This is a genomic window from Candidatus Fokinia cryptica (assembly GCF_034359305.1).
GTDB lineage: Bacteria > Pseudomonadota > Alphaproteobacteria > Rickettsiales > Midichloriaceae > Fokinia > Fokinia crypta.
This window is the reverse complement of the sequence record NZ_CP110343.1, coordinates 425,522-540,864: the sequence shown is the minus strand read 5'-3', so window position 1 is coordinate 540,864 and position 115,343 is coordinate 425,522. Positions and strand designations below refer to the sequence as shown.

The 115,343-nt window shown below is 32.4% G+C and carries 100 protein-coding genes, 4 tRNA genes and 4 pseudogenes (2 of these 108 running past the window's edge); 56 read left to right on the top strand and 52 right to left on the bottom strand.

Features of this window, described 5'->3' with window-relative positions; translation table 11 throughout:
• The 9 genes from Fokcrypt_RS02505 to Fokcrypt_RS02465 all read right to left on the bottom strand — a co-directional run.
• A protein-coding gene (locus Fokcrypt_RS02505) for a dihydrolipoamide acetyltransferase family protein (protein WP_323721966.1) crosses the window boundary here: on the bottom strand, window positions 1-96 show its 5' portion. Its footprint begins 1,122 nt before the window's first position; only the first 96 of its 1,218 coding nucleotides appear in the window; it begins with the start codon at window positions 94-96; its stop codon lies beyond the left edge, outside the window.
• Window positions 97-146: 50 nt separating this feature from the next.
• Complete coding sequence (locus Fokcrypt_RS02500; RefSeq protein ID WP_323721965.1) at window positions 147-1,745, bottom strand: hypothetical protein; 1,599 nt, start codon at window positions 1,743-1,745, stop codon at window positions 147-149.
• A gap of 176 nt (window positions 1,746-1,921) precedes the next feature.
• Window positions 1,922-3,028 (bottom strand): hypothetical protein, encoded by a 1,107-nt coding sequence (locus Fokcrypt_RS02495; protein WP_323721964.1) that lies wholly within the window; start codon window positions 3,026-3,028, stop codon window positions 1,922-1,924.
• A 15-nt stretch (window positions 3,029-3,043) separates the two neighbouring features.
• Entirely contained in the window at window positions 3,044-3,763 is a 720-nt protein-coding gene (trmD, locus tag Fokcrypt_RS02490; RefSeq protein ID WP_323721963.1) for a tRNA (guanine(37)-N(1))-methyltransferase, read from the bottom strand.
• Window positions 3,735-4,628 (bottom strand): glycine--tRNA ligase subunit alpha, encoded by an 894-nt coding sequence (locus Fokcrypt_RS02485; protein ID WP_323721962.1) that lies wholly within the window; start codon window positions 4,626-4,628, stop codon window positions 3,735-3,737. The genes trmD and Fokcrypt_RS02485 overlap by 29 nt, the downstream gene beginning before the upstream one ends.
• 24 nt (window positions 4,629-4,652) lie before the next feature.
• On the bottom strand, window positions 4,653-7,208 hold the full coding sequence (infB, locus tag Fokcrypt_RS02480; protein ID WP_323721961.1) for a translation initiation factor IF-2: 2,556 nt from the start codon (window positions 7,206-7,208) through the stop codon (window positions 4,653-4,655).
• Window positions 7,209-7,574: 366 nt separating this feature from the next.
• Entirely contained in the window at window positions 7,575-8,489 is a 915-nt protein-coding gene (gene rpsB, locus Fokcrypt_RS02475) for a 30S ribosomal protein S2 (protein ID WP_323721960.1), read from the bottom strand.
• 153 nt (window positions 8,490-8,642) lie between these two features.
• On the bottom strand, window positions 8,643-9,056 hold the full coding sequence (locus tag Fokcrypt_RS02470) for a nucleoside triphosphate pyrophosphohydrolase (RefSeq protein WP_323721959.1): 414 nt from the start codon (window positions 9,054-9,056) through the stop codon (window positions 8,643-8,645).
• 71 nt (window positions 9,057-9,127) lie between these two features.
• Window positions 9,128-10,051 (bottom strand): P-loop NTPase fold protein, encoded by a 924-nt coding sequence (locus Fokcrypt_RS02465; RefSeq protein WP_323721958.1) that lies wholly within the window; start codon window positions 10,049-10,051, stop codon window positions 9,128-9,130.
• Between the two features lie 25 nt (window positions 10,052-10,076).
• On the opposite strand from Fokcrypt_RS02465, the gene Fokcrypt_RS02460 reads away from it, so the two are divergent.
• The 4 genes from Fokcrypt_RS02460 (at window position 10,077) to Fokcrypt_RS02445 (ending at window position 18,219) form a co-directional block, all read left to right on the top strand.
• Window positions 10,077-10,493: a dihydroneopterin aldolase gene (locus tag Fokcrypt_RS02460; RefSeq protein WP_323721957.1), complete on the top strand. Its 417-nt coding sequence runs from the start codon at window positions 10,077-10,079 to the stop codon at window positions 10,491-10,493.
• Window positions 10,494-10,509: 16 nt separating this feature from the next.
• Window positions 10,510-11,034 carry a DNA polymerase III subunit chi gene (locus Fokcrypt_RS02455; RefSeq protein ID WP_323721956.1) on the top strand — a complete coding sequence of 175 codons (525 nt, stop codon included), beginning with the start codon at window positions 10,510-10,512 and terminating at the stop codon, window positions 11,032-11,034.
• Between the two features lie 19 nt (window positions 11,035-11,053).
• Window positions 11,054-11,944 (top strand): inositol monophosphatase family protein, encoded by an 891-nt coding sequence (locus tag Fokcrypt_RS02450; protein ID WP_323721955.1) that lies wholly within the window; start codon window positions 11,054-11,056, stop codon window positions 11,942-11,944.
• 89 nt (window positions 11,945-12,033) lie between these two features.
• Entirely contained in the window at window positions 12,034-18,219 is a 6,186-nt protein-coding gene (locus tag Fokcrypt_RS02445) for a pentapeptide repeat-containing protein (protein ID WP_323721954.1), read from the top strand.
• Between the two features lie 26 nt (window positions 18,220-18,245).
• On the opposite strand, the gene Fokcrypt_RS02440 is transcribed toward Fokcrypt_RS02445, so the two are convergent.
• The 3 genes from Fokcrypt_RS02440 to yidC all read right to left on the bottom strand — a co-directional run bounded on the left by Fokcrypt_RS02440 (window position 18,246) and on the right by yidC (window position 21,550).
• A complete protein-coding gene (locus Fokcrypt_RS02440) occupies window positions 18,246-19,067 on the bottom strand; it encodes a DNA adenine methylase (protein WP_323721953.1) in 822 nt (273 codons plus the stop codon).
• Between the two features lie 218 nt (window positions 19,068-19,285).
• Window positions 19,286-19,918, bottom strand: coding sequence for an endonuclease III (gene nth, locus Fokcrypt_RS02435; RefSeq protein WP_323721952.1), 633 nt, complete (start codon window positions 19,916-19,918; stop codon window positions 19,286-19,288).
• A complete protein-coding gene (gene yidC / locus Fokcrypt_RS02430; RefSeq protein WP_323721951.1) occupies window positions 19,919-21,550 on the bottom strand; it encodes a membrane protein insertase YidC in 1,632 nt (543 codons plus the stop codon).
• Between the two features lie 119 nt (window positions 21,551-21,669).
• Here yidC and rplW point away from each other — a divergent pair, with 119 nt between their 5' ends.
• From rplW to infA, 3 genes are all read left to right on the top strand, one after another.
• On the top strand, window positions 21,670-21,993 hold the full coding sequence (gene rplW, locus Fokcrypt_RS02425) for a 50S ribosomal protein L23 (RefSeq protein WP_323721950.1): 324 nt from the start codon (window positions 21,670-21,672) through the stop codon (window positions 21,991-21,993).
• Between the two features lie 54 nt (window positions 21,994-22,047).
• Window positions 22,048-22,123 (top strand) — tRNA-Arg (locus Fokcrypt_RS02420).
• 41 nt (window positions 22,124-22,164) lie between these two features.
• Window positions 22,165-22,407, top strand: coding sequence for a translation initiation factor IF-1 (gene infA / locus Fokcrypt_RS02415; protein ID WP_323721949.1), 243 nt, complete (start codon window positions 22,165-22,167; stop codon window positions 22,405-22,407).
• 184 nt (window positions 22,408-22,591) lie between these two features.
• On the opposite strand, the gene Fokcrypt_RS02410 is transcribed toward infA, so the two are convergent.
• Window positions 22,592-23,419, bottom strand: coding sequence for a tRNA (adenosine(37)-N6)-dimethylallyltransferase (locus Fokcrypt_RS02410; RefSeq protein ID WP_323721948.1), 828 nt, complete (start codon window positions 23,417-23,419; stop codon window positions 22,592-22,594).
• A 190-nt stretch (window positions 23,420-23,609) separates the two neighbouring features.
• Here Fokcrypt_RS02410 and Fokcrypt_RS02405 point away from each other — a divergent pair, with 190 nt between their 5' ends.
• Both Fokcrypt_RS02405 and Fokcrypt_RS02400 read left to right on the top strand, forming a co-directional pair.
• Window positions 23,610-24,095, top strand: a complete 486-nt coding sequence (locus tag Fokcrypt_RS02405) for a hypothetical protein (protein WP_323721947.1) — start codon at window positions 23,610-23,612, stop codon at window positions 24,093-24,095.
• A 68-nt stretch (window positions 24,096-24,163) separates the two neighbouring features.
• Entirely contained in the window at window positions 24,164-25,153 is a 990-nt protein-coding gene (locus Fokcrypt_RS02400) for a beta-ketoacyl-ACP synthase III (RefSeq protein WP_323721946.1), read from the top strand.
• 23 nt (window positions 25,154-25,176) lie between these two features.
• Here the strand turns inward: Fokcrypt_RS02400 and Fokcrypt_RS02395 are convergent.
• A tRNA-Glu gene (locus Fokcrypt_RS02395) sits at window positions 25,177-25,251 on the bottom strand.
• Between the two features lie 272 nt (window positions 25,252-25,523).
• Here Fokcrypt_RS02395 and Fokcrypt_RS02390 point away from each other — a divergent pair.
• The 5 genes from Fokcrypt_RS02390 to rplL all read left to right on the top strand — a co-directional run bounded on the left by Fokcrypt_RS02390 (window position 25,524) and on the right by rplL (window position 29,564).
• Complete coding sequence (locus Fokcrypt_RS02390; protein ID WP_323721945.1) at window positions 25,524-25,898, top strand: MJ0042-type zinc finger domain-containing protein; 375 nt, start codon at window positions 25,524-25,526, stop codon at window positions 25,896-25,898.
• Window positions 25,895-27,346 carry a glutamate--tRNA ligase gene (gene gltX, locus Fokcrypt_RS02385; RefSeq protein WP_323721944.1) on the top strand — a complete coding sequence of 484 codons (1,452 nt, stop codon included), beginning with the start codon at window positions 25,895-25,897 and terminating at the stop codon, window positions 27,344-27,346. The genes Fokcrypt_RS02390 and gltX overlap by 4 nt, the downstream gene beginning before the upstream one ends.
• A gap of 86 nt (window positions 27,347-27,432) precedes the next feature.
• A complete protein-coding gene (locus Fokcrypt_RS02380; RefSeq protein WP_323721943.1) occupies window positions 27,433-28,620 on the top strand; it encodes a hypothetical protein in 1,188 nt (395 codons plus the stop codon).
• A 146-nt stretch (window positions 28,621-28,766) separates the two neighbouring features.
• Window positions 28,767-29,069, top strand: a complete 303-nt coding sequence (locus tag Fokcrypt_RS02375; RefSeq protein WP_323721942.1) for an HU family DNA-binding protein — start codon at window positions 28,767-28,769, stop codon at window positions 29,067-29,069.
• 111 nt (window positions 29,070-29,180) lie between these two features.
• Window positions 29,181-29,564, top strand: a complete 384-nt coding sequence (gene rplL / locus Fokcrypt_RS02370; protein ID WP_323721941.1) for a 50S ribosomal protein L7/L12 — start codon at window positions 29,181-29,183, stop codon at window positions 29,562-29,564.
• Between the two features lie 435 nt (window positions 29,565-29,999).
• Here the strand turns inward: rplL and Fokcrypt_RS02365 are convergent, their stop codons facing one another.
• The 7 genes from Fokcrypt_RS02365 to rpsO form a co-directional block, all read right to left on the bottom strand.
• Window positions 30,000-31,820 carry a sigma-70 family RNA polymerase sigma factor gene (locus Fokcrypt_RS02365; RefSeq protein WP_323721940.1) on the bottom strand — a complete coding sequence of 607 codons (1,821 nt, stop codon included), beginning with the start codon at window positions 31,818-31,820 and terminating at the stop codon, window positions 30,000-30,002.
• A gap of 26 nt (window positions 31,821-31,846) precedes the next feature.
• Complete coding sequence (dnaG, locus tag Fokcrypt_RS02360) at window positions 31,847-33,625, bottom strand: DNA primase (RefSeq protein WP_323721939.1); 1,779 nt, start codon at window positions 33,623-33,625, stop codon at window positions 31,847-31,849.
• A gap of 81 nt (window positions 33,626-33,706) precedes the next feature.
• Window positions 33,707-34,429, bottom strand: a complete 723-nt coding sequence (locus tag Fokcrypt_RS02355) for a glutathione S-transferase family protein (protein WP_323721938.1) — start codon at window positions 34,427-34,429, stop codon at window positions 33,707-33,709.
• On the bottom strand, window positions 34,419-34,565 hold the full coding sequence (locus Fokcrypt_RS02350) for a hypothetical protein (RefSeq protein WP_323721937.1): 147 nt from the start codon (window positions 34,563-34,565) through the stop codon (window positions 34,419-34,421). The genes Fokcrypt_RS02355 and Fokcrypt_RS02350 overlap by 11 nt, the downstream gene beginning before the upstream one ends.
• A gap of 35 nt (window positions 34,566-34,600) precedes the next feature.
• A complete protein-coding gene (locus Fokcrypt_RS02345; RefSeq protein WP_323721936.1) occupies window positions 34,601-36,781 on the bottom strand; it encodes a penicillin-binding protein 1A in 2,181 nt (726 codons plus the stop codon).
• Window positions 36,782-37,030: 249 nt separating this feature from the next.
• On the bottom strand, window positions 37,031-39,379 hold the full coding sequence (locus Fokcrypt_RS02340; protein ID WP_323721935.1) for a polyribonucleotide nucleotidyltransferase: 2,349 nt from the start codon (window positions 39,377-39,379) through the stop codon (window positions 37,031-37,033).
• A gap of 72 nt (window positions 39,380-39,451) precedes the next feature.
• On the bottom strand, window positions 39,452-39,715 hold the full coding sequence (gene rpsO, locus Fokcrypt_RS02335; RefSeq protein WP_323721934.1) for a 30S ribosomal protein S15: 264 nt from the start codon (window positions 39,713-39,715) through the stop codon (window positions 39,452-39,454).
• Window positions 39,716-39,902: 187 nt separating this feature from the next.
• Between rpsO and Fokcrypt_RS02330 the strand changes: the two genes are divergently transcribed.
• The 6 genes from Fokcrypt_RS02330 (at window position 39,903) to Fokcrypt_RS02305 (ending at window position 44,880) form a co-directional block, all read left to right on the top strand.
• Window positions 39,903-40,286, top strand: coding sequence for a hypothetical protein (locus Fokcrypt_RS02330; protein ID WP_323721933.1), 384 nt, complete (start codon window positions 39,903-39,905; stop codon window positions 40,284-40,286).
• Between the two features lie 131 nt (window positions 40,287-40,417).
• Complete coding sequence (locus Fokcrypt_RS02325; protein WP_323721932.1) at window positions 40,418-40,900, top strand: hypothetical protein; 483 nt, start codon at window positions 40,418-40,420, stop codon at window positions 40,898-40,900.
• 245 nt (window positions 40,901-41,145) lie between these two features.
• Window positions 41,146-41,655: a hypothetical protein gene (locus Fokcrypt_RS02320; RefSeq protein WP_323721931.1), complete on the top strand. Its 510-nt coding sequence runs from the start codon at window positions 41,146-41,148 to the stop codon at window positions 41,653-41,655.
• A 96-nt stretch (window positions 41,656-41,751) separates the two neighbouring features.
• Window positions 41,752-42,222, top strand: a complete 471-nt coding sequence (locus tag Fokcrypt_RS02315) for a hypothetical protein (protein WP_323721930.1) — start codon at window positions 41,752-41,754, stop codon at window positions 42,220-42,222.
• A gap of 136 nt (window positions 42,223-42,358) precedes the next feature.
• Window positions 42,359-42,835, top strand: coding sequence for a hypothetical protein (locus Fokcrypt_RS02310; protein WP_323721929.1), 477 nt, complete (start codon window positions 42,359-42,361; stop codon window positions 42,833-42,835).
• A 524-nt stretch (window positions 42,836-43,359) separates the two neighbouring features.
• A complete protein-coding gene (locus tag Fokcrypt_RS02305) occupies window positions 43,360-44,880 on the top strand; it encodes a UDP-N-acetylmuramoyl-tripeptide--D-alanyl-D-alanine ligase (protein WP_323721928.1) in 1,521 nt (506 codons plus the stop codon).
• Between the two features lie 24 nt (window positions 44,881-44,904).
• On the opposite strand, the gene secA is transcribed toward Fokcrypt_RS02305, so the two are convergent.
• The 7 genes from secA to proS all read right to left on the bottom strand — a co-directional run bounded on the left by secA (window position 44,905) and on the right by proS (window position 52,852).
• On the bottom strand, window positions 44,905-47,460 hold the full coding sequence (gene secA, locus Fokcrypt_RS02300; RefSeq protein WP_323721927.1) for a preprotein translocase subunit SecA: 2,556 nt from the start codon (window positions 47,458-47,460) through the stop codon (window positions 44,905-44,907).
• A 64-nt stretch (window positions 47,461-47,524) separates the two neighbouring features.
• Window positions 47,525-48,400, bottom strand: coding sequence for a CAF17-like 4Fe-4S cluster assembly/insertion protein YgfZ (gene ygfZ / locus Fokcrypt_RS02295; RefSeq protein WP_323721926.1), 876 nt, complete (start codon window positions 48,398-48,400; stop codon window positions 47,525-47,527).
• Window positions 48,400-49,029 (bottom strand): alpha/beta hydrolase, encoded by a 630-nt coding sequence (locus Fokcrypt_RS02290; RefSeq protein WP_323721925.1) that lies wholly within the window; start codon window positions 49,027-49,029, stop codon window positions 48,400-48,402. Before Fokcrypt_RS02290 ends, ygfZ begins: the two co-directional genes overlap by 1 nt.
• Before the next feature lie 33 nt (window positions 49,030-49,062).
• A tRNA-Ile gene (locus Fokcrypt_RS02285) sits at window positions 49,063-49,139 on the bottom strand.
• Window positions 49,140-49,208: 69 nt separating this feature from the next.
• Window positions 49,209-49,916 carry a YebC/PmpR family DNA-binding transcriptional regulator gene (locus tag Fokcrypt_RS02280; protein ID WP_323721924.1) on the bottom strand — a complete coding sequence of 236 codons (708 nt, stop codon included), beginning with the start codon at window positions 49,914-49,916 and terminating at the stop codon, window positions 49,209-49,211.
• 2 nt (window positions 49,917-49,918) lie between these two features.
• Window positions 49,919-51,184 (bottom strand): S41 family peptidase, encoded by a 1,266-nt coding sequence (locus Fokcrypt_RS02275; protein WP_323721923.1) that lies wholly within the window; start codon window positions 51,182-51,184, stop codon window positions 49,919-49,921.
• Between the two features lie 159 nt (window positions 51,185-51,343).
• Window positions 51,344-52,852 (bottom strand): proline--tRNA ligase, encoded by a 1,509-nt coding sequence (gene proS / locus Fokcrypt_RS02270; protein ID WP_323721922.1) that lies wholly within the window; start codon window positions 52,850-52,852, stop codon window positions 51,344-51,346.
• A gap of 211 nt (window positions 52,853-53,063) precedes the next feature.
• Here proS and rpsE point away from each other — a divergent pair, with 211 nt between their 5' ends.
• The 3 genes from rpsE (at window position 53,064) to Fokcrypt_RS02255 (ending at window position 56,913) form a co-directional block, all read left to right on the top strand.
• Window positions 53,064-53,651 (top strand): 30S ribosomal protein S5, encoded by a 588-nt coding sequence (gene rpsE / locus Fokcrypt_RS02265; protein WP_323721921.1) that lies wholly within the window; start codon window positions 53,064-53,066, stop codon window positions 53,649-53,651.
• A gap of 29 nt (window positions 53,652-53,680) precedes the next feature.
• On the top strand, window positions 53,681-54,109 hold the full coding sequence (locus Fokcrypt_RS02260) for a hypothetical protein (RefSeq protein WP_323721920.1): 429 nt from the start codon (window positions 53,681-53,683) through the stop codon (window positions 54,107-54,109).
• A 365-nt stretch (window positions 54,110-54,474) separates the two neighbouring features.
• Window positions 54,475-56,913, top strand: coding sequence for a pentapeptide repeat-containing protein (locus Fokcrypt_RS02255; RefSeq protein WP_323721919.1), 2,439 nt, complete (start codon window positions 54,475-54,477; stop codon window positions 56,911-56,913).
• Here the strand turns inward: Fokcrypt_RS02255 and greA are convergent.
• A complete protein-coding gene (gene greA / locus Fokcrypt_RS02250) occupies window positions 56,903-57,370 on the bottom strand; it encodes a transcription elongation factor GreA (RefSeq protein ID WP_323721918.1) in 468 nt (155 codons plus the stop codon). The two genes, Fokcrypt_RS02255 and greA, sit on opposite strands and share 11 nt — an antisense overlap.
• Before the next feature lie 618 nt (window positions 57,371-57,988).
• Between greA and Fokcrypt_RS02245 the strand changes: the two genes are divergently transcribed.
• Window positions 57,989-58,189, top strand: coding sequence for a hypothetical protein (locus Fokcrypt_RS02245; RefSeq protein ID WP_323721917.1), 201 nt, complete (start codon window positions 57,989-57,991; stop codon window positions 58,187-58,189).
• Window positions 58,190-58,259: 70 nt separating this feature from the next.
• On the opposite strand, the pseudogene Fokcrypt_RS03605 reads toward Fokcrypt_RS02245, so the two are convergent.
• From Fokcrypt_RS03605 to rpmE, 7 genes and pseudogenes are all read right to left on the bottom strand, one after another.
• Window positions 58,260-58,361 (bottom strand): annotated as a pseudogene (locus tag Fokcrypt_RS03605) (hypothetical protein); the annotation flags it as partial.
• 592 nt (window positions 58,362-58,953) lie between these two features.
• Entirely contained in the window at window positions 58,954-59,436 is a 483-nt protein-coding gene (locus Fokcrypt_RS02240; RefSeq protein WP_323721916.1) for a hypothetical protein, read from the bottom strand.
• 242 nt (window positions 59,437-59,678) lie between these two features.
• Entirely contained in the window at window positions 59,679-60,161 is a 483-nt protein-coding gene (locus Fokcrypt_RS02235) for a hypothetical protein (protein WP_323721915.1), read from the bottom strand.
• 168 nt (window positions 60,162-60,329) lie between these two features.
• Complete coding sequence (glmS, locus tag Fokcrypt_RS02230) at window positions 60,330-62,159, bottom strand: glutamine--fructose-6-phosphate transaminase (isomerizing) (RefSeq protein ID WP_323721914.1); 1,830 nt, start codon at window positions 62,157-62,159, stop codon at window positions 60,330-60,332.
• Between the two features lie 335 nt (window positions 62,160-62,494).
• A complete protein-coding gene (locus Fokcrypt_RS02225) occupies window positions 62,495-62,689 on the bottom strand; it encodes a hypothetical protein (protein WP_323721913.1) in 195 nt (64 codons plus the stop codon).
• 101 nt (window positions 62,690-62,790) lie between these two features.
• Complete coding sequence (gene dut, locus Fokcrypt_RS02220) at window positions 62,791-63,249, bottom strand: dUTP diphosphatase (protein WP_323721912.1); 459 nt, start codon at window positions 63,247-63,249, stop codon at window positions 62,791-62,793.
• A gap of 21 nt (window positions 63,250-63,270) precedes the next feature.
• Window positions 63,271-63,591: a 50S ribosomal protein L31 gene (gene rpmE / locus Fokcrypt_RS02215; protein WP_323721911.1), complete on the bottom strand. Its 321-nt coding sequence runs from the start codon at window positions 63,589-63,591 to the stop codon at window positions 63,271-63,273.
• A 77-nt stretch (window positions 63,592-63,668) separates the two neighbouring features.
• Between rpmE and Fokcrypt_RS02210 the strand changes: the two genes are divergently transcribed.
• The 3 genes from Fokcrypt_RS02210 to Fokcrypt_RS02200 are packed head-to-tail and all read left to right on the top strand — an operon-like array spanning window position 63,669 to window position 66,261.
• The gene (locus tag Fokcrypt_RS02210) at window positions 63,669-64,253 is read left to right on the top strand and encodes a BON domain-containing protein (protein ID WP_323721910.1); all 585 of its coding nucleotides are present in this window, start codon (window positions 63,669-63,671) and stop codon (window positions 64,251-64,253) included.
• 56 nt (window positions 64,254-64,309) lie between these two features.
• Window positions 64,310-64,990 (top strand): nucleotide exchange factor GrpE, encoded by a 681-nt coding sequence (grpE, locus tag Fokcrypt_RS02205; RefSeq protein ID WP_323721909.1) that lies wholly within the window; start codon window positions 64,310-64,312, stop codon window positions 64,988-64,990.
• Complete coding sequence (locus tag Fokcrypt_RS02200; RefSeq protein ID WP_323721908.1) at window positions 64,987-66,261, top strand: sigma-54-dependent transcriptional regulator; 1,275 nt, start codon at window positions 64,987-64,989, stop codon at window positions 66,259-66,261. The genes grpE and Fokcrypt_RS02200 overlap by 4 nt, the downstream gene beginning before the upstream one ends.
• A gap of 37 nt (window positions 66,262-66,298) precedes the next feature.
• Here the strand turns inward: Fokcrypt_RS02200 and Fokcrypt_RS02195 are convergent, their stop codons facing one another.
• Window positions 66,299-67,612, bottom strand: coding sequence for a M16 family metallopeptidase (locus Fokcrypt_RS02195; protein ID WP_323721907.1), 1,314 nt, complete (start codon window positions 67,610-67,612; stop codon window positions 66,299-66,301).
• Between the two features lie 258 nt (window positions 67,613-67,870).
• On the opposite strand from Fokcrypt_RS02195, the gene tmk reads away from it, so the two are divergent.
• Window positions 67,871-68,563, top strand: a complete 693-nt coding sequence (tmk, locus tag Fokcrypt_RS02190) for a dTMP kinase (protein WP_323721906.1) — start codon at window positions 67,871-67,873, stop codon at window positions 68,561-68,563.
• A gap of 203 nt (window positions 68,564-68,766) precedes the next feature.
• Here tmk and typA read toward each other — a convergent pair whose 3' ends face one another.
• Window positions 68,767-70,551 (bottom strand): translational GTPase TypA, encoded by a 1,785-nt coding sequence (gene typA, locus Fokcrypt_RS02185; protein ID WP_323721905.1) that lies wholly within the window; start codon window positions 70,549-70,551, stop codon window positions 68,767-68,769.
• A gap of 50 nt (window positions 70,552-70,601) precedes the next feature.
• Complete coding sequence (locus Fokcrypt_RS02180; RefSeq protein ID WP_323721904.1) at window positions 70,602-71,384, bottom strand: hypothetical protein; 783 nt, start codon at window positions 71,382-71,384, stop codon at window positions 70,602-70,604.
• Between the two features lie 84 nt (window positions 71,385-71,468).
• Here Fokcrypt_RS02180 and cysS point away from each other — a divergent pair, with 84 nt between their 5' ends.
• Window positions 71,469-72,947: a cysteine--tRNA ligase gene (gene cysS, locus Fokcrypt_RS02175; RefSeq protein ID WP_323721903.1), complete on the top strand. Its 1,479-nt coding sequence runs from the start codon at window positions 71,469-71,471 to the stop codon at window positions 72,945-72,947.
• 2 nt (window positions 72,948-72,949) lie between these two features.
• On the opposite strand, the gene Fokcrypt_RS02170 is transcribed toward cysS, so the two are convergent.
• Both Fokcrypt_RS02170 and Fokcrypt_RS02165 read right to left on the bottom strand, forming a co-directional pair.
• Complete coding sequence (locus Fokcrypt_RS02170; RefSeq protein ID WP_323721902.1) at window positions 72,950-73,438, bottom strand: thioredoxin family protein; 489 nt, start codon at window positions 73,436-73,438, stop codon at window positions 72,950-72,952.
• Between the two features lie 110 nt (window positions 73,439-73,548).
• Entirely contained in the window at window positions 73,549-77,073 is a 3,525-nt protein-coding gene (locus Fokcrypt_RS02165) for a type IV secretion system protein (RefSeq protein WP_323721901.1), read from the bottom strand.
• 149 nt (window positions 77,074-77,222) lie between these two features.
• Between Fokcrypt_RS02165 and Fokcrypt_RS02160 the strand changes: the two genes are divergently transcribed.
• The 7 genes from Fokcrypt_RS02160 to truA all read left to right on the top strand — a co-directional run bounded on the left by Fokcrypt_RS02160 (window position 77,223) and on the right by truA (window position 84,522).
• The gene (locus Fokcrypt_RS02160) at window positions 77,223-77,831 is read left to right on the top strand and encodes a 50S ribosomal protein L25 (protein WP_323721900.1); all 609 of its coding nucleotides are present in this window, start codon (window positions 77,223-77,225) and stop codon (window positions 77,829-77,831) included.
• A 2-nt stretch (window positions 77,832-77,833) separates the two neighbouring features.
• Window positions 77,834-78,838, top strand: a complete 1,005-nt coding sequence (gene truB / locus Fokcrypt_RS02155; RefSeq protein ID WP_323721899.1) for a tRNA pseudouridine(55) synthase TruB — start codon at window positions 77,834-77,836, stop codon at window positions 78,836-78,838.
• Window positions 78,839-78,929: 91 nt separating this feature from the next.
• Entirely contained in the window at window positions 78,930-80,813 is a 1,884-nt protein-coding gene (mutL, locus tag Fokcrypt_RS02150) for a DNA mismatch repair endonuclease MutL (RefSeq protein ID WP_323721898.1), read from the top strand.
• A gap of 75 nt (window positions 80,814-80,888) precedes the next feature.
• Window positions 80,889-81,650 (top strand): substrate-binding periplasmic protein, encoded by a 762-nt coding sequence (locus Fokcrypt_RS02145; protein WP_323721897.1) that lies wholly within the window; start codon window positions 80,889-80,891, stop codon window positions 81,648-81,650.
• 291 nt (window positions 81,651-81,941) lie between these two features.
• On the top strand, window positions 81,942-82,373 hold the full coding sequence (locus tag Fokcrypt_RS02140) for a hypothetical protein (protein ID WP_323721896.1): 432 nt from the start codon (window positions 81,942-81,944) through the stop codon (window positions 82,371-82,373).
• 198 nt (window positions 82,374-82,571) lie between these two features.
• Window positions 82,572-83,099 carry an outer membrane lipoprotein gene (locus tag Fokcrypt_RS02135; RefSeq protein ID WP_323721895.1) on the top strand — a complete coding sequence of 176 codons (528 nt, stop codon included), beginning with the start codon at window positions 82,572-82,574 and terminating at the stop codon, window positions 83,097-83,099.
• Between the two features lie 661 nt (window positions 83,100-83,760).
• Window positions 83,761-84,522 carry a tRNA pseudouridine(38-40) synthase TruA gene (gene truA / locus Fokcrypt_RS02130; protein WP_323721894.1) on the top strand — a complete coding sequence of 254 codons (762 nt, stop codon included), beginning with the start codon at window positions 83,761-83,763 and terminating at the stop codon, window positions 84,520-84,522.
• A gap of 148 nt (window positions 84,523-84,670) precedes the next feature.
• On the opposite strand, the gene smpB is transcribed toward truA, so the two are convergent.
• Together smpB and Fokcrypt_RS02120 are read right to left on the bottom strand one after the other, a co-directional pair.
• On the bottom strand, window positions 84,671-85,120 hold the full coding sequence (gene smpB / locus Fokcrypt_RS02125; RefSeq protein WP_323721893.1) for an SsrA-binding protein SmpB: 450 nt from the start codon (window positions 85,118-85,120) through the stop codon (window positions 84,671-84,673).
• Complete coding sequence (locus Fokcrypt_RS02120) at window positions 85,110-85,667, bottom strand: CvpA family protein (RefSeq protein WP_323721892.1); 558 nt, start codon at window positions 85,665-85,667, stop codon at window positions 85,110-85,112. Before Fokcrypt_RS02120 ends, smpB begins: the two co-directional genes overlap by 11 nt.
• 159 nt (window positions 85,668-85,826) lie before the next feature.
• On the opposite strand from Fokcrypt_RS02120, the gene Fokcrypt_RS02115 reads away from it, so the two are divergent.
• Together Fokcrypt_RS02115 and Fokcrypt_RS02110 are read left to right on the top strand one after the other, a co-directional pair.
• Window positions 85,827-86,507 (top strand): HAD family hydrolase, encoded by a 681-nt coding sequence (locus Fokcrypt_RS02115; protein WP_323721891.1) that lies wholly within the window; start codon window positions 85,827-85,829, stop codon window positions 86,505-86,507.
• Window positions 86,508-86,616: 109 nt separating this feature from the next.
• Window positions 86,617-87,177, top strand: a complete 561-nt coding sequence (locus Fokcrypt_RS02110; protein WP_323721890.1) for an LOG family protein — start codon at window positions 86,617-86,619, stop codon at window positions 87,175-87,177.
• Between the two features lie 84 nt (window positions 87,178-87,261).
• On the opposite strand, the gene prfB is transcribed toward Fokcrypt_RS02110, so the two are convergent.
• Window positions 87,262-88,372 (bottom strand): peptide chain release factor 2 gene (prfB, locus tag Fokcrypt_RS02105; protein ID WP_410519722.1). Its coding sequence is split into 2 segments (ribosomal slippage): window positions 87,262-88,293 and window positions 88,295-88,372, totalling 1,110 coding nucleotides; the frame shifts between segments, so codons are not numbered across the junction.
• 16 nt (window positions 88,373-88,388) lie between these two features.
• Entirely contained in the window at window positions 88,389-88,904 is a 516-nt protein-coding gene (locus Fokcrypt_RS02100) for an inorganic diphosphatase (RefSeq protein WP_323721888.1), read from the bottom strand.
• Window positions 88,905-89,007: 103 nt separating this feature from the next.
• Here Fokcrypt_RS02100 and Fokcrypt_RS03620 point away from each other — a divergent pair.
• The 6 genes and pseudogenes from Fokcrypt_RS03620 to ileS all read left to right on the top strand — a co-directional run.
• Window positions 89,008-89,976: pseudogene (locus Fokcrypt_RS03620) on the top strand (DNA translocase FtsK); the annotation flags it as partial.
• Window positions 89,950-90,847 (top strand): annotated as a pseudogene (locus Fokcrypt_RS03615) (FtsK/SpoIIIE domain-containing protein); the annotation flags it as partial. The pseudogenes Fokcrypt_RS03620 and Fokcrypt_RS03615, both read left to right, overlap by 27 nt.
• A gap of 182 nt (window positions 90,848-91,029) precedes the next feature.
• Window positions 91,030-91,218 (top strand): annotated as a pseudogene (locus Fokcrypt_RS03610) (DNA translocase FtsK); the annotation flags it as partial.
• Window positions 91,219-91,613: 395 nt separating this feature from the next.
• Complete coding sequence (locus Fokcrypt_RS02090; RefSeq protein WP_323721886.1) at window positions 91,614-93,116, top strand: hypothetical protein; 1,503 nt, start codon at window positions 91,614-91,616, stop codon at window positions 93,114-93,116.
• A 692-nt stretch (window positions 93,117-93,808) separates the two neighbouring features.
• Window positions 93,809-95,206 (top strand): hypothetical protein, encoded by a 1,398-nt coding sequence (locus Fokcrypt_RS02085; RefSeq protein ID WP_323721885.1) that lies wholly within the window; start codon window positions 93,809-93,811, stop codon window positions 95,204-95,206.
• Between the two features lie 202 nt (window positions 95,207-95,408).
• The gene (gene ileS, locus Fokcrypt_RS02080) at window positions 95,409-98,660 is read left to right on the top strand and encodes an isoleucine--tRNA ligase (RefSeq protein ID WP_323721884.1); all 3,252 of its coding nucleotides are present in this window, start codon (window positions 95,409-95,411) and stop codon (window positions 98,658-98,660) included.
• A gap of 322 nt (window positions 98,661-98,982) precedes the next feature.
• Here ileS and nusG read toward each other — a convergent pair whose 3' ends face one another.
• From nusG to Fokcrypt_RS02065, 4 genes are read right to left on the bottom strand one after another with little or no spacing between them, the layout of a single operon-like run.
• Window positions 98,983-99,516: a transcription termination/antitermination protein NusG gene (gene nusG / locus Fokcrypt_RS02075; protein ID WP_323721883.1), complete on the bottom strand. Its 534-nt coding sequence runs from the start codon at window positions 99,514-99,516 to the stop codon at window positions 98,983-98,985.
• A gap of 12 nt (window positions 99,517-99,528) precedes the next feature.
• Window positions 99,529-99,717: a preprotein translocase subunit SecE gene (gene secE / locus Fokcrypt_RS03600; protein WP_410519721.1), complete on the bottom strand. Its 189-nt coding sequence runs from the start codon at window positions 99,715-99,717 to the stop codon at window positions 99,529-99,531.
• A gap of 50 nt (window positions 99,718-99,767) precedes the next feature.
• Window positions 99,768-100,439, bottom strand: coding sequence for a hypothetical protein (locus tag Fokcrypt_RS02070; RefSeq protein ID WP_323721882.1), 672 nt, complete (start codon window positions 100,437-100,439; stop codon window positions 99,768-99,770).
• Window position 100,440: 1 nt separating this feature from the next.
• The gene (locus Fokcrypt_RS02065; RefSeq protein ID WP_323721881.1) at window positions 100,441-100,998 is read right to left on the bottom strand and encodes a disulfide bond formation protein B; all 558 of its coding nucleotides are present in this window, start codon (window positions 100,996-100,998) and stop codon (window positions 100,441-100,443) included.
• Between the two features lie 86 nt (window positions 100,999-101,084).
• Here Fokcrypt_RS02065 and Fokcrypt_RS02060 point away from each other — a divergent pair, with 86 nt between their 5' ends.
• The 4 genes from Fokcrypt_RS02060 to Fokcrypt_RS02045 all read left to right on the top strand — a co-directional run bounded on the left by Fokcrypt_RS02060 (window position 101,085) and on the right by Fokcrypt_RS02045 (window position 104,419).
• Complete coding sequence (locus Fokcrypt_RS02060; RefSeq protein ID WP_323721880.1) at window positions 101,085-102,518, top strand: outer membrane protein assembly factor BamB family protein; 1,434 nt, start codon at window positions 101,085-101,087, stop codon at window positions 102,516-102,518.
• Between the two features lie 109 nt (window positions 102,519-102,627).
• Window positions 102,628-102,768: a 50S ribosomal protein L34 gene (gene rpmH, locus Fokcrypt_RS02055; RefSeq protein WP_323721879.1), complete on the top strand. Its 141-nt coding sequence runs from the start codon at window positions 102,628-102,630 to the stop codon at window positions 102,766-102,768.
• Window positions 102,769-102,779: 11 nt separating this feature from the next.
• Complete coding sequence (locus Fokcrypt_RS02050) at window positions 102,780-103,514, top strand: ABC transporter ATP-binding protein (RefSeq protein ID WP_323721878.1); 735 nt, start codon at window positions 102,780-102,782, stop codon at window positions 103,512-103,514.
• A 131-nt stretch (window positions 103,515-103,645) separates the two neighbouring features.
• Window positions 103,646-104,419, top strand: a complete 774-nt coding sequence (locus Fokcrypt_RS02045; protein WP_323721877.1) for a ParA family protein — start codon at window positions 103,646-103,648, stop codon at window positions 104,417-104,419.
• A gap of 152 nt (window positions 104,420-104,571) precedes the next feature.
• Here the strand turns inward: Fokcrypt_RS02045 and dnaB are convergent, their stop codons facing one another.
• Both dnaB and Fokcrypt_RS02035 read right to left on the bottom strand, forming a co-directional pair.
• On the bottom strand, window positions 104,572-105,984 hold the full coding sequence (dnaB, locus tag Fokcrypt_RS02040; RefSeq protein ID WP_323721876.1) for a replicative DNA helicase: 1,413 nt from the start codon (window positions 105,982-105,984) through the stop codon (window positions 104,572-104,574).
• The gene (locus Fokcrypt_RS02035; RefSeq protein WP_323721875.1) at window positions 105,968-107,191 is read right to left on the bottom strand and encodes a dicarboxylate/amino acid:cation symporter; all 1,224 of its coding nucleotides are present in this window, start codon (window positions 107,189-107,191) and stop codon (window positions 105,968-105,970) included. Before Fokcrypt_RS02035 ends, dnaB begins: the two co-directional genes overlap by 17 nt.
• A gap of 91 nt (window positions 107,192-107,282) precedes the next feature.
• Between Fokcrypt_RS02035 and Fokcrypt_RS02030 the strand changes: the two genes are divergently transcribed.
• From Fokcrypt_RS02030 to Fokcrypt_RS02015, 4 genes are all read left to right on the top strand, one after another.
• Window positions 107,283-109,226, top strand: coding sequence for a SurA N-terminal domain-containing protein (locus Fokcrypt_RS02030; protein ID WP_323721874.1), 1,944 nt, complete (start codon window positions 107,283-107,285; stop codon window positions 109,224-109,226).
• A gap of 188 nt (window positions 109,227-109,414) precedes the next feature.
• On the top strand, window positions 109,415-109,828 hold the full coding sequence (locus tag Fokcrypt_RS02025) for a HesB/IscA family protein (RefSeq protein ID WP_323721873.1): 414 nt from the start codon (window positions 109,415-109,417) through the stop codon (window positions 109,826-109,828).
• A 130-nt stretch (window positions 109,829-109,958) separates the two neighbouring features.
• A tRNA-Ser gene (locus tag Fokcrypt_RS02020) sits at window positions 109,959-110,048 on the top strand.
• Window positions 110,049-110,521: 473 nt separating this feature from the next.
• Window positions 110,522-110,968, top strand: coding sequence for a DUF1398 family protein (locus Fokcrypt_RS02015; protein WP_323721872.1), 447 nt, complete (start codon window positions 110,522-110,524; stop codon window positions 110,966-110,968).
• Between the two features lie 256 nt (window positions 110,969-111,224).
• Here Fokcrypt_RS02015 and Fokcrypt_RS02010 read toward each other — a convergent pair whose 3' ends face one another.
• Window positions 111,225-112,019, bottom strand: a complete 795-nt coding sequence (locus Fokcrypt_RS02010; protein WP_323721871.1) for a GNAT family N-acetyltransferase — start codon at window positions 112,017-112,019, stop codon at window positions 111,225-111,227.
• Between the two features lie 464 nt (window positions 112,020-112,483).
• On the opposite strand from Fokcrypt_RS02010, the gene Fokcrypt_RS02005 reads away from it, so the two are divergent.
• The 4 genes from Fokcrypt_RS02005 to Fokcrypt_RS01990 all read left to right on the top strand — a co-directional run.
• Window positions 112,484-113,140: a CADD family putative folate metabolism protein gene (locus Fokcrypt_RS02005; RefSeq protein WP_323721870.1), complete on the top strand. Its 657-nt coding sequence runs from the start codon at window positions 112,484-112,486 to the stop codon at window positions 113,138-113,140.
• Between the two features lie 642 nt (window positions 113,141-113,782).
• Entirely contained in the window at window positions 113,783-114,481 is a 699-nt protein-coding gene (locus tag Fokcrypt_RS02000) for a cryptochrome/photolyase family protein (protein WP_323721869.1), read from the top strand.
• Between the two features lie 71 nt (window positions 114,482-114,552).
• Window positions 114,553-114,840, top strand: coding sequence for a hypothetical protein (locus Fokcrypt_RS01995; RefSeq protein ID WP_323721868.1), 288 nt, complete (start codon window positions 114,553-114,555; stop codon window positions 114,838-114,840).
• Window positions 114,841-114,919: 79 nt separating this feature from the next.
• Window positions 114,920-115,343: the beginning of an aminotransferase class I/II-fold pyridoxal phosphate-dependent enzyme gene (locus Fokcrypt_RS01990; RefSeq protein WP_323721867.1), read on the top strand. It continues 722 nt past the right edge of the window; 424 of the gene's 1,146 nt are visible here — the first part of the coding sequence; the start codon lies at window positions 114,920-114,922; its stop codon lies beyond the right edge, outside the window.

Genomic DNA, 115,343 nt, shown 5'->3' with positions numbered 1-115,343 from the left:
AGAAACTATAATGTCACCTTCCTTTTTGAGCCATTTCATCAAATTTCCTTCTTTCATGGTAGGAGAAAGAGCTGGCATCAGCAACTTAATAGGCATCTTAGCTAACTAAATTTACAATATCTTGAAGAGATTATTATCGGAATAACCTAAAAGATAAAGCTGTTTTTATGTTCTTCTAATATCATTTTTAATAGTACTTTATCCATTTGCTCTTCACCTTTAAATAGCTGTTGTAATATTTCATATGCTTCTTCTGTATTTTTTGCCTCTTTTATTATATTTCGTATCTTATGGATGTATTTTTTATGAGCAATAATAACTACTTCATTTAATTCCCAAATTACGTTTTCATTTTGAGCTATTAAAAGTGTTGGCTTTTCAGTAAGCATTATATTGCCACTCGATAATACAATGTCTTCAGGTATGTTGTATGCTAAAAAATTACTTAATAAATCTTCAGGTGAATACATTGTAAATATTCGTTTTTCTTTTAATTCTTGAAAATTTTTACAAACCTTCTCTTCATATAATATATTACTCGGTTGTTCACGTTTTGCTTTTAACTCTTTTACCATAATTTTAGAGCTATCTTGACATTCATAAGTGATGGCTTCCGAAGATTTTGTCGTCTGTTCAAGAGTTTTAGAATATTTGTGTAAAGCTTTTTGTGATTGTTGTGAAGGAACATATAAAAAGTCTTGTTCTTGGGTTTTAGTGCTTAAATGAGAAAATTTGGATGCTAGATTTTTACTATCTACTTTTGAAGTATGGTATACTTCATTCCAGTTTGTTGATTCTAATTTATTTTCCGGAATACATACAATTGTATTACTCGAATGTCTTAGAATAGATTGCGAGAAATCACTATATTTCACAGATGAACTTATCATTTTTTTAATATTGATATTAGAAGGAATTTCCTTAACTACAAATAAATGTTCTGTCTTAACGCTATCATTTATAAAGAGTTTCTTGGTTTCTTGAAAATAATCATTCATATAAAGCTGAAAATTTTCACATAGTACTTTTACTGAAGAGTAATATATCCCAACTTCTGAGAGATATATGTTTCTATTGAGTTTATTTTTATTGATTTTTCTTATTGATTTTTTAGTGAATTCGTTATAACTACCAAAGCTATTTTTAATTTTAGTTATGATCTCTTTAGAATATGGCATTTCTGGAAATGAGTTAATTTTATATAGTGTATCATCGAGTGATATTGGCTCTTTTTTAATCTCTATATATGAATCATCCTCATCAAAGTAACTTGTTGGAACAGCAAAGCATAATATATTGCTGAGATGCATATTTTTGCTCTGAGCTTTTACTATATATTCTGTTATAGTGCGGGTATGCAAGAGATCAAAATTCATCAATTTTGTACGAGCTAACATTGTACAGATTATTTGATGGTTTGATGCCATCGCTGCAGTCGAAAACAGATATTGAACCGCTAACATTAGCGATATTGCGCTGCCGTATAAAGAGTTTTCGCACAATAATATTGCTTTTCGTATCCCAATCTCTTGAAGTTGAGAAATAATTATATTTTTATGAGCTAAACTTGCACATATCACCATTGGTTGAGTGAATTTATCATAAAAATGTAAATTCAATATAGCGTTTTGAAACAAGCTGAGATCAGTAGTGTAGGATTTTATAAACTGACTTTTAGAGACAATACGATCTTTGTCAGATAAACGTTCCTGATGATCACATAATACAATATTTGTACTAGACATCTTTCACACTCTCATTTGATATGAATTCATAAAAAGTATCTTGCTACACATTAATGTTTTTAATTTATGCAGTATGCTACATATCTGTCTTATTCACTACAAGGAGAAAAATGTATGTTATTCATTAAATTTAGGCAGTTGCTAAAATGATATTAATAAATTTAAAATATTGTCATTTATTTTGATAGTTCATCTTTCTTTGTGAGCTGAAATATTTTTACGAACTTCACTAAATCATCATTTGTTTTTCCAGAAAAAGTCATTCCATTCTTTTCATCATAGGCGATATGAATAGTGGATTCATCATCTCTTATATCTTGTGATATGAATTCTATAAGGCTCTTTATAGCCATTTGCAATCCATGCTTTGATATTTTGCTAGTGCTTTTATTATGCGACTCAAAGAAATTCTGATAGAAGCGTTCTACTAAATTTGTCATTGTTGCGCTAATTTCTTCATAATTTTGAAGATGAACAATAATATTTTCAGATTTTACATAATGCATGTCTGTATTAGATTCAGATTCTTGGAGAGAATTGAGATTATAAAAAGAGATATCACCATGCATTTTTATTGCATACATATTACTTTTCATGAAAAATTTTTGTATTTCATACATATCTTCTTTTTCATTTTCATGATTTATAACATGAACGTCTAACGAATATAGTTGCTCATTTTGATGAATTTGATTTACATCTTCAAATTGCATTTTTATATTTATTAATCTTTCGATGTTGGGATTTCCTGTTACATCTATATTGCATTCTTTTAGAATTGCCTTCTCTTTGTTATCTATATATAGCTTTGCATTACTAATAATTGATTTAAAAGAAGTGTAATTTGGAGTGCTTTCGGCATTTTTATTTATTGGTAAAAATATCTTGAGTTGCTTATAATCTCGTAAAGCAACTGAAGAGTATGTAGTGAATTTTGATGGTGTGTTATAATCCATAGATTGCTGTATGCTTATTTTTACTTCTCCTATAAATTCTACTTCGATAGATGTAACACCATTTGTTATTTTTATTTTATCAAAAAGTACTTCTGTTTTAAAAATTGGAAGTGCTCCTACTATCGTGACATTATCTAAAATAAAAGAGTCATTTTTTTGTACGATAGAAAGATAATCAAAAATCAAGCCATGAGAGGCGAACTTTTCTTTTAGAAGTGCTCCAAAATGTCTTTCATTTATATCTTTTTGTCGGTAGAAATAAAAAAATGCTATTATTATTACAATACAAAATACTACTCCAAATATTAAGGTAAGCTTTTTCTTCATACAAAATACTGATACTTAAGCATCTTTATTATTATTGAACTTTTTCTTCATTAAAAGAGTTTTTATTTTAGCCTCAGCCTTTCTTGTAGCTTGAATATTTTTGTGATCTCCGGACAGAAAAATCTTTGGTACCTCTAAAGTACGCCAAACGCGAGGTTTAGTATATTGTGGATATTCTAGTAAAGCACCTAATTCTTGATCAAAGAGCGAAAATGATTCTTCATTTAAAGGATTAAGATCATTGTGTTTTGTTATGAATGTATCATTTAATAATCTTACGCATGCATTTATAATTGCTAAAATTGGAATATCCCCAGAAGAAAGTATATAATCCCCTATACTTACTTCTTTAATGTTATAATATTGTAAGATTCTCTCATCTATTCCTTCAAATTTGCCCGATATAAGTTGTATACCTCGTTTTTGTGAAAAATTTAAGGCCATTTCTTGATCGAATTTTATGCCTCTGGGAGAGACATATATTATTGGACAATCTTTATTTTCAAGTTCAAAAAAATCATCTATTGCATCCCCGAGTACATCTGCTCTTATCAACATTCCATTACCTCCACCATATATCGTATCATCTACTTTTTTATGTCTTGTCTTAGAGTAATCTCTTATGTTTCTGATTTCTAAATTCCACCACTTACCTAAACCTTTTCCTATTACTGAATGAGCTAGTGGTCCTGGAAAAGTTTCAGGATTAAGAGTTAATACCTTGGCTAGCCACATTTTTTCCTTCAAACTTTACCCACTCTTTACAACACATAGTGGATACTTCCCTAAGTATCTTCATATAAGAAGTTCTCTGTACAACTGTAATTACCTTTCTTGCTTCTAGCAAGTTGAAAAGATGTGCCGCACTGAGGAAATAATCATAAGCTTGTATTACCAGATTAATATTTTGCTCATGCGATATCATTAATAATCTTTTGCATTCCGCAATATTATCCTGAAAATGCTTTAAGAGCATCTCTGTGTTTGCATATTCAAAATTAAAATGCGAGTAAGCTTTTTCCTGTTCTTTGAAAAGTTCGCCATATGTGACTCCTGATGGAGACCATATTATATCCCAAAAGCTTTCAGTATTCTGAATATGCATTCCTAATCGTTCAAGGCCGTACGTAATTTCGCATGGTACTGGATGACACTTAAAGCCTCCGATTTGCTGCATATAAGTGAATTGTAAAACCTCTGTACCATTTAACTGTAGTTCCCATCCTAAGCCTGAAGCCCCCAAAGTAGGATTTTGCCAATCATCTTCTATAAAACATATATTATTACTTTCTATCTTTAATCCTATACTACGGAGACTTTGTATGCATAATGCTTGTATGTTATCTGGTGAAGGTTTCATTATTACCTGTAACTGGTAGTAAAATTGTGTTCTGTTTGGTGTAATTGCATATCTTCCATCGGTAGGACGTGTGCTTGGTTGTACATATACAACATTCCATGGATTTTTTGTGAGGCACATCAAAGCGGTAGCAGGATGTGATGTTCCTGCCCCTACTTTCATATCATAACCTTCCAATAATGCACACCCAGATTCTATCCAAAATTCTATAAGAGCTAGTTTTATATCTTGAAAAAACATTTCTGTATTTAAAGGTAAAAAAAACTATAATTTACGATATTCTGCAATTTCTTCATACGCATGTATTATGTCACCAATTACAATATCATCATAATTTTCAAAGCAGATACCACATTCTACACCGTTTAATACTTCTTTAGCATGTTCGGTACCTTTCCGAAGAGACTTGATAGTACCAGTATATATAACGTTGCCGCTTCTTGTGATACGCACTTTAGATGAAGACTTAATTATACCAGAAAGAACCCTACATCCAGCTATATTTATAGATTTTGCAGAAAATATTTGTCTAATTTCAGCATCGCCTATATTTTTTTCAGTAATTAAAGGTTTCATCATACCTGATACTTGCTCTTTTATAAAATCTAACACCTGATATATGGTGTTATGCGTACTGATCTGAATGCCGAGAGCTTTAGCCACTCCTCTTACTTCACTACTATACTGTGTTGTATTAAAACATATAATATGTGCATTACATGTTGATGACAATGAGATATCGGATTCTGTTACCGCTCCTACTCCTTGATACATAATACGTATATCTACTTCATCCGTTTCTATTCTGCTTATTGCATGCTGAATTGCTTCAAGTGAGCCTTTGACGTCAGCTTTCAGAACAATTCTATATTCTTTGTTCTTCTCTAAGGTATCGAATGTTGCCCTGTGTACTGGCATAACATCATCTGCTGTGCTTCTTTGTGCTAGATTAGCGATTTCCTTAGCTAGTTTTTCCGGTATTACATAGAATTTTTCACCTACAGAAGAGCTATCATTTAACCCTACGATATTTACAGGAGTAGAAGCGGTAGCAGAAGTAATATGCTCTCCTACGTCATTATACATTAGCCTTATTCTGCCATGTTTCTGTCCAATATTAAGATAATCTCCGACTTTCAGTACACCATTTAATACTATAGCACTAATAATTGTACCCATAGATTTACTTACCTTTGCTTCTAATACTGTTCCTGAAGTAACATGCCCATCAATTTCATGAATATCAAGCATATCACTGTATGCTAGTATTGTGTCAAGCAACAAATCTAAACCTTGGCCTGTTTTAGCAGAAATCGGTATAATCGGTACATCTCCTCCCATTTCTTCTGGTATAACATTCTCTTTAAGTAGACCATTCTTCACCAATGTTATATCAGCATTAGGGCTATCCATTTTATTTGCGGCCACAATGATATGCACATTTGATGCTTTAGCATGTCTTATTGCTTCTACCGTTTGTTGCTTCACACCTTCATCTGCAGCTATTACAATCACTACCATATCAGTAAGACTTGCTCCTCTAGCTCGCATCATGGTAAATGCTTCATGTCCAGGAGTGTCCAAAAATGTGATCTTTTGTTCATTCTTAATTACAACCTGATATGCTGCAACATGCTGTGTAATTCCTCCGTACTCCTTTTTAGCAACTGAGCTAGAACGCAGTGTGTCTAAAAGTGTTGTTTTTCCATGATCTATATGCCCCATTACAGTTACGATAGGAGGGCGTGATTTTTTATCTCCTGTAGAATGGATAGCAAGATAATCGTTTAGTATAGATGTAGAAGTACTGATTTTAGTATGCTTATGCCCAAATTCTTCAGCAAGTAATGCTGCAAGTTCATAATCAATCGTATCATTTATGGTTTTTCTTTCCCCTAATGAAATGAGTTTTTTCATTAAATCTGTTGCTTTCTCAGACATTTTTGAAGCTAACTCTCCTATCGTAATAGAAGCACCAATTTGAATTTCTCTTACTACTTTAGGTGCAGAAGTCCTATGTTTTTTTATTCTATCTTTCCTGAATTTCTTAGATGAAACTATATCGCTCCAATCTGTCATTTCATCAATTTGAAGCTTTGCAGCTTGAGAAGTATTTATTTTATGGGTTCTGAAATTATCATGTCCTTTTTTGACGTTTCGTTTACGATCTTCATTATCATTGAAAGCCTTATTTTTATTTGTTTTACCTTTAAACGCCTCTTTATGAGGTTTTGGAGCGACAGGAGGTGGCGTAACAACGGCCGGAGCAACTTCCTGCGTAGTTTTTTTATCGAGATTTTTTATCTTTCGTTCGCTCTTCAGTATGGTAGCTAAAGATACCTTTTTTATCGAATCTTCAGAGACTGTAAAAGGAGCACTATAATCAAGGCGAGGACGATGATGTGGTTGTTGCTCTTTTTTTGGTGGAGTAGGAGGTGCAGCATTGTCATTATAACTTCTAGTTTGAGGATTTTCCTTTTGTACTGCTTCATCGAATTCTTTTGTCTTTTCGGTTGTTTCGGTTGCTGCATTTAAAGAAATTCTCTTTATTTTTCTCGTCTTATAGGAAGCTGTATCTGAAGCAGAGTCTGAGGCGGAGGATAAAGCCGCTTCATTTGCTACCCTCAGTTTTTCATGATAAGGGATACTACTTTCTTCTACATGTTTTGTATGTGAAAGTTGTTCGAGCACAGGTTCTCGCTCACGTACATCTGAAGTATTTTCTCCAATAATCTTCTGAGCTATCTCAAGAGCGCTTACCTTCAACTTTCCTAAGCCGAGAATTTTTCTCGTACTGACCTCCTTTTTATCTTCTGGCATCAGAGTGCAAATATTAGAACGTTGGGGGGATATAAATAACATATGCAAAGCACACGAACTAAGCATCCCCATCAAGCTTAGAGTAATATACAGAGATCTATTAATAAATGCAATTCAATACACCGATATTTCAATGAAAAAGAGCCTTTCTTTTACAAGATATAAGGATTTAGTCTTTTACAAGATACAAAACACTAAATTTGACACATAAATACGTAATACAATATAAAATCACAATTTAAATTTTATCTTTGAAAACGTTTTCCTAAAATCCTTAGATACTATAGTAAGATACCGAAAAGAGAAAGCTGGTGCTAGATCTTACTATTGTATCATGAATTATCTTAAGCATATGACTATGCTATGCTAATTTTTATCATCTACATTATCGATTTTAATGACTTTGGGTTGTTTATCATCAGAAACTTCTTTAATAGGTTTTAGGTTTTTAGAAGGATCTGCAACTGAACTTCTAAGTTTTTTTACTTTCTCGTTTCTAGATTTATCGACACTAAAACTTTCTTTTTTAGAGTAATCATTTTTTCTGTTATCTGCCGTAGGATTAGCTAATCCTTCTAAAATGGCTTCTTTCGCTAACCTGCAGTAGAGTTCTATAGCAGTTCTAGAATCGTCATTACCAGGGATAATATTCTCTATTTCTTCTGGATTTGCATTAGTATCTACTACGCTTATGATGGGAATTTTCATCTTTTTAGCTTCTTGTATTGCGGTTCTGGTCTCTATGTTACCTATTACAAATAACATACTAGGAATTCCATTCATATGTCTTATTCCTGCAAGTAATTTTAGTAAGTTTTCATATTCTCTTTTCAGGATTAATCTTTCCTTTTTTGTCAATGAACCTCCTTCACCTACTTCTAGCATTTTATCATACTTATCTAACTTTGATATAGACGTAGAAAAGGTTTTCCAATTTGTGAGTACTCCACCTGGCCATCTTCCTTCCATGTAAAATTGGTTACATTCAGCTGCATACTTTGATACAATTCCAGATGCTTGCTTCTTCGTAGAAGCAAACAGTATTTTACCGCCTTTACTTGCACAATCTCTTAGTACACGAAGAGCTTTTTCTAGATGTATCGCCGTAAGCTTTAGGTTAATGATATGCATTCCACCCTGTATTCCATATATGTACTTTTCCATCTTGGGATTCCACCTTCTCGGAGAATGTCCGTATTGAACGTTACTCTCTAATAAAGATTTAACGGTAAAAAGCCTACCGTAGAAAGCTTTAGCATCGTTTTGATTTTCTATACTCATGACTGCGTTTGGTTGAAAATTAGTATAAATAATAACGCATCGGGGCGCACCAACACTATCTATACAAGTTACGAAAAGAGGTTATAACCTCAATTTATAAGGTGAATGGTAGAAAATTCAATGCTCTAATGTCAAGTAAGAACAATTACTATATCATAATAATTCTATCTCAGGATATTTAGTAGGCCTTTCCTTATAGTAACTTATTTTGGAGCAATCACTCGGTATATCAAGATGTTTTGCGAATATACGTTCTTCGAAGCCTCCTTTTTTAGCTTTTTTTTCTTCTTTTCTTTTTTCTACCTCATCGAGCGATATGTTATAAAAGGAAGATATTGCACTTATCACTTCTAATAAATCCCCCATCTCTTCTATCAATTCATCCTTATCTTTAGAATCAATCACTTCCTGCGCTTCTTCCATCAATTTAGCTTTTAGGCTATTCTCATACTCATTTTCATCAAGAACTACAAATTCAAGTTTACAACCATATTTTATAAGATCGCTATCAGCATTAAGTTTGCTACGAATTAATTTGTTTAACGCGAATCTTTTATATTTGCTCATACTGATGATATATAATTTTTAAGATGTTCCCCAGTATCATATATAAACTAAATTATCAGTTAAATGATCTGCTATATCATATTATCAACAAATTCTTTTGCATCAAATTTTTGTATAGCATTAATATCTTCTCCATTACATATGCCAACGACTGGTATTTTATGTTTATTAATAATGCTTATGATAGTCCCACCTTTTGCTCTATTATCGAGTTTCGTTATAATGAGTCCACTAATTTTTACTATATCATTAAATGCGGCAACTTGTGATAGTACATTCTGTCCAGAAGTACCATCTACCACTAAAATTACCTCTGATGGAGCAGTATCCTTTAGCTTATTAATGGTTTTAGCAATTTTCTCGAGTTGTCGTGCTAGATCAATATTAGTTGGTAGTCTACCTGCTGTATCAGCTATGAAAATATCATAATTTCTATCTATTGTAGCTTCAAATCCTTTATAGCATACCGATGCTGGATCACAGTTACTTGAAGATATGAAAATATCTTCATGAACTATTCCAGTTTTTAAAAGCATTCTTTCTAATTGTTCTGTTGCTGCAGCTCTAAATGTGTCAGCAGCAGCAACTATAATGCTATGCTGGTTCAATTTCAGTAAATTACTGATTTTAGCTATTGTTGTGGATTTTCCGCTTCCATTTACCCCGCAGATTATTACGGAGTGGTGCTTTTCTGGTGGCTTTATGTTATCAAATAATGCTTGAGAAAGAGGAGTGTCATGCTTTACTACATTTAAAATTTCCATAATGCTACCTTTTAGATCTTCTTTTACTGATTCAAAGGTATTATTGCCCTTTTTTATTTGTCGTATGATATGAGGTACCAAGTGTATACTTACATCAGCTTCTACCAATAATTTCTCTAATTCTGAGAAAAGTACATTATTTCCAATAATAGAATTCTCATTAAGGAAGAGAGCTTTTAATGAATTAGAGATTGAGAACTCTTTTAACTTAGAGTAGAACGATTTCAACATAAGTAATGAAGCTTTCAGTTATTACATGCAGGTACCAGATTTTTCTACAGCAATATTACGGATTTCACAACTTGCATTACTCGTTAATCTTGGATGTTCAAAGGAAGAGAAACAGTTTAAACAGGAAATACAGGTTGATATTTCTCTTGAATTTTCTGAACTCCCAAATGGGTGTTTAAATGACGAAATATCTTCATGTGTATGTTATAAGTTACTAAGCGATAAAATACTTTCATTTGCAGAAAATGCTTCTTTTGATACAATAGAGGGGTTAGCTTATGCTATATACAAGGTTATTACTGATTTTATAGTAGAGTTTAGTAGTGGAATTTCTGAATATGTTGTAGAAGTGAGTATACATAAGAAAAATACCACCATTTTAGCGATAAGAGGAGGTGCTTTTTTTGTATTAAGAATCAATAATAGCAAAAAAAAGATCTAAATACCAAAATATGGAGATGACATTGTTTTTTCTGGAAAATACAACTGATGTACGTTCGGTAGTATATAGCATAATAGATAATGCATTTAACAGATATGATAGGGTACTTGTTTCTTTTACATCACGTGAGGAAGAACTTTTCTATGACAGTATGCTATGGAGCTATAAGAAAATATCTTTTTTACCACATGGCATGGCTCATGAAGAATCACCTAATTTTCAGCCTATTTTGTTAAGCGATTCATTTAATGGTATTCATAATACTCCAAAACTTTTTATAGCAGTAAAAAAAATACGATTTAAAGAATATGATCTTCTGAAAGCAGGAATATGGAATGCTTTACAGAAGATAGCTATTATAATAAATTCGCAAGACATATCGCTTAATATTCAGTACCCAATGTATAAAGATAATTTGCTACGTAAATTGCATGATAGTGGTGTATTTGATATAGATATTGAAAGCGTTCTTCATTGTATTACTTCTGTCAATATTTCCCTTTATAGAGATCTCAAATGGAGCAAGATACAAGTAGTTTAATATTCTTTATACTTATTACATGCTAGATAACACTTTAAAAACAATGTTGGTAGCTGTAAGAAAAGCTGGTACCTACATTAGTAGAGATTTCTACGAGGGGGGAGCTAAGCTTCAATTAAAAGGAGTTAGTAGTTTCTTTACAAAAACAGATTTGTATTCGGAAAATAATATTATTAAGGAACTTTTCAATGCTGGGTATAAATATTATTTCTTAACGGAAGAAAATTCAGATCTTGCTTATACGTACAGTATGCAAGCTCAGAATTCAAATTTAATTTGGGTCTTAGATCCACTGGATGGTACTGCAAATTTTATTAACAATCATCCACTTATAGGTATATCGCTAGCTTTAGCTAAGGGGAAGAAAATAGAAGATAATAAATTTGAGATAGATAGTATTGTTATTGGTTTAATATATTTACCGATCATATGTGAAGCATATTTTAGCACGTTGGAAGGAGCATTTTTATCTGATAAAAATGGCAATAACATTAGATTGCATAATAAAATTATTGGAAAATTAGAAAAAAGTGCCTTAGCTCATAGTATGTTCATGTTTTCTTTTCCTAAAGAAGATACAAATTGTCACATTGATGAAGTAAGGAAGTTTGATACTATCATTGAAAAAATTAAGGCATTTCAGTGCTGTTTACGTATTAGTGGCTCAATAGTATCTGATATGATATATCTTTTAACTGGAAAAGCTGTCGCAATAATGCATTATTCGTGTAAAATATGGGATGTTGCTGCCGGATTCGGAATATTAAAGCAATCAAATTATAAATTTATATCTCCAATTACTGGAGAGTATTTGCATTCGCCAGAATCATTGTGTGAAAACGGTTTTATAGCAGGAAATTCATCAGTTATTAATTTGCTAAGAAGGGAGCTTTTCGAAAGAACGAATTAAGAATTTTGAGTTAAATGACGTTCAATATCATTTACTTAATATTAAAACTACTATATACTTAATGTTAAATAGCATTGCTGATACCTCATATGAAAAAGGGTCAACTCACATACATAGGTAGTGATTTAGAGAAAACCAACGTTAAAGTAACTGAAGAATGGCTTGAGGAAAACCTTTCAAAACGGATGAGATTTCGTAATGCCGTGATAGAAGATTTTAAATCGAATGAAAAAAGAGAGCTAAGAGATTATGAATTCATTAATACTGAAATTAAAAATTCTGATTTTTCACAATTCTCCCTCATAGGTTTAGAATTTGGTAATACTACATTTATAAATTCTAAATTTATTGGTAACGACCTTAGTACTGAAAATTGCAATTTTCAAGATTCCACCATAAACGAAGTAAGCTTTGAAAATTGCAAAGGAACTGATGTGAATTTTCTAAAATCGAAACTTTCTGATGTAATTTTAAAAAAATGTCAATTTGAGCAATTTAATGCTTCTAAAGCTGTTTTAGACAATTTAAAAGTAGTAGAAACAACTTTAAGTAAATCTAATTTTTCAACGGTCACTGGTAAAGAGATAAATTTAGAAAAATGTAATTTAGAAGATAGCGTATTTCAGTCTGCAAAGCTTCTAAAATTCACTGCTACCGATAGTGAGCTTAAAGGTGTGAATTTTAATAAAATAGATTGTGACGATTTTGTACTAAAATCTGCCACTCTTAAAAATTTAGAGAATGCTAATTTTCAGGATGCTAAAGTAAAAGATGCTAGGATTATGAATTATGAATTATCAAATCTATCTTTTCAAAATTTATCAGCTTCTTCTATTAAAATAGAAAATTCCTTGAAAGAGCAAGAATGCAAGTGCCTCAATATGAATTTTGATAAAAGTAAAATTGATACGCTTGAGTTTCAAAATTGCACGTTAAACGGTACAGCTTTTAAAGAAGCAAATATTAAAAATTTAAAAATTGGCTCTATAAATGAATCTTTAGTAGATTGCAAAAAAATAAAAATCGATAATAGTTCTATCCAAAATCTCGAATTTCAAAATTGTGCATTAGATGAATTGCATATTAAGGGTACAGAACAATTAATGCATATTGAAAATTTTAGTGTAGTCGGTGGTAATAAGAAAATGACCTTTTCTGAAGCTAAACTTGAAAAAGTAGCAATTCAGAATATGCAAGTTAGCGATTGCGATATGAATAGTGCAATTTTCGATCAAGTGAAAATTGAAAATTTTCAAGCTGTGCAAAAAAAAGAAGAAATTATACCAGATTTATCTAAACTTAAATTTAATGATACAACTTTCAATTCTTGCAATATTGAGAACTGTAAGCTTACTGAAAGCGTGTTCACCAATGTAGAAGTTGGAGAACTTAATATAAAAAGCAATATAAAAGATCAATTTCTAGAAGGTAAAGAGATAAAATTTGAAAAAGCTCTTTTGAGAAATATGACACTTGATAAATGTGATTTAAGTAGCTCATCTTTTAGTAAAACTACAATAAAAAATCCTATATGGACTAATTCTAAACTTGAAAATAGCACCTTTAATGATGTTACTATTGAGGGTGGAAAATTTACTGAAGTTTCTTTTTCTAATGCATCTTTTAAGGGAAAGACAAAATTTAAGGATATTGTTTTTACAAATTGTGATCTTTCAAATTGTGATTTAGAAGCACTAGAATTTGAAAACGTAACATTCGAAAATTGCAAAATGCCAAACGCGAAGCTTAGTGATGGGAAGTATCAAAATGTAAAATTTAAAAAGTGTAATTTAGAAGGTGCAGATTGTTCTAAAACTCATTTTTTCTATTCTCAAATTGAGGATTGTTCATTAACAAGAACTTCTTTTAAGGATTCTGAAGTTGTGCTGGCAAGAGGTAAATTTTTTTTCACTAACCATGATATAAAGGATTATAAAGATGTATATGGAAGTCAATTAAAGCTGAAAGAACATAAGGATTTTCATGAAGGTTCACCAATCAAATGGATGGTAGCTACAGATTTACTCTTGGCGAAACAAAATGAATTAATAGGTGTAAAGCGCCAACAAATAGTTGATTTATCTAGTATCTTAAAAGCTGATATTACAGATATATATGGAAAGTCATACTTTGGCGAAAAATCATTTGAAGCAAATTCACAGGAATTTGAATTTGCTTTAATGGCCAAAAGTCTAGAAATATCAGGAAATTCTAAAAAAACGGAAAAAGAAAAAGAAATTTTAGAAAAAATAGAAAAGTATAGAGAATTAAGCAAGGAATTGAGCTTTCTAGAGGCTGATTTATGGACTCCTCAGTCTACTTTAAGGCAAGGTGATAAATGGGAGAAATGTGATATTCTTTCTAGAATAGAAACTGATACAGTGTACGAAAATGTAGTATTTTACGATCTTCCACCAACTACAATTAAGAATTGCACGTTTAAGAATTGTATTTTTCTTGGAGATAATACTTTTACCGGAGATATTGGAACAGCTACTTTTATTGACTGTAAGACAATCATGACGTTTGATGCGAAACATTCTATAGAAAATAAATTATGGAATGATGCAAGGGAGGAAATTTTTAAGCAGTATGCAGCTGATAAGCGTTTTGTTGGATTTGGTGTTATAAAGCAAGGTACTCTTTTAAAAGAGTTTGAGGAATGGATACCAAAAAAAGGAGAAAAGAGAGTGCAAAAGGGAGTGGTAAAAGATGATTCAAATGTAGGAGATTCTCAATTTTTTGGTATAAAAAACTTTGTTAGCATAGAAATGAAGGAGCGTATAGAAGAATTATATAAAAAGAAGTTAGATATTTTATCTCATAAAAAACATTCAATACAAATGAAAGAATGCAATGGGAGATCAATAGTGATGAAGGACTCAGTATTGGCTTTTAAAGCTGAAAATTCTGATATAGAAGCGATGGATATTACAAGTTGCACGCTTCCAAACTCAGAATTCAATGCTCTCATAGTAAGTAAAAAATTAAGGATACATGATAGTGATATAAAGGGCAGTCAATTTGATAAATGCTATCTTAAGCAGTTAAAAATGAAAGATACTAATTTTGACCTTGGAAATTTGGAAAAAGACACAATAATCGAAAAAATTCATTTTGAAAAAGTTAGGTTAAATGCCGCTGTGGTAGAATCTGTAGTAGTAAACGATGAAGATATCGCCATTGAATATATTGGAACTCCTCTAATAGTAAGCGATAGCCTTGAAAAAGGGCAGATAAAACTTCAAAACGAAATATTGAGTAAAAAAGTACTTTTAGATAAAAAGATACAAGAAAATATTATATCAAAAGAGGATAGTGCTGAGATAAACGTAAACATTAAAGAATTAAATGATAAACAAGATAAAATCAAAAAAGATATAGCAGAGCAAAATAAAGTTCGTGGAATTTTAAAAGAACAAAGCGAATATAGAGAAGATTTTCGGTTGCGGGCTACTACTCTTTCTCAGAAATTAAAGAAATTAGAAGATGAACTACTTACTCATGATTACGGAGCTTTAGCACAAACACTCGCAGTTCAGAAAGAAAATTTTGAAGAAATGAAGGATGACAGTGGTAGCTCTCGAGAGAAATTTCAAAAATTGCTTACTGCAGTTGTGGGAATAAAAGAGCTTAAAGTAGAAGAAGCTAAAAAAGAACTTCAAAAAACAAGAGATACTCTTAATTCTTTGAAGATAGCGAATAAAAGTCATCTTAAGGATAGAAGAGAGCATCCTGACTATCAAATAATAAAAGACTTAAGTGAGAAACAACTTGAATTGGAGAAAAAACTAATACTTTTGGAGAAATTACAAAGAAGTAAAGAAAAACTTCAAGATAAGCTTGAAGAAGAGGTAAATAAATCAACCATTGCCTGGCTGTATAAAGCAGGGAGCGTTGCTAAAAGCGCATTTAGAGCGGCTACAGTAGGAAATTTTATGAATAACTTAAGTACAACAGGAGTTGCACCTCTTATTACCGCAACTACTGAAGGATTAAACAGTGTGGGATTACCTGTGAAGAATGCTGTTGTAATTGGATCTACATTATTTAAATCAGCAAAAGAATATAAGAAATATCAAGATACACTCGATATAAGAGAGAAAGAGTTAATTACTACAGCTACACTTAACGAATTTGCAACAAACTTTACTAAGAGTATTTTTTCTATAATATGGGCTTACTTAGCGCCTAGCGTAGCGCTTTCTACTTCTTCTATGATGCTAGATGATTTTGAAGGACAACTAAAGTATAATGAGAACCTGAAAAATACTTACTCATCTTTAGCTAAAGGAGATAGTATAAATACTAAGAAATTATTTGATTCTTCAATTAAGAGAATAGCTGCCAAAACGTTAGCATTATGTGGAGTTTTAACTGCAACTGCAATTGTTGCTCCTATGCCATTAGTTGGTGCAGTACTTTTCACCAATTCCTTCTTTTCATTTTATGGAATCGCTGATGTAGCTGTTGGAGCTGCAGTTAAATTATTTAAGAAAAAAGAGAAATCTACGGAAGAGGTTAAAAAACTAGAAGATACTGCTATTACTGACTCAATTAAAATGGAAAAAGGTGATTCAGTAGCCGAAGGAAAAGTTGATTCTTTGATAGTGGAAAGTAAAAGAAGTGAGGTAGAAGAGGAAAAAGCTATTTTAGCATCCACGACTGGTGAAATTGTAAAAGAACCAGTTCTACCAATCAAAGAATCCAGAACACAATACGAAATGTATGGATACAGTCAAAAGATACAAAAAGTTCAGAATGAAAGAAAAATATTTTTAGATTTATTAAAAAAGAGAGATAGTTTAGAAAATGCAGCTACCGAAAAAAATGAAATTCTTAGGATAGCTATGATGAGATTAGAAGAAGCTAAAGAAGTTGTTGCGGTATTAGAGGAAAGAGAGAAAAAAGATATTCAAGATATGGAATTTGCAAAATCTAAAGCAGATAATGCGATACTGAGCGTTATAGAAAATTTGACTTCATCTCAGAAGGATGCAATACAATCTTTTAGAAATGCAATTAAAGACGGAAGTGGTTACGAAACTTTAAAACAGATATGGAATGATAGTGTTAGAAATCAGCTCGATACAAAACGGCATGATAAAGGTGTGGTAGAATATATAAAACATTCTTCTGAATTTTTAGAAATAGCAAAGAGGGCAGCTTTATATAAACCAATTTTAAAAGCAAATGAGAAAATATTGGATGACAATTCCAAGATAATTACATCTCTATTAGAAAAAGAAAGAGATATTGATACAATAAAAGGAATAGAAAACGAGATATCTAAACTTAGAGGGATTTTGGCTTTAAATAACCAAGAAGAAATAACTGGTGATACGTTAGAGAAAATAGAAAATGAAATTAATTCTAAGAAAAGTGAGATAACACAGAAATTCAAAAAATTGTCGGAAAATACTGAAATATCTGACTTATCCTATAAAATAACAAAATTACAAGAGGAAATTGCTACTTTTAATAATAAAACATATGTTGATCGTTATAAAAAAACACAAATATTGGAAATGCAACAGTGGTTACAACGAAATGAGAAACTTGTGAAAGATATTAAACCTGCAGAAAATTCGAAAATTATCAAGGATTTATATCTTGTACAAAATCTTAAAAAAATAAAAAAAATGCAAGGAGAATTATCAAAATCTGAAATTAATACAATAAAAGAAGCAAAAGCAGTTCTTGCAGTTGCAGAAAAGATTCAAGAGTTAGAAGAAAAATTAGAGAATTTTAAGGAACAACTTATTTTATTGGAGAATTCTGAAAAAGAAGTTAAAGAGCCTTTAAATACCAAATTTGTAGCAATCTCAAATTGTGCAGAACGTTTATTTAAATTATTAGAAAAATTACCTACAGATAAAAAAGAACGAAAAATAGCATTTGATAAATTACGAAATAGCATAACTCTTGAGGAGAGGGCGGAAGTTAAGAATCTGGAATTGATATACGAAGCATCATTAAAAGAATTGGATGCTGAAAAACAAGAGCGTAAACTTATCTTAGATTTTAAGTGTGCTACTGATGATTCCTTAGTAAAGGTAATTGAAAGTGATGAATATAGTAATTTGAAAAAGAAATTATATGAGCAAATAAAGAGTAAAGAGGTAAGAGATAAAAGTAATACGATGGTAATAAATGCTCCAATAAGTAAACGAGCTAAAAGTATTTTAGGTAGAATAATACCGTCTGATAGAAGTTTTCTTTCAAGAATTAGTTCTATAAACAGAACAAAAGGAAAAGATGGAAAATTTTTATAACAAAATGATAATAAATAAAAACAAATCTAATAGTTTGTTATTAACACTTCAAATACTGATTTTCTACCATTTGTTTTACAATTTATCATTCTCGGTGCTGAAATTTTCCGACTTTTAAAATTGGAATAAAGCTCTTTAATAAGAGTGGTATCAGAATTAGAAATCATCACATTAACACCTTTATTTCCAAGCATTACTGCAAAATCCCTAAGTCTGACCTGTTCTTGTTCATGAAATCCATGTTCAGTATATTTCACAAAAGAGTTATTTTGGATAGGGTTATATGGAGGGTCAAAATAGACGAAATCATCTTTTTTAGGTTTTATACATTCAAAATCTTGACACCGAATATCGGTCATTTTAAGTGCTTTCGCAACTGCTACTAAATTTGTACTATCACAAATATTAGGCTTTTTATAATTTCCAATAGGAGTGTTGAATCTATTATCCTTATTCACTCTATAAAGTCCATTATAGCATGTTTTCATAAGATATATAAATTCAGCAGAATGCTTTATCAAATTATCTGAATACTGAAAGTTCTTTCTAATTTCATAATAATATTCTCTAGTGTGATTTACTTCATGATATTGCAATTTTTCAATAAGTGTTGTTACGTCATTTTTTATTGTATTATATGTATCAATAAGGAAAAAATTTAAATCTGAAAGATAAGAATATTTTGCTATTTTATAAATCTGAAAAAATAAAGCACCACCTCCTATAAAAGGCTCGTAATAGTTATTTATCTTTTTTGGTAGAGTGGCAAGAAGTTCATTTAATATCATTCTTTTTCCTCCTGCCCATTTCACAAATGGCTTTGGCGTATATATTTTATGAATCTTCATTTTTCGAAACTTATACGTTAAAAATTGTATGCTTGTTTTAATTTATAATTTTTCTTTGATCGTGCCATAATACCAAATTATTAAGATTTTATTATTAATAATAAAAAACCTATTACTGAGAGTTTTTTTAATGATATGAATAAAAGTTATTAATATATAATATACGTGAAGGAAAAAGAAGAATAAGAAAAGAGCAAAATAAGTACTTTACTGTACATTCATATCTTCAAAAATTTGCATAGCTTATTAATTTTACATTCTGCACATAACGGCTTTTTTGCCTTGCATATATACCTTCCGTGTAACACTAAAAGGTGATGAGCTACTTTTAAAAAATGCTTTGGTATTACCTTTTCTAATATAAGTTCAGTTTGAAGTGGTTTTTGTGTATTACAAAGTCCAACTCTATTAGAAACTCTAAAAACATGAGTATCGACTGCTATTGTATTTTTATGAAATATTACATTGAGTATTACATTAGCTGACTTTCTACCAATACCTGGAAGTTTGATGAGTTCTTCGAGAGTATCAGGCATATCTCTATTTAGGAGTAATACTGCACATTCGATAATATGCTTTGCTTTAACATTAAAGTAGTTGATAGATTTAATATACTGTTTCAGATTTTCTACTCCTAATTCTATAAATTCTTTAGGAGTTTTAGCTACGCTAAATAATTTATCTGTCACTTTATTAACCATTATATCGGTGCTCTGTGCAGATAATATTACAGCTACTAAAAGTGAGAACGGATTATAGTAGTTAAGTTCTATTTGCGGCTTAAAAATAGAAGAATGAAGTATTTCGAATACTTCAAGTATTTCTCTCTTTTTTAGTAGTGTCTTGCCCATTTATAACTTTATATTATTCAATGCATAACGCATATAAAACTGTTGCACTATGGAAAATACGTTACTAGTAATCCAATATATCATTAATCCCGAAGGAAATGAAAGCGATACGAATAGCATTATAACAGGCATTATTTTAAATGCTAAACTGTGCTCAGGGCTTTGAGGTACGCCATGCATCTGTACTTTTTGTTGTATAAATAACGTACCTGCCATAAGCAAAGACAGTAAATTTAAATTCAGTATACTTGGGAGTGATATATTAAGTAACCCGAATAAATTAAAGATGTTACTAGGATCTGGAATCGATAAATCAGTAATCCAAAAAGCAAATGGGGCATGTCGCATTTCTATCGCTATCGAGAAGATCTTATATAACGAGAAAAAGATTGGAAGCTGTATTAAAAGCATCAGTAGTGTACGCAGTGGCTTTATTTTATAACGCTTATATAACGTCATCGTAGCATTATGTGCCGCTATCTTATCATTTCCATACTGTTGTTTAATCTTTTCTATCTCTGGAGTAATAAGACTGATTTTCCTAGTATTTTTTGCTCCAGAATATGCAATAGGAGCTAGCAAAGTTTTAATGATAATTGTAAGCAATATAATGGACACTCCAAAATTATTGGTTAATTTATTGATCTCCATAAGTAATGTGTATATCGGTACTACTATGAAGTATAGTACTCCGAAATCCATATTTTTACGAAAAAGTGTTAGAGAATACTTTTCTTCGCATTGTTGCACTATTGAGTGTTGTTTAGGTCCCATGAATAATAATATTTCAGATTTTTCCCCTAATGACAGTGCATTATTTGCTCTCATCATCACTCTATAGCCTATTAATTTTGTTCCTTCTACTTCTACCGATTTAGCGATAAATTTCATACTACTGGTTTGGTGAAAAAAAGTAGCTAATAGCCAATATTTCTCCCCAATACCAAGCCATTTAATATCGTTAGCGGCCAACCTTTCATCATCTGATTGTCCTATTTCATACAGCTTATCATTTTTAAAGTACATTATGGAGTACTGATATTCTTTAGTATTTTTTTGAATTTTTACAGAAGGATAAGTGGTAATTTTTATAGGAAACTTTCCATCAAACCAGTATTTGACAGACAAAACATAATTTTCTCCTATTTCAAACGATATATAAAATTTCACTCCATACTTATTTTGAAATTCTAAGGTAGCACTATCTCTAGTAGCTTTATAAAGATTCCAATTACTTTGAGCGGAAGGGTAAAAATCTTCAGGTAACTGTTCAGAAGAAGTACTATGAAGTCCAAAAATACATTTATAGTTTTGTGGAGAATTATGCTTGTTATATAAGAGGTCTACCGCTTCTCCATTGTGATCGGAGAATTTCTTTAAGTTTACTTCATGTAATATTACACCTAAGGGATTAATACGAACTCTTATCAAATCATTCTCTATGTCAATAAGATTCACGTTTTGTAAAGTTGTATCCTCCGTAAGATCTACAGATTGTTCTAGGTATTCATACTTTCTTGCTAATGCTTCCTGCTTTTCGGAATCTTTGATAAAGAACGGTACCACGAATATCTGCCACCCAATCAAAAGAGATATACAGAGTAGCAGTACAGCAAAAAATTTTTTATCCATATCTAAATGAAATTTTTTGCAAATGGTATACATGACATGCATATAAGTAAATACTAATTGCGAAATAGCAACTTTGCGTGTACCCTACGTGAGATATTATGTGCTAAAATACATCAAATATGCCGATAAATAGCTTATATGACGTCATAAAAAGCGTGAGATTCTCAGAGAAAACTGAACTACTGAAAAATATGAAAGTGAGTTCGAAGACAGGAGAAAAAGACAAAAGAAAATATACTTTTGTTGTTTCTAAAGACGCAACCAAGTTGCTTGTACAAAAAGCCGTAGAGAAATTCTTAAATGCAAGCGTAGATAAGGTAAATATCATTAACGTGAAGCCTTCTGTAAGAGTGTTTCGTGGTAGAAAGGGAGTGGTGTCTGGTTATAAAAAAGCTGTAGTAACCCTTAAAGAGGGTGAGCAATTACCTGAACTTTCATCTTAAGTTGATGATGTTGCGTACAAAATCACTCTTTTCACGGCAATAATGGTGTTTTATGCGCCTGTAGCTCAGTGGATAGAGCGTTACCCTCCGGAGGTAAAGGTCGAAGGTTCAAATCCTTTTAGGCGTACCACTTTTCTTCGATTTTATAAACTATTTTATGTGCATACCTAGATGAGTAAGGATGATATGATAGAAATGTATGGTAAAGTTATAGAGCTTTTGCCAAATGCTATGTTTAGAGTGGAGTTGGATAATCAGCATCAAATTATTGCTTATACTTCTGGGAAAATGAGAAAAAATAGAATTAAAATATTAGTAGGCGATAGAGTTACTGTTGAGATAAGTCCGTATGATTTAAGAAAGGGCAGAGTTATCCATCGTACTGCTGGTACTAAGAAAGTGGAGGAGCTGTAGAGAAGCTTATAACTTTCAAGGGATTAGTATAAAAAAATAAGCTTTCCCATTTAACTGATATTTTGATAAAATTCCTAGCACATTATTCTTTATAAAGTTGCAATTACTCCTGAATTGCTTCTAAGATAGGTTATTTTAAAAAAAGTGATTTGCTGCACATTTAGTTCTTATGTGATTTTCTATATTAAACTTTAACTATAATATCAGGAATCATTTTATGCGAAAACCACGTTACTTGTCTTTTAGCGTAATTTCTCGTCTTTTGTTGCATCGTTTCTAAGAGTTGTGGATACGGTAAATCGCCTTTAATATGCTGCATTACATCATGTAAGCCTATGATACGTGGTATATCTTCTAGTGGAAAATGAATTTTATGAGCTTTTTCCATAATATTTTCTACTTCTTTGATAGCACCATTATGCAAGATATTACTTGTTCTATAATTTATCTTTTCGTACAAAAATCTTCTATCAGGATGTAACCATACACATATAACTTTTTTATAACAATCTTTTAGTCCTTTATGAATTATTTTCTTCACTTCTCCATCTTTTGATAGTAAACCATGAAAAAGAACGTACATATAAAGACCAGTGCCTCCTACAACTATCGGAGTTATATTGTTTTCACTAGCATGTGATATTTCTTCTAATGCCATATAAAACCAGTCAGCTACACAAAAACGTTTTTTACTTAATACATCATAAAATCCGTATAGATAATGTGGTTTTATATTTTTAGTACTATTTAATGGCTGATCTGTAAGAACATCTACTTCTTGGTATACTTGAGTAGAATCACCATTAATAATACATGCAGGAAATATGTTAGCAAGTTTCATAGCGAAATCAGATTTACCGCTACAAGTCTCTCCATAAATGAATAATACAGTTTCTTTATTTTTTGCAGCTGCATGTAAATACCTCACCGCATGATCTATTGTACACATCATAGTGGTGGTATTATGTGAGGCAAAACGAAATTTCATTCCATTAACAATATCCTTTTTCAATTAAAATGCATCCTAGATGTGTAACTGAACACAGTTTTTATAACTCTCTTATATGTTTTTACGCTATTATAACAGAATTCATTTTCGAAAAACAGGACGAGATTTTCAGATATACAAAATTTTATTCCAAGTAAAGGAGATAATATATCTTTACTATGAATATAGTAACGCTAAAGTGAATTGCATTGCAATGAACATTGATATTTTGATGTATACAAACAGAGTCTTAATGTTAGTTCTAGGAGAAGAAAGTAAACTTCTAGTACGTTCTATTAGTACTGTCCAAGAAATATTAGCTACGAATCAAGTAGAGCCTGAAGTATATACTTTGAAAAGTAGAATATTCGAAGCTTCTATCTTTATGAATATATTGTTCGAATCCAGAGAATTATTGGGAGCAATAGTTGTAGTAGGAGACGTTATACTATTTCCCTCAGTTTTTGATAAGTATTCAACCATATGTAATTTGATCAGCAGTATTACCAACTTCGCAACAATTCAGAATATGCCAATTGGAATAATAGTAATTGAACCTAAAATGACTGAGAAAGAAGCAATAACTTATAGCAGGGAAGGAGTAGTTACTTGTTTAGAATTAATAAAGCTTAAGGAGGAAAATACAATGCTTGAGAGAACTTCTGGTATAAAAGTGAGAACAGAACCAGAATTTGATTAATATAGTTATTATGAGACGTCTATGATAAGATTCATAGCAAATTAGTATAGTATATCACCAAAAAAAGCATGTTTCTCTCTATATTAAACGTATCTTCGTATCTTCCTACAAGATGTGTTACTAATGCAGATATTATAGCAAATATAGATTCAAGTGATGAATGGATTAAGAGTAGAACGGGGATAGCTCAGAGATATATAGCAAATGGAGAAGATGAAACTACGACATTAATGTCGTATAATGCATGTAAAAAACTTTTTGAAGGAGTTACGTCAATATCTCCTAACGATATAAATTGCATAGTAGTGGCAACTACAACTCAAGATTCATCATTTCCATCTACTGCCAATATGCTTCAAAATAAGCTTGGAATCCAGAATGGTAAATGCTTTAGCTTCGATCTGCAAGCGGCATGTTCAGGCTTTACGTATGGTATGCATGTAATAAATGGATTGCATATGCTTCATAGACGTTCTTCTACATCTCCTTTTAGAGCACTTCTTATAGGAGCTGATATAATGTCAAGACTTGTAGATTGGAGTGATAGGAATACATGTATATTGTTTGGAGATGGTGCTTCTGCAGTATTATTATCAGATAATATAGCTGATTTCTCGCATATCAGTGAGAATGCAGGTATTATAGGTACTAATATTATTGCTAATACAAACGAAGTTGGTTCTTTGTTTGTAGAAACTCCTTTAGGGAATGGGAAGTTACGTATGAATGGAAAAGAGGTTTTTAAAAAAGCTATAAGTGGGATGGTGCAGATGGCAACTTCCCTAATAGAAAAAAACTCGATAGCATTAACGGACATAAATTGGTTTATACCACATCAGGCTAATATAAGAATTATAAATAATGTTGCAGATATTTTAGGAGTTAGTATCGATAAATTTATAACTACTATAGAAAAACACGCAAATACTTCCGCATCTTCCATACCTTTAGCACTAGAAGATGCTATAAATAGTGGAAAACTCCAAAGAGGAGACTTAGTCATGCTACTGTCAGCTGGGGCAGGAATGACTTTTGGAGGAGTAATAATGAGGTATTGATGACGAAATACACCAACTAAAAGTGGTGACCCCTGCGGGAATCGAACCCGCGTTACCACCGTGAAAGGGTGGTGTCCTAACCGCTAGACGAAGGGGTCTACGCTCCAAACGTACTCAATAGCTTTGTTAATGTCAATCACAAGTATGAAATGGTATATGAAATATTTGTCATTATCTCTCTAACTGAAATAAAGGGACGAATAAGTTTTTTTTGATATAAGATATGAGTACGAAAAATTTTAAAATCTACTAATATGGAGTGCTTTTTTGAGTATAGTTGAAGTTTTATTATAAGCTTTATACAATCTCATTTATTGGCGATGTGTTTTATTAAAATAGCATCGACTAACGATGTATTCGTTTATAAAAAATGAGCAACATACGCTGCGACAACTGCGGTGCAGTATTCAGAATGCCGGAGGGGGCTTTATTGACGGATCATCCAAGATTCGTACGATGCAGTATATGCGAACATGAATGGCTTGCTGAAGCTTCTGATCTTATTCCAGAACTTATTGGCCAGTATGATACAATACACTCAGTTGAAAATGCTGGGTATGTTGAAGGAGAAAATTACTTAAGAACAAAAAAAGTAATTTTTAATATCATATGTTGCTTTTTAGTATTATTTTTACTGATAAATATATTTATATTATTTTTTATCTCCAAAGCTGAGTTAATTGGTTCCACCTTTCCATTTGCAAGAGCAATCTATGAAAATTTAGGATTAGAATTTTGGTCATGATAATTACTCGTTTTGCACCTTCTCCTAGTGGATATTTACATATAGGTTCAGCTCGGACTGCACTTTTTAATTGGATTACTTCTAGGAAAAATGGAGGGAAATTCCTGTTAAGAATAGAGGATACAGACTCTCAGAGAACAAAGGAAGATGCGGTTGATTCTATACTAGATAGCATGTCATGGCTTGGTATAACTTGGGATGATAAAACTGTTTTTCAGTCTCTTAATAAAGTACGACATCAAGAAGTTGCTTATTCTCTTGTAGAAAACGGAGCAGCGTATTACTGTTATATGTCAAAAGAGGAGATAGATAATTTCCATCAACTACATCCTACAAAAAAACTTATTAGTCCATGGAGCGTAGCCGTACCACCACCGCCTATAGAAGGGCGCAATCCAGTAATAAGACTGAGAGTATCCGGTTGTATTGATAATAATGCTGAGCACGTATCTTTTATTGATTCAGTGAGAGGGAAACTTACTGTAGCTCGTAGCGAGTTAGATGATATGATATTGCTTAGATCTGATGGTACCCCAACATACATGCTTGCCGTTGTAGTAGATGATCACGATATGGAGATAAATCATATCATCAGGGGGGATGATCATATTTCTAATACGTTCCGTCAAATACTTATATATAATGGGATGAAATGGGATGTGCCAAAGTATACTCATATTCCTTTAATTCATGATATGGATGGACAAAAGCTATCCAAAAGAAAAGGAGCAGTATCAGTCGAGGAGTATAAAAAAATGGGGTATCTCCCTGAGACCTTACGAAATTATCTGATAAGATTAGGGTGGGGAGGAGACGGTACTACGGAGATAGCAGATATTTCCGTACTTTTATCAAAATTTTCCATAGATGAGATTTCTAAATCTCCATCTCGCTTTGATATAGCTAAATTGCGTAATATAAATCTTCATTACATTAGAAATTCGTCTTCAGAATATTTATTCAATTCTTGTATTGAGATGTTACGTATTCATGATACGAAGAGCATCCTCATTAATAATGAGGTATACATTAGTAAATTGAAGTTAGTAATTAATTGTAGAGAATTAATAGATAGATTTTGTACCCTCGAAGAATTAGTATTATTTGTTGAAAGATACATACTACCTTCTAATAAAGACATTGTCATCCATTCTACTGAAAATGGTGATAATTTAGGTGATAGTACTATATTGCAAGAATTTTTAGTACTCTTACAGGACGATAGTAGTGAACAGATTTCGTTGAATGAAATAAAAACGATACTTGAATCATTATTTGCTATAGCTGTATCTTTAGGAATGCAAAAAGGAGCTTTAATGCAATGTATCAGAAGAAGTTTAATGTTTGGAGAAAGTCACGGACCGGATGTAAAATTGATAGCTTCTTTTTTAGAAAGAAATGAAATAATAAACAGAGTACAGAATTACCTTATAGCAATTAATAGATAATTTAATATTACTAATATAGTATTATATTGTAATTTCATTCAAAAGAAGTTAAAATTAAATATTGAAATATCTAATTGATGATTGATATGCAAACAAATAAAGCTGCTACGAATGTGACGGCGCCGGAAATGACGTCAATAAAAAAGAAATTTGAAGATATTGAAAAGAAAATTTCCTTTTCTTTTGATAATGAAAGTGCTAAAGGAGAGAACGGTAATGTTTTAGAAGCTTTCAATAAAGGAATTGAAGAAATAATGAACGAATACAATACCGTTCAACCACTTCCTGGTAATGATTCTAGAACGGCTATTATTAATGGTATGCTGGCATATCATTCTCATATGCTATTGAATAAAGTACTTGCTACAATCCCAAATACCGAAGAAGGCAAAAAGCTACTGGAAAGTAATACGTTAGCAGAATTTTATGATGCTATTAATACTAATGCCAGAGAATGTAAAGAATCTGTACGTACTAGTCCTCTTAATTATATAGATATGAGTACAGCTTTGGGGAAAAGTAGTGCATTAGAAGCTATAAGTAAAGAACCTCCCATAACGCAATTATATGAAGATTTACAAAAAAAGATTAGAGGAGAGGATGGAATCCAAATAACTCTCAATTCTGCTGATATAAAGCCTTCTACTGTACCCAAAATCGCTATGTTACTACAAATTAACGATCCAGAACAAACGGCAAGATGTGCAACTGCTGTAGAAATACGTAAAGATATAACATCTCCTCAGGGAAAGGAGCCTTATGCAATTAATTATGATAGCAATACCAATACACGTAAGAAAGCTTTTGCTCTAAAATATGTGACAGCTGCAGCTGCAGCTGCAGCAACAGGTGCTGCTTTATTTTTCGGAACTCGTGCATTATCAAAACTTATTGCTCCTATGAAAGTTATACCACATGTTTTGATAATAAGTGCTTTTACAGTAGGCGTTACCGCACTCGTTAAAAAAGCAATATCTAAGGTAACTCATAAATCTAAATCTCCTATGCTTCCTAACATAACAAGTTCTAATGTTGAAGTAAAAGGTTTTTCTTTACCAATTCCAGAATTCGAGCAGTTAGGAGATTCTGTTGCTTCTAAGACTTTTGGAGCTCAAAAAAGTGAAAATCTGAAAGTAGCAATATCTAATGAAGATTTTAAGAAGATAACAAGTAATTTGAAAAACGTAACTCGTGTCGATACAGAAATGAAAGTTGCATTGAAAGAATCGCAAAACGCTCTTGTAACACCAAAGAAAAGTGGAAAAAGTATTTAAAAGAATGATCTTATAATTAGAAGCAGTAATCTAAGCTTTATACTTCTTATGAATTATGCGTATTTTCTTATTAGATATATTGGTATTTTATATTAAGTAGTGTATATATAGTCCGTATATAATGCAAATGAGTATAATTTTTCCATATGAACGTAGAAATAGAAAACGTTATGCATTCTCAGAGGATAATAGAAACTCTTGTGAAAGAACATGATATAACTCAAAATGAAGCTTCTAAAATATGGGATTCTTTTTGTCGTAACATCATGGGTGCTGTGATGTCATACGCAATTGTATCAATACCAGGGTTTGGTATGATTCAAATGTATGGAAAAGAACAAGATAGCGTCGTGATACATTATTTGAATATGCATAGTGCAAAAAGCGTAAAGCATGCAGTAATGTTAAATTTAACTAAAAGTTCTAAACTATCTAACAGTTCACAGTAATCAGTGATTTCTTCTGAGATTGGTATAATTTTCGATAGCTTTTCAGCAAAACCTGTTGTATGTTACTATCGTTAGTACACGACTTTTAATTGTAATTTCCATAGTAACGTCATGAAAAACGATTTAATAAAGACTCTTTCGGAATTATCTGTTGCTGAAATCGCAGCTTTGGTGAAAGAGCTAGAAGAAGCTTGGGGAGTTTCTGCAGCCGCTCCTGTTGCAGCAATTGCCCAAGTAGCTGCTCCTGCTGCAGAATCTCAAGAGAAAACGGCTTTTGACGTCATCATTACAGCAATAGACCCTAATAAAAGAATGGATGCGATGAAAGCAATTAAAGAAGTTGGCGCGCTTGAGGGGCTTGTTGCTGCTAAAGCAATAGCTGATGAGTTGTCATCAGGTGGAGCTAAAGTTCTCAAAAGTGAAGTTACTAAGCAAGAAGCTGAAGGATTTGCAAATACACTTAAAGCTGCAGGTTGTACTGTAGAAATAAAATAATTCAACTATCTAGAGATAGTAAGTTTGTTTAAGTAAGTTCAGAAATTCATCATGAAAAAATCAAAAAAACATACCAATGTTTTTTTGATTCATGGTGTATCTTTTGTGAAATTCTGTTAACTGTTAAGTTTTTTTTTGCTAGAAAAAAAGTATATCAAGTACTTATTTTTTGTTATTTCCTACCTATCTTGCTTCGCATTTGCTAATAGATGAAGCACTGAGGTTCCTGTAGTACTAACTTGATTGGTATAGTTTTTACACCATTAGCCTCCGTAGATATTTAAGAATTTAAGTCCGTATTTGTCTGTTGTCTCCGTTTCCTTACCATTGTCTTATATATTTAGTGTATCTCTGTAGGGATAGATAGTTTGAACTTCATAAAATGCTATGACAATCATACTATACCTTTGATGTCATTTTAGAAATCTTTAGAAGCTATATTATTTCATTCCCTATAGGGCGAGACATGTTCATATTATCAGTTTTTTGCATTTTTCTTAATGCTTTTCCTTCTATTTGACGGACTCTTTCTCTTGTTACACCAAGTACTAAGCCAATTTCCTCTAATGTCATTTCCATAATAAAACGTTCTCTAATAACTCTTTCTTCTCTAGCTGTAAGATTAAGTACCAGAATGACAGTAGTGTAGTATTCTAACCAATCTTTTGCAGCAATAGTACCAGGACTTTCTCCAACTTCTCCTTCTATATTGTTTCCAGTTTCGTTTTGCTCATCATTAGTAGGAGCATTTAAACTTGCTGGATCTCTTGAAATTCTTATAATCTCTCTTACTTTCTTTACTGAAATTCCAGTATGTTCGGCTATTTCTTCGGAAGTTGCTTCACGATTGTTACGATGAGATATTTCTTTTGCTGCTCTGGTTATTTTATTTATGCTTTCAGCCATATGTACCGGAATTCTTATTGTACGAGCTTGATCGGCAATAGCTCTAGTAATTGCTTGTCTAATCCACCATGTAGCATACGTAGAGAATTTATATCCTCTTTTATATTCATATTTATCTACCGCTTTCATTAAACCTATATTTCCTTCTTGCACTAAATCTAAAAAACTCAATCCTTTATTTAAGTACTTTTTAGATATCGAAACCACTAAACGAAGATTCGCCTCCATCATTTTTTTCTTTGTCGTGATTACTGTTAAGGAAAGCTTTTCTATTTCTACAATGCTTTTCTTAAACGACCAAATGTCCAGAAATGATTCTTCTGCTATCATAGTAATCTTTTCCATTGCTAACTCTAATATCTCGCTTCTAAGAATATTCTTAGTATCATTATCTACTTCTAGCGAATTTATAAAATTACTAAATTTAGTTTGCATTACGGAAAGTGTTTGCCCAGTCATATTCTTTTCATAAAACTGCATCACTTCCGTACGAGATAGAGAGTCTACATAACGAGAGAAAGAATCTGCTATCAATTTTTCAACTTCTTCTAATTTTACCTTAGTATTTTGTATTTTTCGCATCATTTTATTGATAGTACTTTCTGTAATTTTCACTTCTGAAAGTATGTTATACAATTCTGTAATCATGCTTTCATATTGTGGATTTTTAAGAAGTTTCATCTTTTTATCCTGTAGAAACATTTGTAATACAGGTCTTTGCATATTGATAACCTGATCTACAAAAGTGTACATCATCTCAAACTGTTCTAGTATCTTAGGATATATTGCACTATGGATTTGGGAATCAGTTTCTCCCATTTGATGATAATCCATAACATCTTCATTATCTAACTCATCTTCCATAGATAGAGGTTTTACGTCTTGCATAGAGTGATGAGCTACTACACTTTCTATATCAACTACTTTAGCAATTTGTATACTACCTATTTTTATATCTTCTATCATTTGCAAAAGCGCCCTAAGAAATAGCGGATGTCGTAATAAAGCTTTTCTATATTCTGCAGTAGCAAGTTCAATCTTTTTTGCAATTTCCATTTCATCTTCTCTAGTGAGAAGTGCTGTAGAAGCAATCTTAGTTAGATAGTATCGTACGTGATCTTGGTTCTTACCTCTTTCATCGGTATAGATTTTTGTAATATTAACAGGAATTTCTTCTTCTTCTCTTTCTTCAGCTTCATAACCTTCTTCCATATTATTGATTTTCCCTTTTAATTTATCATCAAAATCTAAATTTTTTTCATTCTTTGACTTTTGCTGCATCTCACCTACTTTGGTATTTTTTGACTTTACAACTTGTGTAGCGGAGAGCTTTTTATTTTTTCCTAGCATAAAAACGTCATATAGATGGTTAGTAATTAAAATTTATCATTTCTTTTTTTCAATTTCGCTATGTTTTTAAAATAACTCGTTACCTTGCTAAAAGTAGCTTTAAAAGCATATTTTTCAAAATCTTCTATAGTACCAAGTGCTGTATCTGAGATTGATTGAGATAAGTCGATTTTATCATATTCTTCTTTTTTCTGCTTCCACTCATTTAGCTCAAAATAACTAAGAAGAGTTTCTAAATTAAGCTCTTGTAAAATTTCTCTTTTCTCTATAAAAATAGCCTCTACTTCTTTCATTTCATCAGTATTATACGTGCTTCGGTACTGTTCACCGTAAGTTCTCATTGCTTCACTAATTTTCTGTAATTTTTTATCACCTATTTGTAAATCTTCTAGCACAGATAATACTTTTTCATTTTTAAGATAGTGCAGATTATGAGATAAGAATGCTAGTAAATCCATAACTATTGCTTCAGAAAATAAAGTCTTTTTAGTTTTATTATTTGTAGTGATACTTTCTAGAGGCTTTTTATCATTTTTATTTTCTTTTTTTAGATTCCATAGTCTTCCTCTCAAATAATAGAGACAATCTTTTTTAAAATCATGCTGAAGAATGTTTTGAGAAATTTCGACGATCTTGCTATCTATCATAGCAAATCTTTCTGGTTTTGATGGAGCTTGTGTTGTGTCACATATATCATCAAAAACCAAATCTAATATAGAAAGACTATTTTTATCAATCTCTGCTAATAATTCCGAGGAAGTCTTAATATGTAAAAATTCATCTAAATCTTTTTCAGAGGTAGTAGAGAAAAAAGCTGCAGTAACAGTTTTCGATATAATTTTTATAAGAGAGTATGCAAGTCTGAGCGCAGCACTTTTACCTGCATTATCATTGTCCATACAGATAACTGGATAACTCTTCGCGAGATCACATATTTTAACTACGTGTTCTACGTTTATTGCAGTACCTAGTACTGCAACGCCTGTATAAATTTCCTTACTAGCTAGTTTTAGTACATCCATATATCCTTCAACAACAATGATCCTGCATCCAAAATCTGAAGCTTTGTGTGATATCTTAGTGTTTATTGCTCGCAATGCATGATGTATTCCATACATCGTATTACTCTTTTTAAAAAGCTCGGTCTCATATGAATTTACATACTTTGGAAGATGAGTATCATGTATCGAGCGTCCCCCCCATCCTATGGTACGACCATTTATATCCATAATTGGAAAAATTATCCTTTTATGAAAGATTTCGACTTTCCTCCCATTATGCAAACGTATTATTTTTGTGTCATCTATATATTGTAGTAAGTTCTCTGCTTTCAATTTTTCTAGTAACTCTTCTACATTACCTGAGGAATAACCAAGCTTATATCGCTCAATTACTTCATCACTAATACCACGTTTTTTAAGATACTCTATTGCCTCTTTTGATTTGCGTAAGTTCTTATGATAAAAGTCCGTAATAACGTTATGGATATCGTATAACTTATCTATTCTTGCAGATGACTTAATGGTAGGAAGCTGTATTTTATATTGCGTCGCCAGCATTTTCACCGCTTCGCCATTTGACACTTTATGATATTTACTGGCAAATGTCACAACATTTCCACCTATACCACAACCAAAACAGTGAAAAAACATCTTTTCGTCATTCACATGAAATGATGGAGTTTTTTCGTTATGAAATGGACAAAGACCAACTTTTCTATTATTTCCAACTGCCTTTAGTCTTACAAATTGTCCAATGTGATCGGAAATTCTAATTTTTGAGGAGAGTATATCTACGATATTCATGGCAGATAGATGATAATAAAATTATTATATTAAAATATTGTTTATTATATTAAATTTATTCTATAAATACAGATTATTCAATCAAAAATCAGGATCCTCGTAATGAGGAGGAGGGGAAAGAGAAAGTATCCTGTCTTTTAACACCGTTCTAAAACTTGGTCGAGATTTTATCAATGAATACCATCCCTTAATTCTTTTATTAATAGTATTCCACATAATATCTCCAGTATAATCTAGAATAGATATTTGAGCTGCAGCACTGTAATCCGCAATTGTAGGTGTACTACTTTCAATATAGTTACTTTCAGCTAGCGATAGTTTCAAATATTCCATATGTATATGCATATTTCTTAAAGCATTTCTTATACTTGTTGAATTGGGAGGAATACGTTTAGTGGTAAAGTTCACAATTTTTTGCTGTATAATGGGAAGAGTAACATCATTAAAAAATTTTGTACAAAACCACTCAACATTAAATAGTATTTCAGCTCTCTCAAAATTTTTTAAAAAAGACGGCATTACAGTATGCCCAAATATATCATTTTTATTTATTATATAATCTATTATACCCCATAGATTCTTTATTACTGTATTATCTTGAAATACCATAAAAGGCAAAGTACCAAGTGGGTTAATTGCAAGTATTTCATGATTGTCATGTACGTAATTTTCCTCTACTAGGTGCAATTGATATTTTTGCTCTAGTAGAGCAATTCTTACCATCCTTGAAAGTGGGCATATAGAAGAATAGTGTAGCTGAACGATCTTACTATTATCGATACATTCTACTGACTCAGTTTTCATTTTTATTATTATCTTGCTTTATCTCACTACTTTGAGCACCACATTTTTTTTTAGAACGCATTACTTCTTTTCTTCTCGCTAAATTTTGCTTCAATTGCTGTGCTAGACGTTCTTTTTTACAGGAATTTTTATTCATATCTATAGTACAAAAAGTACATACATTATATAATTTTACTGGATAAAATGCAAAACAAAGGGTTGCTGTTCTAGCGATACTACATTATCTGGTAGTACTTTTTCCATAAAATCGACAAAAATTGGTAATGCAATGTTTCTACCATAAGCATTTTTGCCTAATGTTTTTGGTGTATCGAAGCCAATATATATACCTACTGTATACCTATCACCACAACCAATAAAGAACACGTCCTTACTATCATTAGTAGTACCGGTTTTTCCTCCAGCATTACTTAACTTAGTGTTCTGAAATTTCTCTTTAGTCGCGTGTTGAAGCAGGGTAAGTGCCTGTAAAGCTATATTTTTTTCTATGATTTGTTGAGAAGATATATCATAAAATGTCTCATAATCTTTATTAGTGTTTTCATTCATATCTCTAATATTCTGAGCATATGATTCATTTATCGAAATATGTTCATTTTGTTGTATTATGTTTCCAGCTTTATCATATATTATATTTATAAGTTGAGGATTTATCTTATGTCCATGGCTTGCAATCGTATTATAAGCACTTGTAATTTTAAGAAGAGTTGTCTCTAATGTGCCAAGAGCAAAAGAATATCCGATACGAGAATAATCTATATCGTCATCATATAATCCAAATTGTTTACAAAGTACTACAACTTGAGGTAATCCAAGTTGCATCAGTAATCTTACTGTTACTGTATTCCTTGATAGAGCAAATGCGTCCATCAATGAGATGTTTCCCATAAATTTATCATCCCAATTTTTAGGACTCCATATTACGCCATTACCGGCATCAAGTGAAATTGGCTCATCTGAAAGAATAGATGAGAGGGTATAGTTTTTCTTAAGTGCACTTAAGTATATGAAAGTTTTCATCAAAGAACCAGGTTGTCTCTTTGCAAAAAATGCACGATTAAAATAGTCATGCTGTAGCAAAGGATTCTTATATCCACCAGAGAAAGCTAATACTTTACCGGTAAATCTTTCAAGAACTATAATTGCTCCATTTACTTTAGGTATTCGATAAGGAATGTACTCATTTTTTTGATTTTTTGTGATCAGTAGTACATCTCCGATGTTGAATAAAGTATTTTTAAGATTGTTATGCTTATTATAAGCTATTGTGAAAATAGTAGAATCTAAAGCCAATACTGATAAATAGGTATCAGTCTTTTTATCCACTACCCCGATTGAGATAACATTATCGTGATATGTAACTTCATTTTCATGTAGAAATTTAGTTTGCAAATTACGTAATAAGGCAATTTTTGCTGACTTATGTGATGTACTGTCATAATTAGGGATATGATCTATAACGCTGAGAAATTCTCCATTTTCAGCACTGTACTTTTCTATTCCTTTATTAAGTGCATTCACACATGCATGCTGAATCTCTTTCTCCATGTTAGAGTATATCACCAACCCAGATTCGTTGACTGTATCTATACCATAGATAGCTTTAGCTTCTTCTAGAACTTGATTACCATATTCTGAATAATATATCGAATCCATTGCTTTATTCTTATTTTGAGTTGCCAACGTTAGTGGAGTATTTATAGCTTCTATAGCCTTATCCCTTGTAATGAAATTTTCATGATACATTCGTTGAATGACCCAATTTCTCCTAGTTAATGCATACTCAGGGTTATGAAACGGATTGAGTTTTGTAGGAGCCTTAGGTAATGCAGCTAACAAGGCAGCTTCTTGTAATGAAAGTTCAGATAAATTTTTATTAAAGTAAGAACGTGCAGCAGCTACTATACCATATGAATTATTTCCTAAGAAAATATAATTTAAATAAAGCTCCATAAGAGCATCTTTATCGATAATACTGCTTATTTTATAAGCTAAAATTGCTTCTTTTACTTTCCTCGAAATTGTTTGTTCATTTCCAATAAGAATAGATTTAATAATTTGTTGAGTAATAGTTGAACCTCCAACAGGCGTTTTTCCTTTACCAAGTCTAAATACAGTTTGTATTAACGCTCTTACTATGCCTGTAAAATCTATACCATTGTGTTCAAAGAAACTTTTATCTTCTGCAGCTAAAAACGCATCTATTACAATTTTTGGTATGTCATCAAAAGACACAGGTATTCTATATTCAGCAGATTGCTCTCCAATTATATTACCCGCTACATCATATACTCTAGTGATAGACGAAGGTTCGTAGTTAACAAGAATTTCATAATTTGGTAAATTTATCATAAATCGCAGTGAACTTACCACCACTACAACGATTAAGAACGAAACAAAGAAACAGACGAGGTGCCATATGATTCTGCTTAGAGAAATATTGCTAACTTTATCAATCAATAAATGCACTAAAAGATGGAAAAATCGCTTTTTATTAGCGATTTTTCTTCTGTTCTTTAAATTATTAGACATGAAAAATAAAGAGCTATCTCCTAATAAAACTAATTTCGCGAAAATTTAGCAATTAACTAGGAAAAAATTCTATGTAAATCGCCATTTTTTATTACTAGAATCAGCACTTCCATCGCAAGAAGTGTCTTGAGATGAATTCTCCTTACGATACCTAAGCTTTGTTCTTTGCCTACCATTATCTTCACCATCATTAAAGCTATCGTTTTTAGAATGAGTGGTTCTATGTTCAATATGTGCTGTTAAAGAGATTCTACCATTTTCAGCTTTTATAACTTTAACTTTCAATCTATAGCCCTCAACAAAAAGATTAGCATCATTTTTAGGAATTTCACTTACATGTAATAGTCCTTCTACTCCAGTAGGTAACTTTACAAAACATCCAAAATCTACAACTTTCATTATTAATCCATCATACACCTGACCGACTTCAACATCTTTAGTGATATCTGCTATCATTTGTTGCGCTTTTTCTATTGCTTCCACGCTCCCAAAAATTCTAGTTTCACCTGTATCTCTAATATCTATTTTAGCACCAGAAGTAGCGCATATATGTTTTATTGTAGAGCCGCCTTGACCTATAACATTTCTAATTTTCTCTTTTGGAATTTTTAGTGTAATGGTCTGAGGACTATTGGAAGAAATTGATGGCATATTTATTATAGAATACATAAAATTTAATATACTATCCAAAGATAGTTTAGCTTTATTGAGTACTGTTTTTAATTCACTAAATTGTACTCCAGGAATTTTTATATCCATTTGAATAGCAGTAAATCCATCTCTAGTTCCAGTAATTTTCAAGTCCATGTCGCCTAACTGATCTTCATCACCACTTATATCAGATAACACAATTAATTCATTATCTATCTTTACTACTCCAACCGCAACACCAGCAACATGTTTTGAGATTGGTACACCAGCATCCATTAAGGCAATAGAAGATGCACATACAGTAGCCATTGAAGACGAGCCATTAGAAGATAACACATCTGCAACTACTCTTATAGTATAATCGAAACTTTCTACGTTAGGTAAAATTCCAGAAATTGCTGATAACGCTAAATTTCCATGTCCTATCTCTCTTCTACTGAGAGAAGGACTTGCTGATATCTCACCAACTGACCATTTAGGAAAATTATAGTGAAGCATAAAATTTTCTCTACTACTTCCTATCATCGTTTCAGAGATTTGCTCATCTTGCTTACCACCTAGTGTAATAACTGCAAGTACTTGGGTTTCACCTCTTGAGAATAAAGCAGACCCATGGGCAGTTGGAATATATGAGTGAGATGCTTCAAGCATTCTTATTTCATCAGGCTTTCTACCATCTAGCCTTACTTGAGAGTGCTTTAAATTTTTTCTCATAATACTCGAACTTTCTACGCTTATATACTTATCAACAAAATGAGAAATAGCTTCTATTGGGAGTCCAGTTTCCCAAAGCTCATAAAATTCTGCTTTGGTAATATTATCTATATTTTTAAAAAGAGATTTCTCAGTTTGATGGTTAGAGTACAAATTGGTTATTTCAAGAAGTAAACATTTTCTTAAAATTGAGATATTTTTCTTACGAGCCTTTTTATCTGGTAGTAGATATATTTGTTCCAAGTACTTAGAGATGTTACTAGCCCTCATTAAGTTATTACAGAGTATATTATGTTTCTCTAACTTTGTTTGTATATTTACATGTTGAGAATTCATAAAAACTGAGTTTATTTCAGCAATATCAGAATTGATGTCTTGGTTTTTACTGTTTTTTTCACGGATTTTGTATTCTTGTACAAAGTCTTTTACTAGAGTAATAAGCTTCTCTACATTTGACTCAATCCTAATAGTTTCCAAGGCCGATATAAACTCATCAGTAGTACATTCTGGAAATTTTCCTTCAATCATTACTACAGATGCGTCAGTAAATGCTGTGATAATTTCTGATTTTATATTCTGAAATATAGTTCCTTTCACCATACAAACTGGACCACGAAATGGGAGATCAGAAAGCAATAAAGCAGCAGATACACCAAGTGATGCAGCAATCTCAGGATCAAATTTAGGATCGTAAGAAAGTGTTGTACACGATATCTGAATTTCAGTTTTAGTACAACTCGAATCGAATAGTGGTCGTATCTGTCTATCTAGCCTACGCGCAATTAAAATCTCTCTTTCGCTAAGCTTAGTTTCACGCTTTATGAAACCACCTGGTATCTTGCCGGAGGCGTAAAACTTTTCATGGTAATTTACCTGTAACGGTAAAAATCCCATATCTTTTTCTAATTGAGAGGAAACTACCACGCAAAGCACTGTTGTATCTCCGTATTTTACTACTACAGAGGCGTCAGATTGTGTAGCTAGAGCGCCTGTTTCAAGTTGAACGTAATCGCTACGCAATACAAAAGGAATTTTTGAAGTATCTGATAACATCTAATATTTTTCTCAGTTTATTCTTGGTGTTGCACTATACTTTACAGCTTCTGAGTAGCACTTGATAAAAAATCACTTACGTATACCTAATTTCTTAATCAGTTCGCTATAACGAGTGGAAGACTTCTTCTTCAAGTATTGCAATAACCTCCTACGTGAATTAACCAACATCACAAGACCTCTACGACTGCTAAAGTCTTTTTTGGCCGTGTGTAAGTGCTGAATGATACTCTGTATTTTAGCGGTAAATAGGGCACACTGTACCTCAGGAGAACCTGTATCGTTCTCACTTACACGGTATTGCTGAACTATCTCTCTTTTTTTCTGAGTATCCATCTGCTTATCTCATAAACAAACACCTTACAGCAGGGAGTGTAATATACTAAGATCTATAAGTCTACTAAAATTCTACTTTATATCATTAAGGTGGTTGGATGAATTATCATAATACTTAAATTTTAAGTAATTTGCTTCTTTTAAAAAGACATTTTATAATTTAGTAAATGGAGATGCATTTTGAAATTTGTTCAATACATGGGCATTATTAGCTATCTTTATAGTTGTGACATTTACGCTGCTTCGCATTTTTATTATATCTGCTGTTAAAAAAAATTCCAAATATGAAATAGAATCAGCAGAAATATGTGAAGAGGGTGATTTGACAAAAGTAGAGAGAAAGAAATTAAATACACTTCAAAAGGTAAAAAACGAAAAAATCGCATATGATGACGATTTCGATAGTACAAAAAGGATCGTAGGAATTGTAAAACCTCATGGCTTTTGGACAAAGTTTATAATGGAACGCAGTATCTCAAGAATGTATATGAATAAGCTTACTCATAAAAATAGAGGAAGTTTTTGGGTAACACTTTTAATGTTGCGACAAAATAACCGCAGAAATAGATAGGCGAAAATCTTAGATTACGGTTTTGTTCTACTCCACTTTAATGTGATTGCATGACAAATGTGGGGATATCGAATTAGCTTAATAATTCTCTATTACATATAATCATTTAATATATTTATATTTTATTTATAATGATAAACAAAACTAACCCCTCAAGTACTAAAGGCTTCCTTGATCACAACGTAATACGCAAATGCGTTCACGAATTTTGCGATGAGATACTATTCTATTCGCCTGAAGTCTTAGAATTTATCTTTCAGAAAAAGGGAATATTTTCTCTGAATGAATTGGTACAAAATTATCCACAGATACTGCAATTTCCTGAAGTAAAGGATGGTATTGAATACTTATATTGTCTCATCGTAAAAGGGCGAGCGAGTTTTCTCCCTCAGATTTGGCTAGGTGATGAGATAGTCAATTCTATGGTATCTTCAATAGCAAGACCTATCTTCATGGAAGAGGTACAGATGATGCTACAAAGTCAAGGATACGTTACTCCTAACAACAACTCATCTAACCTACAGCAAAGCCAGCAAGCTGCAGCACCTAGCTTAGAACATACTATTACTGAAGATGAAACCCATGACTCAGATAATGATTTATCAGATCTTTGACATCGTCAAACTTATAGAATGAGAATTGATAAGATTGTCAGTTAGTGTGTTTATACTTTGGATTATAATTGGCTTTGAGATTATAAAAAACTCTTGGCCAATTCTTCAAATGTGAACACACTTGATACTAGCTTTCTCAAAAGCGATTCTCATTCTAAATTTCTTTTTATCTTACCCTAGTTGAGAATCGCTTAATTGGTTTTAATCGCATATACTTATTAAATATCAATATTTATTTATATACAATGATAAACAGAACTAATCTTGAAAATACTGAAGACTTTCTCCTCGGAGATATTAAAGATCTTCTCGATCGCGACCTGATACGTAAATACATTCACAAATTTTGCGATGAAATACTACTTTATTCACCTGAAATCTTACAATTTATCTTGCGAAAAAATGGAGAAGTCTCTTGGGAAGAATTGATACAAAATTATCCACTGATAATGGACTCACCTAAACTAGCATGCGGTGTTTACGACTTACATATTCTCATTCTTGAAGGGCAATCATATTTCATCCCCAGAATTTTACAGAATGATGAAAGGGTAAATGCGGTGATGTCTTCAATAGCGAGGCCTATTTTCATAGAAGAAGCACAGATGATGTTGCAGAGTCAAGAATGTGCCGCTCCTAACAACTCGTCTAATCTACAACATAACCAACAACAAGCACCTAGCTTAGAGCAAAGCCAGTATACTATCGCTGGAGATGAAACTCATGATTCAGATAATGATTTATCAGATCTTTGATATCATTAAGTTTATAGAATGAACTTAATTTTTATTGCAAATTGTTATTTTGTTCTGTGTACTTATTAGATAAGTATATCTATTTACTTAAAAATAATGATAAATAAAAACAATAGTATATTTGATCGTGATATGATGCGTGAAAATATTCATGAATGTTGCCAAAAGATTTTAGCACGTTCACCTCGCATTTTGGAGTTTATTCTTAGTAAAGCTCATAAAAATGAAGTACCTTCTCAGAAAGAATGTGAAAGTTTCCACGAACTAAGAGAGTCACCTGTACTGTTAACTAACGTTAATGAATTATGGCTTACTCTTAATGGAAGACCATACTACCTTACGGATTTTCTTCAGCAGAACGAGCGTGTAGTTTCAACACTCAGTTCAATAGCGAGGCCTATTTTTATGGAAGAGGCGCAGATGATATTGCAGAATCAAGAATGTATTGCTCCTAACAACTCGTCTAACTTGCAGCATAACCAACAAGCACCTAGCTTAGAGCAAACTCAGTATACTATTACTGGAGATGAAACTCGCGATTCAGATAATGATTTATCAGATCTTTGATATCATCAAATTTATAGAATGAGAATTGGAAGTTTAGTATTGCCTTGTAACTTCACTTTCAACGCTATAATAAATAGAAAGAATATCGTTACCTTGTCTCATATTATTCTTTAATAACTACTTATTTTATAATTCAATGATAAATAAAAACAATACTAATTACAATAGCGCTTATGTTGATGTTAATGTAATACGTAGAGACATTCAAAAATATTGCAACCATATATCATTATACTCAGTTCCATTTTTGGAATTTATCTTTCATAGAAACGGAGAAGTCTCTCAAGAAGAGTTGGCTAAAAAATTTCCTGAGCTAGTACATTCGCGCGCAGCATACAGTATTGCAGGATTATGCTTTACTCTTGAAGGAAAACTAGATACTCTGCCTGAACATTTTAGTAATAATGGGCGTATAAGTTTTATAGCACAATCAATAACAAGGCCTATTTTTATGGAAGAGGCGCAGATGATATTGCAGAATCAAGAATGTGTTGCTCCTAACAACTCGTCTAACTTGCAGCATAACCAACAAGCACCTAGCTTAGAGCAAACTCAGTATACTATTACTGGAGATGAAACTCGCGATTCAGATAATGATTTATCAGATCTTTGATATCATCAAATTTATAGAATGAGAATTGAAAGCTAGTATTGCCTTGTAACTTCACTTTCAACGCTATAATAAATAGAAAATATTTCTACTCTTATGTGTAAGAGTAGAAGTATCGAGTGGGGTGTTTGTTACCAGCTCATCTTAAAAAGAATTTTCATATTAAATTCAGCTTCACCTGAGAAACATTTTTTATTAATAATCGTATTTATGCAGTAATATCTGCATTATCTGATTTCCTTTTACGTGAAGTACGGTATTGAGAATCATACTTGCATTATGAAATTTTCAAATCTCTATAAGATTTTTGAATGTGTGAGATGTGATAATTTTGAGATTTATGGGGAGAATACTTTAAGTAATTCTTTATTCCATAAGATAGTTAACATGAAAATTCTAAAAAATATTAATGATAATTTATTCATTACTTGTATGGATAAATTAAAATTCGCAATTAATTATATGTGATTGCAATGAAAACAGTATGATTATAGAATTCACGTTATTAAGAATTGACTGTACCAAAAATGCTTTCGCTAAAAACTGTTTTACTTATACTTAGTCGAGAGTCTATTACACACGAAGTATTTAAAGTATCGAAAGAAGGGGTTTTCAAATATGAATCGGAAGATATACCATTATCTTTTTTTTCATTTTCTAGCAATGATATAAGAAGAGATACTATATTTATTGGATTATATGGAAGTAGGCATAATGGCTCTAATTTCGCATGCGATGCTATCCGAAATGGTGCAAAAGTTGTATTAATAAACACTAAAAAGCCAATTGCTTCGTATGATTCTTTAGGGGAACATTCCGCATTCGTAATACTTACCAAAGATACGATGAGAGCGTTCTATTCTATCGCCCAATATAAGCGAAATATTATTGATGGAATAGTGATATGTATTACAGGTAGTTACGGTAAAACTACTATAAAAGAAATGATAGTGAACTCTTTAAATAGGCTCTTCGTAAGAATATACGATCAAAATCATACTTATGCTGTCGCAAATGAAGGAAATAAGAACACAATGATAAGCCTAATGCAGACTCTTTGTAATGCAAATGAAAATTTGGACTGTTTAGTACTAGAATTGGGTATGAGTTCTAGAGGTGAAATACGAAAAATGGTAACACTTGCAAAACCACACATAGCAATGTTGGTTTCTATAAGTAATGCTCATTTTCAGTCTTTTAATACTGTTCAGGATATTTGCCAAGCAAAATGTGAGATTTTTAAGCATAAAGATAGCTTATGCATACTAAATACTAATATGAATTCCTTTGAAAAAATCTATAAATCTTTGAAAAAATGTAAAAGGGAAATAGTACTTTACGGTAGTGCTAGTACAGAGTACAAACTTAGAAATTTCACTTCCCATTTAGTAGAAGATGACTTCTCTACGGATGTAGAAGCTGTTATATGTGGTAGAACAATGAAATATAAAATAGGTGATATAGGTGCACACATCGTAGAGAATAGTATCGCTTCAATCTGTGCAATTTCTTGTATATGCCGAATGCTAACTGTAGATTACGAAAACATATTATTGAGATATAATCATATATTATCTGGATTTAAAGCATTACAAGGACGTGGTGCAGCAACTTTTTGTAAAATTAAGACAGGACGCTTTTTATTACTAGACGAGTCCTATAATAATCCACCAAATGCTATTATGGCGGCAATTGATAGGGCTATTGTATTTGCAGAAGCAATGAATAGTAGGGCAATTGCAGTACTAGGAGATATGGCAGAACTCGGTACATTAGCTGAGGAAGAGCATACAAGAGCATTAACATATGTTGCAAATAGTAACTTGGAATTAGTATTTTTAATAGGTGAAAATATGGAAAAAGCACTATCCGAAATAGTTGAGAGCAAACAAAAAATTCAAATCTTTAGTACTTATAATGAACTACTAAATGAGATAAATAATACGTTGCGTGAAAACGATGTGCTAGTTGTGAAAGGAGCTAGAAATATGGCTTTAAACAGAATTGTAGAAGCCTTTATTAAAGATCCAGCACAACGATTAGTATAGAACATTTATACAAATGCTATACTTTCAATACTTTCCATGACAATGCTTATAACGTCTTCCGCTACCACATGGACACTCCGCATTACGCCTTATAACAGTTCTTTTTTCATTTAGCTCTTCTGTTATAAGTTTTTCTTCTACTTCAGAGTTCTTGTTTCTATAGTGTTTGATAATCATAAATATTTTTTCTGCCATAACATAGTTAGCATCATTCTTCATTTTTTGAAATGCATTAAATGCTTCAATATTATACTCGTGTAATGGATTTTTCTGACCATATGAACGTAAACTAATACCAACTCTTAAGTATTCTAAAAACTTCAAATGTTCTCTCCAGAAAGTGTCGAGGATACTTAGTAATGTATTTTGTATAGCAGTTAGAAAATCATCATTTTCTTCACGTAATTTTACTATAATATCGCTTACAAAATCCACTAATCCTTCAGTAATTTTTTTGGAATAACTTTTAAAATGCTGATTATCTTGCACTAGTATCTGATATCCTCCACCTATTAACTCATCTACTATGTTTTGAATTTTCTCTACGTCAAATTCATCATAACTTTCATTATATGACTGCTCCACAAGCTTTTGAAAAAATGATGTAATGGTAGAGTTAATATCATCATTTAGGAAATCTCCTCTAGTAAGATACTCTAATCGTTTTGCATATATTATTTTCCTTTGCTTATTAATGACATCATCATACTGTATCAAGTTTTTCCTAAGTTCGAAATTACGCATTTCTACTTTTTGCTGAGCTCTTTGTATAGCTTTTGTAATCCAAGGATGAGTAATTGCTTCATCCTCTCGTATTCCTAATTTCTGCAAAAACACAGATAATTTAGCGGAACCAAAAAGCTTCATCAAATCATCCTCTAACGATAAAAAGAATATACTACGTCCTGGATCACCTTGCCTTCCAGCTCTACCTCTAAGTTGCTGATCTATCCTCCTAGATTCATGTCTTTCCGTTCCTATCACAAGTAAACCACCTAATTCTTTTACTTTATTTGCATCTTCATTATGTTTATCAAATTCCTCTACCATTAACGGAGCTTTACCACCAAGCTCTATATCTGTACCTCTACCAGCCATATTAGTTGCAACTGTAACTGCCTTCAGCCTACCAGCATCACTAATAATTTCCGCCTCCTGTGCATCATGTTTTGCATTTAGCACTTTATGTGGCACACGTTCTTTCTCAAGTAAATGAGATATCAGTTCTGATCTCTCTACACTTACTGTCCCTATCAATACTGGTTGCCCCTTTAAATGAGCTTTCACAATTTCATTAACAATTGCTTTATTTTTCTCTTTTTCCGTTCTAAAAACTACATCTTCTTCATCTACTCTAATAAGTGGTTTATTTGGCGGTACCTTACGTACGTTAAGAGAATATATTTCCTGTAATTCTCGTTCTTCCGTTTTAGCTGTACCGGTCATTCCAGCAATTTTATCATACATCCTAAAATAATTTTGCAATGTAATTGATGCAATAATTTCATTCTCAGGATGTATACGCAATCCTTCTTTCGCTTCTATTGCTTGATGCAAACCATCTGAATAGCGACGTCCTTGCAACACACGTCCTGTAAATTCGTCGATAATCATTGCAGTACCATTTTTTACAATGTAATCCACATCTTTCTTAAAGAGCTTATGAGCTTTTAAAGCTTGTTCAATATAATGAAGTATGTGTAAATTTTCTGCATCATACAGTTTACTATCTTTAGCTATAAGTTTATGCTTTATTACTATATTTTCGACATTTTCTGCTCCGTCATCTGTTAGCAATACAGATTTATTTTTGTGATCTATTTCGTAACTTATCGCAGTAAAAGTAGAAACAATATCATTTATTTTAGAATAAATTGACGTATCGGTTGAGCTTGCGCCCGAAATTATTAAGGGAGTACGTCCTTCGTCTATCAATATACTATCCGCCTCGTCAATAATAGCATAGTAATGTTGCTCTTGTACCATATCTATCAATTTGTAATGCAGGTGATCTCGTAAATGATCAAATCCAAATTCACTATTGGTACCATAAATTATATCGCTTCTATACGCAGCTCTTTTTTCAGTATTACTCATAGAACTTAGTATACATGATACTGATAATCCCAAGAAATTATAAATTCTCCCCATTAACTCTGAATCTCTACCTGCTAAGTAAGAATTTGTAGTAATTATATGTACACCTTTCTCTAGTAGTGCATTTAATACAGCAGAAAGAGTAGCAACCAACGTTTTACCTTCTCCAGTAGGCATTTCTGCTATATCCCCATCATGCAAAATTATCCCTCCGATGAGCTGAACATCAAAATGTCTTTTTCCTATACTGCGTATACTAGCTTCCCTCACAAGAGCGAACGTCTCCGGAAGCACCTCGTTTAAAACACAACCATTGCTAATCTTCTGTTTTATTAGAGGTATGTATGAGGATATTTCAGCATCCGCCATTTTTTGAAATGTCTCTTCTAATGCATTAATCTGCCTTACTACCTCATAAGCATTATTAATATACTTTTTATCGCCATTTCCCAAGAAAAAACGTTTTAGAAATTTCAGAAACATGCTAAAAAATATAATAATATGCACAAACATCACATGAAGGTAGCATCTCACACATGTTAGAATTTTACAATAACTTACATATCTTAAGTTCGGTATTATCATACCGCTCTTCATCATACATTAAGCACATTAAACCATCCTTATGCTCTTCCAATATAGTACCAACTAATTTATCCTTGTAGTACACGGATAACCTTTCTGTGTTACCAGAATAATCAAAGGAAGAAGTATAAGAAGGAATGTTAAGTAGTACAATCTTTTTCTTGGAGTTTCCTAAAAACTTAACTCTCGTTGTAATTTCTTGTCCTATAAAGCATCCTTTGGTGTAAGAAACTCCAATATCAGAGAAGCCCATCTCATGAGGGTAAAATTCATCTGAATAAAAACCGTTACCAAAAGAAGGGATACGATTCTGAAACAGAATTCGGCTATAATTCATGAAATATGAATCAAATACTTTTTCATGTTGCGACGAAGCAACTTCTATATTCGTAGACATGATACCTCTAAACCATAATTGTGTGCCTCTTGGATCTTTAGAATAGTGTGAAATACGACATTTATTAAATATTTTATTCTTTCCGATACAATTGCAATAATCATTCAAATTAAAAGGCTCATTACTTAAAATAACAAATGCTTTTTCATGCTTTATATCTACATTACTCCTTAAAACATATTTCTTCATGTCTAACAAAAGTTTTTCTAAGAATTTACTCGAAACATCAAGCGTAAAACACTCATCAGAATCTTTATAAAGAAAAAAATCGTATAATATTTTTCCACGTGGGGATAATAGGAAAGCATATACAGCTTTACCACAAGAAGCTTCGTGTACGTCGTTAGTTAGCATATTTTGAAGGAAAGTAGAAGCATCTAGGCCACATACTGACAATACTGTTCTCCTTTCATCTACTAAAAGTACTTCTTTAGCTATCATTATAAAATAATCTTTCGTAAAAAATACCGAATTTTCCGCACCATATTATCGGTAATAACATGCATTGCTCCTCTGTCTATAAAAAGTTCATAGTTTATACACCTTCCTTTTAATGCACTCAGCGATATTTTCATATCTTGGATTGGTATTACGTTGTCGAGATCTCCATGACAAAAAAGAATTGATGTTTTTTTGTTCAAATCATCAGCCCTAGATGGATTTATTGTTAATGCAGGAGTTAAGATGAGTCCAGATAGTCCTATAATTGCCCTCGGTACCCTTGGTAAAATTTTAGCTAATTCCCATGCTAACATTGCCCCTTGTGAAAATCCACTAAGGATAATATTCTCCTCTAGCACGTCGTATTCTTTTGCTTTTTCTAGTATACGAGGTAAAAACTTAGAAGCCGCTGCACAAGCAAGTTCCTGCATTATATATCGAGTGTTATTTCGTAATGAAAACCACATACGAGCACCTTCGTGCCAAGGCATATCCTCGAACGGCTCAATTCCATCTGGAGAAATTATATCGACGTTACTAAGTCCTTCTATAAAAGAAAGTGCCATATTTCTCATATTAGAACCATTAGAACCGTATCCATGGAATGAAAAGAGAAGATATCTTCGCATAAACACCAATCCATACAGGTTAAATAAAGAGTATGGTGGGCTTAAGAGGAGTTGAACCTCTGACCTCACGCTTATCAGGCGTGCGCTCTAACCACCTGAGCTATAAGCCCTATGCAATAAGATAACCTATACGAATACCTAGAAATTTCAAGTACTATAGCTAAACAATCCAACGTAAGTTATATACCTACGTTTTGAAACACCTTTTCTACGTCGTCTAAATTGTAGAGAGCGTCCAGCATTTTCCTTATAACATCCATATTATCGCTCTCCAATTTTACTATAAAAGTTGGACGCCATTCTATCTCCCACTCCTTAGGGGTACCAAAAGTATTAAGTAACACTTCTATAATATCGTGTAACGCATCCCATTCAGTAGTTAATTCGTAAAATGACTCTAATTCCACACAATCTATTACATGAGGAACGAGAGCTCTTTCAATAAAAGTATCGTACGATGTTGATTTATTATATAGTAATACCCCAACTCTATTAAACATATGAGAAACACTTCCAAGCTCTCCTAAGTTACCTCCAAATTTACTAAAAACTGCTCTTATCTCTCCTGCAGTTCTATTTCTATTATCCGTAATAGTTTCAATAATTACTGGTACACCATATGGTCCATATCCTTCATATCTTACTTCTTCTTCATTATCTGATGCTCCTTCCTTACTTTCTATAGCATTTAATATTACATCCTTTGGTATATTTTCTTCTTTTCCTAAGGCAAGAGCAGTTTTTAATCTAGGATTTGATGATGGATCACTACCAAAGGTGAGGGCACCTTTTATTAGTTTTACAATTTTGGTAAATGTACGAGCTTTTTTCCTATCCTGTGCACTTTTTCTATGCATTATATTTTTGAATTTAGAATGCCCAGCCATCTTTAATGTGTAATTTTATCAATCATTTCCTGCATTATTGATATAGATTTCACGATAGTAGGATCGGTATTAGCGCCGCTTAACATCGCATCTAAAGCACAATCCAATTCTATGCTACTATCTTGCTCACCTGCATCATCTACTTTACTATTATCCAAACTTAAAAGAAATGATGTATTATTGAATGAAGTAGATTGGTTCATTTTATCATTTTTTATCTTATTGTACAAAACATCTGAAGTATCGATTTCAAATGGAATTTCAATATCTGGGGCAATACCAACTCCATTTATAGACGTGCCGGAAGGCGATAAAAATGTCGAAATTGTAAGGGTAATCCCAAAATCTTGAATTGGAAAAAGTTCTTGTATCGAACCCTTACCAAAAGTTCTAGAACCTATAAGTATAGCTCTTTTATTATGCTTTAATCCTGCAATTACAACTTCTGATGATGAAGCAGAAAGTCTATTCATTAACACTATCATAGGCCGTCCTCCTATAATATCGTCAAAGTTACTAGAGTATATAGTATTTATCATGCCATCTCCTTCTGATATTTTAATAATTGGCAGATTTTTATTGAGGAATAGATTAACCGTATTTATACCTTCATTTAATAAACCGCCATTATTATATCTAAGATCTAAGATTATACCTTTAATTGTATTATCTCGAAGAGCTTTTTCTATTTCACTTTTCAGTTGTGTAGATAATGAATGAGCAAATGTATATATCTTTATGTATAGAATTTGAGATCTATTAGCTATTTTCCTAATGTAAAACTGCTCCCTCTTAATTTCTGCACTTTGTAGTGCTAATTCTCTAGTATTACTTCCCCTTAAGATACGAAGTACTACCTTCCTCTCAGAACTCATTTTTTCCCTTATCATAGGTATGGAAAGAGTCTCTAATTTATGATTGTCAATTTGTAAAATTATATCATTTCTTTGTATACCAGCTCTGTATGCAGGGCTATTATGCATTACGTATTTTACTCTTCCTAAATCTTCTTTATCAAAGGAGTATACTATACCAAGTCCTATAACAGAAGAACTCAATTTATCTCTAAAGATCTTTAATTCAGAGTTTGATATAAACTTGGAATCACAGTCTAAAGATTTAAAAATTCCATTAACCGCAGCTTCGATAATTTTCTCTCTTGGAAGCGTCGTTATGTAATTGCTCTCTATTGTTCTTATTACTCCAATCAAACCAGATTCTCCTACTTCTGCAGAAAATGCTGTTTTTGATAATAATATACTAGACATAAGCAAAATCCGACAAAATTCTACCACTGATATTTTGTAAAAAAATGAATTCACATCATCTCACGTATATGAACATATTGCTACACTTTCAAGTACATAGTACGACTTGGTATTTTCCATACATGAACAAGAACAATATTTCATAAATTATTATGCGAATCAATACGCTCTACCAAAGAGCGTTAACATTCCATCTTCTACACCACTAAAAATACATCTTCCTTTTTTAACTTTTTCCTCTAATGGCATGCAGCGCGGGGTAATATGATACTTTTCCTTTAGCATTTTTTCCGTATCTTTATCCTCTTTCCAAAAGGCTTTGATAAAACCAACATCATTTTTTTCGTTATCAAGCATCTCTAAAAATTCACTTTTTGAATTTACAAAGATCGTGTTTTGATCGGTAAACTCTCGAGTTTTACATAACATGCTATTCTGCATTTCTGACAAAATATTAATGACCTTTTCTAAAAATTCTGCCTTATTAAAAATTATTTTGTGAGAAGGGGAATTATCTCTCTTTCCAACACATAGACTTTGATTTATGAGCTCTTTTTCTCCAATTTCTAACCTGATTGGTACGCCTTTCTTTATCCAACTCCAAATCTTATTACCAGTACTTTTCACTGAAGTATCAATGAGTATTTTAATTGATTCGTTACAGAATTTAGTTTCTTTTAACTCAAGCATAACAGATTCACAATATTGCATAATATTACTTCTATGTTCCTCATTATGAACGATTGGAATGATAACTATGTGAAGTGGGGCTATTTTAGGAGGCAACACTAAACCATCATCGTCACTATGCGACATTATAAGACCACCGATTAGCCTTGTGGATACACCCCAAGAAGTTGTCCAAGCGAATTCTTCTCTTCCGGAGGATGATAAAAATTTAATTTTGAATGCCTTCGAAAAAGTCTGTCCCAGAAAATGAGATGTACCTGCTTGTAGTGCTTTTTTATCTTGCATCATTGCTTCTATACAATACGTATTCTCGGCGCCGGGAAATTTTTCTCCTTCCGTCTTCTCTCCGACTATTACTGACATTGCTAAAAATTCTTCAACAAATACTTTATAAACATCTAACATTTTACTCGTTTCCTCCATTGCCTCTACAGCAGTGGCATGTGCTGTATGTCCTTCTTGCCATAAAAATTCACTCGTTCGAAGAAATATCCGAGGACGCATTTCCCATCTGACTATATTAGCCCACTGATTACCAAGTATTGGTAAATCTCTATATGAATTAATCCATCTTGCAAAAGCTTCACCTATTACAACTTCAGATGTAGGTCTCACTACTAATGGCTCTTCTAACTCACCACTTGGTACTAACTTATTTTGAGAATCTACCTCCAATCTATGATGTGTAACGATCGCACACTCCTTTGCAAACCCATCTATATGCTCAGCTTCTCTAGCCATATAGCTTAGCGGAATAAACATAGGAAAATAGAAATTTTGGTGACCAGTTTCTTTTATCCTTTTATCGAGTTCCTTTTGTATATTTTCCCATATAGCATATCCCCATGGCTTTATAATCATACATCCCCTTACTGGTGAATTTTCAGCTAAATCAGCCATTTTAACGACTTCTTGATACCATTGTGAATAATCTTCAGCTCTGGTAGGACTGATTGCATTTTTGCTTGATAATGACATACGCTTCTATAATCTTTTTCTTACAAAAGCAGTATATAGGAAATGTACGATTGTCAATTCGATATAAGCAAATCTCTTTTTACCATGCGTAAAATTTTTTTCTTAGTTAGTAAAATAGCGATAGTTACTTCATACTACCTGTTGAATAAATTGTATTTTCCTTTATACTCCACCTCATAGTACACGTAAAAAAATCATATAGGTTAGCACAATGAAGCAAGCTAAATCTCAGAGACATGATACTTTGCAAGAAGAAGTAGTATCCGTTAGTAGAGTTGTAAAGGTTGTAAAGGGAGGACGACGTTTTTCCTTTCGCGCACTGGTTGTTGTTGGAGATAGGAGAGGGAGTGTAGGAATTGGTTTGGGAAAGGCTAATGAAGTTTCCGATGCTAAAGCTAAGGCAGCTCATTCTGCACGTAGCAATATGGTTAGAATTCATCTCAGAGATGGTAGAACATTGCATCATATCGTAGAATCTAAAAGCGGTGCTACTAAGGTGTTAATGAGACCAGCACAACATGGTGCTGGCGTGATAGCAGGCCCATCTTTGCGTGCTTTTCTTGAAGTTTTAGGAGTGAAGGATGTGGTGTCAAAATGCATAGGTAGCACTAATCCATTCACCGTATTGTCAGCGGCAAAGAAAGCTCTGTTGCAGAGCAGATCACCAAGAGCGATTGCAATGGCAAGAGGAATACCTGCTTCCTATATCTTTAGAAATAGAACGGATTATGGCAAACTCCCTCAAGAAGAAAATGATAACAATGCTTCTGAAGTAACCGACACAAAGGCATCTGAATAGTTTGACACAGTATTTTTGTTATATCTGTTGTGAGTAATACTAGAGTATTTCTTTTCGTTATAGCAATTCCTATGTTGCTCGGTATTTTCCTTTTTAGACAAAAACCTATAAATATCAGACATGAGGAAAGCGGAGCTCTGGAGATTGCTAGAGTTGGTTGGTGTTGGAGGTACTTTTATTTTGCATGGCTTGTGCCGCTAATTCGAGGAGAGCGATTTAGCTTATTTATCGGCTCATTATTACTTTTTACACCATGTGCTCTGATAAAAGATGACTTTGGAAAATTTCTCTCTTTTATTTCTTTATGGTATTTCTCCAATTTGATTATGTCATTCCTATATAATAAGCAACATATTACAAGGTTACTCATGAATGGTTGGGTATTAGATGACATACCAGAAGTAGAAGAGTTCGCTCGTAAAAAACTAAATATCCGTAATCCTCACATAAAAATATAGCTGAAGGAAGTTTTTTATTATGCTGTAGAGTAGTAAGTATGATAGGATGTTGCTCGTTAAAAATTCATATTATATTTCTTCTTGATATCTTACGTATCCATCACATTTTATCTTCTATTCCAAATGCGTTCAATAGAACTCACATATTTATAGAAAATCTACTAAAGACTTCTTGCGTTATTATCTTTTTTTAGAATTTTTCCCTCTAAAATTAAAGTAATTAAAGCATATATAAATAGATTTATAGGAATATTTATCGAATCACACTTTTTTGATACAATATAAAATGTAAATTAATTATGACTTTACAGTTTAGTTGTAATTTAATATAATTGATATAATTTAATTGATATTAATACGCTCTGATGCAAAAAAAAGATATTAAAAAAAGTGAGATGCAGATCCTCATAGAGAATGCACTTAAGAATGGAGAGAAAGAGTTAGATTTCGAAAAATTTAGCAAAAAGCAGATACAAGAAGTATTATTAAGTGATATAGATTTTTCTGGTTGTACTATCAAAAACCTCAATTGCGCTGCTTCTATATTTGAAAATTGCAAATTTAATGGAACACATTTCCAAAACTCTAGCCTCACTAACTGTGCTTTTCCAGATTCTGATTTTTCTGGAGCTATAATAGATTCATCACGTAATACAAATAATCTTTTTATCATTAACGAAAAGGAAAATTTTCCTCCCTCATTACAAATTGCACGGAATAATATTACTGAAAAACAAGATGATAAAGGTTTTCTCGGTGGATTAATAGGAAAAGTAACAGATGCGGCAAAAGCAGTGACGAATTTAAGGGTAAATATCTTTACAAAAAACACTAAAATTCCAAAGGAAGACCTTTTCTCTACTACAATATTCGACGCAAAACAAAAATCTTCTCCAGATTGGGTGTTTGACAACAATTTACAAAAAATGCATCAGGAAACAATAAAAGAAAAAAATGCAAATGTTGCAAATTATCTCGAAGAATTATGGACGACAATGAATTCACGAAACAATAAAAAACCTACCATTCCTAATTTTGCGAAAATTGTAGAAAAAGATATGTCTTCAGAAGAAATGAATGTATTATCGGGTGCGCAAAAATTTATGAATAGTCCTAATATATCAGATGAAGTAGCAGAAAAGGTGTGGCAAACAATGCAGAAATACAATGCCGCAAAAACGGAACTTGTTATTGCCAAAAACGATATAAGAGAAACACAATTAAAATATGTAGAAAAAGAAAAATTAGAGATTGAGCCAAAAACTCAGTATTCAATCCAAAACGAAATCGAAATAGGCAAAACTTATAAGAACTGTGTATTTATTAATTCAAAGATACTAAATTCTGCTAAAGAAGGTAATAAAGAAACTGTATTTGAAAATTGCGTATTCTTAGATGATACTAAAATCACAGATAAAATCGGAACTATGAAATTTATTGGATGTAAAAATACAATGGACTATGAAGTAAAAAAATGCATAGAAGATAATATAGCTCAGAAAGCAGATGATATTGTTAAACTTCGAAATACTACAGATAGTAACGGTGATATATTTTTAGAGCCAAATGAAGATGGGCTTTATCTATCTATTGAAGAACAGAAAATGGAAGCAATTAACTCACTTACAAAAGAATTCTTTAGCAAATTACCTAAAGAAGGTGGGCAATTGCGTTTTTCTGATTGTTCTTGCAATGAAATTGAATTTAAAGACTCTAAGCTACCAATTAAGTTGAATAATGTTAATGCTAAAGATATAAAGCTTTCAGGTTCATTAATGCCAAACTCATCATTTACGTCTATAAAGGCTGATAATTTCGAAGTAAAAGACTCTAAGCTACAATGTGGAGAATTCGAGAAATGTCGTTTTAATACTCTTCAAGTAAAAGACTCTAATATGCAACTTATAAAAATTGATGACAGTAATAAAATAAAAAATAAAATAGTAATAAATAATACTGATATGGGGATGGGGATAATAGCACCTACCATTAATAAAAAAGCTACTATATCATTAGAAGATCAAGATACCATAGCATTAAAATTAGATAAAAGGATAAAAAGTGCTATAAAGGATAAAAGTGTCGTTGTAGAGTATAAAGATTTAGAAAAAAGAAAAAAATTAGTGAAATTTTACGATTATGGTACAAAAACTTCTCAGACAGTAGAAACTGCAGCAACAGTTGCAACAATTAATGAAGTTTTCGATAAGTTTAATATTGGAGGATTAGGAAAAGCAACTGCTTTACTTACTGGATTAACGGTGAAAGCATATCAGGCAAAATACCAGTCTAAAGAGATAGGAGAAAGAGAAAAAGCAATTGTAGTAGCTGCTATAGCAGATGAAGTATCTAATAACATTGGAAAATATATGGCAAAATTTGCATTATACTGTGCTGTCTCATCTCTTGCACAAGAATCATTAGGCGGAAATGTAAATGCAACAGGAAAGCTACTTGCTATTACAGCGGTTAGTAAAGAAATAGTAGAAAAAGCAACAGAGAGCAAAATGCACGATAAATTATTAGAAGGAAAAGAAAATCCTGAAAAAGTTTTCGATAGTGCAACACGAAAAATTGCAACAAAAGCAGTTGCAGCAACCGCTGTAATGATAGCTGCAGCTGCATTTACAAAAATAACTGCTATTACTGTAGGTACGGTTGCACTTGCTACGCTTACTTATAATAAAATAAAAAACTACAAAGTTCGTAAGTTCAATATAAAGCAACAGAATCAGTCAATAGCACAATCTGAAGGAAAGGGCGTTATTAATCCACCCCCATCTTCTCCTTCACTCACTCGGTAGAATATAAAACACTAGTAACAATATATACACGTTCATTTATTACAATATCATCTCCAACTGCTCTACCTATCATAGATCTACCTACTGGTGAATAAACAGATATCATACCTTTCTCAGGATCTGCTTCATAATTACCAGCAATAGTATACTTCATCTTTACTTTTGGTTCATCCTCACTTTCAAGCTCCACTGTCGCTCCGAATCTTATAATATCGGTATCTGAATTTGGTATTATAACTTCAGCACGGTTAAACTTATTCTCTAGATCGGCTATTTTACTCTCTATCATGCTCTGCTTTTCGATAGCTGCATGATATTCTGCATTTTCAGAAAGATCGCCATGAGATCTAGCTTCTGAAATAGCTGCCACTATAGAAGTTCTATCTATTGTTTTAAGACGCTGTAGTTCCTCCTTTAAAGAATTGTAACCTTTCTGCGTAATCAAAAATCTTTCCATATAAAAGGTTTAGTTAACGTGTTTAGTGAGCATATATAATTCATAATACTATACCTTAAACGCTATATGATCAATATTTTATCATATGGCTAAATATCAGTGATTCAGCATATATAAAAAAACTTAATTATAAAATTCTGGAAATATTGTTTTTTTTGTGACTATAAACTCCGCAGTATCGCATCATTATCTTCATAACAACTTGGAAAGCAATGTAGTACGATAAATGAACTGCATTTCTTAAAAATTTTTTATGTCTACTAGCTGATAAAAGAAATAATAATCCAGCTATTTTCATAAATCTTGACAATTATCGCCTCTTATATTTGGCCTACAATTACATTTAGAAGCGGAGTATAGGAGTGGAATTTCGATACATTAGTAACATTAAAAGTAGTGGACTAAAGCGAATATAACCATATTTCAAAACATAAATGAAATTTGTTTAATGTAAGTACGAATATGATAGAATTTTTTTAAGCTAGTTCTAAAATTCTAACTCACATCTAGCTATATTATTCATAAAATATTCATTTGATTACTTGCTTAAAAAAATAAATGGAACTGTTGAACGATTTGTGCTAATAATGTTGACATGGTAATTAATTAATAATTAATATGGATTTATCAAATCTAAAGCTTCTGCAGGAGTATACGCTCGATGTAGTTTCAGAATGGCTTAAGCAGGAATACATCGATTTTGCTGCGGCTATTGATTTTGGAGAGTTGTTAAATGTCGATTATGCAGACTTGATCTTTGGCAACCAGCTGGATGTTTCATTAGATTTTTCGGATTTTCAAATGATTTCGGATTTTTGAAATAACGCTGTAAAAAATTGCATTGAGAGTAAAGTAGAAAAAAGAACTTTCGGATAGGAGATCTAGCTTCTGAAATAGCTGCCACTATAGAAGTTCTATCTATTGTTTTAAGACGCTGTAGTTCCTCTTTTAAAGAATTGTAACCTTTCTGCGTAATCAAAAATCTTTCCATATAAAAGGTTTAGTTAACGTGTTTAGTGAGCATCCTTAAGCGCTATTATAATTTCATAATATTTCTCGGTCATTTCCTCATCACTAGCTCTTGGCAATCATTGAAGGAGTGGGGATAGAAAAGTTTAAAAATGAATGAAATTATTCTAACTGACTGCAGTAATTTAACTTCACAAAAATTAAGTGTAATAATTGATATGTGGGATAAGTTCGATGAACTTTCGGATAAATACTATAATTCAGATACAAACTTTCGGGGCAACTCGATAGACTTGAGTATAAATGCGATAAGATCGATGAACTTGAGGCTAAGGGGAATGGTTGTGCTTTATTCACTATCATAATAGTTATCCTCATCTATCATTGGCTAACGAAGTGAGGAAAGATATAATTAAGTAAAAATTATAGCAGGCTGGAAAAAGACTGATGAAGCTAGATTTTAACTATGATATTCTTTTAAGATAAGCTACTACCACACTCAATATTTCTACTCTTACGCATAAGAGTAGAAATATTTTCTATTTATTATAGCGTTGAAATTACGTCCAAGACGATACACAGCTTTTAATTCTCATTCTACAAACTTAATGATATCAAAGATCTGATAAATCATTATCTGAATCATGAATTTCATCTCCAGCGACAGTATACTGACTTTGCTCTAAGCTAGGTGCTTGTTGTTGGTTATGCTGTAAGTTAGATGAGTTGCTAGGAGCAATACATCCTTGACTCTGCAATATTATCTGTGCCTCCTCTATAAAAATAGGCCTCGCTATTGAAGACATCGCAGCATTTATACCTTCATCAAACTGCAAAAACTCAGGCATAAAATATGCTTGCCCTTTGAGCGTACTGCACAATTCATTAACAGCACTTTCTAATCCAGGTAAGTAAGGTATCTGTGGATAGTTTTGGGCTAACTCCCTCGGAGAAACTACCCCTTCTTTCTGAAGAATAGATTGTAAGATTTTAGATGAGTAGAGTAATATTTTATTGCAAGATTTACGAATACTTTCACGTATAACATCGTGATTAAGGAAATCTTTATTGCCTTCAGGGCTAGTTTTAGTTAACATTAATATATAATAAATATTGATATTTGATAATTGTACGTGATAAAGAACTATTAAGAAATTATCAATTGAATAAGATAAAAAGAAATTTCTAAAATATCGTAAACGGATCACTCATCAAATGTGTTCACCTTTGAAGAATTGACGAAGAGTTTTTTTTTATAATCTCAAAGCCAATTATACACCAAAACATGAACACATTTACTGACAATATTATCAACTCTCATTCTACAAACTTAATGATATCAAAGATCTGATAAATCATTATCTGAATCGCGAGTTTCATCTCCAGCAATAGTATACTGGCTTTGCTCTAAGCTAGGTGCTTGTTGTTGGTTATGTTGCAAGTTAGACGAGTTGTTAGGAGCAATACATCCTCGACTTTGTAGCATCATCTGCGCTTCTTCCATGAAAATAGGCCTCGCTATTGAAGACATCATCGCACTTACTCTTTCATCATCTTGCATAACATCTGGGATGAAATGTGCGTTCCCTTGGATGGTATCACATAACTCAAAAACGCTAAACGATAATATAGGTAACTGTCGTATCTCTGGATAATTTTGCATTAATTCGGCACGAGAAACTACTCCGTTTTTCTGAAAAATAAATTTTAAAATTTCGGATGAACAGAGCAATATTTCAGCGCAAGATTTATGAATACTTTGACGTATTACATCGGGATCGTAGAAATTTTTAATACCTGGAGGATTAGTTCTTCTTTGCATAATAGTAAATAAATATTGATACTTAGTAATTGTACGCGATAAAGAACTATTAAGAAATTATCAATTGAATAAGATAAAAAGAATCTACAAATCACCAAGAGAAAGCACAATCACTAAACTCCAAAGGACGTAGCATTGAGTGGAGAATACCACACTATCTCATACCTACTACTCCACCGTAACAGATTTAGCTAAATTCCGTGGTTTATCCACATTCAACTCCAAAATCTGAGCAATCGATATCGCTATCATTTGCCCTATAATTATATTTAAAAGTGGAGTAGAGAAGGGGACTTTCGAAGTATTATGAATATTAAAAGTAGTAAATCCGACATTATCATCATCCATCTGCTGATTACTATCAAAAGCAATCACATTACCTTTTCTCGCAAGAACTTCCTGCACATTATTTCTTACTTTATCTCTGTACTCATCCAAGAATGCTATAACAAGAGTTTTTTCATCAACTAGAGCAATATGGCCGTGTTTCAACTCTCCTGATGGAATTGCTTCCGTTGGAATGTAAGTAAGTTCTTTTATTTTCAAAGCACATTCAATCCCAGAATAATACGAAATTCCTTTCCCTATGATAAGAATTTTATTTATTCCAGAATTTAATAAAATAACTAAAGCATCTTTAACATCAGACCATAATTTAAGCATATCTCTTATATTTTGACTAATTATACCATATTCACTCTCTGATGTTTTATTATGGAATAAAGTATCAAAAAGCATCGACAATACTATTAAATGAGATGTAAAGCTTTTTGTAGAGGCAACACCAACTTCAACTCCTATATCTACATGCATCAAATATTTAGTACTTCTCGCGAGTCTGCTATGTAAACGATTTACTATCCCTAAGGTATCGCATCCTCCTATTAGCTCCAAACACTTTATAGTATCGGCTGTTTCACCAGATTGTGATACAAGGATATAAAGTGCATTATTATGAGGAGGGTGTTTTTTTATAGAGAATTCTGATGCAATTTCAGCTTTAATAACGCAATTAACATTTCTTTCCAAAATCAGCTCTTTTACAAGATTACAAGCATTAAACGAACTACCACATCCAATCATCACTATTTCGCTATACCGTGTAATATCTATATTGAGAGTCAGTAATTTCTGCATAACATCGACATGCATAGAATCTACTATGTCTATTTGCTCGTATACTTCTTTTTCTGTATGCGTACTGTAGGAATTATGATGAATTTGCGGAACATTCTCCACTTTAAAAGGAGATAAGTTTAGAGATATGGAACTCTCGCATTGTTTTGAATATAGAGTATATCCATTACTAGTAACATGGAAAACTTCATTCATCTTCATATGATAAATAGAAGTGACACTTTCAGGAAATGCTAAAACGTCAGAAACTATATAAAAGTCATCGTTATCGGTTTTACCAATTATCATCGGAGTACCCATACAAGTTACAACCATAGCAGCATGATTGTATGAAACTGCAATATAACTACCTGTACCGCGAATATAATTTAAAGTTGCAATAGCAGCCTCCATAAGAGTTTTATTACCTTCCATTTCTTTATCTAGTAATACGGCAATTACTTCGGTATCGGTGTCACTAAGCAATTTATAGGTAGAGGTAATTGTAGATTTTAAAGCATGATAATTTTCTAAAACTCCATTATGCACTATATATATGCCATTTGCTTTAATCGGATGAGCATTAGCTTCAGTGACAGTACCATGTGTTGCCCATCTCGTGTGAGCAATACCTATATTATAGTGAAAAAGCTCATCTTCGTTCGGTGACTTTAACTTTACTTCAAGATTTTTAACTTCTCCAACCGTTTTTATTAACTTCGGTTCAACGTCAGAAAAAGAAGAAAATACTGCAACTCCGCAAGAGTCATATCCTCTATATTCTATAAGATGCAACGCGGTACAGAGTCGATTTAAAATAGAGTGATCACTATTTTTGTTCTTCCTTATGCTTTTATCAAATATCCCTATAATACCACACATCGCTTATGTTTATGAATCACAATACCTCTTTTTAATAGAATTCATATTATATACCTCAAGAGAGAGAAAAATACCACTCTAAAAGCTTTTTTTGATAGTATTTTTTTGATAGTACTGAAAGAAAATACGCCTTATCGAATAAGATAGTGATAACTTTCATATTATATACCTCAAGAGAGAGAAAAATACCACTCTAAAAGCTTTTTTTGATAGTATTTTTTTGATAGTACTGAAAGAAAATACGCCTTATCGAATAAGATAGTGATAACTTTCCATAATTTAAATTATCATACTATATCAATCCTTGCATTCTTGCAATAACTGACGAGAATCTTCTAAGGCAGTAACTTCTTCTCTTCTTTTAAGGCAGTAACCTCTTCTTTTAAGGCAGTAACCTCTTTTTTTAAATCTGCTATTTCACTCAGTGTTTGATTCACTGCGGGATATAAGTACATATGTAACCACGAACGAATGTTTCTCTCGCTCTCGTTCAGAGGGGGTATGGTTAAACTAGATATTCTGTGTTTCATATTAATTTATTAAAAAATTACGAAAATTGAGTAGTAGAAAGTTCGTGCCCCAGTATCAAGTGAGGATAACATCATAATGATTTTTTCTTTCCTTTTCTAGATTACTTCTTATACCCCGTAGAGCCAAAGCCTCCATCACCCCTACTAGTATCAGAAAGAGATGCAACGGCAACAGGCTTACAAGTAACTACGCTACAAATCACCATTTGAGCAATCCTCATCCCTCTGGTCACTACAAAATCCTCTGAGCCGAAATTTATCAGTATAACGCCTATTTCCCCCCTATAATCAGAATCTATTGTGCCAGGCGAATTCAGAACCACAACTCCATATTTCATTGATAATCCTGATCTACTTCTAATTTGAGCTTCATAACCAACGGGAAGCTCTATAGCTACCCCAGAGCTTATAAGCTTCCTACTCATACTACTAATCACCACATCACTCTCCACAGCGGCATAAAGATCCATTCCAGCACTACCAAGAGTAGCGTATTCTGGAAGAGGTAAATCTCCGAAATGAGGTAATTTCAGAAATTTCACTTCTAATTTAGCGTGCATTCTTTCTATTAACCTAGTTAATTAGTCTTTTAAAACGCTAAAAGTACCAAATTTTCTTTGAAATTCCTTTACCTGATCTACAGTTGCATCAACTGAACGCTCAGAAGTCCACGCTTGATGATTTTTAGCCGAAATACTTAGCGTCATCTCAGAATGCTTATATGTGGAACGTATTTGAAATTTCGTTCCATCAACATCTTTTACTTCAACATTTTTATAGCTCGGATGAATAGAACTTAGATACTTTGTTTTGCTCTGAGAATCCCCCTTCTTTAAGCTCACTACCGGAGCTTTACCTTGAGTCTTGGTCACTTTCTTCTTTGCATCAATCTTTTTTTTCATCACAATATTATTTGAACGAACAATGATTAAATGTATGATGGCATACATAGTTCTTTAATTCAAGGTTCACATCTATCATGTGGTACATTTTCAGATTATCTTTGATAATAGCGTGCACATCTACTTTAGTCGGATGTTGCTCAGTACTTCTCGGTACTGTAGCTGGAGTGAGTGTTTATTCCGCAACAGATAAAAGAACACTTGGTACTCAAGTAGACGATAAAATACTGATGCTAGAAGTACGTAATATAGTTAATGGTGCTTGTGATGGTAGGTATTGCAATTTACGTTACAATGCGTTTGAGGGAGAAGTAGTCGTTGTAGGTGATATTGATATTGAGTATACAAAAGATACACTGATAAATAAAATTCGTGAAAATAGCAGAGCTACTAAAGTCTTTTCTGATATATCGATAACTGGAAGCTCTCAAGAAGCTCAAAATAAAACGCAAGACGTTATCCTTGAAAAAAATATCGCTTTACAACTTATACTAGAGAAAAAGGTCGAATCTGGTAGATATTCCATAATTGTGCATGACAAAGTTGCATATGTATTAGGAAAAGCTGCAAATAAAGAAGAATTAGAACAAGTAATACTAGTAATTAGGAATGTAAAAGATGTTGAGAAAGTGGTAAGTTATGCGTATGTAAATCATTTTTAATAATGTTAAATTAATTGCTAAAAAAAAGAATTAGACACTATTAAGTAGTGGGAAATGTGAAAGATATTGAAAAGGTGATGAACTACGCATATATATCAAACTGTGTATACTGTAATGGTAAGGACATGTTTGAAAAAGAGAAAGAATTACAATCTGAGACGACTCAAGAAAGTGATGACGTGGTCTCAAGCAGTGAGGATAAAGTAGTTGCTGAAAATAAGGTACAAGAAGAATTAGATGCCCTAAAAACTCAACTTGACGTATTAGTTGAAAAGAACAACGTCCTAGAAGAGCAAGTGAATAGCTTAAAGGAAGGATTAGCATCAGCTTTGACTGAAACGGAAAATCTTAGGAAGAGACATAAAATTGAATTAGAAAAAGCTGGAAACGACTTCATGTCTAAATTTATTGGCGACATGACTGAGGTTTTTGAGAATTTTTATAGAGCAAGAGAGCACGCAGATGGAGGAGAAGATACAATTCGTCTTGTAGCTGACGGCATAAAAATGAATATAAAGATATTCGAAGATGTTCTGAAGAAGTATAATATAGAAAGAATCTTCCCTCAAAAAGGAGAAATGTACGATTACCATAAACACCAAGCAATTAGCACACTTGGAGATGATGCATATCCCGCTAACTCAATCTTAGAAGTAATGAGAGCTGGCTATATATGCAAAGATCTCTTAATTAAGCCTGCTTTAGTTTCTGTTTCTAAAAAAGAGGTAGATGTATGAATCACGAATATGATAGTATACTTGTCGCTGACGATGATTATGATATAAGAGAACTGATAAGTGGTATTTTAGAAAGTGCTGGCTATAAAGTGCTTAAGTGTGCAACTAGCACAGAAGCACTCGATATAGTAAGAAGTGGTATAGTAAAATTAGCACTATTGGATATATGGATGGAATCTGATGAAGAAGACGGAATCATAGCTCTAAAACGAATAAAGAAGATGGTACCATTAGTACCGGTGATAATGATAAGCGGTCACGCATCCCCTGAAATTTCAGCTTTAGCAATGAAATTTGGAGCATATGATTTCTTAGAGAAACCTTTTCGCAGAGAGAGGTTATTATTAGCAGTAAAAAGAGCAATTGAAAGTCTAGAATTGGCTAGAACAAATATGCTTTTAAGAAAAAGAGAAGCGGAAAACTCCTTTATAGGAAATACGAAGGAGATTATAAAAATAAAAAAATTAATAGATAGGCATGCAAATTCTAGTGGGAGATTCATGATCACCGGTGCTATTGGTACAGGAAAAACATTAATATCTCAACTAATACATATGCTTTCAGATTGTGAACATCATAAGTTGTATCACCTGAGAATATTGAATCATTCTGAGAGTGACGCAGATAAAATGCTTTATGAAACCTTACAAAAAGCAAACGGAGGTACCTTAATTATAGAAGAAATAGATAAGATTTCATTAGAATGTCAGAAAAAAATACTCGATTTTATCAATACTCAGTATTTGAGTGAAAATGAGAATAAAGAAGAAATTAATATCAAATTAATAGGTAATTCGAGAAGTACAGAAGCTGAATGTAAAAATAATATGCTACCAGATTTGTATGCTAGACTATCTACATTTAGCATTCATATACCATCATTATCAGCAAGAAAATCAGACATCTTTCTGCTTATACAGTACTTTTGGCAGTATTTTAATGAGCAGTATAATGCTAATTTCGATTTTTCACAGTATGAAAAATTATTATCAGAAATGCAAAATCGTAGCTGGCTAGGTAACATCAGAGAGCTTCGTCATAAGATAGAAGAAATAATAATAGCTTTGTCGTCAAGTAGTACGTTAAAAATGCCTGAAGATGTATTCTTATCTACAATTTTAAAGCAAAATTATAGAGAAGCTAAGAAGAATTTTGAAAAGCTTTACTTTCAACATCATATCAATATGTACCCTAACAACTTATCAAAAGTAGTAGAACTCACAAAAATAGATAGAGTTACACTTTATAGAAAACTAAAAGAACTCACATAATATTTTTTTTAGCCTTTACGGTAATTTTATAATTAACTCAAACGCTCAGTAACGTTTTTACATCTAGCGAAGAAATATTCCCGACAATGGAAAGAGCATATCCAGTATTGATACTATTTACTAAAGAATTTAGTTCGTTCTTTATCTCATCTACCGAAATGTTCTGTACTTTAGCTATGATATCATCTATCTCTACAACCCCCTCGAACATAGCATATTCAGTTACCATATGAGAAGCTCTTGCAGAAGAACTTTCTGATGACATAATAATAGAAGATAGTATTCTATTTTTACCTTTTTCAATTTCTTCTCTATTTACATCTTCTACCATTTTTTTCATCTCGAATATAGATTGCTCCACTAATTGCTTTGCATTCTCAGGACTTGTCACACTGCTGATCGTAAGATAACCATAACGAGCGTAAGAGTGTATAGAAGAGTATATTGCATAAGCCAAACCAAGCCTTTCTCTGATACTGTGAAATAATCTAGAAGACATCCCACCACCTAATATTATATTTGCAATCCTCTGCGTATAGTAATTATCACACGAATATGATACTGCAGGTAAGGCTAATCCAACATGTACCTGCTCTACATCCTTTGAAATAGATGACATCCCACCACAAAAATTCGGTGCAACATACAGCTCTGGGGATGATATAACGTTTTTATTGATAGAATGTAGCGAATTTGTGATGCACTCTACATTGCCACAAAAAAGCTTTCTAACTTCTTCTATAGCCTTCTCTTCATCAAAATTACCAGATATACCTATAATCATCTGAGAATTCACATAATGCTTTTCAAAGAATGATAGCATTGCATCTCGATTTATACTATTGACAGATTCTATAGTTCCTCCAACTTTCATCCCGGCACTAGTGCCTTTATAGCATATCGCTTCTAGCTCCTCCGCTAGTATACTACTAGGATCATCAGCATACTCTTTCAACTCCTCCTTAATAACATTTCTTTCTCTCTCTACCTCCCCTTCGTTAAAAACAGAATTCTTACACATATCCGCAAATACTTCCATTAAAGTATAAAAATACTCCTTCAGTACTTTACCATGGTAAACTGTTACTTCACGCGACGTATATGCATTGATCGAAGCTCCAATTCTTTCACAAGCTTCAGCTATTTCTTTTGCATTTCTTTTCTCCGTTCCCTTGAAAAGCATATGTTCTATGAAATGCGATATTCCAGAAATTTCTACAGCTTCACTATTTGACCCAACTTTAAATAATATATAGAGAGCAACACTATGAACATCCGTACGAACATCTGTGAGTAGAGTGGCACCATTTACAAATTTTGAAACTTTCTTTTTTTGAATCATATTAGTCATTTTTTGATCAGTACTATTAGTTGTACATTTTACTAGTATAGGAAACAATAATTTTTTGGAGTCTTAGCGCAAATTCTTAAATATTGTAGCATCGAAATTCTTATAAAAATTCTATGGAGAATGCTGAAATTGTTATCAATGCCATAGAATAGCAACTGTACTATGATTTATATATTAATTATTATCTAATATATTACTGTCTAATATGTTACTATCTAGTATATTATTACCTAGTAAGGATATCTGTTTTGCATCGTTATGAGTTGCTTTATTACTATAGAAGGCGGAGAAGCAGTAGGAAAATCTACTCAACTGCGTTTACTTTCTAAAAATTTAAAAGAATGCAATTTCGATGTTTATAGTACAAAAGAACCAGGAGGAACAAAAATTGGAGAGGCAGTAAGGGATGTTATGTTAAGCGAAATGGTTTCAGATCCAATTACTGAAATGTTTTTGTTAAGTGCATCTAGAAGAGAAAATGTAAAAGTAATAAAGAAACACCTAAAAGAAGGTAAAATAGTATTATGTGATCGCTATATTGATTCTTCTATCGCATATCAAGTAACTGTAAAAAAAGGAGATTCAGAAGTGATATCAAAAATAATAGAATACTCTACTGAAAATTTGATTCCAGATTTGACTATAATATTAGATTTAGCACCTGAAATAGCAATGAAAAGAATTGCTCTCAGTGCCGCACATAAAAGCGTATATGATATGCAAGCATGTGATTTTCATTCAAAAGTTAGAGCTGCTTTTTTAGATATATATGAGAAAAATAGAAATATGAGAAAAATTATGTTGGTTGATAGCGCACAAAGTATTGATGTAGTTAGCGATATTATAATAAAAGAAGCAGTTAACTTAATAAACGAGTTACGTACACTAAATGCCCCCTTTTTAAAACAAGAAAAATCATCACTAAAAGACCGCTCAATATCAGTTAGTTAAATAGTGCATGTTCATTATAGAATGTACTGCAGTTTTTGGATGTACTCATGAGATAGCGTCTTTAAATATATGAGAGCGAAAATGTTTCAAACAAACGAAATAGTCATACCAATTTTTAAAAAATAATACCTTACGCTTCTGTACAAACAAAATAGAGATATGGTTCGGAATTTTCTAAAGAAAAATACTATATATGTTTTCTACTATTTCCTCTTTCTTTTACTTGCTATAAGTTCTTTTTTTCTAATCCTTATATTAACTGGGGTAATTTCTAATAACTCATCATCTTGTATATAAGAAAGGTATTCTTCTAAGTTCATCCTTCTAGCTGGAGTAAGTCTTATATTTTCATCACTACCCGCAGCACGCACATTGCTTAACTGCTTACCTTTTACAGGATTCACATCGAGATCACCTTCTCTATTACACTCACCTATAACCATTCCCTCATATACTTTATCTTTAGCTCCTATAAATAAACTACCTCTTTCCTCTAGATTACATAAAGCAAATGCTACCGCTTCCCCACTAATCATCGATATTAAGGCACCATTCCTACGACCTGGTACTTTTCCCTTGAATTTTTCATATCCAAAAAAACTGTGATTCATGATACCAGTACCTCTAGTATCATTTCTAAATTCACTTTGATAACCTATTAAACCTCTTGTTGGTACCTTTAATATTAATCTAGTTTTACCATATCCAGCAGCTTTCATTTCTAGTACTTCACCTTTTCTCACAGAAAGCTTTTCTATTACTACACCAGTGTATTCATCTTCTACATCTATTACAACTTCTTCTATAGGCTCTAATTTACCATCCTCACTTTCCTGAATTACTACCTCTGGTCTTGACACCGATACTTCAAAACCTTCGCGACGCATATTTTCCAGAATAATACTTAGTTGCAACTCTCCGCGACAATATAGTATAAATTTATCGCCTCCTTCATTTACTAGCTTAATTGCAACATTTGTCTCTGCCTCTTTCTCTAACCTCTCTAAAATCATACGCGAAGTTAATTTATTACCCTCTGTTCCAGCAAGCGGTGAGTCATTTACAGATATTGTAACTGACATAGTAGGAGGATCTACTGGTATTGAAGCAATTGGGCTCATATGATTAATACTGCATATAGTATCTGAAATAGTTGTTTTCTGTACACCTGCAATACAAACTATATCTCCTGCAACTACTGAGTCTACTGATACTCTACTTAAACCATGAAACTCAAATAGCTTCTGCAATTTGATATTTTCTACTATCTCTCCAGTCAAGCTTATGCTTTTCAAGGTAGCTCCAACTAATGCTACTCCAGAATACACTTTTCCTATAATAAGCTTCCCAAGATACTTATCCGAAGATAGTATAACAGAAGACATAGTGAATTCTTTTGTAGATTCGTCCACTATTGGATGAGGTACATAATCTCTCATCACGTTAAATAGATCGTCGAAATTTTTTGTTTTCTTATTCACATCTAAACTAGCCCAACCGTCCCTCCCAGCAGCGTATAATATCGGAAAATTTAGTTGCTCATCGGTAGCATCTAAAGCCATAAATAGCTCTACTATTTCGTCTAATACTCCATCTATTCTTTTATCTGGTCTATCGATTTTATTTACAACAACAATAGGCTTCAACCCTACTTTCAGTGCTTTTGAAAGTACAAATTTTGTTTGCGGCATTGCTCCCTCAGAAGAATCGACAAGCAAAATCACACCTTCAACTACTGATAATACACGCTCTACCTCGCCACCAAAATCGGCATGTCCCGGAGTATCTATCAAATTGTATTTTATCCCGTTAAAAATGAGGGAAGTGCATTTAGAAAGTATTGTAATACCCCTTTCTTTCTCTAAGTCATTATGATCAACAACTACACCATCCATACCACTTTGTACCAACAATCCACTCACTAAAGTGGTTTTACCATGATCAACGTGTGCTATCACAGCTACATTTCTAATATCTTTGTAATTCATTTCGTCATAAAACAATTTTCAAATTTATACATCGTTAAGCAATTCATTAACTAAAAAGTTCCACTACTCAATTCAATAGAGTACATGTTTCTCATATATTCACCGATACTACCATTAGTCTTTATAATACTCATAATATAATCGGCTAACTTCTTATCTTTTGCAAACATATAAACAGGATGTGAAAGCACTTTTCTACTAAAAGGATTATTTACAAATGTTCCTCCGTCTAAAGTTTGATAAGCTGCATCGTTAGAAGAATTGTAATCCACTATAGTAAGCGAACAAGTTCTAAAGACCTTCTGAAGCTCTCTTAGTGGTATATTTAGCATAATCAAGGCAATTTCACCACTTTTTTTACAAACTCTTTCCAAAGCATTATGAGTTGTAACTCTAGTGACGGTGCCATATTGAATATTAGATAAAGTCAAATTATCAACTACTTCTTCCGAATTATATAAGATATTAGCTTCTTTTAAGCCGTCAATATTAAAAGCAATGGAATCATCATACTTTATAATAAGCAATTTCTCCAAATAAAGCATATTCTTATTTGTGTACACAGAAGTGTTTTCGTTCTCAGAACCTATGAATAATGAACAATCATCACGCTTTTTTAGCTCTATTTTAGATTTTAAATGCACAACATTATATTTTTCCATCACTTTATTTTTATTTAAAGTATTTTTTTTGGCACTTAGCTCTATAAAATCCGCTAACTTTACACTAATATCCTCACCATCTATTACGCATATATTAATATCCGCAAAACATGTTGCATAGGAATACAGCGTAAAGAATATCACAAATTTTAAAATTTTTCCGCTAAACATCTAACCGTAGACTCTAATTCGACTAGCATCTATACTGTATATTACATATTTAAGCATTTAATCACAACACATATAGCGAATGAAATGATCTTAAAACTTACCAATTCACATAGTGGCAAATTAGAATCTTTTATACCTTTAGATCCAACTCGTATAAGTATGTATGTTTGCGGCCCTACAGTATACGATATTCCTCACATAGGAAATCTTAGATCTGCAGTAGTGTACGATCTACTTTTCAGAGTGCTCCTATCCCTATATCCTAACGTGACATATGTAAGAAATATTACAGATATAGATGATAAGATTATACTAAAAGCCATTGAATTAGGTATCTCAACGTCTGATTTAACGGAAAAAATAAAAAAAGAATATAAACACTCTCTCAAAAGATTGCATTGTCTGGAACCTGAACATGAACCTCATGCTACTTCACATTTACATGAGATGTTTGAGGTAATACGAGAGTTGCTAAATAAAGGATATGCTTATCAAAACGAAGATGGAATTTTCTTTAAGGTCAATTCTTACAATCGATATGGTTCTTTATCTCATAGAAAAATTGAAGAAATGGTACACGGGAGTAGAAAACAGTTTATAGCACAGAAAAAAGATATTGTTGACTTCGCTCTTTGGAAAAACGAAAAAATCGGAGAAGAGAAATATTCATTTGATAGCCCCTGGGGTAGAGGTAGACCGGGATGGCATACGGAATGTGTAGCAATGAGCAGAAAATACTTAAGCAACTCATTTGATATACATGGTGGTGGAATAGACTTACTATTCCCGCATCACGAAAATGAATTAGCTCAAGCAAAATGCCTCAATTACGATGAACAATATGCTAAATATTGGCTTCATAATGGATTTATCACAGTAAAAGGCGAAAAAATGAGCAAAAGTCTTGGTAATATAATATCCCTAGATAACATAGAGTTACCAATAATATTTGGAAATGTAATAAGATTTTTCTACTTATCGACAAATTATAGGAAGCCTCTAGATTACAATTCTACAGCTGTTAAAAATGCTTTTAGAAGTATATATAAAATTTCGGTAGTAGTAGATCTATTACTAGATAACGAAATGATACAGGAACATTTTAAAAAATATGCTTATAATCTTGAAAACATAAATCTCAAAGAATTGAGAAAAAACAATACTACATCGGGCAAGTATAAAGATGTATTAAAAGCATTATGCGATGATATAAATTCATCACTTGCAATATCTTATATACAGCAGGAAAGCACTTCGTTATCTAAAAAAATACGCACTTCATCAATATGTATTGAGGAATGTATCGATTTCTTTTCATCACTAATTTTACTAGGATTTAATATTATGGAATTCTCAAAAATAAAAATATTCGTAGAAAAAATTGAAGATACAAAAGGAACGAGTTGCGAAGAGCTAATAAAATTAGCACAAACACGACAAACTCTGAGGAACAATAAGCTTTGGGAACAGGGAGATAATATAAAATCCCAAATAGAAGATGCTGGATATTCAATATCAGATCATGAAGATGGTAACTTCACATTGCATAAAAAATTATGGTAGTGTTATCTTTTTCTCTTCAGAACATCGATAACATGTTCTATTGACAACCCACCCTCGTATGTAGGCGAATTAGCACTATTAAGCACTATGAGATAGGGAACAGAACCTGAATATGTAGGTGTGAACTGATAAACAAATTTAGCTATGCTATCCTCATTATCAAAGATAAAAAATTTCATATTCTTGCCTTTTTTGATCTCCAAAGATTTAAGAAAATTCTCAGCATATTCAATATTTTCATCGAGTGATATGAAGTAAAACTTTTCATCTATCTTGCCAATAGCACTAATTACTGCAGGAAGCTTGTCTTTACAATGACCACACCATGAAGTGAAGAATACAATAAATTTTCTTTCTTTATTGCTATTAAGTTCGTTATATACATCATCAAAAGCTACGACTTGAAGTATATTTTGAGCCGAAAATGCGAAAGTATTACAACATAAAACCCCTATACATAACAACGTACACAAGACAAAAATACGCTTCATTACTTCTTTCAACAAGTTAATAGCATTCCAGTATGGGAGTGTACATTATATTTAACATGTCCGCAATATCTATGTAAAATATATATAAAAATAAATACTTATATCGATTACTATTTAATACCAACACTTTCTTTGACCTGACTTTGTATTTTGTTCACACTTCCTACAATCATACCGCTAGTACCACCATTTGGATCTACTATTTTATCAATAACAGATAATAAATTTTTCACAAATCCCACACCTACATACCCTACTGCAGACAATGCCAACCCCCCTTGCATAGCAGAAATTGGTAAAAGTGTAGAAGCCGAAGGTGGAGAATGAGTAGTAATTAAAGGAACCCATGAACTAATATGGAACGGAATACCAAGTATTTTTAACACATATATCGCATCACATACTGTAAATGACAATGTTGAAAGTACTATCGAAGTAATTACAACATCTATCAATGTAACTCCGGCTGATAGTGCAACATCATATAAAGCAAAACATATAAATTTTTTCCCATATTGATACGCCATTGGTCTTGTAGATGAAAATAACAAGCAAATAGCAAAAAGTGGCATAGGAATAGTAACAACTGCAATACCTATTACAAGATAGATGTACATAAGCATAGTTATACATACTAAAAATAGAGAATATACGAGACCGGTAATTATTATACCTGCAAACATTATGCCACATAAACCAACACCGACTAATGACCATACTTTAACCCAAGTATTGCTCGAGACAAGTACATACCACGTTTCAAGGGTAACTTCGAATATTCCATTTAAAGAAGGTTCGTATTGATAATTTCCATTACCATCAGATTTAATGCTTGGAGTAACATAACTAGCTGCTATTAATCCACTACATATACTAGTTTTCGCTATCAGTTCATTTAATGTAAAATTCTTGGAAGAACTATACTGTGCAATGCTTTGCTGTACAGTATTAGGCTGTACTAAAAGCATAACAATTATTAACCTAGCTATAACTGCTATCACTTCAGAAAATGAAACTTTAGTAACTCCCGCTAAAAAACCTATTCCGGCACCAAATATTGCAATCGCTATAATAACCGAAACATACCGAGAAATTATTGTACTAGCTTCATTCATTACAATCCAAACAACTCCAGTATCGTTATCCTTTACTTGAGTATTTTGTGTAACGGAACAAATATTACTTCCAAACATTAAAGTGAGAAACTTCTGAATTACAGCTTGAGGCCATGATATATTTTGAGGTGCGTTTCCACTAGTCAAAGTAGCGACTCCACGATATCTTTGGGATACTCCAAACTTATATTGACCTACTGGAGGGTAAGTAATATATCCATACTTATTACGTGTAACATGAAATAAATCAGGCTCCAATCTAAAATATATATTATAATCGATATCTTGCTCTAAAGTCCCCGTTTCTTTGAAAGTCCCTTTTTCAGTTCCAATTGTTACCATATTGTTTTTAACGCCAGTTATTATAAAGTCAGGCTCTTCCCCTCCTATAGAAATGGTGTTTGTAGCATTAGATGACGAGTTATTACCACTTGCACCTGGACGTAAGGTATGCCACGTCAATGAATCTAAAGGCACACTTGGATCTGCTATCGCTATCTGTAATCCTTGTCCATTAATTTGACGATTGCCACACCATTGAATAGTAGCTTGATATCCACCAGAAAAACCTAAATATCCTGATGAATTAGAAGAGGAATAACATTGATTGGGCGCTTTATTTGCACTCGAAGAAGGATGGAAATTCGATGGCAAAACCAAGTCGCTATTATTATCAAAATAAGTAAGTGGCATTTGTATAGAAGAAGCCCCTAACGCAGTATCAATTTGCCCACTAAAGGTATATACAGGTAAGCCAGGATCTAATACATGTTTACATTTAAATAGATGCCCTCTTTTCTCTTTTCTATCCTGTGATTTAGTACTAGGTTGTATCTTTATACCATTCTGCTGAACATTCCCATATAGTCCTATTATAGGCTTACTTGATTTGGTACAAAATTCAAACACCCTACTACCACTATCTCTTTGACAATATCTATAACTACCACAATCGCCTTCATTACCTGTAGTAAAATGAGGCATTTGCAAGAAAACATCACCACTATTAGATACTATCGTGAGTCCTGTTAAGGCATTTAGCAGCTCTGTAATTGTAAATTTCAGAGCTGGAGGTGTACATGACGAAGTAGATGCCGCTTCGTAACTCAACTCAACATCAGCTTTCAAAGAACTTCCATTCATGACAAGATGTGTAAGATCTCTCAAATCTGTAATACCACTTTTACGAGTAATATCAGAACTCATAGCATTATCAGCAGGACCCATATTCAAGTGCATATCCGAGTCGCTTGTTGAAGTAGTACTTAATTTAGAAATCGGCATTAACAATCCGTTTGAATTATAGAGTACTGTAGTCACAAATACGTCGCCTCCCCAAGTTATAGAAAAACTATCTCCAACTTGTAATGATATTGGCTCTTCACTCATACTTCTTGCTATTGGAACGGGAGGACCATTTAATCTCCATTGTGGAAAGCACCCTACTATAGGATTTGAGCCATTAGCCATGCTGTTATTATTGACATAAGATATTATTGTAGTGAGATCAGCTTTAGCATCAGACTGTGGATTATAATGATCGCTACCGTATATATAACTTAGATCAACATTGTATAGGTACTCCACTAAATTGCCTGTACCCATAATTGAATTACCTCCCTTTATATTTGCTTGAGCACTTAAAAATCCAGCAAAACATGGATGCATCATACTCTGCTGTATAGTATCTGCACTCGCACTATTAGATGTATAGCTATTATTGCCGGACTGATTATTCCAGCATGACTCAAAATTATCGATATCGGGACACCATTCTCCCATTGCACTCGTATCACTCGATGTAGTACCAAAATTAGCAACAGCATTAATTGCATTAGCTGCAAAACTAAAATTTAATTTTTTATTATATATGTCGTTATTGAGTGCATTTTCTGCAGCATTTCCACCAACAACCCCCTCCGGAGCTCTTTGAAATAAATTTGACATTACCGGTGTTAATGTAACGTATAAATTTCCATTTGGACAAACAGCATTCTCTGTTTCGAATGAAATGCTAATTTCCATTTCGCTATATTTAGCACCTTGAGAGTACGAAAATGTACCACTTGCTTGCTGTATGGATGGAGTATAACTTTCTGGAGTTGCTAAGATTGCTCCAGGACATCCTATAGCAGAAATAGCATCACCATAATAGTATTTACTTACAGTTTGCGCTCCAATATTACTGCAATCGACATTACCACTATTAGACTGTGTTGCACATGTCGTGCTACTATTCGATATTGTAGTAGAAGTTGCGACTTGAATTATAGGATTTCCGGTGTACGGTAAACCCTGAACGCAATATGAATAGCATGCAGAAAAATTTTGAGGATCTACGTCTTTATTAAAAATACTGCAATTACTATCACAGAAACTCTGACATCCATGTGGAGTTACTATCACACTTTCCTGCGGTACAGCCTTATTATCGTATCCAAAAATGCATTTTGAATAGAGCGGTAAAGTTTCCGCAAATGAATACTCCGGAAGCAACACACTACCAATGAAGAGTAGCATAAAAAGATACTTCCGCTCAAGCAAGCACTTTATGTATGACAAGAGCTTGAAAAACCACTGCTGATGTACTAGATTGTACCCATACTTTGTACGGTGCGCAATATTATATTAGTAATATGCGTGTACTATAACAGATTATTGTATAAAAGATGCATGAGAGCTCTCATCTTGCTGTAAACGAGCAATATCACCAACCTTGCGTGTTGATAGGTCAAAAACGTGAGATTACAGGAACTTCTAGCGCTAGAAAATTGCGTAATGAAGGTGCAATCCCCATAGCGATATACACAAAAAAAGCCGAAACTCTGCTGTTTTCCATTCCACAAAAAGAATTAGAGTTGGCGGTTAGCAAGAAGCTCTTAGATTCTAGAATCTTGTATATCAAGGTAGACGGTTCTGAACAGATTTTAAAGTCTGTAATTAAATGCGTACATAAACACCCAGTTACAGGACGCATTATTTCTCTAGAAATGCAGAAATTTTCAGATGGAGAAAAGGTAAAGGTGCCACTAAATATAAAGGTCATGGATCATCTGCTTTCACCCGGAATCAAAAAAGGTGGTTTTCCATATCTTCACCTTAGGACTATAGATTGTTATTGCAACTCAAGTGATATTCCGAGTTATGTTTCATTAAGCGTTACTGGTATGGAAGTAGGAGATGTAAGATATTCATCTGATATAGTGCTACCGAGTGGAATAACGGTCTCCTCGCTTAAAAATTTACGTATTCTCACTGTATATGGTAAAAAAGGATAGTCGTGACTGCTACAAGAGAACTTTTAAAAAGCTTTTTTACTAGGGGATGTTTTTTGTTTTTAGATAAGGCAGAGGGCTTTTCTTCCCATGGTGCTTTGTACCCTCTAAGAAGATTAGTAGAAAGTCTGTGTATACCAATAAAATTAAAAATTGGTCACAGTGGAACGCTGGATCCTCTAGCTTCTGGTGTACTACTTGTCGCTATAGGAAGAGCTACCAAACTTCTAGAATACTGTCATTCCTTCAGAAAATCTTATGATTGTACTGTAGAGTGGCAAAAAGAAATGGATACCGACGATGCTACCGGCAAAGTAATAAGATTTTGCGAGCAAATTCCCAGCGATAGAGAAATATTAGAAATCTTACCATCGTTTAAAGGTGTCGTCTCTCAAATCCCCCCTGATTTCTCAGCAGTTAGGGTAGATGGAGTTAGATTATATCAAAAAGCTAGAAATGGCGAAAAAATCATAAAAAAACCGAGACTTGTTCAATGCTACGATATAAAATATGAAGGAGCCATCACACAAACAAAATCAAAATTTAAAGTAGAATGTGGAAGTGGATATTACATACGTTCTTTTGCAAGAGAAATAGCTAGGAAATTAAATACTTACGGTAACATACATACCCTACGTAGAACTGGAATAGGTGTGTTTAATGCGAATGATACAATATCTCAAAAGTTCATCCATGAGCTATGGCGCAATATGAAGAATACTGCATTGGATGAGGAACTCATAGAGTATGGTTTACGTTTACTCTATGAAAGACTTATACCTGCACACACCCTATTTAATCATTTTTCTCACTATATGTATGAGGGAAATTCAGATATTTCTCATCTCGATTGCACTAATATACGATCAATATATCATCCTCCAGCTACAATATCGCCACTAGTTGGAGATTATACTGAAAAAGCGATTTTATTTTCAAATCAAAACGAGTTGATAGCAATTTTAAATGTAATTGGTGGTAATTTCAAAGTAGAGAAATTTCTCTCTTAAGTTTTTTAAAAAAATTATGTTCTATCTTCTAATTAGCAATCTTTATATCTAGACTTCGAAGTGCTTAATCTAACGTAAAATCACTGATTCTTTGAGTAAAAAAATTAAAATACTTTCCCCACAATCTATTAGTAAAATTGCGGCGGGTGAAGTGATAGAAAATCCGCTATCAGTTATAAAAGAACTTATAGAAAATTCTATAGACTCTAAAGCTACGGAAATCACTGTCTCGGTCAAAGATGCAGGTAAATCTTTTATATCGGTTTCTGATAATGGGTACGGTATTGAAAAAGATGAATTGTGTATGGCTTTTGTCAGACATGCTACTTCGAAATTACAAGATGAGAGTATCTATAATATACAGTATCTTGGATTTAGAGGAGAAGCTTTAGCTTCTATATTAGCAGTAGCTGACGTAACAATAATTACAAAAACTATAGAAGAAAGTCATGCTTGGGAACTATCATTATCTTCACTATCGGATGAAAAAGATATACTACTCAATAACATCCCTATCACAACCAAAGCACAAGAAAAAATATTAGATCTTGCACTTCCTAAGAGTAGAGCAAATGGCACTACAATAGAGGTGAAAGGATTATTTGCATCCACACCTAACAAATTACGTTTTCTCAAAAATAATAATATCGAATTACATAACATAGTGCAATTTATGCACTCTATAGCTCTTGCATATCAGAATTGCAATTTTAAATTACTTTCTGACTCAAAATTACTATTCGACACGACTAATGCACAATCTGGTAATGATATTTTAAAACATAGAATAATTAATATATTTGGTACTGAATTCGCTAATAATATTGCTACAATTTCATACGTTGGATTTTCGAAAGAAATAAAGATAAGCGGATATACTACTATACCTACTTATACCCCTCCGATAAGAAAACAGAAATCCATCATATTTATAAATGGAAGATTAGTTCACGACTATAGTATAATTGGTTTCATCAAAGCTGCATATAATGGCTTAATATCACATAACGTAAAGCCGGTGGCAATATTGTTTATCGAAATTCTACCAGAATATGTAGACGTTAATATACACCCTCATAAGATAGAGGTAAAATTCAGCAATATTACCTTGATAAAAAATTCCGTAATCAATTCAATACGTGAAGCATTATCCTCTTGTCATATTACTAATTCTCTTACCGAAAGTCTTCTGTACTCAAATCATAACGCATCTCATTACATAAGTAGAGAATATGAAGCTTACGATACATATGGATATCGTAGCAAAGAAAATGATAACGATATGTCAGGACAATTTTCTGAAAAAACTCCCAAACATACAGTAATTGATAAGCCACCTGAACAGAAAATTTCTAAATTACAATTAAATGAAAAAAAGTACTATTTCGGTAATCCTATATGTCAGATATCAAATCTATTCATAATCTCTCATAATCCAGATACGAATGATTTATTTGTTATAGAGCAACACGCATCACATGAAAGAATAATGTTAGAAAAAATGAAAGAAGCACTATCTTATAAAGAAAAATTGGAAATGCAAAATTTACTACTACCATTTTCTACTGATATATCGGGCTCTGAAGCTGCTATTATAATGGAACAACACGACACTTTATTAAAATTCGGAATTAAGGTAAGCATTATACAAGACGTAATACATATTATTGGTATACCGATTTTCCTACAAATATTACCAAGTATTTCTCCATGTAAAAAAGTAATTCAAATTTTAAATCATATCGCTCAGAATTCAGAACTTATAGGGGAAATTCAAGAAAACGCTATTATAGAAGTATATAATGAAGTTGCATGCCATAGCAGTATACTAAAAGGGAAAAAATTATCTAAGGAAGAGATGTATATATTATTACGAGAAATGGAAAAATATGACTTCACTTCACAATGCAATCATGGTCGCCCGACATACCTTAAAGTAACTCAAGATTCTTTATTAAAGATATTCCAAAGATAACACCCTTCTGTGCTTATTGAATAAAAATGCATTTTTTAGTACCATTTCCTAGTAATTTGAGCTTTACCACTTCCAATGAGTAGAATTTTAAGACTATTTACATTATTAGCAATTATTCCACTTTTCATCGTGAGTTGTAACAGTCGTGATGATGACACAATATTAGTCGCTGTATCATCTCACTTACCTCCTTTTACATTTATGGAATATGGGCAATTAAGGGGGTTTGATATAGAATTAATTACAGTGGCAGCAAGAAAAATGGGTAAGACCGTAGTCATAAAAGATGCTGGTACTTTCAATAATATGTTTTCACTTATAAAATCAGGAAAAGTTGATGTAGCTATTGGCGCTATCAATCAAGAAGATGCTCAAGCAAATGCGACATCACATTCCATTTCTTATATGTCTGGACAGATAGGAGTAGTACTAAAAAAAGGTATATCACTAGATGATGGGAATTCCTTTATTGGAAGAAATATCTCTACTCAAGAGGGCGTAATATATGAAAAGTGGACTAAAGAAAACTTTCACGACTCTATCATTACAAAAAAAGGCAATCTAAGAATCTCTGCTGAAGAATTGGAAGATGAAAAAATTCAAATGATTGTTACTAATCTACACACTGCTTATAGAATATCTAGACGCAGTTATTGGTTATACTACGAAAGCATACCAAATACAAAACATGAATATGTTATGGTAACGAAGAATGATGATAAATTCATAAAAGAATTAAATACCGTTCTTTTAAAAATGAAAGAAGATGGAGAAGTAGATACAATAATTAAAAGATGGAAGATGGATTCAGAACATCAGTATGCAGATAATCGGTAACACTATTTAATAAATCAAGTTATGAGGTTGAATGATATCACCAAGCTGCGAGATTGAATGATATCGCTAAGTTATGAGATTGGATGACTCTTTTTAAGAAAGGCATATGAGTACATTCTAAACTCTTAGAATATCTAAATGAAAAAAGATGGAGAGTAGAAACAATAATTAAAGGATGGGGAATAGGTTCAGAACATCAATATGTGGATAATCCGATCATATGCAATATTGACATGAATTCATATTTAAGATACAGAATTAGCGATTGTATTTTTGTTTACTATTAACGTCATGCTGTTTTCTATATTTGCTCGTCTTTTACCCATATTGAGTATTATCCTCGTGAGTTGCTCAGAGCAGAATGTTCAAGTACCTTTTGATGCCACAGATTTTGTGTACACTGCTGATCGATCAAGTTGGGGAGATAGTAGGTTTGCTGTATCTGGAAAAATTATGTCTGTAACAAAAGCGGTTATGGGTTATGATAGAATGGGATTTGAATATGTGATAAAAGTTGATGCATCAAAAATTAATACATCACATCTGAAGAAATATGAGAAAACACCTGCATTTCTTGACACTTTAGATGCTATTAAATCAACTGGTTTAGCAGTAGTGACACAAATAAGAGGCGGATTTCTTCCGATAGGTACGGATGTATATGTCCTCATCAATTCTTATGGTGATATGGATGTGATTCTCAGAGATAGAAACAATAATTAACAGATGGAAGATGGATTCAGAACATCAGTATGCAGATAATCGATGATATTGAGCTATTATTTTAATATTTATAAATTTTAATAATCTCTTTTAAGAGGAAAGGCATAGATATGTTATAAATTTTTTGGATACAATCTTGACATAAACTATTTCAGATATATCTTTGATCGTTGTACATCTATTTATTATGAATTTCTCGTGCTCTTTTCTATATTTTCTCGTCTTCTACCAATATTGAGTATTATTCTCGTAAGTTGCTCAAATCAGAGTGCTATAGACGTTTATCAAAATTCCTATGAAGGTGGGATAGCTGTACTTGGAAAAGTTGTATCTGTAAGAAAAATCGCAATAGAAAGTGATAAAAATAATAGTGGTAGCGCTGTTGCTGGAGGTGCTGCTATAGGTAGTATCGCTGGAGCTGGCATTGGACATAGCGCAGAAAGTACGATACTTGGAGCAATAATAGGAGGCACGGTTGGATATGCAGCTTCAGAAACGGCAAAAAATAATAGCGGAAGTGAATATGTTATAAAGATTGATACATCAAATCTGAATCAAGATGCTGATACAATGAGGGGTGCTGCATTTCTTAATACTGTAAATGCTATCAAATCAACAGGCTTAGTAGTAGTAGTGCAGAAAGAAGATAAATCTCTTCTAGTAGGTCAAGATGTATATGTCCTCATCTCAGGTAATGGTAATATGCGTGTAATTCCTATAAAATAAATATATACAAGTTTTGGTATGGAAATTTTACTTTTACTATTTTTTTCTTTGTTAGTAAGCATAAAAGATTGCACTATAAAACTCTCTATCACAAGCAATACTCTCAATAATTTTCTTACTTTTGAGGTGGACTGATAACGTAAAAGGAAAATCTATCGTTTTATCTATGCTCTTTTTTTTCATTCTTCAACGTTCTCTAATCGACCAGTCAATTCACTAAGCTTAGACATTTCGCTATTGCAAAGAAGCTTTATGAGATATTAAAATACGGTGCAATATCAACAAAATTCCGAGGAAATACAGCTATCCGTGTTCTCCTTCAATAAATAGTAAGATTAAATTAGGATATCACAATTTTTTATCAACTTGTTTATCTGTTATTTAGATAAATACTAAGTATAAATAATAATATTATTAATCATAAAGTAGAAAGGACACATTTTCGCTCTATAAAATAATTGACTCCATCGAATAGCAATCAAAAAATCTTCTCATATTTAATGATTTTTTTATCTTATCTATTTTGACAGATATTCATATATGAACGACACGATCTTTCTATTTATAAAGAAAAACACTAAAAATTTATATAAAAAAATAAGCAAAAAGTATATATATTCATACTTAAAATTAGATCTCTAAAAATATCTCTACAATACATATGCTATATAGATATAAGGTAAGGTTGGAATATGACGGTTCCAGATTCATAGGATGGCAAAAACAGCCATTTCATCATGGCATCAGCGTACAACAGAAATTAGAAGAAATTTTCTCTACTATTCTTCATAAAAATATATCACTATTTGTCGCTGGACGTACCGATAGTGGAGTACACGCTCTTAATCAAGTAGCACATTTTGATACTGATATACTCTTAGAATCCAAGAAAATTTGTACAACTTTCAATCATTTTCTGAAAGATACCGGCATAGTTATACTTGATATAGAAAACGTCGAACGTACTTTTGATGCAAGATTCTCTGCCAAACAACGCATATACTCATATAATATACTAAATCGCAATGCTCCTACTACTCTATTTCATGATAAGGTATGGCATATTTTCAATCTAGAATTAAATATACCAGCAATGAAAGAGGCTACTACCATATTTATAGGTACACATGATTTTACAGCATTCCGCTCTCCAAAATGTCAGGCAAAGTCACCAGTAAAGACTATTGATTACATCAATATTTCTGAACCCAAATTCCCTCTAGGTAAAATCATTAATATAGAATTTGGAGCAAAATCTTTTCTACACAATCAGGTAAGGCTACTAGTAGGAGGATTATTTTGTATAGGAAGTGGAAAATGGGATATAAAAAAATTAGCCACCATTTTAGAAGATAAATCGAGAAAAGAATGCCACGTAATGGCACCATCTCATGGGTTATATCTTAAAGAAATATTTTATTAATAAAATAATATTATAAATATAAAATTTATTATCTTTGGTAAAAAAACGAAATATAAGACACTATAATATTTTTGTAAAGAAATGACTTTTAAATAAAGTATAATAAAAAATTATTAGCAAATTTATTAATAAACATTATTACTTAGTTCTATTCTGGATTTCTCCTCATCTCCCTCTCGATATCTCGTTTTTTTATAGATTCTCTTTTATCGTAATTCGTTTTTCCCTTACATATCCCTATCGTGACCTTTACTAAGCTTTTCTTGTCTAAATACATTTCTAACGGTATAACGGTAATGTGATTTTTTTTCATTTTACCTATAATGCGATTAATTTCTCTCTTATGCAGTAATAGTTTTTTTGGTCGTCTGGAATCTACTAAGAAAGCGGTTGAACACTCATACTGAGGTATATATAGATTCAACAAGAACAATTCTCCTTTTATCAGTCCACCATATGACTCACTCAGTGAAGTCTTATTTTTACGCAATGATTTTACCTCACTGCCGCGTAACACTATACCAGCTTCATAAGTTCCATCTACAACATAATCGTGATACGCTTTTCTATTTCTAGATATGTTGAACTTATATATCATCTTTTTGAACTCCAATTTTTAATATATCGTCAGCCATCTGATTCGGCATCATGAAAAACACTATATCATGTGATTTATCTACTATAAAAAAGACATTACTTATATTAAGAAATTCTGACATCTCCCCTTTAGCTATATGATATTCTTTCTTCGAATAGGCAGCATATACAGCGTACACCATAATTAATCCAACCATACATATAGCTATCCCTCGCCCAATTCCAAATACTAATCCTAATGACTTGTCAAGTATATTTCCTACAATAGGCTTTAAGGCACTAACCACGAATAAATTAAACAGCCCTATAACTACCAATAACCCAAAAAGCGTCCCAACATAACCTATCGCAAACACTACTACATCAGAATGAAACCTTTCTCTTAAAAATGGCTCAATAAATGGATAACCTATATAAGTTAAAAATATTGATAAAAACCATCCTGCAAAACTTAAGGCAGAAGCTATAAAGCCACGACTCCACCCAGCAAATACAGAAACTACTATAACGAATACTGCTATGCAATCGAAAACGTATACCGGATTCACGGTTTAAGAATTAATTTTAGTGGAGTATAACATATGCAATGTAAAAATCATATACTCAATTTAGTTATCTCTCAGATATCAAATTAGTATTAATTTATATCTTGACATTATGAAAATAGCAAAAGACAATTAAAGGTTATTACAAATTATAAAGATAAAATGAATAAAGTAGTAATATTTGATTTTGACGGAGTGATAGTTAATAGCGAGATAGTAGTAGCCAAAATCAATCAACAAAAACTTGAAAACCTTCCTTTTGATGATATAAAAAATGCCCAAGCAAGGCAGATATTAGGTAGCCTTTTCGGACAACATTTTCAAAGCGTAATAGTTTTATTAGAGGAGCATGGATTATCATTACCAGAACATTTTACAAAAGAATGGCTAAATGAAATGAATAAAGCAGTAACTGAAGAAGCGCAACCACTGATATTAAATGTAATAAAAGCACTGCATCAGAAAAATACTAAAAAATGCATTGCCTCTAATAATAATTCAAATATAATTGAGAAAATATTAAAAAAGACAGAGCAGAGTGAATTTTTTGATAAAAATAAAATCTTTACAGCAAATGATGTTGGCAGACCTAAGCCTTTTCCAGATTTGTTTTTGCATGCTGTGGAGCAATGTAATACAGCACCACAATACTGCGTCGTCATAGAAGATAGTGTTCCAGGTATCAGTGCAGCTCTTGCTGCTAAAATACCAGTATTAGCATTTGTTGGAGGATGTCATGCTAAAAGAAGTGAATATTTAGAAAAGATAAAGGAAATGAATGTCCCTATAATGTACAATGAAAGCGAGTTGCTTCAGGAACTTAAGACAATGGGATTTTTATAATATTTATTTAATATTTCGCAACTATATTACCACCGCTACCATACATTTTGTTGCACTTTTCTGTTGCACAGAATACAATTCACAAAAGTATCTTTCAATTCATATAAGCATGATAAAAAGTATAGGAGTTTTTTGTGGAGCAAAGAATGGAACACAAAATTTTACGAATTTGGCAATTCAAGTTGCCAAACACCTTTGCGAGCTTGATATCACTATAATTTATGGTGGTGGTAACAAAGGGCTCATGGGAATTCTTGCAGATACAGCTCTTAGCCTTGGTGGTAGAGTAATAGGGATTTTTCCAGAAATATCTCTTATAGAATCCGAAAGACATACTGGCGTCTCAGAATCGATTTTGACTCCTTGTCTCTTTTCGAGAAAACACTTAATGATAGAAAAATCAGACGCATTTCTTACTCTTCCGGGAGGATACGGTACTTTGGACGAGTTTTTTGAGATTGTAGTAGCTAAAAAGCTAGGCTTGCACTCAAAACCGCTTTTTTTACTGAATTATGAGAATTTTTGGAAAGGTATAGTCATGCAAGGAGAAAGTATAGGACTGTGCGAGCTAGATGATTCTGGTCTTTCCTCTAGACATTATACAATCATCAACGACGCAGATGAAATGAGAGAGTCGATAGCTGAAATAAACGGTAAGAAAATCAAATGATACGAACGCCTTCTCTTTTTTAGTAAAATATTAGCATTCCCATCCTATTACTTTATAATTGACTATTATCGCGTTCCATTTCCTTCATCCTTCTTCATTAGAAAGTGTGTAGCGTAAAGTGTGCTTTATGAAATCATCTATATCACCATCAAGCACTTTCTGTGCATTCCCTTCACTATAGTTAGTTCTCAAATCCTTAACCATCTGATATGGATGTAGAACATAAGAACGTATTTGTGAACCCCAACCTATCTGCAACTTTTCTCCTTCCATATTACTCTTTGCTTCATTTCTACGTTTGAGTTCTAATGCATATAATTTAGATCTTAACATTCGCATACACTCTTCCTTATTTTTATGCTGAGATCTATTATTTTGACATTGCACCGTAATTCCACTTGGAATATGCACTACTCTAACAGCACTATCTGTTGTATTGACATGTTGCCCCCCTGCTCCGGATGATCTATAAGTATCGATCCGCAAGTCAGATTCATTGATATCTATGCTAAAATCATCGTCAACTAAAGGCACTACGCTAACACTAGCAAAACTAGTATGTCTTTTTCTCTCCTTATTAAAAGGGGAAATTCTTACTAATCTATGAATACCACTCTCCGTCTTAAGCAAACCATAAACCATCTTACCTTCTATTTTCAATGTTGCAGACTTTATTCCAGCTTCCTCTCCATGCAACATGTAAGAGACTGTAATAGAATAATGTTTATTTTCTGCCCATCTTGAATACATCCTTAATAACATTTCCGCCCAATCATCACTTTCTGTACCACCTGCTCCAGAATGCAGCTCTAGTATGCAGCTACCGTAGTCCTGCTCCTCTCTAAATAAAGTAGCAATTTCTATATCACGAGCAAATTTTTGTATCCTATGCAGTTCTTCATAAATTTTTGTATCCACTTCATCTTCACCAGATTCATTAGCAAGCTCAACTAGTACCTGAAACTCGTCTACTATGCTTTTATAATTATTCACATACTCGCTGAGAACACTCCGCCTTTTCAATAACGAAGAAGCTACTTTAGCATCACTCCATAAATCTTGAGATTGTATTTTATTATCGAGTTGTTCCAACTCCTTTATAACATTATTTACTTCAAAGAAACCTCTGTATCACACCTATCGACTCTGCTATTAATTCCTGCAATCTTTTTGCACTTACAACTTCTAAAGACATTACAAATCATCTAAAATTATACAAATTTTTGTACACCATACTTTCGTAAACAACTTTCGATAATATGATGCGCCTCATCAGAACTACCCCATCCTAGAATTTTAACCCACTTTCCGTCCTCTTTTTCCATATCTTTGTAGTGTGCAAAGAAGTGTTCTATCTGTTTTAGCAAGTCAGCATTAAGAGATAGATAAGAATCAATGTGAGCCATCATTTTATCAGAACTTTTTAAAGGTACCAGTAATATCTTATCATCACTTCCCTTTTCATCTTCCATACGCATTACTCCTATTACTCTTGCACTAACAATTACACCACTAAAAACATTAGAAGAAGATATCAGTAAAGCATCTAATGGATCACCGTCCTCTCCCTTTACCCCTACAAAAAAGCCATAAGATACTGGAAATATCATGCTGGTAGGCAGTATTCTATCTAACCTTAAACACCTAAAATTAGGATCAAATTCGCACTTAAGGTTACTTCCCTGTTCGATTTCAATCATGATATCGAACGCTTTTACACTACTCATAAGACTTTTTAATTTACTGTGTTATTATTACACTGTTGCTACTTACAATTTAATCAAGTAAACACTACATGCAATAGCTGAATTCAAGAAAGTGAATACCATCATGAACTTTACGAACAAGCTCACAGTATACGGATTTTTAATTTTAACTGTATGCATCACAGTATTTGGGATCGATTTCTGGATACATGAGCATGAGTCTTTTTTTTATATATCGTCAAACAACCAGCAAGAACACATAACTGTCACTTATGTAAACCTCGCAATCACTTCAGTGTTTGAATTCTTCTTTCAAGTATTTGGTGTATCTTCGTTTGTTATACCTCTATTTTTCTTCGCTCATTGCATAAGAAAGTTATCTGATAATAATGCTACAGTTAAAGATTATAACTTCTCCGCATTATTCATTTTAATACCATTTATATGCATTTTTATAACATATGCTTTTGAAAAAGTAGCTCTATTTCCTGCAATTGAAAGCTCTGCCGTCGAATATAAGATGAACGCAAGATATTACAATGGGGGATATCTTGGATTTTATCTATTACATCTTTTAGGGAGTACATTCCAGTTCCATGTAGTAGGATTAGCTTCTTTCCTACTTAGTACAATCATCTTATTCATAGCTTTTTCTATACGAATAAGATTTTTAACAATACTGAAGTACCTGTTATCTTTATGCGTAAAAGAGAAAGAAGATTTTTCACCTAAAAAAAATGAACAATCTAAAAAAGTTGCATTTAGCAATATGAAAATTGAATTTTCTCAAAAGCAAAAGGATAAAATAAATTTTAATAAGATACCACCCCTTGCCATTTTGGAAGATAATTCATATAGAAACTCAGATGACGAAGATCGATCAGATGATTTAATGAATGTTTTACAAGATTTCGGTATTCATGGGAAAATAGTATCTAAAGCAAAAGGGCCTCTCGTCACGTTGTATGAATTTGAGCCATCTGCAGGAACAAAGGCTTCAAGAGTTATAGGATTAGCTGAAGACATAGCTAGATCTATGAAATGTGAATCTGCAAGAATTTCTATAATATCGGAAAATAATGCATTAGGTATAGAACTACCAAATAAAATACGCGATCTTGTATCACTGAGAGCGCTACTAGCACACTATAGCTATACTCATACAGAGGCTAAAATACCTCTCATTCTTGGGCAAACTATCTCAGGCTCTCCTCATGTAGCAGATTTAGCGGCAATGCCACATCTATTGATGGCGGGAACTACAGGTTCTGGAAAATCAGTAGCTGTAAATAATATGATACTTTCTATCCTTTATAAATATACGCCAGAAGAATGTAAATTTATTATGATAGATCCGAAAATGCTCGAACTTTCCGTGTACAGAGATATTCCTCATTTAGCTATGCCAGTTGTAACAGATCCTAGAGCAGCAGTAGAAGCATTAAGATGGGCAGTGAACGAAATGGAAAGAAGATATAGAATGATGTCCATTTTGAGCGTTAGGAATATAGCAGCATACAACAGTATGATAGATTGCACTGATTCAGATGAAATAGTAAAGCATATGCAAGTTGGATTTGACGAAGAAAGTAAAAATCCTATTTTTGAGAAAGTTTCATTCAAAAAAGAAAAAATACCATATATTGTTATAATAGTGGATGAAATGGCAGATCTCATGCTAGTTGCGGGTAAGGATGTGGAAGAGTGTATACAACGCTTAGCTCAAATGGCTCGTGCATCAGGAATGCACATAATAATGGCAACTCAAAGACCTTCTGTAGATGTAGTAACGGGAATTATAAAAGCTAATTTTCCAACTAGAATAAGTTTTCAAGTAGCTTCTAAAATAGATAGTAGAACTATTATAGGAGAGAACGGAGCCGAACAACTGTTAGGAAAAGGAGATATGCTATATGTAATACCAGGAAAAAAAGCAAGTCGCATTCATGCTCCATTTGTAAGTGATAAAGATGTAGAAAAAGTTGCAGATTTTCTTCGTAGTATAGGGAGACCAAGCTATTATACAAAGGAGGAAACTCACGATATCAATAGCAACACAAAAATAGAAAACATCACCAGCCAAAACAATTATTTTCAAAATTATAGTACTTTTTCTCGCAATTTTAATGAAAGTACTCAAAATGAAGATGAAAAATTATACCATGAAGCGGTACGAATGGTAATTAGAGAAAATCGTGTAAGTATCAGTTATGTTCAAAGATTTTTCAGAATAGGATATAATAAAGCAGCAAGCATAGTTGAAAGAATGGAAAAAGAAGGCATAGTAACTCCTCCAAATCATTCTGGAAAAAGAGAAGTTATAGGAAAGAATTAAATACAGAACAATACAATCATTCACTTTTCACATTCTTCAGTAATCTCTTTCTACAATCCAAAAACTTCATACTGAGAGCTTTACTTCTCATACATCTGGTAACTTGTAACTATGTAGAATAGATATGGTCTTCATCAGTAATATAGATGATTTTAGGTTATATTTTTTCCTTTAATTGATAATCTTTTATTGCAATTTAATTTACTTTTATAAAAGCTAAAATCTCAATTTTTCTTTATTTACAATTAATATGAATTTTTTATATCGCACAAAAAAGCATTAACCTCATTCAGGTAACAACATAAGAATAAAATACATCACCAAATTTCATTACAACTAATATAGCAATTATACTTGACTGATAACAAAATTATGATACATTCCACTCAAAACATATGAAGAACTTCTTAATAAAGCTATTTTCATCTGCGATTAAGAATTTTAATAAGTTTTTGGTAGCTATTCCGAAAAAGCAATATACTATTATGCATAATTTCGATTTTAAGAGTATTTTTACACGATTCTTTTCTCTTGATGCAATGGAAGTGAAGAAGCTACTCTTAAGCGGTTTTCTGTTTGCGATGCTAATAGGCTCCTACTCTGTTGTGCATGAATTACAAAATATCGTATTTTCAGCATTAGTAGGAGTGAGTAATGTACCTGTCGCAAAGCTTATAACATTGGGATTGTTGTTTCCGTGGATTTTCATAGATGCTTATCTTGCTGATAGAGTGAGGAGAATATCACTTTTAAAGCTATACATATGTATGTGGATCTTCCTTGGATTATTCCTTTTGTTCGTTGTACCATTCGATAAAATAAATGCGGAATCGTTGCCATTTCTTACGTTAGGAGAGAAAGCTGCATCTTGGACATTTTTTATGTTTTCCGAAGGATATATGGTATTTCTGGTGAGTACATTTTGGGCTTTTGTGAATTCTATCAATAGCCCTAAAAGCTCAGAAAGAATATATGGATTCATAGTATCTTGTTCCAAAATTGGAGGGATTGTATCGGTATATCTAGCTCACTGCATTATGAAAGGGTTCTTTGATACAGCACTCGGATGTACAACCGATATACAAAAGATAAAACTCGTCATAACGTGTGCAATTACAATGCTTTTCGTTGCACTGCTCACATTATCGTTAGCAACTAAGCTTTTTAAGAGAAGCGTATTTGAAGGCTATCTTGGAGCATCTATACTTTCAGAGAAAATTTCCAAGACGGGTATTTTTTTAGGACTAAGACTTATTTTGCAAAATAGATATGTATTGGGAATATTTGGACTAATTTTCTGCTTAGAGTTAATAACAGAATTTATAAGCTTTCAAAGAGTGATACTACTTGTCAGTTCGAGTGCAAAACTCAAAAGTGCAGGCTCTATAAATTCTGTTAGCCAGATAGCAGGTAGCTCTTATATTCAAATTTTATATATGCATTTTGTAGGATTCTTGCTTTCTGTATTTCTCACAAATGGTGTAATGAGGACATTAGGAACAGCAAAAGCTTTACTAATAATGCCATTAGTAACAGCAATACTACTTGGATTTTATATATTTAATACCCACTTTATCATATATGCATATGTTATACTGCATGCTTTAAGTTATAGCTTAAATACCCCCATCAGAGAAAGCTTATATATCATCACTTCACGCGATATACAATTAAAATCCAAATTTGTTCTTGATGCATTTGCGATAAAAGGAGCAAAGGCTATCACCAATGCATTCAATTACTTTAGTTCAAATGTTGCTACTAAAGTAGGAATGTTCTTAGTATTACTGTGCAACGATATATTTATTTCTATAGTATGTGCTGCATGGATATTTATTGCATATGGAATGGGTGCTAAATATTCTGTATCAATAAAAGAAAACAAGATTATAACTTGATGTAGGCTACCTCAAAAGTTGTTGCACATTCTTTTAAGCTCTATATTCTCGTAAGATCTTAATTATTCAATGAAGCTTATTTATAGTATCCATATGGTTGTTTGTTACTTCTGAAAATGAACGTTACATAATAATGGAAAATAATAGAAAATTTTCAGAACCAAAATTACATCATCTAATTATATATTGCATAACATGGTAACTTTTTCATAAGGATAACATGTATCTTTCAGTGCTATATTCACTCATTTTTCAATAGTTTAGTTTATAAAAATTACTTATTATTGAACTTTCAATTTTAAAGATTACTGCATAGTCAATATATGATAAATTCATCTTATTTTTGACTTTTAAAAGTTACGGAAAAGAATGAAATTAAAAATAATAAAATAGATTTAACGTAGTAAGAAAGTATATACTACTTAATTAAAAATTAAAGAATAGAAAAACTTAATTTAGCGATTTATGCAGTAACATCGTCACGTTACACTTCTTCATATTTATCTTAAAAAATCAAAAAAAATATGTCTCCTCTCTAATTTTAATGCACTTCCATTAAATTATGATGTCATAAAACGTAAATTCAATGCTTTCTTAATTGAGAGATAAATAATTTATTATATTTTTCCTTGCTCTTATATAAAAATGATATTAAGATAGTAATATATTATTAATCAAATCAATACAATATTATGTCTTATTCACATAATTATATAGAATCACATCCGCATTTAACGAATTTCCTACATAATCACCCTCACTTGGCTCATTTTATGCATCAACATCCACATTTAGCGGCTCATGCGGCTCACTTTGCTCATAATCACCCTCACTTGGCTCATTTTATGTATCAGCATCCGCATTTAGCGGCTCATGCGGCTCACTTCGTTCATAATCACCCTCACTTGGCTCATTTTATGCATCAACATCCACATTTAGCATCTCATGTGGCTCATTTTGCTCATAATCACCCTCACTTGGCTCATTTTATGTATCAACATCCACATTTAGCGTCTCATGTGGCTCACTTTGCTCATAATCATCCTCACTTGGCTCATTTTATGCACCAACATCCGCATTTAGCGTCTCATGTGGCTCATTTTGCTCATAATCATCCTCACTTGGCTCATTTTATGCATCAACATCCACATTTAGCGGCTCATGTGGCTCATTTTGCTCATAATCATCCTCACTTGGCTCATTTTATGTACCAACATCCACATTTAGCGTCTCATGTGGCTCATTTTGCCCATAATCATCCTCACTTGGCTCATTTTATGCATCAACATCCACATTTAGCGTCTCATGTGGCTCATTTTGCTCATAATCATCCTCACTTGGCTCATTTTATGCATCAACATCCACATTTAGCGTCTCATGTGGCTCATTTTGCTCATAATCATCCTCACTTGGCTCATTTTATGCATCAACATCCACATTTAGCGTCTCATGTGGCTCATTTTGCTCATAATCATCCTCACTTGGCTCATTTTATGCATCAACATCCACATTTAGCGTCTCATGTGGCTCATTTTGCCCATAATCATCCTCACTTGGCTCATTTTATGCATCAACATCCGCATTTAGCATCTCATGTGGCTCACTTTGTTCATAATCATCCTCACTTGGCTCATTTTATGCATCAACATCCGCATTTAGCATCTCATGTGGCTCACTTTGTTCATAATCATCCTCACTTGGCTCACGCTCTACATAAAAAAACAGAAGATAATACAACTTCTTCAGCTAATGATTATTCGGAATTCATGGAAAAATGGAATACTCCAGACTATATGTTGAAGGCAACAAAAAAATACCATGATGCAATGTCAACAATGTGCGAACATATCAAAAGTTTTATAAGTAAATGCAATACAAATATCAATCAAGATCATTGCACAACAAAACCATATTATCATTTCGTAAATATTATACAGGATATGCTACAAAATGCCCATACAAATGCTACTACTATCGCTGGCTTACACTCTGATAGTGCTGAACACGTATTGAAAAAGTGGAGAGAAGAATTAGAGAAATTACAACAATACTATTGTAAATCTAATGATAAACAATGTCATGGACAATAGAATTTTACAACTGAAAGTAAAATTTTATAACTGAAGATATATGTGCCACTTGCTAGAAAGAATAGCGAGTGACACATAGTTTTTTTGTCATTTTCCAAACAAAAAATAATTCATAACTTTGAGCTGAATATACTTTTATTGATGATTTTTACTCTATGCAGTACAATCGCTTTCGCTATAAAATGCATCTTAAAATATACAGATGAGAAGTTCCACTTCAGATAGTAACTTCAATACTATTCATTCAGATAATACTATCAAATTTTCAAACTTATCGTTATGTAATGATTTTTCTGAAATCGAGAGACAAATTCAAAAATATTGGCAAGAGAACAAAATAAACTCTCTTGTACTGAACAAAGGCAAACACGATATATCTTTTCATGATGGTCCTCCATTCGCAAATGGAATGCCACACTGGGGACATATATTAACCTCATATATCAAAGATTGTTTCGTAAGATATCATACGATGCTCGGTAAAAGAGTGATGTTCAAACTAGGTTGGGATTGTCACGGCTTACCAGCAGAGCTTGAAGCTGAAAAAGAATTAAATATTGTAGGAAAGGCTCAGATAGAGGATTTAGGTATACAAGAATTTAATTCTCATTGTAGCAAAAGCGTTTTAAAATACACTGATGAATGGCTCAAGTACTTTCATAAATCTGCACGATGGTTGAAAGAGAATGAAGAGTATAAAACTATGGATATCAGCTATATGCAAAGCGTAATATGGTGTTTTAAAAAGCTTTACACAGATGGTCTAATATACAAAGCTTCGAGGATAATGCCATATTCTTGGAAATGCGAAACTCCTATTTCTGATTTCGAAACACGTTTAGATAACTCATATAGAGAGAAAGAGAGTAAAGCAGTTACAGTACTTTTCGAAGTAAAACAATCTGACTATCTTTTTTCCTTGATAGGAAAAAATAAAAAAATAACACTACTAGCTTGGACAACTACTCCATGGACTCTCACATCTAATCTTTTATTAGCCATCAATCAAAATATTCCATACTCAATAGTTGAGTATAAAAATTCTATATTCATAATATCAGAATCATTATTGCCAAAGTATGTAGAAGAAATAGGAGATAATATAATACATACAGTATTAGGAAAAAATTTAATCGGCACTCAATATCAACCAATATTTCAATATTTTTCCGATGAACCAAATGCTTTTAGAGTTGTGCATGGTGATTTTGTAACAATTGAAAATGGTACAGGAATAGTACATATAGCACCAGGATTTGGTGAAGACGATCATAACTTAGCAAAATCTCATAATGTAGAGTCGATATGCCCAGTAGACGATAGTTGTAGGTTTACGTTTCCAGTAACAGATTATATAGGACGACAGGTATTCGATACTGAAAATGATATTATAAACGCATTAAAAATAAAAAATGCTTGGCTAAAAACGGAACAATACTTCCATAGCTATCCTCATTGCTGGCGTACTGATACTCCATTAATATATCGAGCCGTACCGTCATGGTACCTTGCCGTCACGCAAATTAAGGATAAAATGCTAAAATTGAATCAACTTATTAAGTGGAATCCTTCTCATATACAAAATGGTCTTTTTGGTAAATGGCTTGAAAATGCTCGAGATTGGTCAATTTCAAGAACTCGCTATTGGGGCTGCCCTATACCAGTGTGGGAAAGTGATGATCCTAAATACCCTCATATTGAAGTTTATGGCTCAATTGAGGAAATTGAAAATAGTTTTGGGGTGAAAGTAACAGACTTACATAGACCATTTATTGATAATTTAACGAAGATTAATCCATCAGATCCCACTCAAAAATCACGATTAGTACGTGTAAAAGAAGTTTTTGATTGCTGGTTTGAAAGTGGTGCAATGCCATTCGCTCAATACGGATATCCTTTCGGAGAAAGTAGTGTAATTTCTAATTTTACAGCAGAATTTGTAGTAGAATACGCCGCTCAAACTAGAGGATGGTTTTATACAATGCTTGTTTTAGCAACAGCATTATTTAATAAAATTCCTTTTAAAAATTGCATAGCTCACGGCGTAGTACTCGGCACAGATGGTAAGAAACTATCTAAAAGACTGCAGAATTTTCCAGATCCACTTAAAACATTGGAAAAGCTAGGTTCTGACGCAGTAAGATTATTCATGCTATCCTCACAAGCAACAAAAGGCGAAGATATCATCATAGATTCTGATGTTACTGGTGCAATAAATATAGTTAAAAGTATTACTAAACCGTTGTGGAGTGCGTACAACTTTTTAATACTTTATCTCAAGATTGACAAGTTGGTACCTCATGATATCTATACAGCTCACTCTTTATTAAATCATTACATATTACAGAAATTGCTCAAAACATGGACAACTATAAAAAATGCAATGGAAAATTATGACACAGCTACATGCATACAAGAAATAGTATCTTTCTTAGAAATATTAAATAATTGGTATATTAGAAGATCCAGACATATATTTTGGCAAAATGAACGTAATAAACAAAAAGAAGAAGCATTTGATACATTGTACACTGTTTTACTCACTCTTAGCAAAATACTGGCTCCTCTCATGCCAACCTTGTCCGAAGCAATTTATCTAGGATTAGCAGAAGTTAGCAAAAGCTGTAAAAAAAGCATACACTTAGAAGAATATCCTGAGCTATCTCAATTTGAGATATCTACTTCATTTATAGATAATATGGAAAGGGTAAGATTAGCATGTAACAATGCACTTGCTATAAGAAATGATCAAAAAATTAGAATTAGGCAACCTTTGAAGTGCGTGACTTTTATTGGAGTATCAGATTTTAACTTTAGCGATGAAATGAGAGAGATCATATTAGATGAAATTAATGTGAAAGAATGGATTAATACAGATAAAACGAAAATTGAAGAATATGCTAATTGGACTTTTAAACTTAATTTACCGATCCTTGGAAGGACAAAACCTCAATATGTAAAGCAGATATTATCTGATTTCAGAAATAAAAAATTTTATTATGATGGGGGTAACTTAATTATAGGTGATATCATACTTAATAAAGATGAATTTCAGAAAATTTTAGAAATTAAAGAAGAGTATAGAAATGTTGCAAAAGTACTATCTGATGGAGTAGTGATATTAGACACATCATTATCTCAAGAACTAATTGATGAGGGTATCGCAAGAGATTTGATACGTTTTATACAACAATCTAGAAAAGAGCAAAATCTTGAAATTACACAAAAAGTAATAATTGATATACTTGTACCAGAAGGTAGTCAAAAAACTAAAATAAGTAGTATTATTACACGCTTTAACGAGTATATACTCACAACTACTCTTGCAACTAAGATAGAAATTTCCTCAATTACTTCTAGTATTACAAATAGTAAATTTGAAATTGATATACTATCTCTTAATGGTGATATAAATACGGCAAATATACAAATAGTAATACATAAAATACAATAATTAAGTTTTGAAAAAATAACACTACTCATCCAGCTGAAGTATAATCAAAAAAGTAACAATTCATCATTACAACATTAATTTTCTGATAGGTGTTATTAGTATTTTAGGAAAATTTAAGCTAACTATCGAGAGGAACGCTTTTTCATAGTAAGAAGTCAGCAGCTATAAAATAGTACTTTATCTCGCTTTGGCTTTATTAATATTGCTTGTCCACAAAAGCTCTCCAAAAACAATTATTTAAAAAAACTGCTATGCGTATCTTCTATCCATCAAAATAAGATCCCTCCCCTTTATAAGTAACTTTTACGTATTACAATGCAACTCATCTCTTCTTGGCTTGCATAAAACCAACAGACACTAGATTTTCCCTGCCAAATATTGATAATGTTACTCCAAGAGTAGATTTTTCTTTATCTACGGATTGTATTATACCTAAAAAACCCTCAAAAGCACCTTCTACAATACTAACACTATCACCAATACAAAACTCTGGTATCGCATCAAGCATCTCACGCTTGCTTTTGACAGAACTCAACATTGCTTGAACTTCTTCTTCAGTAATTGGAGATGGAGAAGAACCTCCTAAAAAACCCGCAACATGATTAGTATCTCTAAGGAATTTTATTAATTCATCAGATATCTTATGTATCTTAAGAAAAACATATCCGGGAAGAGCTCTTTTTACTATTTCCTTTTTCCTATTGTTCTTCGATACCGAAACTTTTTCAATAGGTGAAACAATATCTAGCACATAGAACGACGCTGCTTTCTCCTTCTTCTTCTGGAGAGCATCTATAAAGTACTGCTCTTTTCCTGGTATTACATATACTACATACCACATACTATTTTCACTCATACTCCTCTAAAATTAAACATTTAGGAATGCTTTTATTGCACTATACGATACGAAATCGAGAACTAATAGAAATAACCCCATCATTAATGCAAAAGCAAAGATCCCAAGAAGTGCAAAAAAGGAATCTTTTGGACTTGGCCAATTAACTTTGAAGCGTTCATTATTTACTTCTCTAAAAAATTTCTGAATCTGTGATATCATTTATTAAAAGCTAGACTAGTATTTCCACAGAAATGGTATTATAAAATCCATCAAGTATCAATCAATTTTTTGACAGACTCTTTCATAAGAATAAGGCTTTTTCTGATATTTTTAACACTTTTATCATACCTTTGAAGAGCTGTATCTGTAAATGATGTAACGGCAACATAATCTTCCTTAGAAAGAGCAGTAGAATATATACTGTGCGAATTTAATAACTCATAATTGTAGGATGAAGCACTTTGATATTCTCGTACTAACCGTTCGCTTATAAAGTTGAATATATCCATTTCTCCTAGAAAATTCATTAACTCAATTTCAAATATTATGTGGAGTTTTATCATATTATCAAAAGTAATAGTATCGTCATTTATACACCTGTATATCCATTGAATACATGCCCATAATAACACAGCTTCCATCTTCTGTACTAGTACTACATCTAGCATTTCAAGAACTACTTGAAAGCAGCAAGAATAGTGACTTAACCCAAAAATAGACTTTGAATTTTGAATGTAGAATTTACTTAGTTTACTATTACTCGATAAAGTACTATAAAGTTTAATTTCTATAAGAGAGCCTTTCATAGCTCTATAAAAAGCAACGGTAACGGAATCAGATATTCCTACCACACGTCCATTTTTTCTAAAAAAAACATCCAACAAAAGAGAATGCTCACCAATACTAGAAATACCTAGTACAAATCCGATATCCTCCTGCATTCTATTTGTACCATCTAACTAGCATTCTAGTAATACTATATGAAATAAGAAGTATTGAATATGCAAAACTTAAGGTAACAAATGATATACCAAGAATCATATTCTTTTTGGCACAACTTATAAAATGTCGTCCTTGTATGAATTCCATCCATTCTTTTTCACTTTGAAACTCATATCCCGCATCTAAAGAACATTGAAAGAGTTGGTATTTTGTTAGGAATTGAAAGCTTTGTATATCATTTTCTATTGTAAAATGCACAAAACTCACCGCTACTACCGAAGCGGCGACTACTACTGGAATAAAATGTACTAGCTTATAGAGAACTTTCCACTTCTTAATTTTATTTTCAAGAATAACACTAAAAATTCCTACACTTGCTCCAAAATAATATATTTTTCGCACTTTCAAACATAATGCACATGGTGCTATATGCAAGAATTTTTCAGCACATATAGCAAACACAATAGGCATGCTCCAAGCTAAAATGAATATCAACCTACTATTTAAAATGCTATAAATATGGCATATAAATGCATTTCTTATGATACTTGCTCTCACAATAACTAGATTTCTACTATTATATGAATAACATTGGCTGCAGTATGTAATTTTCACATACTCAACCTTATCGAGTATACAATATAATGAGAAAAATTAGTATTTTATTGTTATCAGTCCTTTTAGTAGTAGGATGTAGCTCTATCGAAAATTTGATGGAAGGTCGCAAAAAAACGATTCAAGGAGAGAAAATTGAGGTATTTTCTCCATATGGAATTATTAACACAAGCAACACATGTAATATTTTAGACTATCCACCTCAAACTTCAATTTATCGTCAAACTATTAACATAAATGCTAAATTCGAATGGAATGCAAACTATATTGCAAGAAAATTTAAATGCTTATCTAACATTGCATATTCTAACAATAGCACTCCCATCATTACTAATTCTCAAAATATTGTAGTAATGGATATGCATGGCAGTCTCACATGCTACTCACTTAACGGTAATATGATATGGAATAATGAAACCTTTCTAAAAAAGAATAAACAAAAAAGTAGTAAACAGATCCTACAAATAGGATATCATACATATGTAGGAGCATCTATATCATATAATGAGTCTGAAAATGCAATATATTCTACTGACACATTCGGTAGTATTATGAAGACGGATGCCAAAAAAGGCACTACTCTTTGGTATAGTACATACCATAACCCACTAATCACCACCCCTCAGTTTTTTGATGATTTTGTAATTACTGCATCTATCAATAGTGAAGTGGTACTATTCGATAAAAATAATGGAAAAATGTTGTTAGCAATCCCTAAAGAAGAAGGAACAATCATAAAAGAGATATATAACAACAATATCATCGTAACACCACTAACTAAGAGTAGTGCATTGATTGCTGTGCAAACCCCTTTAAATGGAGGGATAAAAATATATAAAATCAATATCACCCAAACAGAAAAAGATAAAACGTTCAATATATCGACTATATATTCCCCTGCTACTGAATTTTTTTCTCAAGACTCTGCAATTATTTCCACGAGATATAATGAGTACACACAAAGCATTCTTCAATATAAAACAGGATATATAGTAGCAAAAAAAGATGGTACTGTTGAATATTATGATGTTGAACGATCAGATGTACTATGGAGAAAGTTTTATCATCCAACCACATCGATCGTTGGAGCAGGAGATCTAGGGTATTTTATTAATGCTAATACTACATTATTAGCGATCAAGTTGTGCGATGGTTCCATTCAGTGGAAATATACTCTAAAGCATGAAAAGGAAGCACCTAAATCCATTATAGCTAGAATAAAAGATACTTTTAGTTCCGATACTATATATAGCCATCCAGTAATTGCAGGGAATCGAGTAGTACTTAGAGATAGTAGTGACTCATGCCTTACATTTGATATGCTTACAGGAAATTTACTTTCTACGGAATCTCTTTTCCCTTCATTTCATGAAGCTCCTATCTTTCAAAATGGAATGATGTTTTTAAAGAATTCATACCATATACTTGCACTATATCCTAAAAACATTGCAATAACATCATGAACATGCTGCTCCTAAATTACCACTTTATTATCAGTACTTGCGTTTAATTGCTTGTATAGTAGTTTTTTTTCATTTACCATAGATGTGTTAGATATTTTTCTTCTTGAAAATGGCTACTAAAAGAACTTACCAGCCTAGTACGATAGTAAGAAAGAGGAGGCACGGGTTTAGAGCAAGAATGGCAACAGTGGGTGGGCGTTCTGTGATAAAAAATAGACGTGCGAAGGGACGATATGTACTTTCAGCTTAATCGCACTTGACGTGGGTCTTTCGATACATGTAGGAAATTTATCAAAGAGTTTTGGTAATACTACAGTTTTGTCGAATATATCTCTCGACATACGATCTGGCACTTCTACGGTGATACTAGGAGCATCTGGGAGTGGAAAATCCGTTCTTCTAAAGTGTATGAGCGGCCTCTTAATAGCAGATGCGGGATCGTCCGTAGTAATAGGAAAGTATGAAGTTGGAGCTTTCCACATATCTGAACGGCCTTCCCCAATTTCTAAGATAGGATTTTCGTTTCAATTAAATGCATCATTCGACTCGTTGCTTGTATGGCAAGACATTATGTTTAATGAATTTATCAACGAAACAAAAGAAGATGAGGAGCTGATAGAGAATGCTAAAACGCTTCTGAAGATGGTTGAGCTTCCTCCGGAGTTAGCTTTTACTAATAGTAAACAGTCTTCTGGCGGAATGCAGAAAAGAATAGGAATTGCACGAGCAATTGCAACACAATCTACACTTCTGATGTTAGATGAGCCTACATCAGGATTAGACATAGAAACATCGGAAAAAATTGCTGTCCTAATTCACGAACTACATCATAAGATGAAATATACTGTAGTAAGCGTTTCGCATGACATACATTATACAAAAACAGTCGCAGATAATATTATTATAATAAAAGAGGGTAAAATTCGGTGGAGTGGTACAATTGATGAATGTAACAACAGTAATAACGAAGCGGTACAAAAATTCTTTCATACTTAATTTTCTATAATTACTTCATTCATAATTTTTCTATCAGATATCACATCATTAAACTCACAGGAATAGATTTTTTAATATTTCATGATTACAATTCGTCACAATATTTCATCTATACACTTGTGGTACTAATTATGGCTAAAGTGATAGCTGTTGCAAACCAAAAAGGAGGTGTTGGAAAAACTACAACTGTTGTTAATTTAGCAACGGCTCTTTCTGTAATAGGTCATAGAGTATTACTGATAGATAGTGATCCACAAGGCAATTTAAGTACAAGTTTTGGCATAGAAAATACCAAAAGAACCTATACTTTATGTGAAGTATTAATGAATAAAGTCAGCCCTTCTGTAGTTCCAGTTAGTGCTGATATAGACAATATGGAAATTATTACATCTACTATTCAGTTAGCAGTAGCAGAAAAAGAGCTACTAAAAGTTGCGATGCCTGAGCTTATTCTAAAAACAGCAATAAAAGAGCTACTACCACGCTACGATTTTATCTTTATAGATTGCCCTCCATCAATTGGTATTTTAACGCTAAACGCATTTGCTTGTGCAAATAGCGTAATCATACCTCTACAATGTGAATTCCTACCAATGGAAGGTTTGGCATATATTTTAAATACTATAAAATTGGTTCAAAATACCATTAATGCAGGGATAAAAATAGAAGGTATAGTAATTACAATGTTTGATAAAAGGAATAATGTTTGTCACGAAATAGTGAAAGAGGTAAGAAATGAATTAGGAAATACCGTATATCGTACATTAATCCCTAGAAATGTGAGACTTTCAGAAGCACCATCTCATGGAAAACCTGCAATTATATATGATTCTAAATGTACTGGTTCAGTTTCATATATGATGCTTGCAGAAGAATTTCTAGGAAAGCAAAACATTAAGACATAATACTCGAGGTAACATCCTTTAAGCAGCTAACAATTACAACACCTCTCGTAGGTTTTCATATAAGTCATAAATTTCAACTATCGAAACGTGCTAATAATACTGAAAAATCACTTTCTAAAAAGAATAGCATCATATTTATCATGCGTGTACTACTAATCTCTTCTTTCCATATTAAGAAAATTTGTAGTATTCCCTTCAAAAATAGTGCAGAACGTTCCGATGGGTCCATTTCTTTGTTTCGCTATCAGTATTTCAGCAGTATTACCAACCATATTACGTTTATTCACTAAATCTCCTCTTTCAGAAGCACTTAATCCGTCATTTTGCTCTATAGCTCTATTCAAATAGTATGATTCTCTATATATAAAGCACACTATATCAGCATCCTGTTCTATATTTCCACTATCACGTAGATCTTGTAACATAGGTCTTCTGTCATCCCTAGATTCTACAGCTCTTGATAGCTGTGATAACGCTATTACAGGAACAGATAATTCTTTTGCTATAGCTTTTAATCCTTGAGATATCTCTCCAATTTCTTGGACTCTGTTTGTATTGCTATTTGTATTTGATGCTCTAGCTAATTGAAGATAATCTACAACTATCAGCCCAACATTGTGAGTTCTCTTAATTCTACGAGATTTCGCTCTAATTGAAGCTATTGTCATTGCTGCTGTATCATCGATAAGAATGGGTAAAGCAGCAATTTCAGAAATCTTTTCATTGATCTGTGGAAGCTCTTTTTTTTTATCTATCATTCCGTTACGTAATCTATGCCCATCTATTCCAGTAGTCATTGATATAAGACGAGAGCCAAGTTGCTCCGCGGACATTTCAAGTGAGAAGATGGCTACAGATTGCTCTATCTTTTCATCATGATAGTGCTTAGCTACGTTATACGCTATTTTCAATGCAAATGCAGTTTTTCCCATAGATGGTCGTGCAGCTATCACTATCAAATCTGATGGATGTAATCCTCCCGTAAGATGATCCATATCATAAAATCCAGTAGTAGTACCACTAATTGACTTACCACTATTAATCGCAGCATCAAGGTTTTTTATATTTTTCCTCGTAACTTGACTCAAATGCTGTAGTGTTCTTTGTTCTCCAGAACTAATAGCAACATTAAAAAGCTCACTTTCCATTTTCTCTATGCAAGCAGAAGCAGTAAGCTTAAGATCGTCATCATAACAATTACTTATAGATCTCTCGCTAAGTTTTATTACTTCTCTTTTTAGATATAACTCACGCAGTGCGAAACATAACTTTTCCATACTGCTGAAAGGAGATGCAAATGATATCAACTCACCTAGATATTCGGTGACATTAATATCTGTAAATTCTCGAGCAATATAACCTTTAATAGTAGATAGCGATATTGGTAAGCCTTTTCCATACAATTGGATCATCAACTCATATATTCTACTATGCACCGTTATATAGAAGTATTTTTCCGATATAAGCTCAGATATAGTATCCATCTCATTATTATTAATGAAAATCCTCGCTAATACTTCTATTTCCAACTCTACACTATGCGGGACTTCAGTTTGCTTTTTCATTTTTATTGCACTTAAATAGATCTAGTTCACCTTCGATCTTCGCAACTACTAACGTAAGTACGATATCTCCAGTTATATTAATTACAGTTCTACACATATCAAGCACTCTGTCAAATCCCATAAGAAGCGGGATCATGCTCACAGGAATTCCTACAGATGATAATACTAAACTCATCATTACAAGGGTACCGCTAGGTATGCCAGCACCACCTATCGCTCCAAGAGTGGATGTAAGTACTATTATAAAATAATCCATTATAGAGATAGTTATGTCTAAAGCCTGAGCAAAAAATAATGCACTAATACTCAAACTAATTGAAATAGCTGACATATTTATAGAAGTACTTAGTGGTAATACAAAATTAGCAATCTTACCTGAAACTCCTAATTTATGTTGTAATACATGTATTGCTTTTACTATGCATGCTTTGGACGATGATGTTGAAAATGCCAACATTTGAATTTCAAATAACTTATTCTGAAAACGAAATGGATTAACTTTGATCAACCACATAATAAGCAAGAATATAATGTACTGCGTACATAATCCTATTAATATCACCACTGATAACTTCCCGAGACCATGCAAAACATCACATCCGTGCTTTGCAACCATACATGAAAGGATAGCAAAAACTCCATACGGAGCGAAATTCATTACAATTTCCATGACTTTGAAAAAAATCTGAGCTATAGCAATCACAAACTTTTTAGAATTATCTCTATGAGGGGTAGACAAGATGCCAATTCCTATAAAAAATGCAAATACTACAACTTGTAACGTATTTCCAACACACATTGCTTGAAACGGATTAGAAGGTATAATGTTTCCAATAAAATCTCCTAATCCACTCCGTGATATATTCTCTTCTTCAAATTGGATTTTTACTCCATTTCCTGGCTTCATCATGATGCCAAGACTAAGTCCAATTCCGGAAGAGATAATTGCACTTATAACACATACTACTACAGCTTTTAATCCTACTTTCCTAAATTGCTGTATATCAGAGGTATTAACAATTCCAAATAATACAGCAAAGAATACCACTGGAATAATAATCATCTTCAGAGCATTAGTATAAAGAGTTGAAAACACCTCTATACAATTGAGCATGAACGAATAATATTCATAATTATGATAACGAAAGAATATCCCGCATAATATCCCAGTTATCATACCAATTATCGATTTTTTCCAAAGTTGCATATCGATTAATGTAAAGGTTCACTTAAGACTAAGCTAGACGAAACCAGATTGAAAATATAAAACTAGTACCATACATAACGGTAGCAGTAAAATGATGTTTAAGCGTATCTCTAACAAGTCGATATTACAAATTTTTCTTTTACTCGGAGTAATTTCCATGTGTGCGGGAGATTTGGTAATAAGTCACTTAAAAAGCAGTAAAAGCACTACAATCAAAGTAGGTAACTCTGTAATTACCGAACAAGATATCAAAATCACGATGCATAAACTTGAAGATAAAATGATTGGATATTCTTCAGAAACCGTAAGAGCAATAGCGGTAAAAACACTAATAGAAGAAACGATGCTTTCTGAGGAAGCAAATAAAATCGGACTTGCCGTTTCTGATAAAATGCTAAAAAAAGAACTTAGTAAGATTAAAGAGTTTACTAAAGATGGGAAATTTAATGCGTTAAAGTATAAAGAAGCTCTAAAAGAGCATAATATCCCAGAGGAAAAATTTATTAGTAAAATGAAAAATGAAATACTAAAAAAACAGCTTTTACGTTTTTTTGAGTATACAATAGTACCGCAAGAAACTGTCGATATGATAACCCCAGCGTTAATAAATACAAAAACAATAGCATTGTACAAATATAAAGTCCCAGAAATTAAAGTAACAGAAGAAGAGATAGCGAAATTTATTGATGAAATGAAAGTTGACACTAATATACCGGAAAGAAGAAAAGTGGAATACGTATTGATAGAATCATCTGAAATACCTACGGCAAGAGTAACACATTCTGAAATAGAATCATTTTACAGTAAGAATAAAGAAATGTTTTTCATTCCAGAAAAGAGAGATGTTGAGCAGATAGTTTTTAAAGATTATGATAGTGCAATCAAAGCATACGAAGATATACGTCTTAAACCAGGGATATCCACTGCAGAACTAAGAAAAAAATATGCTATGCACTTATTACATGAAACTGCACCTTTGCTTGAAAAAATAAAAAAAGAGACATTTGAACAATACCCAACGTTAACAGAAAAGCTTTTTTCTTCAGATATTAAGGAATACGTAGGGCCGTTTTCCACTCCTATTGGATGGCATATCTTCCTTATTCAGAAAATATACAAAACTCAATATGAAGACGTGAATACACCTACTGTTAGTGCAAAAATAACTGAAATAATACGCAAAAATAAACAATTAGAAGCAATTGATAAAATATCTGAAGAATTGAGAGATGTGCAATTTTCTGATTTATCATCTATTTCCCAGAAATATAATATACCAATCAAGTTTGATATTTTAACCCAAAAGGCACCAAATAAAATTGTTGAGGGAGTAGTACAAATGGAAGTAAAAAACTTTAATTCTTCGAAATCACATCAATCAATATTAGAGCAAGAAATTGCTGATGCAGCATTCCAACTAAAAAATAATAAAGTGACCGATGTTGTGGAAATCATCCACGATGATGAACATAGAACAATATACGTCATTCGAGTTTCCAATATTATACCATCCAAACATCTTTCTTTTGATGAAATTAAAGGGATAGCAAATAAAATAATACAAAAATATAAAAAAATCGCATTAGGTATTGAAAATTTTTCTCCTTTTCATGATTGTATAGGAAGTAGCATCTCAAATCTCTACCACAATAAAGAACTAAATAATGGCAATAGTACAATACAAAAACTTCATTCAAAATGCTTACAAAAAAGTGATATTCGAGATCACATCACTAAACATAAAATAATAATAGATAAATTAGGTAATCAATCTAATGTTAGCAGCACTATAATTGAGAATTTGCAACACTTATCTATACCAGAGCCAATAACTAAACTTAGTTTATGTTCAGAAGATGAAATATGCTTTGCAAGCTTGGAAAATATAAAATATCCATCAACTAAGGCGTATAGTATCATACAAACAAATGAACTTTACAGTAAAATCAAACATATACATGACTCAGTGATATATTATGAATATTTGACACACTTGCGTAAAAAATACGATATAAAAAATTATGCTACGTACTGAAAAATTGTAGAAAAGATATCTTTTTTATGACTTTCTTAGATAAAGTTTTTTTCAGATATTTCTCTATAAAATATATAGTGTAGAATTCGTGTTGGATAACTCAGTATGCTACTCGAATACATACCAATATTATTTGTTTCAATATTCTTATCTGGTATTATGTTTACGTTATACATTTAAAGTGTAATATGAAAACTTCTTGCTGTTTAAAAAACGCCATCTCTAATTCTGAGATGGAAAAAAATGATGATTCTCTCTTAAGTACAGAAAGACAGAAATCTATCATTAATGTTACAGATAGTGCTACTAATAAAATACGCCTTTTACTATCAAGCAAACCTGATGCTATAGGGCTCGCTATAGGAGTGAAAAAAGGAGGATGTACAGGTCTTTCATATACTTTCGACTACGTGTATTTTGAATCTGATATGTACGAAACGGTTAAATTTGGGGATATCGCATTATTAATAGATAAAAAAGCCATATTATACATAATAGGTACAACTCTCGATTACAAAGATGAGAAAATTAGAAGTGGATTTGCATTTCTAAATCCAAATGCAAAAGCAAAATGCGGATGTGGGGAATCTTTCGCTGTATAAGAAAAATACTTCTTCATAAGAAAGAAAAATGTCACATAGAAGTATTACGTATTTTTACTATTTTTCAATTTTCTTTTTGAGATTAAAGTTATTGCTTTTTTACTGCTGATCACTGATTATATGCTGTAATGGAGAAATGGCCGAGTGGTCTAAGGCGCTTTCCTGCTAAGAAAGTATACGGGTGACCGTATCGAGGGTTCGAATCCCTCTTTCTCCGCCAATGTTTTAGAGATACTCTTTCTCATATCATAGGTAAGTATTATTGCAAGAAATCACAGATATTATGATTAATTCATTAATACGTAAAACCTCACATCATTTCAGAGCTTGCGACAGCAATTTATATAAGGCAGTATTTTTTGTAGTCAGAAAAAATGTATTAGAGAATAATATTCGAAATGAGTTTGACTGAGCCAACTACTGGTAAGATAGCTATAATCGCTGCTGTAATTTGTACAGAATGAATAATAAAATGAGTAATTCAAATACTTTAAAAATCATATAAGGATACCTGTTCAATTAGTTGAGAAATGTTTCATATAGAAACAGAGACTTATTCGCGAGAAAATAGTCTGATTTCTTTAGATACTTCTCACAATTAGAGAAAAGATAAATGCGTTCTATACGTATAAGCTCTTATAAAAATCCCAATTATTAATTAGAGCAATTAATAACAGAAATTACACGATAGTTATGAATATAATAAAAAATATATTAAAAGATGGAATGATAAATCAATCACCGTACCTTAAAATTTTTGAAGCATTAAAAGCTGAAGGATTACAGAATTATGAAGTGCATTTTATAAGCTCATATAAAGCTGAATTTAATGGCATATTTAGAAATTTTACAGCGGAAAATTTAGATGGCTATAGCCCAATCAAAGAAAGCAATCATTTTAATAGTAATGGTATAAAAAATGCTATCATCAAGCACGTCACTGAAAGAACGCATTACTTAGAAATTTTACAAGATATTGCAGCAAATGGTGCAACCCTTTTTAGAGTAGATATCGCAAAAAGAATCGTAATTTATCTGAATTCAGATAAAAGTGCATCACATATAGAATACGTTCCAGAATATGAAGAAAGTAGAGAAAATGAAGCAATAATCGAAATTCCATACTATATTAATTTCTGAAGCTATAAAAAAATTCTTTAAAATAAAATTTTTAGTATAGCATCTCAAAATTAACTATTTATCCGGGCTTTTTCATAAAATGCTATCTCTCTTGAAAGTATATCGAAGTAATAATTTTACCATTAAAAATACTGAAATTTACTACTTAATAATGTATCGCTTCTATGAATTGAGATTTTAAATTATCCTTACGATAAGCTTGGTATATCCAATAATGATTCTATATAAATGCTGCAAAAATCATACTCCAGTTCTCCTAAAAATCAGATGTTTCTCGATTTATTATTTGCTCTCCTTTATACTCAAAGCATTCAAATCTCCCTACTTTACAAAAATTAAAGCATTCGTAAATGCTATAGCCGGAGTCACCTGAAGCTGACAAAGTAACTGAACTACAACCATTATCTTTTGCAAACTTCATCAGGAATAACACCATATCGCTACCGTAACCCATTCTTCTGAAATTTCTGCTCGTAATAAGAGTGAAAACCCCTGCACTAGTTTCGGAAAGAAATAAAATTCCTATGGTCACCGGCTTACCGTACGCATACCCAACGACAAGTTTCTCATCTGCATCCAATAACTCATCATTCATACGTCCGTAAAATGCAGATATATGAGGGTCATAAGATTCTAATACGCTCATAAAGTCTTGTAGCAAAGAGATCTGCGTTACAACTTTTATCACTAAATCTGTTTTCTGTACAAAGCTAACAACACTACTGAGATCGCAAATCATAGCATGTTCAATCGCTTCGATAATAAATCCTTTTTGAATTAAAGCTTTTGTTGTGCTTTGGTTATGCTTGCTTGGTTGTATCCACCACGCAAATGGCTGCTCTTTATATTTTTGCTTTATTTGATCAATAGCAGTAGTGCAATCATTAGGAGCTCCATATGCAATATTGAACATACTTGTTCCTAATCCACAATTAATTACAGTCACTCCATCAGCTTGATGCACATCAAATCCTAGCATTTTTGGAAGATATGCAAAATGACCAAGATGATTTTGCTCTATTATTTTAAGTTGATTATTAATTAAATTCATTTATTTTTTTATGAAACACGTTTGAATGCATCGTCTTATCATTCGTTATAACTTCAAAGTTATAAGTGCTTTTTTCGGTATCACGATCATAACTCTATGGTAACCGACAATTTAGTTGTCTATTCACTAAATTTTTTGCAAATTTTTCCTTGCCGAAATTTTTCCCATAAACATATCACTCAATATCTCTCGTTATAAAGCTATTCGCAACAATTAATAGTATCATCATCAATCTTTACACACTACATAATAAATAATGTTATAATTTAGACAATTTTATTTTCTCATACTATCTCCGCTCTTTGTTCATCTCATAAAAAGTTATTAAGTATCTTACAAATATTTATAAAGCTCACCTTTAGCAAGAAATGCATTATAGATTGCGGCTCCATGCACAGTAACCTTATTGACACAGATAACAAAAAATTACATAATCCGCCCATTAGAAATCCTAAAAGAATTGTATGAAATTCATAGAGTATCTTAACAAAAATTTAGAAGTTTGGTTTTTGCTGCAGCATCCCTTTTATCAATCGTGGAATCACGGTAAGCTAACAACCGAAACCTTAGTACTGTATGCTCAAGAGTACTATCATCATGTAGCTGCATTTCCGCGGTATATCAGCCAAATTCATACTCTATGTAACGATATTCAAGATAGACAAGTACTATTAGACAATCTGATCGATGAAGAAAGAGGAGAAAATAACCACCCAGAACTATGGTTGAGGTTCCTTAATGGTCTATGCAACTCGAGAAGCATTAGTATAACACCGCAGTTAGGAACTACAAAAGAGTTAGTTGATGGATTTTTTGAATTAGTAAAAGCTGACTATGAGACAGGACTCGGGGCTCTTTATGCATACGAAAGGCAAACTCCTGCTGTTGCAAAATCAAAGATTGAGGGATTAAAGAATCACTATAATATCAATGATTCAGGCACTCTTGAATTTTTTACTGTTCATGAAAAAGCTGATGAATGGCATACAGAACAACTTACTAATCTGATATGCAAACTTGATGAAAAAAGTCAACAACGAGTTCATGAAGGTGCGATTGAAGGTGCTAAATTACTGTGGCGTTTTTTAGATGGAATAAGTGCTACGTACATGATGAATTGACTACAATCATGGGCCTTATAAATGTTTTATTCAATTTTTTAGCTTAGGAGAAATCCATCATCGTGATGACATCTGAGGTTTTAAGCATCCTTAAGCGGAGAAAATTTACATCGGTAAATACTTTTCATCTTCTCCTGCGAGCTTTAAAGCTTCATTAAACTCAATAATAATCTTTTCCATAGTAATTTTCCAAAAATATTTCATATGCAGTCCTTCAAGAAAGTTCTATCAAAGAATCAATTTCTTACACCCTGACATTATAAAAAGCTTGCAAATGCAACAGTTATAATAACTACAAACATAATATTGAGCAATAAGAAAACTTCATAATCTTCAGGAAAACGGATTTTTATTGTGATGCAGGAAGATTTCAACACATATGAAGTACTTATCACGAAAAATAAACATCCCACTACACAACAATATTGAAGAATTTTATGCAAAACACTCTGCACGTAATATTACAGAAAAAAGTATCTTCCTATGCCACTTTTCTTCAAAAACTTGAATATTGCATTATCTATTAAACTCAACATTCTACGAGTACAAACTATCAGGAGAAATGTTCTTTACTTTAAGATGACAACGTAAAACCAATTCAATACTATGAGACATAAATTGCAGAAGCTTAATAAATAAAAGATGAAAAATCTTTGCTTCATTTTTTCAGATCAACTATCTCACTCCATCCCTTCATTAGCTGATGTAGAAGAAAATGACATTATTTTTTTATGTGAAGTGATGGAGGAAGCAACTTATGTAAAACACCATCCTAAAAAAATTGCTTTTCTTTTTGCTTCAATGCGGTATTTTGCAGCTGAACTTGAGTTAAGTGGGCATCGAGTTCATTACACAAAACTAACAAATTCTTCCAATACAAACACATTAAGCAGTGAAATTATACGTATAGTACAAACCTTTGCCATAGAGCAGCGTATTATCTTCACCGAATCAAGCGAATATCGAATGAAAGTCATGATTGAAGAATTGAGGAAATTACTTAAAATTCCTATACAAGTTCGTACCGACAATCGTTTTCTCTGCTCTATTCAAGAATTTAAACTTTGGACTCAAGGAAAAAAGCAGTTAAGAATGGAATATTTTTACTGCGAAATGCGAAAAAAATATCAAATATTGATGAAATCAAAAGATTTCCCAATTGGTGGAAAGTGGAACTATGATAAGGAAAATCGGAAACCACCTATAAAAAATCTTACCTCTCCTCGACGTATTAGTCATAAAAAAATCTATTATCCTGAAAGAAGTATTACAAATGGTACAAGAAAAATTTTCTTCTCATTTTGGTATTTTAGAGCCCTTTCATTACGCTGTAACACGTGAACAAGCTATGATTGAACTGTATGATTTTATAGAAATCGCATCCTTCCTAGCTTCGGAGATATCAAGATGCAATGATGAAGGGAGAAGCATTTCTTAATCATTCATTATTATCATCTTATCTCAACGTAGGTCTTTTATTGCCGTTGGAAATATGTCAGCTTGCAGATAATTCTTATAAAAATGGCAAAGCACTTCTTAATGCAGTAGAAGGTTTTATTTGTCAAATCCTTGATTGGAGGGAATACGTACGAGGTATTTATTGGCTCAAAATGCCTAAATACGGTAACTTGAATTATTTTTCCGCTCAAATAACATTACCTCTTATCTCAAAGCTAATAGCGATATATTTCATAACATAATTATTTAGAATTACCTATTTTATCATTTTACTCTATAAAAGTTATTCTATAATTTAGTTCAGAACTCCACACAGTAAAAATGTATAAACTATATAAAGAACATTTATTAACTCTGCATGATAATAATAAGCATAGAACGTTAAACACACAAGAAAGAAACATAAATTTTCTGGATTTTTCAACAAACGACTATCTCAATTTAAGTAAGAATAATGAAGTTATAAATGCAGCTATCACTAGTGCTCAAAAATATGGTGTAGGTTCAACTGGCTCAAGATTACTATCTGGTAATTTACCTCTATATGAGGAGTTTGAAGAAATTATAGCAAAAGATAAAAATACAGAATCTAGTTTGCTTTTTAGCTCTGGCTTTCAAGCAAATGTCACTGCATTATCTAGCTTACTAGATGAAAAAGTTCTACAAGCAAAAGCACTAGTATTTTTTGATAAATTAAATCATTCTAGCCTTTATCAAGCAGTTTTTTTAAGTAAAGCAGAATTAT

What these genes read in the sequence shown, in the direction of transcription:
- dnaB (WP_323721876.1), bottom strand. Translation starts at nt 105,984, where the DNA reads ATGAAAAAGCAAACTGAAGTCCCGCATAGTGTAGAGTTGGAAATAGAA.
- Fokcrypt_RS02010 (WP_323721871.1), bottom strand. Translation starts at nt 112,019, where the DNA reads ATGAATTTAATTAATAATCAACTTAAAATAATAGAGCAAAATCATCTT.
- Fokcrypt_RS02110 (WP_323721890.1), top strand. Translation starts at nt 86,617, where the DNA reads ATGATAAAAAGTATAGGAGTTTTTTGTGGAGCAAAGAATGGAACACAA.
- rpsB (WP_323721960.1), bottom strand. Translation starts at nt 8,489, where the DNA reads ATGAGTATAGAAAATCAAAACGATGCTAAAGCTTTCTACGGTAGGCTT.
- Fokcrypt_RS02500 (WP_323721965.1), bottom strand. Translation starts at nt 1,745, where the DNA reads ATGTCTAGTACAAATATTGTATTATGTGATCATCAGGAACGTTTATCT.
- Fokcrypt_RS02345 (WP_323721936.1), bottom strand. Translation starts at nt 36,781, where the DNA reads ATGATAAATTTACCAAATTATGAAATTCTTGTTAACTACGAACCTTCG.
- rpsE (WP_323721921.1), top strand. Translation starts at nt 53,064, where the DNA reads ATGAAGCAAGCTAAATCTCAGAGACATGATACTTTGCAAGAAGAAGTA.
- greA (WP_323721918.1), bottom strand. Translation starts at nt 57,370, where the DNA reads ATGGAAAGATTTTTGATTACGCAGAAAGGTTACAATTCTTTAAAGGAG.
- Fokcrypt_RS02085 (WP_323721885.1), top strand. Translation starts at nt 93,809, where the DNA reads ATGTCTTATTCACATAATTATATAGAATCACATCCGCATTTAACGAAT.
- rpmE (WP_323721911.1), bottom strand. Translation starts at nt 63,591, where the DNA reads ATGAAAAAAAAGATTGATGCAAAGAAGAAAGTGACCAAGACTCAAGGT.
- Fokcrypt_RS02165 (WP_323721901.1), bottom strand. Translation starts at nt 77,073, where the DNA reads ATGCTACTCTTCATTGGTAGTGTGTTGCTTCCGGAGTATTCATTTGCG.
- Fokcrypt_RS02325 (WP_323721932.1), top strand. Translation starts at nt 40,418, where the DNA reads ATGATAAACAAAACTAACCCCTCAAGTACTAAAGGCTTCCTTGATCAC.
- Fokcrypt_RS02470 (WP_323721959.1), bottom strand. Translation starts at nt 9,056, where the DNA reads ATGAGCAAATATAAAAGATTCGCGTTAAACAAATTAATTCGTAGCAAA.
- Fokcrypt_RS02460 (WP_323721957.1), top strand. Translation starts at nt 10,077, where the DNA reads ATGCAGGTACCAGATTTTTCTACAGCAATATTACGGATTTCACAACTT.
- Fokcrypt_RS02445 (WP_323721954.1), top strand. Translation starts at nt 12,034, where the DNA reads ATGAAAAAGGGTCAACTCACATACATAGGTAGTGATTTAGAGAAAACC.
- Fokcrypt_RS02350 (WP_323721937.1), bottom strand. Translation starts at nt 34,565, where the DNA reads ATGAATAAAAATTCCTGTAAAAAAGAACGTCTAGCACAGCAATTGAAG.
- proS (WP_323721922.1), bottom strand. Translation starts at nt 52,852, where the DNA reads ATGTCATTATCAAGCAAAAATGCAATCAGTCCTACCAGAGCTGAAGAT.
- Fokcrypt_RS01995 (WP_323721868.1), top strand. Translation starts at nt 114,553, where the DNA reads ATGATGAAGGGAGAAGCATTTCTTAATCATTCATTATTATCATCTTAT.
- Fokcrypt_RS02025 (WP_323721873.1), top strand. Translation starts at nt 109,415, where the DNA reads ATGAAAACTTCTTGCTGTTTAAAAAACGCCATCTCTAATTCTGAGATG.
- Fokcrypt_RS02000 (WP_323721869.1), top strand. Translation starts at nt 113,783, where the DNA reads ATGAAAAATCTTTGCTTCATTTTTTCAGATCAACTATCTCACTCCATC.
- Fokcrypt_RS02275 (WP_323721923.1), bottom strand. Translation starts at nt 51,184, where the DNA reads ATGTCTAGTATATTATTATCAAAAACAGCATTTTCTGCAGAAGTAGGA.
- Fokcrypt_RS02310 (WP_323721929.1), top strand. Translation starts at nt 42,359, where the DNA reads ATGATAAATAAAAACAATACTAATTACAATAGCGCTTATGTTGATGTT.
- truA (WP_323721894.1), top strand. Translation starts at nt 83,761, where the DNA reads ATGCTATATAGATATAAGGTAAGGTTGGAATATGACGGTTCCAGATTC.
- Fokcrypt_RS02070 (WP_323721882.1), bottom strand. Translation starts at nt 100,439, where the DNA reads ATGCAGGAGGATATCGGATTTGTACTAGGTATTTCTAGTATTGGTGAG.
- Fokcrypt_RS02455 (WP_323721956.1), top strand. Translation starts at nt 10,510, where the DNA reads ATGACATTGTTTTTTCTGGAAAATACAACTGATGTACGTTCGGTAGTA.
- Fokcrypt_RS02400 (WP_323721946.1), top strand. Translation starts at nt 24,164, where the DNA reads ATGTTTCTCTCTATATTAAACGTATCTTCGTATCTTCCTACAAGATGT.
- Fokcrypt_RS02390 (WP_323721945.1), top strand. Translation starts at nt 25,524, where the DNA reads ATGAGCAACATACGCTGCGACAACTGCGGTGCAGTATTCAGAATGCCG.
- Fokcrypt_RS02145 (WP_323721897.1), top strand. Translation starts at nt 80,889, where the DNA reads ATGAGTAGAATTTTAAGACTATTTACATTATTAGCAATTATTCCACTT.
- Fokcrypt_RS02035 (WP_323721875.1), bottom strand. Translation starts at nt 107,191, where the DNA reads ATGCAACTTTGGAAAAAATCGATAATTGGTATGATAACTGGGATATTA.
- Fokcrypt_RS02170 (WP_323721902.1), bottom strand. Translation starts at nt 73,438, where the DNA reads ATGAAGCGTATTTTTGTCTTGTGTACGTTGTTATGTATAGGGGTTTTA.
- Fokcrypt_RS02465 (WP_323721958.1), bottom strand. Translation starts at nt 10,051, where the DNA reads ATGTTGAAATCGTTCTACTCTAAGTTAAAAGAGTTCTCAATCTCTAAT.
- dut (WP_323721912.1), bottom strand. Translation starts at nt 63,249, where the DNA reads ATGCACGCTAAATTAGAAGTGAAATTTCTGAAATTACCTCATTTCGGA.
- Fokcrypt_RS02235 (WP_323721915.1), bottom strand. Translation starts at nt 60,161, where the DNA reads ATGCAAAGAAGAACTAATCCTCCAGGTATTAAAAATTTCTACGATCCC.
- Fokcrypt_RS02245 (WP_323721917.1), top strand. Translation starts at nt 57,989, where the DNA reads ATGGATTTATCAAATCTAAAGCTTCTGCAGGAGTATACGCTCGATGTA.
- secA (WP_323721927.1), bottom strand. Translation starts at nt 47,460, where the DNA reads ATGTTTCTGAAATTTCTAAAACGTTTTTTCTTGGGAAATGGCGATAAA.
- Fokcrypt_RS02280 (WP_323721924.1), bottom strand. Translation starts at nt 49,916, where the DNA reads ATGGCTGGGCATTCTAAATTCAAAAATATAATGCATAGAAAAAGTGCA.
- Fokcrypt_RS02090 (WP_323721886.1), top strand. Translation starts at nt 91,614, where the DNA reads ATGAAGAACTTCTTAATAAAGCTATTTTCATCTGCGATTAAGAATTTT.
- gltX (WP_323721944.1), top strand. Translation starts at nt 25,895, where the DNA reads ATGATAATTACTCGTTTTGCACCTTCTCCTAGTGGATATTTACATATA.
- Fokcrypt_RS02355 (WP_323721938.1), bottom strand. Translation starts at nt 34,429, where the DNA reads ATGAAAACTGAGTCAGTAGAATGTATCGATAATAGTAAGATCGTTCAG.
- Fokcrypt_RS02140 (WP_323721896.1), top strand. Translation starts at nt 81,942, where the DNA reads ATGCTGTTTTCTATATTTGCTCGTCTTTTACCCATATTGAGTATTATC.
- rpmH (WP_323721879.1), top strand. Translation starts at nt 102,628, where the DNA reads ATGGCTACTAAAAGAACTTACCAGCCTAGTACGATAGTAAGAAAGAGG.
- Fokcrypt_RS02115 (WP_323721891.1), top strand. Translation starts at nt 85,827, where the DNA reads ATGAATAAAGTAGTAATATTTGATTTTGACGGAGTGATAGTTAATAGC.
- cysS (WP_323721903.1), top strand. Translation starts at nt 71,469, where the DNA reads ATGATCTTAAAACTTACCAATTCACATAGTGGCAAATTAGAATCTTTT.
- Fokcrypt_RS02315 (WP_323721930.1), top strand. Translation starts at nt 41,752, where the DNA reads ATGATAAATAAAAACAATAGTATATTTGATCGTGATATGATGCGTGAA.
- rplW (WP_323721950.1), top strand. Translation starts at nt 21,670, where the DNA reads ATGCCGATAAATAGCTTATATGACGTCATAAAAAGCGTGAGATTCTCA.
- Fokcrypt_RS02255 (WP_323721919.1), top strand. Translation starts at nt 54,475, where the DNA reads ATGCAAAAAAAAGATATTAAAAAAAGTGAGATGCAGATCCTCATAGAG.
- Fokcrypt_RS02015 (WP_323721872.1), top strand. Translation starts at nt 110,522, where the DNA reads ATGAATATAATAAAAAATATATTAAAAGATGGAATGATAAATCAATCA.
- Fokcrypt_RS02210 (WP_323721910.1), top strand. Translation starts at nt 63,669, where the DNA reads ATGTGGTACATTTTCAGATTATCTTTGATAATAGCGTGCACATCTACT.
- Fokcrypt_RS02320 (WP_323721931.1), top strand. Translation starts at nt 41,146, where the DNA reads ATGATAAACAGAACTAATCTTGAAAATACTGAAGACTTTCTCCTCGGA.
- yidC (WP_323721951.1), bottom strand. Translation starts at nt 21,550, where the DNA reads ATGGATAAAAAATTTTTTGCTGTACTGCTACTCTGTATATCTCTTTTG.
- Fokcrypt_RS02200 (WP_323721908.1), top strand. Translation starts at nt 64,987, where the DNA reads ATGAATCACGAATATGATAGTATACTTGTCGCTGACGATGATTATGAT.
- Fokcrypt_RS02495 (WP_323721964.1), bottom strand. Translation starts at nt 3,028, where the DNA reads ATGAAGAAAAAGCTTACCTTAATATTTGGAGTAGTATTTTGTATTGTA.
- typA (WP_323721905.1), bottom strand. Translation starts at nt 70,551, where the DNA reads ATGAATTACAAAGATATTAGAAATGTAGCTGTGATAGCACACGTTGAT.
- Fokcrypt_RS02100 (WP_323721888.1), bottom strand. Translation starts at nt 88,904, where the DNA reads ATGAGTAGTGTAAAAGCGTTCGATATCATGATTGAAATCGAACAGGGA.
- Fokcrypt_RS02450 (WP_323721955.1), top strand. Translation starts at nt 11,054, where the DNA reads ATGCTAGATAACACTTTAAAAACAATGTTGGTAGCTGTAAGAAAAGCT.
- Fokcrypt_RS02005 (WP_323721870.1), top strand. Translation starts at nt 112,484, where the DNA reads ATGAAATTCATAGAGTATCTTAACAAAAATTTAGAAGTTTGGTTTTTG.
- Fokcrypt_RS02160 (WP_323721900.1), top strand. Translation starts at nt 77,223, where the DNA reads ATGCATGAGAGCTCTCATCTTGCTGTAAACGAGCAATATCACCAACCT.
- Fokcrypt_RS02440 (WP_323721953.1), bottom strand. Translation starts at nt 19,067, where the DNA reads ATGAAGATTCATAAAATATATACGCCAAAGCCATTTGTGAAATGGGCA.
- Fokcrypt_RS02045 (WP_323721877.1), top strand. Translation starts at nt 103,646, where the DNA reads ATGGCTAAAGTGATAGCTGTTGCAAACCAAAAAGGAGGTGTTGGAAAA.
- ileS (WP_323721884.1), top strand. Translation starts at nt 95,409, where the DNA reads ATGAGAAGTTCCACTTCAGATAGTAACTTCAATACTATTCATTCAGAT.
- Fokcrypt_RS02340 (WP_323721935.1), bottom strand. Translation starts at nt 39,379, where the DNA reads ATGTTATCAGATACTTCAAAAATTCCTTTTGTATTGCGTAGCGATTAC.
- Fokcrypt_RS02305 (WP_323721928.1), top strand. Translation starts at nt 43,360, where the DNA reads ATGCTTTCGCTAAAAACTGTTTTACTTATACTTAGTCGAGAGTCTATT.
- secE (WP_410519721.1), bottom strand. Translation starts at nt 99,717, where the DNA reads ATGATATCACAGATTCAGAAATTTTTTAGAGAAGTAAATAATGAACGC.
- Fokcrypt_RS02375 (WP_323721942.1), top strand. Translation starts at nt 28,767, where the DNA reads ATGAACGTAGAAATAGAAAACGTTATGCATTCTCAGAGGATAATAGAA.
- Fokcrypt_RS02405 (WP_323721947.1), top strand. Translation starts at nt 23,610, where the DNA reads ATGAACATTGATATTTTGATGTATACAAACAGAGTCTTAATGTTAGTT.
- Fokcrypt_RS02180 (WP_323721904.1), bottom strand. Translation starts at nt 71,384, where the DNA reads ATGTTTAGCGGAAAAATTTTAAAATTTGTGATATTCTTTACGCTGTAT.
- Fokcrypt_RS02240 (WP_323721916.1), bottom strand. Translation starts at nt 59,436, where the DNA reads ATGTTAACTAAAACTAGCCCTGAAGGCAATAAAGATTTCCTTAATCAC.
- Fokcrypt_RS02060 (WP_323721880.1), top strand. Translation starts at nt 101,085, where the DNA reads ATGAGAAAAATTAGTATTTTATTGTTATCAGTCCTTTTAGTAGTAGGA.
- Fokcrypt_RS02290 (WP_323721925.1), bottom strand. Translation starts at nt 49,029, where the DNA reads ATGCGAAGATATCTTCTCTTTTCATTCCATGGATACGGTTCTAATGGT.
- smpB (WP_323721893.1), bottom strand. Translation starts at nt 85,120, where the DNA reads ATGATATATAAGTTCAACATATCTAGAAATAGAAAAGCGTATCACGAT.
- dnaG (WP_323721939.1), bottom strand. Translation starts at nt 33,625, where the DNA reads ATGAATATCGTAGATATACTCTCCTCAAAAATTAGAATTTCCGATCAC.
- trmD (WP_323721963.1), bottom strand. Translation starts at nt 3,763, where the DNA reads ATGTGGCTAGCCAAGGTATTAACTCTTAATCCTGAAACTTTTCCAGGA.
- nusG (WP_323721883.1), bottom strand. Translation starts at nt 99,516, where the DNA reads ATGAGTGAAAATAGTATGTGGTATGTAGTATATGTAATACCAGGAAAA.
- ygfZ (WP_323721926.1), bottom strand. Translation starts at nt 48,400, where the DNA reads ATGATAGCTAAAGAAGTACTTTTAGTAGATGAAAGGAGAACAGTATTG.
- Fokcrypt_RS02380 (WP_323721943.1), top strand. Translation starts at nt 27,433, where the DNA reads ATGCAAACAAATAAAGCTGCTACGAATGTGACGGCGCCGGAAATGACG.
- Fokcrypt_RS02485 (WP_323721962.1), bottom strand. Translation starts at nt 4,628, where the DNA reads ATGTTTTTTCAAGATATAAAACTAGCTCTTATAGAATTTTGGATAGAA.
- nth (WP_323721952.1), bottom strand. Translation starts at nt 19,918, where the DNA reads ATGGGCAAGACACTACTAAAAAAGAGAGAAATACTTGAAGTATTCGAA.
- Fokcrypt_RS02365 (WP_323721940.1), bottom strand. Translation starts at nt 31,820, where the DNA reads ATGCTAGGAAAAAATAAAAAGCTCTCCGCTACACAAGTTGTAAAGTCA.
- infA (WP_323721949.1), top strand. Translation starts at nt 22,165, where the DNA reads ATGAGTAAGGATGATATGATAGAAATGTATGGTAAAGTTATAGAGCTT.
- rpsO (WP_323721934.1), bottom strand. Translation starts at nt 39,715, where the DNA reads ATGGATACTCAGAAAAAAAGAGAGATAGTTCAGCAATACCGTGTAAGT.
- infB (WP_323721961.1), bottom strand. Translation starts at nt 7,208, where the DNA reads ATGCCAGAAGATAAAAAGGAGGTCAGTACGAGAAAAATTCTCGGCTTA.
- rplL (WP_323721941.1), top strand. Translation starts at nt 29,181, where the DNA reads ATGAAAAACGATTTAATAAAGACTCTTTCGGAATTATCTGTTGCTGAA.
- glmS (WP_323721914.1), bottom strand. Translation starts at nt 62,159, where the DNA reads ATGTGTGGTATTATAGGGATATTTGATAAAAGCATAAGGAAGAACAAA.
- tmk (WP_323721906.1), top strand. Translation starts at nt 67,871, where the DNA reads ATGAGTTGCTTTATTACTATAGAAGGCGGAGAAGCAGTAGGAAAATCT.
- Fokcrypt_RS02225 (WP_323721913.1), bottom strand. Translation starts at nt 62,689, where the DNA reads ATGAAACACAGAATATCTAGTTTAACCATACCCCCTCTGAACGAGAGC.
- Fokcrypt_RS02030 (WP_323721874.1), top strand. Translation starts at nt 107,283, where the DNA reads ATGATGTTTAAGCGTATCTCTAACAAGTCGATATTACAAATTTTTCTT.
- Fokcrypt_RS02195 (WP_323721907.1), bottom strand. Translation starts at nt 67,612, where the DNA reads ATGACTAATATGATTCAAAAAAAGAAAGTTTCAAAATTTGTAAATGGT.